Origin of the sequence: Dehalobacter sp. DCA (assembly GCF_000305775.1) — a bacterium.
Classification (GTDB): Bacteria; Bacillota; Desulfitobacteriia; order Desulfitobacteriales; family Syntrophobotulaceae; genus Dehalobacter; species Dehalobacter alkaniphilus.
In genome coordinates this window covers 2,930,071-3,045,413 of record NC_018866.1, presented here as the reverse complement: position 1 = coordinate 3,045,413, position 115,343 = coordinate 2,930,071, and the positions used below count along the sequence as shown (strand labels likewise).

The 115,343-nt window shown below is 46.1% G+C and carries 105 protein-coding genes, 1 tRNA gene, 5 pseudogenes and 1 riboswitch (1 of these 112 running past the window's edge); of the genes and pseudogenes, 102 read left to right on the top strand and 9 right to left on the bottom strand.

The window, feature by feature from the left end; translation table 11 throughout:
* Positions 1–11 precede the first annotated feature (11 nt).
* The 9 genes and pseudogenes from DHBDCA_RS14510 (at position 12) to DHBDCA_RS14470 (ending at position 11,612) form a co-directional block, all read left to right on the top strand.
* On the top strand, positions 12–1,292 hold the full coding sequence (locus DHBDCA_RS14510) for a M14 family metallopeptidase (RefSeq protein ID WP_015044988.1): 1,281 nt from the start codon (positions 12–14) through the stop codon (positions 1,290–1,292).
* 267 nt (positions 1,293–1,559) lie between these two features.
* Positions 1,560–1,634, top strand: a tRNA-Gly gene (locus DHBDCA_RS14505).
* A 141-nt stretch (positions 1,635–1,775) separates the two neighbouring features.
* Entirely contained in the window at positions 1,776–2,351 is a 576-nt protein-coding gene (locus DHBDCA_RS14500) for a hypothetical protein (RefSeq protein ID WP_242824928.1), read from the top strand.
* 14 nt (positions 2,352–2,365) lie between these two features.
* The gene (scfA, locus tag DHBDCA_RS15130; protein ID WP_019224921.1) at positions 2,366–2,506 is read left to right on the top strand and encodes a six-cysteine ranthipeptide SCIFF; all 141 of its coding nucleotides are present in this window, start codon (positions 2,366–2,368) and stop codon (positions 2,504–2,506) included.
* A gap of 149 nt (positions 2,507–2,655) precedes the next feature.
* Complete coding sequence (scfB, locus tag DHBDCA_RS14495) at positions 2,656–4,095, top strand: thioether cross-link-forming SCIFF peptide maturase (RefSeq protein ID WP_015044986.1); 1,440 nt, start codon at positions 2,656–2,658, stop codon at positions 4,093–4,095.
* Between the two features lie 112 nt (positions 4,096–4,207).
* Positions 4,208–4,819: a tetratricopeptide repeat protein gene (locus DHBDCA_RS14490; RefSeq protein ID WP_015044985.1), complete on the top strand. Its 612-nt coding sequence runs from the start codon at positions 4,208–4,210 to the stop codon at positions 4,817–4,819.
* A gap of 85 nt (positions 4,820–4,904) precedes the next feature.
* The gene (locus tag DHBDCA_RS14485) at positions 4,905–5,693 is read left to right on the top strand and encodes an MBL fold metallo-hydrolase (RefSeq protein WP_015044984.1); all 789 of its coding nucleotides are present in this window, start codon (positions 4,905–4,907) and stop codon (positions 5,691–5,693) included.
* 73 nt (positions 5,694–5,766) lie between these two features.
* Positions 5,767–6,934, top strand: a pseudogene (locus tag DHBDCA_RS15125) (trypsin-like peptidase domain-containing protein).
* Between the two features lie 304 nt (positions 6,935–7,238).
* Positions 7,239–11,612, top strand: a complete 4,374-nt coding sequence (locus DHBDCA_RS14470; RefSeq protein ID WP_015044981.1) for a 2-hydroxyacyl-CoA dehydratase — start codon at positions 7,239–7,241, stop codon at positions 11,610–11,612.
* 66 nt (positions 11,613–11,678) lie between these two features.
* Here the strand turns inward: DHBDCA_RS14470 and DHBDCA_RS14465 are convergent, their stop codons facing one another.
* Positions 11,679–11,906 carry an alpha/beta-type small acid-soluble spore protein gene (locus tag DHBDCA_RS14465; RefSeq protein WP_015044980.1) on the bottom strand — a complete coding sequence of 76 codons (228 nt, stop codon included), beginning with the start codon at positions 11,904–11,906 and terminating at the stop codon, positions 11,679–11,681.
* Between the two features lie 143 nt (positions 11,907–12,049).
* Here DHBDCA_RS14465 and rlmH point away from each other — a divergent pair, with 143 nt between their 5' ends.
* From rlmH to DHBDCA_RS14370, 19 genes are all read left to right on the top strand, one after another.
* On the top strand, positions 12,050–12,529 hold the full coding sequence (gene rlmH, locus DHBDCA_RS14460; protein WP_343205478.1) for a 23S rRNA (pseudouridine(1915)-N(3))-methyltransferase RlmH: 480 nt from the start codon (positions 12,050–12,052) through the stop codon (positions 12,527–12,529).
* Between the two features lie 132 nt (positions 12,530–12,661).
* Positions 12,662–12,840: riboswitch (cobalamin riboswitch) on the top strand.
* 129 nt (positions 12,841–12,969) lie between these two features.
* On the top strand, positions 12,970–13,710 hold the full coding sequence (locus tag DHBDCA_RS14455; RefSeq protein ID WP_015044978.1) for an energy-coupling factor ABC transporter permease: 741 nt from the start codon (positions 12,970–12,972) through the stop codon (positions 13,708–13,710).
* A 2-nt stretch (positions 13,711–13,712) separates the two neighbouring features.
* Positions 13,713–14,054: an energy-coupling factor ABC transporter substrate-binding protein gene (locus DHBDCA_RS14450; RefSeq protein ID WP_015044977.1), complete on the top strand. Its 342-nt coding sequence runs from the start codon at positions 13,713–13,715 to the stop codon at positions 14,052–14,054.
* A complete protein-coding gene (gene cbiQ / locus DHBDCA_RS14445; protein ID WP_015044976.1) occupies positions 14,038–14,829 on the top strand; it encodes a cobalt ECF transporter T component CbiQ in 792 nt (263 codons plus the stop codon). The genes DHBDCA_RS14450 and cbiQ overlap by 17 nt, the downstream gene beginning before the upstream one ends.
* Entirely contained in the window at positions 14,829–15,707 is an 879-nt protein-coding gene (locus DHBDCA_RS14440; RefSeq protein WP_015044975.1) for an ATP-binding cassette domain-containing protein, read from the top strand. Before cbiQ ends, DHBDCA_RS14440 begins: the two co-directional genes overlap by 1 nt.
* 19 nt (positions 15,708–15,726) lie before the next feature.
* Entirely contained in the window at positions 15,727–16,923 is a 1,197-nt protein-coding gene (gene cbiD, locus DHBDCA_RS14435) for a cobalt-precorrin-5B (C(1))-methyltransferase CbiD (RefSeq protein WP_015044974.1), read from the top strand.
* The gene (gene cobI / locus DHBDCA_RS14430; RefSeq protein WP_015044973.1) at positions 16,920–17,621 is read left to right on the top strand and encodes a precorrin-2 C(20)-methyltransferase; all 702 of its coding nucleotides are present in this window, start codon (positions 16,920–16,922) and stop codon (positions 17,619–17,621) included. Before cbiD ends, cobI begins: the two co-directional genes overlap by 4 nt.
* Positions 17,618–18,403: a precorrin-4 C(11)-methyltransferase gene (cobM, locus tag DHBDCA_RS14425; RefSeq protein ID WP_015044972.1), complete on the top strand. Its 786-nt coding sequence runs from the start codon at positions 17,618–17,620 to the stop codon at positions 18,401–18,403. The genes cobI and cobM overlap by 4 nt, the downstream gene beginning before the upstream one ends.
* Positions 18,400–19,458, top strand: a complete 1,059-nt coding sequence (locus DHBDCA_RS14420) for a cobalt-precorrin 5A hydrolase (protein ID WP_015044971.1) — start codon at positions 18,400–18,402, stop codon at positions 19,456–19,458. Before cobM ends, DHBDCA_RS14420 begins: the two co-directional genes overlap by 4 nt.
* Positions 19,448–20,689 (top strand): glutamyl-tRNA reductase, encoded by a 1,242-nt coding sequence (gene hemA, locus DHBDCA_RS14415; protein ID WP_015044970.1) that lies wholly within the window; start codon positions 19,448–19,450, stop codon positions 20,687–20,689. Before DHBDCA_RS14420 ends, hemA begins: the two co-directional genes overlap by 11 nt.
* An 8-nt stretch (positions 20,690–20,697) precedes the next feature.
* Positions 20,698–21,426, top strand: coding sequence for a precorrin-3B C(17)-methyltransferase (gene cobJ, locus DHBDCA_RS14410; RefSeq protein WP_034379285.1), 729 nt, complete (start codon positions 20,698–20,700; stop codon positions 21,424–21,426).
* On the top strand, positions 21,423–22,754 hold the full coding sequence (gene cobK / locus DHBDCA_RS14405; protein WP_015044968.1) for a precorrin-6A reductase: 1,332 nt from the start codon (positions 21,423–21,425) through the stop codon (positions 22,752–22,754). Before cobJ ends, cobK begins: the two co-directional genes overlap by 4 nt.
* A 77-nt stretch (positions 22,755–22,831) precedes the next feature.
* Positions 22,832–23,728: a hydroxymethylbilane synthase gene (hemC, locus tag DHBDCA_RS14400; RefSeq protein ID WP_015044967.1), complete on the top strand. Its 897-nt coding sequence runs from the start codon at positions 22,832–22,834 to the stop codon at positions 23,726–23,728.
* On the top strand, positions 23,729–25,228 hold the full coding sequence (gene cobA / locus DHBDCA_RS14395; protein ID WP_015044966.1) for a uroporphyrinogen-III C-methyltransferase: 1,500 nt from the start codon (positions 23,729–23,731) through the stop codon (positions 25,226–25,228). It begins immediately after the preceding gene.
* A gap of 28 nt (positions 25,229–25,256) precedes the next feature.
* The gene (gene hemB, locus DHBDCA_RS14390) at positions 25,257–26,243 is read left to right on the top strand and encodes a porphobilinogen synthase (RefSeq protein WP_015044965.1); all 987 of its coding nucleotides are present in this window, start codon (positions 25,257–25,259) and stop codon (positions 26,241–26,243) included.
* A gap of 30 nt (positions 26,244–26,273) precedes the next feature.
* Positions 26,274–27,551 (top strand): glutamate-1-semialdehyde 2,1-aminomutase, encoded by a 1,278-nt coding sequence (gene hemL, locus DHBDCA_RS14385; RefSeq protein WP_015044964.1) that lies wholly within the window; start codon positions 26,274–26,276, stop codon positions 27,549–27,551.
* An 88-nt stretch (positions 27,552–27,639) separates the two neighbouring features.
* Positions 27,640–28,035: a sirohydrochlorin chelatase gene (locus tag DHBDCA_RS14380; RefSeq protein WP_015044963.1), complete on the top strand. Its 396-nt coding sequence runs from the start codon at positions 27,640–27,642 to the stop codon at positions 28,033–28,035.
* Positions 28,023–29,291, top strand: coding sequence for a bifunctional cobalt-precorrin-7 (C(5))-methyltransferase/cobalt-precorrin-6B (C(15))-methyltransferase (locus DHBDCA_RS14375; RefSeq protein ID WP_015044962.1), 1,269 nt, complete (start codon positions 28,023–28,025; stop codon positions 29,289–29,291). The genes DHBDCA_RS14380 and DHBDCA_RS14375 overlap by 13 nt, the downstream gene beginning before the upstream one ends.
* A 65-nt stretch (positions 29,292–29,356) precedes the next feature.
* Complete coding sequence (locus DHBDCA_RS14370; protein WP_015044961.1) at positions 29,357–29,983, top strand: precorrin-8X methylmutase; 627 nt, start codon at positions 29,357–29,359, stop codon at positions 29,981–29,983.
* A 233-nt stretch (positions 29,984–30,216) separates the two neighbouring features.
* Here DHBDCA_RS14370 and DHBDCA_RS14365 read toward each other — a convergent pair whose 3' ends face one another.
* A complete protein-coding gene (locus DHBDCA_RS14365; RefSeq protein WP_015044960.1) occupies positions 30,217–30,666 on the bottom strand; it encodes a helix-turn-helix domain-containing protein in 450 nt (149 codons plus the stop codon).
* Positions 30,667–30,932: 266 nt separating this feature from the next.
* Between DHBDCA_RS14365 and DHBDCA_RS14360 the strand changes: the two genes are divergently transcribed.
* The 6 genes from DHBDCA_RS14360 to DHBDCA_RS14335 all read left to right on the top strand — a co-directional run bounded on the left by DHBDCA_RS14360 (position 30,933) and on the right by DHBDCA_RS14335 (position 37,955).
* The gene (locus DHBDCA_RS14360; RefSeq protein WP_015044959.1) at positions 30,933–31,904 is read left to right on the top strand and encodes a methyl-accepting chemotaxis protein; all 972 of its coding nucleotides are present in this window, start codon (positions 30,933–30,935) and stop codon (positions 31,902–31,904) included.
* A 284-nt stretch (positions 31,905–32,188) separates the two neighbouring features.
* A complete protein-coding gene (locus tag DHBDCA_RS14355; protein WP_015044958.1) occupies positions 32,189–32,512 on the top strand; it encodes a hypothetical protein in 324 nt (107 codons plus the stop codon).
* 72 nt (positions 32,513–32,584) lie between these two features.
* Positions 32,585–34,909 carry an accessory Sec system translocase SecA2 gene (secA2, locus tag DHBDCA_RS14350; protein WP_015044957.1) on the top strand — a complete coding sequence of 775 codons (2,325 nt, stop codon included), beginning with the start codon at positions 32,585–32,587 and terminating at the stop codon, positions 34,907–34,909.
* A gap of 170 nt (positions 34,910–35,079) precedes the next feature.
* Positions 35,080–36,315, top strand: coding sequence for a nickel pincer cofactor biosynthesis protein LarC (gene larC, locus DHBDCA_RS14345; RefSeq protein WP_015044956.1), 1,236 nt, complete (start codon positions 35,080–35,082; stop codon positions 36,313–36,315).
* Positions 36,316–36,317: 2 nt separating this feature from the next.
* On the top strand, positions 36,318–36,947 hold the full coding sequence (locus DHBDCA_RS14340) for a LysE family translocator (protein ID WP_015044955.1): 630 nt from the start codon (positions 36,318–36,320) through the stop codon (positions 36,945–36,947).
* A 66-nt stretch (positions 36,948–37,013) separates the two neighbouring features.
* Positions 37,014–37,955, top strand: a complete 942-nt coding sequence (locus DHBDCA_RS14335; protein WP_015044954.1) for a 1,4-dihydroxy-2-naphthoate polyprenyltransferase — start codon at positions 37,014–37,016, stop codon at positions 37,953–37,955.
* A 53-nt stretch (positions 37,956–38,008) separates the two neighbouring features.
* Here the strand turns inward: DHBDCA_RS14335 and hflX are convergent, their stop codons facing one another.
* On the bottom strand, positions 38,009–39,814 hold the full coding sequence (gene hflX, locus DHBDCA_RS14330; protein ID WP_015044953.1) for a GTPase HflX: 1,806 nt from the start codon (positions 39,812–39,814) through the stop codon (positions 38,009–38,011).
* A gap of 173 nt (positions 39,815–39,987) precedes the next feature.
* Here hflX and DHBDCA_RS14325 point away from each other — a divergent pair, with 173 nt between their 5' ends.
* Positions 39,988–40,761: a metallophosphoesterase gene (locus DHBDCA_RS14325; RefSeq protein WP_242824927.1), complete on the top strand. Its 774-nt coding sequence runs from the start codon at positions 39,988–39,990 to the stop codon at positions 40,759–40,761.
* Positions 40,762–40,800: 39 nt separating this feature from the next.
* Here DHBDCA_RS14325 and DHBDCA_RS14320 read toward each other — a convergent pair whose 3' ends face one another.
* The gene (locus DHBDCA_RS14320) at positions 40,801–41,352 is read right to left on the bottom strand and encodes a hypothetical protein (RefSeq protein ID WP_015044951.1); all 552 of its coding nucleotides are present in this window, start codon (positions 41,350–41,352) and stop codon (positions 40,801–40,803) included.
* Positions 41,353–41,537: 185 nt separating this feature from the next.
* Here DHBDCA_RS14320 and DHBDCA_RS14315 point away from each other — a divergent pair, with 185 nt between their 5' ends.
* Positions 41,538–41,924 (top strand): GntR family transcriptional regulator, encoded by a 387-nt coding sequence (locus tag DHBDCA_RS14315; RefSeq protein ID WP_015044950.1) that lies wholly within the window; start codon positions 41,538–41,540, stop codon positions 41,922–41,924.
* Positions 41,925–42,080: 156 nt separating this feature from the next.
* Here DHBDCA_RS14315 and DHBDCA_RS14310 read toward each other — a convergent pair whose 3' ends face one another.
* Complete coding sequence (locus tag DHBDCA_RS14310; RefSeq protein ID WP_015044949.1) at positions 42,081–43,322, bottom strand: IS110 family transposase; 1,242 nt, start codon at positions 43,320–43,322, stop codon at positions 42,081–42,083.
* A gap of 738 nt (positions 43,323–44,060) precedes the next feature.
* Here DHBDCA_RS14310 and DHBDCA_RS14305 point away from each other — a divergent pair.
* Positions 44,061–44,444, top strand: a complete 384-nt coding sequence (locus tag DHBDCA_RS14305; protein WP_015044948.1) for an ABC-2 transporter permease — start codon at positions 44,061–44,063, stop codon at positions 44,442–44,444.
* A 134-nt stretch (positions 44,445–44,578) separates the two neighbouring features.
* Here the strand turns inward: DHBDCA_RS14305 and DHBDCA_RS15115 are convergent, their stop codons facing one another.
* Positions 44,579–44,974, bottom strand: coding sequence for a response regulator (locus tag DHBDCA_RS15115; RefSeq protein ID WP_242824926.1), 396 nt, complete (start codon positions 44,972–44,974; stop codon positions 44,579–44,581).
* Between the two features lie 272 nt (positions 44,975–45,246).
* On the opposite strand from DHBDCA_RS15115, the gene DHBDCA_RS14295 reads away from it, so the two are divergent.
* From DHBDCA_RS14295 to DHBDCA_RS14280, 4 genes are all read left to right on the top strand, one after another.
* On the top strand, positions 45,247–46,398 hold the full coding sequence (locus DHBDCA_RS14295) for a THUMP domain-containing class I SAM-dependent RNA methyltransferase (RefSeq protein WP_015044946.1): 1,152 nt from the start codon (positions 45,247–45,249) through the stop codon (positions 46,396–46,398).
* 68 nt (positions 46,399–46,466) lie between these two features.
* Positions 46,467–47,219 (top strand): DUF2225 domain-containing protein, encoded by a 753-nt coding sequence (locus tag DHBDCA_RS14290; protein WP_015044945.1) that lies wholly within the window; start codon positions 46,467–46,469, stop codon positions 47,217–47,219.
* Positions 47,220–47,253: 34 nt separating this feature from the next.
* Positions 47,254–48,645, top strand: coding sequence for an asparagine--tRNA ligase (gene asnS / locus DHBDCA_RS14285; protein ID WP_015044944.1), 1,392 nt, complete (start codon positions 47,254–47,256; stop codon positions 48,643–48,645).
* Positions 48,646–48,829: 184 nt separating this feature from the next.
* Entirely contained in the window at positions 48,830–49,999 is a 1,170-nt protein-coding gene (locus DHBDCA_RS14280; protein ID WP_015044943.1) for a pyridoxal-phosphate-dependent aminotransferase family protein, read from the top strand.
* A gap of 495 nt (positions 50,000–50,494) precedes the next feature.
* Here the strand turns inward: DHBDCA_RS14280 and DHBDCA_RS14275 are convergent, their stop codons facing one another.
* Positions 50,495–53,566, bottom strand: a complete 3,072-nt coding sequence (locus DHBDCA_RS14275) for an FAD-binding and (Fe-S)-binding domain-containing protein (RefSeq protein ID WP_015044942.1) — start codon at positions 53,564–53,566, stop codon at positions 50,495–50,497.
* 352 nt (positions 53,567–53,918) lie between these two features.
* On the opposite strand from DHBDCA_RS14275, the gene sleB reads away from it, so the two are divergent.
* From sleB to DHBDCA_RS14085, 38 genes and pseudogenes are all read left to right on the top strand, one after another.
* Positions 53,919–54,626, top strand: coding sequence for a spore cortex-lytic enzyme (sleB, locus tag DHBDCA_RS14270; protein ID WP_015044941.1), 708 nt, complete (start codon positions 53,919–53,921; stop codon positions 54,624–54,626).
* Between the two features lie 11 nt (positions 54,627–54,637).
* Complete coding sequence (locus tag DHBDCA_RS14265) at positions 54,638–56,059, top strand: PepSY1/2 domain-containing protein (protein ID WP_015044940.1); 1,422 nt, start codon at positions 54,638–54,640, stop codon at positions 56,057–56,059.
* Between the two features lie 201 nt (positions 56,060–56,260).
* Positions 56,261–57,946 (top strand): arginine--tRNA ligase, encoded by a 1,686-nt coding sequence (gene argS, locus DHBDCA_RS14260; protein WP_015044939.1) that lies wholly within the window; start codon positions 56,261–56,263, stop codon positions 57,944–57,946.
* Positions 57,947–58,038: 92 nt separating this feature from the next.
* Entirely contained in the window at positions 58,039–59,643 is a 1,605-nt protein-coding gene (locus DHBDCA_RS14255; RefSeq protein WP_015044938.1) for a CTP synthase, read from the top strand.
* A 178-nt stretch (positions 59,644–59,821) separates the two neighbouring features.
* The gene (locus DHBDCA_RS14250) at positions 59,822–60,904 is read left to right on the top strand and encodes a lipid II:glycine glycyltransferase FemX (RefSeq protein ID WP_015044937.1); all 1,083 of its coding nucleotides are present in this window, start codon (positions 59,822–59,824) and stop codon (positions 60,902–60,904) included.
* A 67-nt stretch (positions 60,905–60,971) separates the two neighbouring features.
* Positions 60,972–62,168: an alanine racemase gene (gene alr, locus DHBDCA_RS14245; protein WP_015044936.1), complete on the top strand. Its 1,197-nt coding sequence runs from the start codon at positions 60,972–60,974 to the stop codon at positions 62,166–62,168.
* Positions 62,169–62,266: 98 nt separating this feature from the next.
* A complete protein-coding gene (locus tag DHBDCA_RS14240) occupies positions 62,267–62,644 on the top strand; it encodes a response regulator (protein ID WP_015044935.1) in 378 nt (125 codons plus the stop codon).
* Positions 62,645–62,960: 316 nt separating this feature from the next.
* On the top strand, positions 62,961–63,653 hold the full coding sequence (locus tag DHBDCA_RS14235) for a hypothetical protein (RefSeq protein WP_015044933.1): 693 nt from the start codon (positions 62,961–62,963) through the stop codon (positions 63,651–63,653).
* Between the two features lie 44 nt (positions 63,654–63,697).
* The gene (gene fsa / locus DHBDCA_RS14230; protein ID WP_015044932.1) at positions 63,698–64,339 is read left to right on the top strand and encodes a fructose-6-phosphate aldolase; all 642 of its coding nucleotides are present in this window, start codon (positions 63,698–63,700) and stop codon (positions 64,337–64,339) included.
* Positions 64,340–64,355: 16 nt separating this feature from the next.
* Entirely contained in the window at positions 64,356–65,330 is a 975-nt protein-coding gene (glpX, locus tag DHBDCA_RS14225; protein WP_015044931.1) for a class II fructose-bisphosphatase, read from the top strand.
* Between the two features lie 126 nt (positions 65,331–65,456).
* Positions 65,457–65,657: a 50S ribosomal protein L31 gene (gene rpmE / locus DHBDCA_RS14220; RefSeq protein WP_019225004.1), complete on the top strand. Its 201-nt coding sequence runs from the start codon at positions 65,457–65,459 to the stop codon at positions 65,655–65,657.
* Between the two features lie 86 nt (positions 65,658–65,743).
* Complete coding sequence (locus DHBDCA_RS14215; protein ID WP_015044929.1) at positions 65,744–66,622, top strand: DUF1385 domain-containing protein; 879 nt, start codon at positions 65,744–65,746, stop codon at positions 66,620–66,622.
* A gap of 28 nt (positions 66,623–66,650) precedes the next feature.
* Entirely contained in the window at positions 66,651–67,718 is a 1,068-nt protein-coding gene (prfA, locus tag DHBDCA_RS14210) for a peptide chain release factor 1 (RefSeq protein WP_015044928.1), read from the top strand.
* A gap of 32 nt (positions 67,719–67,750) precedes the next feature.
* Complete coding sequence (gene prmC / locus DHBDCA_RS14205; protein WP_015044927.1) at positions 67,751–68,629, top strand: peptide chain release factor N(5)-glutamine methyltransferase; 879 nt, start codon at positions 67,751–67,753, stop codon at positions 68,627–68,629.
* Positions 68,630–68,687: 58 nt separating this feature from the next.
* On the top strand, positions 68,688–69,806 hold the full coding sequence (locus DHBDCA_RS14200; protein WP_015044926.1) for an L-threonylcarbamoyladenylate synthase: 1,119 nt from the start codon (positions 68,688–68,690) through the stop codon (positions 69,804–69,806).
* The gene (locus DHBDCA_RS14195) at positions 69,797–70,345 is read left to right on the top strand and encodes a manganese efflux pump MntP (RefSeq protein WP_015044925.1); all 549 of its coding nucleotides are present in this window, start codon (positions 69,797–69,799) and stop codon (positions 70,343–70,345) included. The genes DHBDCA_RS14200 and DHBDCA_RS14195 overlap by 10 nt, the downstream gene beginning before the upstream one ends.
* 42 nt (positions 70,346–70,387) lie before the next feature.
* Positions 70,388–70,837, top strand: a complete 450-nt coding sequence (locus tag DHBDCA_RS14190) for a low molecular weight protein arginine phosphatase (RefSeq protein WP_015044924.1) — start codon at positions 70,388–70,390, stop codon at positions 70,835–70,837.
* Between the two features lie 60 nt (positions 70,838–70,897).
* Positions 70,898–71,341, top strand: coding sequence for a ribose 5-phosphate isomerase B (rpiB, locus tag DHBDCA_RS14185; RefSeq protein ID WP_015044923.1), 444 nt, complete (start codon positions 70,898–70,900; stop codon positions 71,339–71,341).
* 52 nt (positions 71,342–71,393) lie between these two features.
* Complete coding sequence (locus DHBDCA_RS14180; protein WP_015044922.1) at positions 71,394–71,957, top strand: TIGR01440 family protein; 564 nt, start codon at positions 71,394–71,396, stop codon at positions 71,955–71,957.
* Between the two features lie 109 nt (positions 71,958–72,066).
* On the top strand, positions 72,067–73,314 hold the full coding sequence (gene glyA, locus DHBDCA_RS14175) for a serine hydroxymethyltransferase (protein WP_015044920.1): 1,248 nt from the start codon (positions 72,067–72,069) through the stop codon (positions 73,312–73,314).
* A 7-nt stretch (positions 73,315–73,321) separates the two neighbouring features.
* Positions 73,322–73,417 (top strand): annotated as a pseudogene (locus DHBDCA_RS15315) (uracil phosphoribosyltransferase); the annotation flags it as partial.
* A 158-nt stretch (positions 73,418–73,575) separates the two neighbouring features.
* Positions 73,576–74,031: a deoxycytidylate deaminase gene (locus DHBDCA_RS14170; RefSeq protein ID WP_015044919.1), complete on the top strand. Its 456-nt coding sequence runs from the start codon at positions 73,576–73,578 to the stop codon at positions 74,029–74,031.
* 433 nt (positions 74,032–74,464) lie between these two features.
* Entirely contained in the window at positions 74,465–75,622 is a 1,158-nt protein-coding gene (gene wecB, locus DHBDCA_RS14165; RefSeq protein WP_015044918.1) for a non-hydrolyzing UDP-N-acetylglucosamine 2-epimerase, read from the top strand.
* A 182-nt stretch (positions 75,623–75,804) separates the two neighbouring features.
* Complete coding sequence (locus DHBDCA_RS14160) at positions 75,805–76,035, top strand: AtpZ/AtpI family protein (RefSeq protein WP_015045411.1); 231 nt, start codon at positions 75,805–75,807, stop codon at positions 76,033–76,035.
* Positions 76,025–76,393 carry an ATP synthase subunit I gene (locus DHBDCA_RS14155; protein ID WP_041225842.1) on the top strand — a complete coding sequence of 123 codons (369 nt, stop codon included), beginning with the start codon at positions 76,025–76,027 and terminating at the stop codon, positions 76,391–76,393. Before DHBDCA_RS14160 ends, DHBDCA_RS14155 begins: the two co-directional genes overlap by 11 nt.
* Positions 76,394–77,155: a F0F1 ATP synthase subunit A gene (gene atpB / locus DHBDCA_RS14150; protein WP_015044916.1), complete on the top strand. Its 762-nt coding sequence runs from the start codon at positions 76,394–76,396 to the stop codon at positions 77,153–77,155.
* A gap of 86 nt (positions 77,156–77,241) precedes the next feature.
* Complete coding sequence (atpE, locus tag DHBDCA_RS14145) at positions 77,242–77,475, top strand: F0F1 ATP synthase subunit C (RefSeq protein ID WP_015044915.1); 234 nt, start codon at positions 77,242–77,244, stop codon at positions 77,473–77,475.
* Positions 77,476–77,558: 83 nt separating this feature from the next.
* Positions 77,559–78,119 carry a F0F1 ATP synthase subunit B gene (gene atpF, locus DHBDCA_RS14140; RefSeq protein ID WP_015044914.1) on the top strand — a complete coding sequence of 187 codons (561 nt, stop codon included), beginning with the start codon at positions 77,559–77,561 and terminating at the stop codon, positions 78,117–78,119.
* Positions 78,113–78,685 (top strand): F0F1 ATP synthase subunit delta, encoded by a 573-nt coding sequence (locus DHBDCA_RS14135; protein ID WP_015044913.1) that lies wholly within the window; start codon positions 78,113–78,115, stop codon positions 78,683–78,685. Before atpF ends, DHBDCA_RS14135 begins: the two co-directional genes overlap by 7 nt.
* A gap of 4 nt (positions 78,686–78,689) precedes the next feature.
* On the top strand, positions 78,690–80,192 hold the full coding sequence (gene atpA / locus DHBDCA_RS14130; RefSeq protein ID WP_015044912.1) for a F0F1 ATP synthase subunit alpha: 1,503 nt from the start codon (positions 78,690–78,692) through the stop codon (positions 80,190–80,192).
* A gap of 18 nt (positions 80,193–80,210) precedes the next feature.
* Positions 80,211–81,059, top strand: coding sequence for an ATP synthase F1 subunit gamma (gene atpG / locus DHBDCA_RS14125; RefSeq protein ID WP_015044911.1), 849 nt, complete (start codon positions 80,211–80,213; stop codon positions 81,057–81,059).
* Positions 81,060–81,096: 37 nt separating this feature from the next.
* On the top strand, positions 81,097–82,500 hold the full coding sequence (gene atpD, locus DHBDCA_RS14120; protein WP_015044910.1) for a F0F1 ATP synthase subunit beta: 1,404 nt from the start codon (positions 81,097–81,099) through the stop codon (positions 82,498–82,500).
* Between the two features lie 2 nt (positions 82,501–82,502).
* On the top strand, positions 82,503–82,904 hold the full coding sequence (locus DHBDCA_RS14115) for a F0F1 ATP synthase subunit epsilon (RefSeq protein ID WP_015044909.1): 402 nt from the start codon (positions 82,503–82,505) through the stop codon (positions 82,902–82,904).
* A gap of 460 nt (positions 82,905–83,364) precedes the next feature.
* Positions 83,365–84,096: pseudogene (locus DHBDCA_RS14105) on the top strand (reverse transcriptase domain-containing protein); the annotation flags it as partial.
* 162 nt (positions 84,097–84,258) lie between these two features.
* The gene (locus DHBDCA_RS14100) at positions 84,259–85,494 is read left to right on the top strand and encodes a site-specific integrase (protein ID WP_015043253.1); all 1,236 of its coding nucleotides are present in this window, start codon (positions 84,259–84,261) and stop codon (positions 85,492–85,494) included.
* On the top strand, positions 85,487–86,473 hold the full coding sequence (locus tag DHBDCA_RS14095; RefSeq protein WP_015044907.1) for a tyrosine-type recombinase/integrase: 987 nt from the start codon (positions 85,487–85,489) through the stop codon (positions 86,471–86,473). Before DHBDCA_RS14100 ends, DHBDCA_RS14095 begins: the two co-directional genes overlap by 8 nt.
* Entirely contained in the window at positions 86,460–87,473 is a 1,014-nt protein-coding gene (locus DHBDCA_RS14090) for a site-specific integrase (protein WP_015043255.1), read from the top strand. Before DHBDCA_RS14095 ends, DHBDCA_RS14090 begins: the two co-directional genes overlap by 14 nt.
* A gap of 90 nt (positions 87,474–87,563) precedes the next feature.
* Positions 87,564–88,247: pseudogene (locus tag DHBDCA_RS14085) on the top strand (group II intron maturase-specific domain-containing protein); the annotation flags it as partial.
* A gap of 122 nt (positions 88,248–88,369) precedes the next feature.
* Here the strand turns inward: DHBDCA_RS14085 and DHBDCA_RS14080 are convergent.
* Positions 88,370–88,672, bottom strand: coding sequence for a metal-sensing transcriptional repressor (locus DHBDCA_RS14080; RefSeq protein WP_015044905.1), 303 nt, complete (start codon positions 88,670–88,672; stop codon positions 88,370–88,372).
* Positions 88,673–88,881: 209 nt separating this feature from the next.
* Here DHBDCA_RS14080 and DHBDCA_RS14075 point away from each other — a divergent pair, with 209 nt between their 5' ends.
* The 7 genes and pseudogenes from DHBDCA_RS14075 to DHBDCA_RS14045 all read left to right on the top strand — a co-directional run bounded on the left by DHBDCA_RS14075 (position 88,882) and on the right by DHBDCA_RS14045 (position 95,185).
* Positions 88,882–89,514: a hypothetical protein gene (locus DHBDCA_RS14075; RefSeq protein ID WP_015044904.1), complete on the top strand. Its 633-nt coding sequence runs from the start codon at positions 88,882–88,884 to the stop codon at positions 89,512–89,514.
* A gap of 188 nt (positions 89,515–89,702) precedes the next feature.
* Entirely contained in the window at positions 89,703–90,953 is a 1,251-nt protein-coding gene (gene murA, locus DHBDCA_RS14070) for a UDP-N-acetylglucosamine 1-carboxyvinyltransferase (RefSeq protein WP_015044903.1), read from the top strand.
* A gap of 78 nt (positions 90,954–91,031) precedes the next feature.
* Complete coding sequence (gene spoIID / locus DHBDCA_RS14065) at positions 91,032–91,967, top strand: stage II sporulation protein D (RefSeq protein ID WP_015044902.1); 936 nt, start codon at positions 91,032–91,034, stop codon at positions 91,965–91,967.
* Between the two features lie 168 nt (positions 91,968–92,135).
* Positions 92,136–92,679: pseudogene (locus tag DHBDCA_RS14060) on the top strand (reductive dehalogenase); the annotation flags it as partial.
* 294 nt (positions 92,680–92,973) lie between these two features.
* Positions 92,974–93,228, top strand: coding sequence for a sporulation transcriptional regulator SpoIIID (gene spoIIID, locus DHBDCA_RS14055; RefSeq protein WP_015044900.1), 255 nt, complete (start codon positions 92,974–92,976; stop codon positions 93,226–93,228).
* Between the two features lie 221 nt (positions 93,229–93,449).
* Positions 93,450–94,439 carry a rod shape-determining protein MreB gene (mreB, locus tag DHBDCA_RS14050; protein WP_015044899.1) on the top strand — a complete coding sequence of 330 codons (990 nt, stop codon included), beginning with the start codon at positions 93,450–93,452 and terminating at the stop codon, positions 94,437–94,439.
* A 17-nt stretch (positions 94,440–94,456) separates the two neighbouring features.
* Positions 94,457–95,185 (top strand): WecB/TagA/CpsF family glycosyltransferase, encoded by a 729-nt coding sequence (locus DHBDCA_RS14045; protein ID WP_015044898.1) that lies wholly within the window; start codon positions 94,457–94,459, stop codon positions 95,183–95,185.
* A 126-nt stretch (positions 95,186–95,311) separates the two neighbouring features.
* Here the strand turns inward: DHBDCA_RS14045 and DHBDCA_RS14040 are convergent, their stop codons facing one another.
* The gene (locus tag DHBDCA_RS14040) at positions 95,312–96,433 is read right to left on the bottom strand and encodes a glycosyltransferase (protein WP_015044897.1); all 1,122 of its coding nucleotides are present in this window, start codon (positions 96,431–96,433) and stop codon (positions 95,312–95,314) included.
* Between the two features lie 98 nt (positions 96,434–96,531).
* Between DHBDCA_RS14040 and DHBDCA_RS14035 the strand changes: the two genes are divergently transcribed.
* From DHBDCA_RS14035 to uvrA, 16 genes are all read left to right on the top strand, one after another.
* Positions 96,532–97,758 carry an O-antigen ligase family protein gene (locus DHBDCA_RS14035; protein ID WP_015044896.1) on the top strand — a complete coding sequence of 409 codons (1,227 nt, stop codon included), beginning with the start codon at positions 96,532–96,534 and terminating at the stop codon, positions 97,756–97,758.
* A 60-nt stretch (positions 97,759–97,818) separates the two neighbouring features.
* Positions 97,819–98,190, top strand: coding sequence for a hypothetical protein (locus DHBDCA_RS14030; protein WP_015044895.1), 372 nt, complete (start codon positions 97,819–97,821; stop codon positions 98,188–98,190).
* A 103-nt stretch (positions 98,191–98,293) separates the two neighbouring features.
* Entirely contained in the window at positions 98,294–99,985 is a 1,692-nt protein-coding gene (locus tag DHBDCA_RS14025) for a DEAD/DEAH box helicase family protein (RefSeq protein WP_242824925.1), read from the top strand.
* Complete coding sequence (locus tag DHBDCA_RS14020) at positions 99,978–100,700, top strand: ComF family protein (protein WP_015044893.1); 723 nt, start codon at positions 99,978–99,980, stop codon at positions 100,698–100,700. The genes DHBDCA_RS14025 and DHBDCA_RS14020 overlap by 8 nt, the downstream gene beginning before the upstream one ends.
* Positions 100,701–101,127: 427 nt before the next feature.
* The gene (gene raiA / locus DHBDCA_RS14015) at positions 101,128–101,658 is read left to right on the top strand and encodes a ribosome hibernation-promoting factor, HPF/YfiA family (RefSeq protein WP_015044892.1); all 531 of its coding nucleotides are present in this window, start codon (positions 101,128–101,130) and stop codon (positions 101,656–101,658) included.
* A 154-nt stretch (positions 101,659–101,812) separates the two neighbouring features.
* Positions 101,813–104,323 carry a preprotein translocase subunit SecA gene (secA, locus tag DHBDCA_RS14010; protein ID WP_015044891.1) on the top strand — a complete coding sequence of 837 codons (2,511 nt, stop codon included), beginning with the start codon at positions 101,813–101,815 and terminating at the stop codon, positions 104,321–104,323.
* Between the two features lie 70 nt (positions 104,324–104,393).
* A protein-coding gene (prfB, locus tag DHBDCA_RS14005) for a peptide chain release factor 2 (RefSeq protein WP_144020282.1) occupies positions 104,394–105,501 on the top strand; the annotation gives its coding sequence in 2 pieces (ribosomal slippage) (positions 104,394–104,462 and positions 104,464–105,501; 1,107 coding nt in all).
* Between the two features lie 33 nt (positions 105,502–105,534).
* On the top strand, positions 105,535–106,347 hold the full coding sequence (locus tag DHBDCA_RS14000; protein ID WP_015044889.1) for a transketolase: 813 nt from the start codon (positions 105,535–105,537) through the stop codon (positions 106,345–106,347).
* Positions 106,347–107,312 (top strand): transketolase family protein, encoded by a 966-nt coding sequence (locus tag DHBDCA_RS13995; protein ID WP_015044888.1) that lies wholly within the window; start codon positions 106,347–106,349, stop codon positions 107,310–107,312. Before DHBDCA_RS14000 ends, DHBDCA_RS13995 begins: the two co-directional genes overlap by 1 nt.
* Before the next feature lie 319 nt (positions 107,313–107,631).
* Positions 107,632–108,318, top strand: a complete 687-nt coding sequence (ftsE, locus tag DHBDCA_RS13990; protein WP_015044887.1) for a cell division ATP-binding protein FtsE — start codon at positions 107,632–107,634, stop codon at positions 108,316–108,318.
* Positions 108,308–109,192 (top strand): permease-like cell division protein FtsX, encoded by an 885-nt coding sequence (ftsX, locus tag DHBDCA_RS13985; RefSeq protein ID WP_015045409.1) that lies wholly within the window; start codon positions 108,308–108,310, stop codon positions 109,190–109,192. Before ftsE ends, ftsX begins: the two co-directional genes overlap by 11 nt.
* Before the next feature lie 73 nt (positions 109,193–109,265).
* The gene (locus DHBDCA_RS13980) at positions 109,266–110,399 is read left to right on the top strand and encodes a murein hydrolase activator EnvC family protein (protein ID WP_015044885.1); all 1,134 of its coding nucleotides are present in this window, start codon (positions 109,266–109,268) and stop codon (positions 110,397–110,399) included.
* Between the two features lie 72 nt (positions 110,400–110,471).
* A complete protein-coding gene (locus DHBDCA_RS13975; protein WP_015044884.1) occupies positions 110,472–111,653 on the top strand; it encodes a S41 family peptidase in 1,182 nt (393 codons plus the stop codon).
* 350 nt (positions 111,654–112,003) lie between these two features.
* Positions 112,004–113,053, top strand: coding sequence for a hypothetical protein (locus DHBDCA_RS13970; protein ID WP_015044882.1), 1,050 nt, complete (start codon positions 112,004–112,006; stop codon positions 113,051–113,053).
* Positions 113,054–113,120: 67 nt separating this feature from the next.
* Positions 113,121–115,172 carry an excinuclease ABC subunit UvrB gene (gene uvrB, locus DHBDCA_RS13965; protein ID WP_015044881.1) on the top strand — a complete coding sequence of 684 codons (2,052 nt, stop codon included), beginning with the start codon at positions 113,121–113,123 and terminating at the stop codon, positions 115,170–115,172.
* Positions 115,173–115,316: 144 nt separating this feature from the next.
* A protein-coding gene (uvrA, locus tag DHBDCA_RS13960; protein WP_015044880.1) for an excinuclease ABC subunit UvrA crosses the window boundary here: on the top strand, positions 115,317–115,343 show its start. The gene runs 2,796 nt beyond the window's last position; 27 of the gene's 2,823 nt are visible here — the first part of the coding sequence; it begins with the start codon at positions 115,317–115,319; its stop codon lies off the right edge, out of view.

The window sequence follows — 115,343 nt, the reverse complement described above, 5'->3', positions numbered from 1 at the left end:
GGGGGATTTAGGTGCGCGTACTTAAGATCGGAGTCAGAGGAAATGATGTGATGGAAGTTCAGGCTTTGCTCAAAAGGCTGGGCTATGATCCGGGGACGGTAGACGGAGTATTCGGAACAAATACAGAGCAAGCGGTGAAGCAGTTTCAGGCGGCCAGTGGTCTCCAAGTAGATGGAATCATTGGTCCAATCACTTATCAAAAGCTCTTGCCGTTACTAAACGGCTACATAATGGTTACGGCTGCTGCGGGAGATACGTTATATCAGATTGCCAACCGTTATAAAATCAATACTCAGCGGCTTCTGGCAGCAAATCCCGGGGTCAGTTCTGACAATATAAGATTAGGACAACAGTTGACCGTGCCCTATGCTTTTGATGTTGTCGATACAGACCTCAATTATACCTACGAAATCATGCAGCGGGATATTGCCGGGTTACAGAAACGCTATCCTTTCCTGGAAACCGGGGTTGCAGGGAAAAGTGTTCTCGGGCGGAATCTTTACTATCTGAGACTGGGTAATGGACCGAATCAGGTATTCTACAATGCGTCGCATCATTCACTGGAGTGGATCACAACGGTTATGCTAATGAAGTTCTGTGAAAATTATCTGAAAAACTATGTGGACGGAACTTCGGTCAGGGGATACAACATAAGAGAGATATGGAGCCAAAGCTCAATTTATTTAATTCCTATGGTGAATCCAGATGGTATTGATCTGGTTTTAAACGGACTTGAGATGAATCACCCTTTCTACACATCTCTTCTGAAATGGAATGAAGGCCGGATGAACTTTGGCCAGGTCTGGCAGGCCAATATTCGTGGCGTAGATCTGAACCACAATTATGATGCATCCTGGCAGTTGTCGAAACAAGCGGAAGCCAGTCATGGGATAACCGGGCCCGGCCCGACTAGGTTTTCGGGGGTAAGACCGGAATCTGAACCTGAATCTAAGGCGGTTGCAGACTTTACGAGAAATCACAATATTAGACTTGTCCTGGCCTACCACAGCCAAGGCAGGGTAATCTACTGGAACTACAGAGGTCTGGCTTCGGCCAGGGACCGGCAAATCGCACTTAGTCTGGCAGAGAAAAGCGGCTATGCGTTGGAAGAAGCGACTGGAATAACATCGTATGCGGGCTATAAGGACTGGTTTATCGAAAAATACCGAAGACCGGGCTATACAGTTGAGGTTGGACTTGGCCGAAATCCCCTGCCTATTTCTCAATTCGCGCAGATATATCGGGAAAATGAGGGAATGCTGTTACTGGCGGCGCTTGTTACTGCAGGCTAAGAAAAAGGATGATGAAGTATTGAAACTGGTAGTGTAGGAAGCAAACATAATGGCCTCTTGACAAAGGAGAGAGGCGTATTAACCTCAAAATAAAACCTGCACCAAATCTGGAGTAGAGTCAACGGAGCTAGTAATATCGTTGAAATTGTAAAAATTAAACTGATAATCTTGCCTAGTATAAAATTTTGAAGTATAATAATGCTTACCCGACAAAGATACGCCATGGTCCTAGAACATGCTAGGAAGTCTAAAGCCTTGAAATATTATGCGGAAGTGGCTCAGTGGTAGAGCATTGGCTTCCCAAGCCGAGGGTCGCGGGTTCGAATCCCGTCTTCCGCTCCAATTTAAGAATATAAGGCCAGTTTTAAGCTGGTTTTTTTATCGGAAAAGCTAATTAATGGTATTTTAGCGGGACGCATGTATAATAAAGATTACACGAGGCTTTAGTGAGGCGTTAAGCCGAAAGGAGCTGAAAGGAAAAGAATGTTATCTGACTCTAACAGCCGAATGTTTCGCAAGAAGGGCAAGCTCAAGAAAATTGTGGCAATATTGACCATTGTGATCATGACAGCAGTATTAGGCGGATGTAATTCATTGGATGACGCGGTAGCGAAAGCGAAGCCGCTTATTCCCAAAGGATATGACTTGGTAACAGTTGAACAAGTCAGTGATAATTCCGGGATTGTATTTTACACGTTTGAAGAAGAATTAAGCACAGGAATATTCACAAAAAACAGCTTTGGCTGGAAATGGACAGGAAGTGCGGTTGGCAAGCTTGTCACTTATCCCGACGGCCTACAGTGGCGATATGCGGATCTTGGAGAAGACGGCACCCAATATTCGGTCTATTACGGCAAGATAACGAATAAGGATATTGTACGTGTAACTGTTACGACGATCGGCGGGGAAAAGGTCCAGGGGAAAATTGTTAACACCGATCAGCTGAGATTATGGTATGCGTTTGTCAGTGAACCGCAGGTCCCATCGGTAAGCGCAGATATCACCGGATACTCCGCTGAAGGAAAGGTCATCTACTTGTTCAGTCAGCCTAAACAATAATAAGGAGGATACGCATGGCTAAACATATTCAGACAGTCATTAAGGGGAACTTAGCCTCAACAGCCAAAACCGGAGGATGCGGAAAATGCCAGACATCTTGCCAATCGGCTTGTAAGACTTCTTGTACAGTTGGCAATCAGGTTTGTGAAAAATAACAGGAACATCATAGAAGACAGACAGACGGTTATTTATAAAGGGGTTCTGTAAAAAAGCTTGGCGTCAGCCAAGTTTTCTTTTTTCATAAAGGTATTTCAATGGTATAATTGTTCTAAATACGATTACGATGGGCAGAGGATACAGAAACATGAAATTAACGAACTACAATATAGCAAAAAATGTACATGTGTATACGCAAGGGAAACTTCAGATTGCCTACGATGTCAATTCGGGGTCGCTTCATGTGATCGATGACAAGACATATGCTTTTATTCAGGAATTGATAACATATCAGCAAAAGAACAGTTTGGAAGATTCAGAAGAGATGCTGGACAGTTGCGGGTATAATCTTTCTTCTGAAGAGAAACAGGAAATCCTGGTAGAATTGAAAGTGCTTCAGGATCAAAAGCTGTTGTTTTCCTGCGAGCCCGAAGAAACAGTACTGCCGTTTTCTGATCGGCCGGTGATCAAGGCGATGTGTCTGCACGTTGCGCATGACTGCAACCTGCGCTGCAAATATTGTTTCGCGGGAACAGGACCTTTCGGCGGTAACCGCGAATTGATGAACGTTAAGACAGGTAAGAAAGCGTTGAAATTTTTATTAGACCACAGCGGAGACCGGGGACATTGCGAGGTTGATTTCTTTGGCGGCGAACCGCTGATGAATTTGCCGGTTATCAGGGAATTGATTGTTTACGGCCGGGAAATAGCCGCTCAGGCCGGTAAAAAGATCAAGTTTACACTGACGACGAATGCGGTTCTCATGGATGAAGAGACAGCCAGATTTTTGGAAGACGAAGGAATCAGTGTTGTACTGAGTCTGGACGGACGCAAGGAAGTAAACGATAGAATGCGGCCTTTCCTGAACGGAGCCGGAAGTTATGACCGGATTATGCCGCAGATTCTTAAATTTACAGAAATGCGGCCGGAGACGTCGCGTTATGCTGTCGGCAATTATTTTTATGTCCGAGGAACCTATACACATTTCAATAAAGACTTCTACAAGGATGTCCTGCATATGGCGGACAGCGGCATCCGAAGGATCTCTGTGGAGCCGGTGGTAGCTTCTCCGCAGGAAGTGTATGCTTTCAGAGAGGAAGATCTGGCAGAAATCAAAGAAAGCTACGATATTTTAGGAGAAAAAGTGCTGGAATATCGCGAGGCAGGGAAAGAATTTGTCTTTTTTCACTTCAATGCAGGTCTCGATGAAGGACCTTGCCTGATTAAGAGGCTGTCGGGCTGCGGGGCCGGACATGAGTATGTAGCTGTTTCGCCGGAGGGGGATATTTACCCCTGTCACCAGTTTGTCGGACAGGAAAAATATAAAATGGGATCTGTGAATGATCTGAACTGTGAACTGAAGGAAGAAATTGTTCAGTCCTTCCGCCAGGCGCAGGTCTATGCGAAGGAAGAATGCCGCGTCTGCTGGGCACGCTTCTCATGCAGCGGCGGATGCCATGCAGCCAATGAAGCTTTCAGCGGGGAACTGACAAAAGTGTATCCGATGGGATGCGAGCTGCAGAAAAAAAGGCTTGAAGTCGCGTACTATCTTAAAATCATGGAAGCCAGGCAAAGGGTTCTTGTTTAACAAGAGAACCCTGGCACAAAGGAAGAGTTTCTTTGACTCTTTTGTTTCTAAGGAAAGATTAATTAAACCTTCCTATTATTGATAATAGAAAGGTCGCAGGTTAGGAGAAAAAATGCAAAAAAAATCTCAGAAGATCACCGTAGGTATTATCATAGGGATCATCTGCATTTCCCTTATTGGATCAACATTTTATGCAATTTCCCTTCCAGGGTCTGATAATACGGAAGATACCCAGGGCCAGGAAGCGTTGGAGCAGGAATACAATCAGCGGAAGCAAGCCGTCGTGGAACTCAGCGCAGCACTCGAAAAGAGCCCGGAAGACGTCGAAGCGCAGCTGGCTCTGGCCGACGCTTATTATCGAAAAGCGAGTACAACAATTGAGCTTAACGATGAAGAATACCAGGAAGATCTGCAGAATGCGATAACGTATTACCAAAAAGTCCTGGCACAGAAAGACGACAATGATGTAAGGTTAAAACTTGCAATATCCGCATTCCTTTCACGTGATTCTGATCTTGCGGATGAAACATACAAAGAATTAATTGAAAAGGAACCGCAAAATGTGGATGTGCTATATTGGTATGGGATGTTCCAGTTTTACAGCAAAGAAGATTACAAGAAGGCCGAGCAGTACTGGCAGACGGCGTTAAAATACAATACGGATGAAAAGATGAAGACCAAGCTCGAGGAAATGATTGCAAGAGCTCAGGACATTGAACCTTAGACAAACGAACCTGAGACAAGTAACGGCAGACATGTTAACAACAGGATGAGTAAGCGCCTGAACCACAGATCGGGAAGGTGAACAGATGTATTTTGCAACACTGGCCAGCGGCAGTTCCGGTAATGCCATATGTGTAGGGGAAGAAAACAGGAGTCTGCTTGTGGATTGCGGCATTGCGGCCAAGAGAGTGCTTACGAACCTCGAGATGATTGATATCGCCGCTCCTCAGCTGGAAGGGATCATCATTACCCATGAACATTCCGACCATGTCAAGGGGGCCGGCGTGCTGGCCCGCAAGCTGAAGATTCCCGTCTATGCGACAGCCGGAATTTGGCAGGAAATTGAAACGGTGCTTGGGGATATTAATTCTGAACAGAAAAGAATTATTGACCGGGACATCTATCTTGCGGGTATGGATGTGAAACTCTTCCCGACTTCCCACGACAGCAGGGAAAGCTACGGTCTTAAAATAACAGGTAAAACGAATACGCTAGGCATAGCGACTGACAGCGGCATTGTTACAGAAGAGATGCATCGGAATCTTCGGGGCTGTGATGCCTACGTCGTCGAGGCAAACCACGATTTGGAAACACTATGGCACGGAAGGTATCCGTACTATTTGAAGAAAAGAGTCAGCGGAAATGCTGGACATTTGAGCAATGTCCAGCTTGCTGAGGCCTTGACGGAATGGCTCGATGAAAACACGCAAAAAGTCGTGCTTGCTCACTTAAGTGAAGAAAATAATACGCCGCAAATGGCGCTCAGTACAGTCGTGAAGATGCTTCGGGATTCGCAGGCTAAGGAAAAATGCGTGAATCTAAAAATCAGGGTAGCACCGAGACATTATCCGCACGAACTTATTACACTGGGATAGTATGTCAAGAGAGCATAACTGACAGACTAAATTTGAGGTAGACATGATACATACTGGATAGGAGGGATGTCAGATGGATGATTATGATGACCGGGACAATTTCGGACGAAGGAGTGGGAAACCCCGTATTGTTTCAACGGTTTTGCTTGCTGTCATCAGCGCAGTTCTGGGCGGCTTGATTGCTGTCGTTCTTGTTCCTGCGGTATATCCTCAAGGCAATTATTTGGAAGGTGGTAATAAGGTTGTCGTTCAACAGGGAGAAAATCCCCCGATTACATCCTCAGGTGCTACCGGTGAGGAGTCACCGGTGATTAATATTGCCAGCACAGTAGGGCCTGCTGTCGTAGGTGTGGCCAACTTTCAGTATAGCGGGAATATTTTTGCTGGCAGCAGTGATGGACTCAGTGAAGCAGGAAGCGGTTCCGGCTTTATCATCAATGCTGCCCATGGCTATATTGTTACCAACTATCATGTCATTGGAGATGCTGAAAAAATTATTATTTCGCTTGCCGATGGTCGGGATGTTCCTGGAACGCTTGTCGGCGGTGATCCGCGGACCGATTGCCGTGCTCAAAATTGACGGTACGAAGGAACTTGCGGCTGTCCAGCTTGGAGATTCCGCAGCCTTAAAAGTCGGAGAATCCGTCGTCGCGATCGGGAATCCGGGAGGCCAGGATTTTGCCCGTACAGTCACAGCCGGTGTGGTATCAGCGACAGACAGGTTTCTTCAGCTGCAGGGGGAAGCCAGCTTCAATCTGATTCAGACGGATGCGGCGATTAACCCAGGCAACAGTGGCGGACCGCTCGTCAATTACAGCGGCCAGGTTGTCGGAATAAATTCAGCCAAAAATGATACCCAGGGCTTTGAAGGTATGGGGTTTGCGATCCCAATTTCCGATGCCCTGCCTGTAATTCAGCAGCTCATTGAAAAAGGGTTTGCGAGCCATCCGGCTTTGCAGATCAATATCGACGACCGTTACACGGAGGAATACGCTTCATTCAAAGACTGGCCGGCAGGCTGTTATATCGCCAGTGTCGAAAACGGCGAGGCGGCAGCTAAAGCCGGTATCCAGGCCGGAGATATCATTACGGCCATTAACGGAACAGCCATAACCAATTCTCTGGAGCTGACACACGAACTCTTTAAATACAAGCCGGGAGATAAAGTATCTGTCAGCTATTTCCGGGGCGGCAGCACGTATAAAACGGATGCGGTACTCGGAGAAATCAGATCAGAATAGAACAACCAGAAACTAGAAAGACCGAACGAATCGGCTATAGGAAGACATTCACACTATGTCAGCTAAAGACTGCCGCCAAAAGCTTGGCGGCAGCCACATTTTCTATAGGGATAGGCACTTTTCCCGGCATTCTCATACAATAATAAGGACGAGATGCTAAGCAGGACGAGACACAGGGCCGGACAGAAAAAGTTGCTATTTTGTTACACAGATGAAACCTGATATAATAGAGTCTGATGCTAAAGGATTAAAACGCTGTTTTTTATAGATTGAGCAGGCTGTTTAAATAGAAGGAGACAGGTAAATGACGAAACAAATGCATATCGGACTAGATGTCGGTTCAACCACCGTTAAAATTGCAATACTTGATGAAAAAGATAACTTGGTTTTCAGCAGCTACCAAAGGCATTTTTCAGATGTCCAGCATACAGTCAGCAACCTTCTGCAAAAGATTTACAGTCAGTTCCGCAATGAAAAAGTCACCATGAACGTGACAGGTTCAAGCGGTATGTCCACTTCCGAACAGATTGGGATTCCTTTTATTCAGGAGGTCATTGCCTGCCAAAAAGCTGTTGAACGATTTATTTCGGATACGGATGTTGCGATAGAACTGGGCGGCGAAGATGCCAAGATCACATATTTTGGGGAATCGCCCGAACTCAGGATGAACGGTACCTGCGCCGGCGGGACAGGTGCGTTTATTGATCAAATGGCCATCTTGCTAAAAACCGACGCTGCGGGTCTCAATGAACTGGCTTCGCATCATCGAGAGATTTATCCGATCGCTTCGCGCTGCGGGGTTTTTGCTAAAACAGATATTCAACCGCTCTTAAACGAAGGTGCGGCCAAGGAAGATATTGCCGCCTCAATTTTTCAGGCTGTCGTGAATCAGACTATTGCGGGTTTAGCCTGCGGCAAACCAATCCGAGGCAATGTGGCATTTCTGGGCGGACCGCTTTCTTTCCTGCCTGAACTGCGCCAGCGCTTTATTGAAACCTTGAAGCTTAAACCGGAAAATATTATCGCGCCAGATAATGCTCAGTTTTTTGTGGCGATTGGGGCAGCCTTGGCTTCAAAACAGAGCGAAGTCTGCGATCTTCACGTGATCTATGAGAACATCCCGAATCTGCATAATTCGGATTCGGCTACTACCCTGCTCCAGCCTTTGTTTGCCAGTGAAGAAGAGTATGAAGCCTTCAGTCAAAGGCACCGGGGAAATTCCGTCGCGAAGAAACTGCTGGCTGAAGCCAGTGGAACCTGCTTTTTGGGCATCGATGCCGGATCGACCACGACGAAACTTGCCCTGATCGATGGAGATGGCAATTTGCTTTATTCCCATTATGGAAGCAACGGAGGAAGTCCGTTAAAATCTACGGTTTCTGCTCTGCAAAAGCTTTATCAGGCTTTGCCGTCCGGAGCCACGATTGGCGGTTCCGTCGTGACCGGTTATGGAGAAGCCCTGCTAAAGGCTGCCCTCAAAGTTGATCACGGAGAAATAGAAACGGTTGCCCACCTTAAGGGAGCCGAATATTTTCTGCCCGGTGTTGACTTTATCCTCGATATCGGTGGCCAGGACATGAAATGCATGCAGATCCGCGACGGCGTTATTCATAATATCATGCTGAATGAAGCATGTTCTTCAGGCTGCGGGTCGTTTATCGAGACGCTGGCCCAGTCCCTGAGTTTGTCTCTCCCGGAATTTGTGCAAAGAGGTTTATTTTCGAAGACCCCGGTCGATTTGGGCACCCGTTGCACCGTGTTTATGAATTCCAAAATCAAACAGGTCCAAAAAGAAGGGGCGGATATCGGCAGCATCGCGGCCGGGATCTCGTATTCAGTCGTCAAAAATGCGTTGTACAAAGTCATACGGCTACACAATTCTTCCGAAGTTGGCAAGAAAATCGTTGTTCAAGGCGGAACGTTTAATAATGATGCTGTTTTAAGAAGTTTTGAACGTGTCACCGGTCGCCAGGTCATTCGTCCGGACATTGCCGGTATCATGGGCGCATTCGGAGCAGCTCTTATCGCCCGCGACCATTATCAGGCCGGAGAACAGACTACCCTGCTTGGTGAAAATGAACTGGAGGATTTCCATACCGAGACTCGTACGCGCCACTGTGGCCTATGCGGCAATAATTGCCTGCTGACGGTCAACCAATTCTCGGACGGCAGGGAGTTTCTGACAGGAAACCGCTGCGAACGCGGAGCCGGACTGGAAAGCACCTCTGAGGATATTCCGAACCTTTTTGCCTATAAATATGAGCGTCTTTTTGCCTATAAACCACTGAAGAAGGAAGAAGCAGCCCGTGGCGAAATCGGGATTCCACGGGTCCTGAATATGTATGAGCATTATCCGTTCTGGTATACGCTGCTAACGGAGCTCGGTTTCAGAGTTATTTTGTCTGGCCGCTCCTCGAAAAAGATATTTGAGCTCGGCATGGAGACCGTAGCTTCCGAGTCGCTGTGCTATCCGGCTAAACTGGCCAACGGGCATATTAAGGACCTTCTGAACAAAGGAGTCAAGCGGATTTTTTATCCGTGCCTTCCGAGGGATGAAAAAGAGCTGGCTGGCGCGAATAATAATTACAACTGCCCGATTGTCACTTCTTATCCGGAATCCCTTCATGCCAATGTGGATGAAATAAGGAACGAAGAAGTTGAGTTTATTTTCCCGTTCCTGCCGATCGATGATATGGCACGTTTAAAAGTCCGGATCTATGAAGAATTTAAAGCAATGGGTATAACACGACAAGAAGCAGCAAGTGCTGTGGATAAGGCTTTTGCCGAAAGAGATGCTGTTCGCCAGGACCTCAGAACCAAGGCAGAAAAAGTATTGGACTATTTGCAAAAGAACAACCTGAAAGGCATCGTACTTGCCGGTCGGCCGTATCATACCGATCCGGAGATCAACCACGGGATTCCGGAGATGATTACCGGTCTGGGGATCGCTGTGCTGACTGAAGATTCTGTCGCTCATCTTGGCCAGGTGGAAAGGCCTATGCGCGTCCTCGACCAATGGGTCTACCACTCCAGGCTGTATGCAGCAGCAAGTTTTGTGGCAACCAGGGATGACTTGGAACTTGTCCAATTGAATTCGTTCGGCTGCGGACTGGATGCCGTCACCACGGATCAGGTTCAGGAGATACTGCACCAGTACAGAAAGACCTATACCCTGGTCAAAATTGATGAGATTAATAATCTGGGCGCTATTCGTATTCGGATACGTTCATTGCTCGCTGCAATGAAGGAAAGAGACAAAAAACAAATTCATGCGCATAAGCTTTTTGAGACACCCAAAAGAGTCATGTTTACAGAAGAAATGAAGCATGAGTATACGATTCTTTCTCCGCAGATGGCACCTATCCATTTTGAACTGATAGAAGAAGCCACCCGTTTAGATGGCTATAAGATAGAGATTCTGCCCGATGTCGAGATGGATGTTGTCGAACAGGGACTGCTTCATGTGCATAACGATGCCTGTTATCCTTCAATCCTGGTTGTCGGTCAGATTATGGCGGCGCTGAAATCAGGCCGTTACGACCTGAACAAGACGGCAGTCATCATGTCGCAAACAGGCGGCGGCTGTCGGGCTAGCAATTATATCGGTTTTATCCGCAAAGCCTTAAAAGATGCCGGCATGGAACAGATTCCGGTTATTTCCCTTAATGCCGGCGGTCTGGAGTCCAATCCCGGGTTCAGACTTTCCTTGAAGATGATTAAGCGGTGTGTCATGGCAACGGTTTACGGCGATTTACTGATGCGCGTAACCAATGCTATACGCCCCTATGAAAAAAACAAAGGAGAAACGAATGCCCTCCTGGCCAAATGGCTGAAGGATCTGAAGCCGACTCTCGCGGCGATGAGCCTGCGGGAATACCACCGGAATATCCGCCGGATTATCCAGGACTTCGATCATATCGAGATTCTGGATGTCAAGAAACCAAAGGTCGGGGTGGTTGGCGAGATCCTTGTTAAATTCCATCCGTTTGCCAACAACTTTATTGTCGATGTCCTGGAAAAGGAAGGCGCTGAAGCCGTTCTGCCGGATCTGATGGATTTCTTTATGTACTGTGCGTATGGAACGATCTTCAGAAGAAAAAAACTTGCTGGCTCACTGAAAGGCGAACTTATCAGCCGCTATATTATCTGGCGGTTGGAAAACTACCGCCGGACAATGAAACGCGCTCTGGCAAAGAGCAACCGTTTCCATCCTCCCAAATCGATTTATGAGTTGGCCGATATGGCCGGCAAAATCATGCATCTCGGACATCAGACCGGCGAAGGCTGGTTCCTGACCGCAGAAATGCTGGAACTGATAGAAAGCGGAGCAACGAACGTCGCCTGTCTGCAGCCGTTTGCCTGCCTGCCAAATCATATCACGGGTAAAGGGATGGTCCGCGAACTTAAACGGCGCTATCCGCTGGCGAATATTGTGCCTATCGATTACGATCCGGGTGCCAGCCAGGTGAATCAAATCAACAGAATTAAATTGATGCTTTCAGTCGCTTTCAAAAATATGGAGAAGGCGGAAGCAGTCAATAATGCCAATACAAACGATAAAAACAAAATGAATAACAACGCCGAGCAAATTCAATCTACACTTGGCGAGGGAGCGGCAGCTTTGCATAACACTGAAGAGGGTACAGAGCAGTCGTATTCCGAACAAAAGATTATTTAACAAAAAACCTCTTCAGTATTGTACGCTGAAGAAGTTTTGAATATTTATTAAAGTAGATTAGGAATACTAAATGAGTCCGTTATTCTGTTTCATCTGTTGTTCGGCATAGGCGATCATTTTTTTGACCATCTGGCCGCCGATCGGGCCGCCTTCCAGACCATTCTGCCTGGCAGTAACATCGCCTTTATAGTGATCGTTATTTTCCCTTACAAAATCAAGATGGCCGATTTCAGCCGCAGCCTCCATTTTTAGATTCTGCAGCAGCTTTTTTTTGCTTTCACTTGTTCTGCTCATTTTTTTCACCTCCATCAATATTATTGACACTTTTGAAAAAAATTTTCATTGTAAATAATCCAATATTAGAGAGATTTAACCTTCAAGTTTTTGATTGCAAATATTTGGACGCAGACATAGTGACTGGAGTTGGGGAAAACATGCTGCAGATCAAAATTCTGGCGGTAGGGAAAATCAAAGAAAATTATTTAAGAGAAGGGCTGAAGGAATACACCAAGCGTCTTGGCGCGTACATCCGGCTTGAGATGATTGAAGTTGAGGACGAACCATGCCCCGAAAAGGCATCAGCTGTCGACGAAGCAAAAGTAAAACAAAAAGAAGCTGAAAAGGTCCTTAAATTAATTTCACCTCAGGATTATGTGGTTTTGCTGGATCTTCTGGGAAAGGAACTTTCTTCACCCGAACTTGCCGCTTTGTTTGATGAAAAAGGACTTTCGGGCCAGAGCCGGATCACTTTTGTGATCGGCGGATCTCTCGGTACGGCAGATGAAATCCGAAAACGCGCCGATTACCGGTGGTCGTTCTCGAAGCTTACCTTTCCGCATCAGATGATCAGGCTTGTCCTGCTGGAGCAGATTTACCGGGCGTGCAAGATCAGCAAAGGTGAACCCTACCACAAATAGAATTGATGGAGGTAAAGATACTTCAATTAATATGTTCAAGGCTAAAGTAAAAATAATATTGATTCCTTGTCGAAAGAGCGATATAATGAATCAGGATTAAAACTGAATAGACAGAACAGGTGTTGAATGAAGCTAATAATCTGATATGCTGATATGCACATCATTCAATGAATAAGGAAAGTCGGGTAGAAGCCCGCGCGGTCACGCCGCTGTGAAAGTGGAGTTCTTCAGGTATACCACTGGGAAACTGGGAAGGTCTGAAGATCGATGATGCTTAAGCCAGAAGACCTACCTGTTTTAGTGTCTCACCATATACTCTACGAGTGATAGAGAGGGGGATGTTATGTGCAAGACCGAGGAAAACTTCCTAGCATATGAGCCTCTCGACGTAAGATGTTGAGAGGTTTTTTGTTTCATATCTTATATAGGAGAGTTTGACGATGATAAATAAAAAGATTTGGATAATGGGTCTCGTACTTATGTTTATGTTCTTGCCCCGGCAGACATATGCCATGCATATCATGGAGGGTTTCCTTCCTGCGGGTTGGTGTATTGCCTGGGGTGCTTTGGCAATACCTTTTGTTCTAGCTGGTTTTTTCTCTATCAGAAGAACCGTTGGAGAGCATCCCAAAACATTAATGCTTTTGGCGATGGCAGGCGCCTTTGCTTTTGTTTTGTCTTCCCTGAAGATTCCTTCCGTTACAGGAAGCAGTTCACATCCTACAGGAGTTGGCTTTGGCGCTATCTTGTTCGGACCGACCGCGATGGCGGTAATTGGCTTGATCATACTGCTGTTTCAGGCCATCTTACTGGCTCATGGGGGATTGACAACGTTGGGGGCAAATACTTTTTCGATGGGAATTGTGGGGCCGCTGATAGCTTTTGCTACATATAAAATTGTGAAGAAAGCAAATGGACCGCAGTGGCTTGCTGTGTTTCTCGCTGCCGCACTTGGGGATTTATTTACTTACGTCACGACATCGATACAGCTTGCACTGGCGTTTCCTGCTGAAACAGGCGGCGTTATGGCGTCACTAACCAAGTTTTTAGGTATTTTTGCCTTAACGCAAGTACCATTGGCGATCAGTGAAGGTATTTTGACAGTGCTAATATTTAAGGCGATTTCATCCTATGCCGGGGATGAGCTTAAAGACTTAAAAATACTTTCAAAGGGGGTCTGAAAATGTCTGTAGAAACGATGAAACCGAAGAATAAAAATCGGGTTATCATAACAAATATTATTTTAATTACGATTGTCATAGCGCTTGCCGTTATACCCCTCATTGTGCAAAAAAATGCGGAATTTGCTGGAGCTGACAGCCAAGCTGAACAAGCTATAACAGAACTTAACGGGAATTACCAAGCCTGGTTCTCACCGATTTGGGAGCCGCCCAGCGGAGAAATTGAAAGCTTGTTGTTTGCGCTTCAGGCAGCCGTCGGAGCAGGTGTTTTGGGCTACGGGTTAGGTTATCTGCGGGGTCGTAAGAAAAAGGAAGAACCGGTAAACAATGATTTACATCGATAAATACGCTTATTTATCCAAACTTAAACAGACAAATCCATTGCAAAAGCTAGTCTTAGCCATTTTGGTTTTGGGGGTCTGTCTCTGGGCTGAATCCGTTGCGGTGTCAATTTTGACGCTCCTGATAATGGGTTGGTATACCGTTTGCAAAGGCGGTACACCTGTTGGAATTTTTATTAGACTGATGCTTGTCCCGCTTTCCTTTTTAGTGATCGGCGTTTTAACCATTGCGGTCAATGTTTCAGGGGACAAAGATGTTTTTGTATTCTCTGTATATGCATTTGGCATGTATATCGGGGTGTCGCAGTCCGGTATTCTAAGTGCGGCAAATCTGTTTTTTAAAGCGCTTGGCGCGGTTTCCTGTCTGTATTATTTATCGCTGAGTACACCGATGGTAGACCTGCTGGCAGTTCTTCGGAAGCTTAAAGTTCCAAGACTGATGGTTGAATTGATGGGACTGATCTACCGGTTTATCTTTGTATTTTTGGAAACGGCAGACACCATGTTTACGGCGCAGAATTCCCGCTTGGGCTATGCGGGGCTTTCTTCCGGATACCGTTCACTGGCGGCTCTGGCGTCGTCACTTTTTATCCGGTCTTATCAAAGGGCGGATGAACTGTATATTGCGCTTGAAGCCAGGGGATATGATGGTGAGCTCAGTGTGATCCATGAGCAGGCGGAGACTCATTGGACAGAATATATTCCGATTGTGCTGATTAACCTATTCCTGATTGCAGTTGCGCTGTTTTCCAAACAATTGACAGGAGGCTTGCTATAATGGCCGAAAATGGCTTGATTGAAAACGTGGAGGCTAAAAATATCTTGGAAGTCAGAAATCTCCACTACATCTACAGTGATGGAACCCAGGCCTTAAAGGCCCTGTCACTCGGGATTAAACAGGGGAAAACGACGGCAGTCCTCGGAAGCAACGGTGCTGGAAAATCAACGTTGCTGCTTTCCTTTAACGGCATCAATAAGCCGTCAGGCGGCGAAGTCCTATTCAAGGGCTTGCCGCTGGATTATTCAATAAAAGGTCTCAAACAGCTTCGAAAATCTGTTGGCATTGTTTTTCAGGATCCGGACAAGCAGTTGTTTTCAGCCAGTGTCTATCAGGATATCTCCTTTGGCGCGATGAACCTGAAGCTGCCTGAGGAGGAAGTCCGCAGAAGGGTGGATCTAGCCATGAAGAGAACCGGGATATCCCACCTGAAAGACAAGCCCACACACAGCCTCAGTTTTGGCCAGAAAAAACGTGCAGCCATTGCCGGCGTTCTGGTAATGGAGCCGGAAGTGCTTATTCTGGATGAACCGACTGCAGGGCCTGACCCACTCGGAGTCAGTGAGCTAATGAAGCTGCTCAGAAAACTGCAAATTGAGCTGAATTTGTCCGTCGTGATCTCAACGCACGACATCGATATCGTACCACTTTACTGTGATTATGCGTATGTCGTCGATGACGGCAGGCTTGTAATGGAAGGCACGCCTCAGGAAGTGTTTTCGCATCCGGAGGAAATTAGAAGGATTAATCTCAGACTCCCAAGAATTGGGCATCTTATGGAGATTTTGCATGATAAAGACGGCTTTGAATTTGCCCAGCCTGCCAATACCATATCTGAGGCCAGAAAAGCTTTAATTAACTGGAAAGATACAAACTGATTGAAGGAATATAAAAAAGATGAATCATGACATCCACCATCTAAACGATGAACGAAACAGTTCACAAAACAGTCAATCCGGTGAACTCTTTGTCATCAAACAGAATAAGAGACTGAGATGCGGCTTTACTACGGGATCCTGTGCGGCGGCGGCTGCCAAGGCTGGGGCGGTAATGCTGCTCTCGGGAGACCTGTGTACAGAAATAGCCATTGCGACACCGAAGGGAATACTGGTTGCGATGCAGGTGCTGGAAGTTCGGAGAGACATGAACCAGGTGACGTGTGCTGTAAAAAAAGACAGCGGCGATGATCCGGATGTGACCAACGGCATCCTTATTTTCGCGACGGTTGCCAGAGCGAACCATAACAATATTCAGGTCGATGGCGGCCAGGGCGTCGGCAGAATTACTAAGCCCGGGCTTGCCTGTTCTATAGGAGAGCCGGCCATCAATCCTGTTCCCAGAAGCATGATTATGTCGGAGGTGGCGAAAGTCTGTGCCGAGCACGGTTATGAGGGAGGCTTGGAAATTACGATATCTGTTCCGGAAGGGGAGGCCATTGCCAGAAAAACCTTCAACCCACGGCTGGGCATTGTCGGCGGAATCTCTATTCTGGGAACAATAGGGATTGTCGAGCCGATGAGCGAAAAGGCCCTGATCGATACGATTCGGCTGGAGATGAATCAGCAGAAAGAAAAGGGCTGCAGAGATCTGCTGGTCTGCCCTGGAAATTACGGTGAAACTTTTGCCCGCAGCACGCTGGGACTGGAGAGTTCTCTGATCCACTGCAGCAATTATATTGGTGAAATGCTGGATTTTACCGTGGAATTGGGCTTTGACGGCCTGCTGCTGATCGGACATGCCGGAAAATTGGTCAAGCTGGCAGCGGGCATTATGAATACCCACTCCCGCTATGCGGACTGCCGCATGGAAGTTATCGCCGTACATGCTGCCTTACACGGCGCCGGGAAGGAGACAGTCAAAGAAATTATGGCTAGCCTGACAGCACCGCAGGCCGTTACGGTATTAGACCGGCACGGGCTTAGAGGCCAGGTATTTGAGTCCATCATGTTAAAAATTGATGAATATGTGAATTACCGTCTGCAGAATAAGGTGAAAGCCGGTGTGATCCTGTATTCCAATGAACAGGGTATCCTGGGCAAAACACCGCAGGCGGATGAAATAGTCAATAAAATAAAAAGGATGAAGCCATCATGAAAGCAGCATTATACGGAATAGGCGTAGGCCCAGGAGACTTTGAACTGATGACCTTAAAGGCCGTCCGAATCATCAGCGAGGCAGATCTTATTGCTGTTCCGCGGACGGATGAAAAAGAAATGACCGCCTGGAATATTGCAAAACAGGCTGTGGACCTCTCCAAAAAAGAAATACTGGAACTTTACATGCCGATGACACGGGATGCCCAAATGCTGGAGCAAAGCCATCAGGAAGCAGCTGAACAGATCATCGACCAGCTCAAACAAAACAAATCTGTGGCTTTTCTTACGCTGGGGGATCCATCGATCTATTCCACATATATTTATCTGCATAACCGGGTTTTGGAAGCAGGCTATGATGCCCGGCTGATTCCGGGGGTCCCGTCCTTCTGTGCTGTAGCAGCAAGGCTCAATGTGCCTCTCTGCGAGGGCGCCCAGCCGTTGCACATTATCCCCGCATCCTATGAAGGGTCCTTTGATTACCTAGATTGGAGCGGAACCAAGGTGCTGATGAAGTCAGGAAGGGAATTTGGTAAGGTTAAGGAAGAACTTATCAGCAAAGATCTGGTTAAGCATACCCAGATGGTGGAATGCTGTGGGATGCCGTCGGAGAGGGTTTTAAAGGATATCGGTGCAGCCGAGGGGAAAGCGAGCTATTTTTCCACGATCATTGTGAAAGAAAAGGAGATTGTCAGATGATTTATTTTATTGGGGCCGGTCCGGGCGCGGTAGATTTAATCACAGTTCGCGGAAAGACGCTTTTGGAACAGGCCGATGTTGTGATTTATGCAGGCTCGCTGGTCAATCCGGAGCTATTGAATGTTACAAAGAAGGAATGCGCTGTTTACGACAGTGCCGGGATGACACTGGAAGAGGTACTTGCCGTGATGGTTCCTGCCACCCGGGCAGGTAAACTGGTCGTGCGTCTGCATACCGGCGATCCAAGTATTTACGGAGCGATCCGTGAGCAGATGGATCTGCTTGATGCCGAGGGTCTGTATTACGAAGTCGTACCTGGAGTCAGCTCGTTTTTCGGAGCCGCTGCTTCCTTGAAGAAGGAGTATACATTGCCGGATATCAGCCAAACTGTAATTATCACCCGCATGGAAGGAAGGACCCCGGTACCGGCTAAGGAAGACATTGCTCTCCTGGCGTCGCACCAGGCAACCATGGCAATTTTCTTAAGTACAGGGATGCTGGAAAACTTAAGTGCCAAGCTTATGGAGGGCGGGTACACCGCTGACACTCCGGCAGCGATCGTTTATAAGGCAACCTGGCCGGATGAGAAGCAGTTTCGCTGTACGGTAGGGACATTGGCGAGCACAGCCAAAGAGAACAATATCACGAAGACGGCCTTGATTCTAGTGGGCAGATTTTTGGGAAACGACTTCGAAAGATCTAAACTTTACGATCCGGCATTTACGCATGAATTTCGGGAAGGAAACGATCTACTGCCTTCTTGGACCGAGGGTTTGAAATGAAGATAAGCATCCTGGCTTTTACCGCCAATGGAGTCGCTCTCAGCTTGAAAATAAAAGAACTGTTGGATTCACAAGGCAATCAGACCGCCTGCTATCAGCCGGAAAAACTTACCGGGACCGTCAAGACAGCCGGCATGGCAGAGCCCATTGCCCCGGATTTAAAGGTGTTTACAGGCAGACAGTTTGCAGGAAAAGATGCGCTAATTTTTGTTGGGGCCTGCGGGATTGCCGTCAGGGCAATTGCCTCCTTTGTTCAGGACAAGACGAAAGATCCGGCTGTTTTGTGTATTGACGAAAAGGGACGGTTCGTTATACCGCTCCTCTCCGGCCACATCGGCGGCGCCAACATGCTGGCGGACAGGATATCCGAAGCGCTAAATGCAATCCCTGTGATAACGACTGCAACGGATATAAACAGGCTTTTTTCGGTCGATGAATGGGCAGCTTTCCATGACGCCTGGATTTCGGATCTGAAAGCAGCGAAAGAAATTTCGGCACGACTATTAGCAGAAAAGCCGGTCGGGTTTTATAGCGAGCTGGACATAGAAGGAGAGATGCCGCGTTTATTGGAGAAGAATGAAAATAACATGGGTATTGGCATTTGTGTTTCTTTGAATGACAGATTAAAACCCTATCCCATAACGCTGAATATCGTTCCCCGGACGGTGTATCTCGGAATTGGCTGCCGAAGGGGTACGCCGCTGCAGTGTATTGAGGATCTTGTCGTTGAGCAGTTGAGCAAGAATAGCATCAGCTTTCAGGCCATCGCGGGTATTGCCAGTATTGACCTCAAAACAAAAGAACAGGGGCTGCTTGATTTTGCCGCAAAAAATAATCTGCCACTGCATTTTTTTAGTTCAGATGAACTTCTTTCCGTACCAGGCAAGTATACAGAATCGGAATTTGTAAGCAGTATCACCGGTGTCGGCAATGTCTGTGAGCGGGCTGCCTTAATGGTAAGCGCAGGCGGAGGGCTGATTAGCCGAAAAGTATCTGGGAATGGGGTAACAATAGCTCTTGCTCAGAAGGAATGGAGGGTTAGCTTTGAATATTAGAATGATCGGGATCGATCATGAAAAAGCATCATTAAAGGAACGTGAAATGTTTGCCTTTACACCGATTCAAAGCAGACAGGCCATGGAGGCTGCTGTAAATAATTATGGTGTGGAAGGCGCTGTAATTATATCCACCTGCAACCGTACGGAGCTATGGGTCAGCGAAAATGAAGGATCTCTAGTTAATTTGAAAGAAATTCTCTACGGTCTGAAGCGAATTGAGAAAGAAGACAGGGATAAATATGAGCGCTTATTTGTTATTCGGCAGTCCCGTGAGGCCTTTGTTCACCTCTTTCAAACTGCCTGCGGATTGAAGTCCCAGATTTGGGGAGAAAGCCAAATTTTGTCCCAAATTAAAAAAGCCATTGAAGAGGCCAGAGAAACAGGTACTGCTGACCTTTATCTGGAAAAACTTTTTCAGATGGCCATAACCTCAGCGAAGAAGGTAAAAACACAGATTCAGCTGACGACGACGGATGTATCGGTAGCAACGAAAGCTCTGGAGCGGATCCAGGAAGTCTTTCCTGACTTGGGGGAAAAGCGGTGTCTGGTCATTGGCAACGGCGAGATGGGAAAGATTGTCGCCGCACAGCTTGCAGATTGCGGGGCGGAGGTTTTGATCACCTTAAGACAGCGTAAACACGGAGCTTATTTATTACCGAAACAATGTACGGGCGTGGATTACGAAAAACGCCATACTGTGATAGCCGACATGGATGTGGTGGTAAGCGTGACGTCCAGCCCACATTATACGATTAAAGCGGATGCCTTAATTTCAGCTCTGGCGCAGAATCATAGGCCAAGAATCTTTTGTGATCTGGCAGTACCGAGGGATATCGAACCGAAAGTCGGAGATATGGAGAATATTACATTACTGGATATGGACAATTTGGGTCTAGGGAAGGCAGAGCTCAGAAACCAGAATGCTTTAGCAGCGGCTTATGAAATTATTGATGAACATATCGACAAATTTATAGAATCATTTGAAATCCGCAGTTATCTGCCGCTCCTGCAAAGCATATCCAATTCAACATCGGAAAGGATATGCCGGAATTTGCAAAAAGATCTTGCGTACCTGAATTTAAGCGACCAAGACAAAGCATCCTTTGAAAACAGGTTGGCGCAAGTGGCAGAAAAGGCAGTAAGTTCGGTGCTGTTTGGGTTTAGGGACAGCATTGACCGAGATCTGTGGGATGAATGTTTTACAAATTTAGAGAAAGTAGTTAGGTAAGACAGACGATGAAAATATATGTCGTGGGATTAGGACCAGGCGGACCGGAGCAAATGACAAACCGCGCGCAGGAAGCGCTTAAGGCCAGTGATATTTTAGTCGGATATACGCTTTATATCGATTTAATCAAGGATCAGTTTCCAGATAAAAAGTTAATTGCTACGCCGATGAAGAAAGAGGTGGATCGCTGCAGGACCGCGGTTGAAAAGGCGCTGGAAGGCGCAACGGTTGCTGTGGTCTCGAGCGGGGATGCCGGAGTCTATGGCATGGCAGGAATCGTGCTGGAGCTTGCAGAGCCATATCCTTTCCTCGAGGTCGAAGTGATACCAGGAATTACAGCAGCCTGCAGCGGTGCAGCTGTTCTCGGAGCGCCACTCATTCATGACTTTGCAGTCATCAGCCTCAGTGATCTATTAACGCCGTGGGAGAAGATTGAGGCTAGGCTTGCAGCAGCAGCTCAGGGAGACTTTGTCATTGTGCTCTATAATCCATCGAGCATGAAAAGACACGATTATCTGAAAAGGGCCTGCGATATTGTGATGCGTCATCAGGATGCTAACTTGCCGGCGGGCATTGTCCGCAGCATCGGTAGAGAGGGCGAGAATTATGAGATTGTTTCCAGTCTGACTGAATTGAGAGAAAAGAAAGTTGATATGTTTACGACTGTCATTATTGGGAATTCACAGACAAGGATCATTAATAACAAACTGGTAACGCCGAGAGGATATAAGAAATGATCAAGAAACCGGTATTTTGGATCATTGCCGGGACAACTGAAGGCAGGGAGCTGATTGATGAGCTGCGTCTTAGCAATGCTGAAGTCTATGTTTCGGTTGCCACGGATTATGGCAGGGAACTGATCCAGCCGGATAAAAATATTCACATTCAGGCCGGACGTTTGAACAGGGAGGAAATGATCGCTTTGATCTGGGAGGTTAAGCCGGACTGCGTGATCGATACAACACATCCTTACGCCCGAATTGTTACAGACAATATCTGTGAAGCTTGCCGCGAAACCGCAACGGATTACATCCGGCTGCAAAGGGAACCGGGTAGATTGGTCCCGAATGATTCATCATTTGACGCGAATATATTGGAAAACATGATCTATGCAGACAACAGCGAGGATGCAGTACGGGTATTAAATGATAAGACCGGAAACATTTTTCTGAGCTGCGGAAGCAAGGAGATTAAAACGTTTACCGGAATCAAGGACTATCAGGAGCGGGTATTTGCCAGGGTCCTTCCGATGCAGGATGTAATGGAGAAGTGTGAGAAGCTGGGCTTTAAGAAGTCTAATATAAGCTATATGCAGGGTCCATTTTCCAAAGAGCTGAATATTGCCATGCTGAAAGCATCCCAAGCAAGATTTCTGGTGACAAAAGACTCTGGAGAGACCGGAGGATTCCAGGAAAAAATTGAAGCAGCGCGCGAGCTGGGAATTACGGTGGTTCTCATCAGGCGGCCGGAACAACCAGAGACACTGGAACATCCAGGTAAAATAGATGAGAAAGAAGATGCGCAACAGTGTACATTTTGCAGCCAGGAACAGATTTTGCAGAAGCTTGCCAGGGACTATTCTCTGGAAAAGCACTCGAATCAGCTTTGGTTTCCCCTTTTTGTTCCTCTTCAGAATAAAAAGATCGTTGTCTTTGGGGGCGGAAAGATTGCAACAAGAAGAATCAGGACCTTGCTGCCATTTAATGCCGACATGATCGTGATTACTCCCGAACTTGTCCCGGAACTTAAACAAGAATTGGCAGGTAATGAAAAAGTCACTTTGTTCTGTCGCAAGTATCAGGAAGGGGACTGTAATGGGGCTGACCTGGTTCTGGCAGTAACCAATGAAACACAAGTAAACCGTCAAATTGCCGAAGAATGCACCCGGTATGGAATCCCTGTCAGTGTCGCAGATCGTAAGGAGCTATGTACGTTCTATTTCCCGGCAGTGGTAAGGAAGGGAAATGTGGTGATCGGGCTCACGGCCAGCGGGGAAGACCACACGAAGGCTAAGAAGACAGCAGAGAAGCTGAGGCTATACATGAATGAACACTTGGACGAATAAATAATGACCAATAAATAACATAATGAAATAAACGAACAATAAGTAACTTTTGATTAAATGAGAATAGAGGTAGCCGAATGGGAAAAAGAAAAATAATTGTCGGCAGCCGAGAAAGCAGGCTGGCGGTGATCCAGTCACAATTTGTTATGGAGCAGATCCGGAGAAATCATCCTGAACTGGAACTTGAGCTTATTACCATGAAGACCACAGGGGACGTTATTTTGGAACAGACGTTGGACAAAATAGGAGGAAAAGGCCTTTTTGTGAAAGAACTGGACAGGGCCCTCTGTCAAGGTGTAATTGATATCGCTGTTCACAGTTTAAAGGATATGCCGGCAGAAATACCGGAGGACCTGCCGATTACGGCATTTTCTAAAAGAGAAGATCCCCGGGATGTACTGGTTCTGCCGCAGGGGACAGGATCTATAGAAAATCTAGACAAAGAAAAGGCTGTTGGTTGTTCCAGCGCACGCCGAACAATCCAGTTTTTAGATCTGTATCCGGGTTTAGATGTCAAGCCTGTGCGGGGCAACGTACTTACCCGGCTCAAAAAGCTGGACGAGGGTGAATTCAGTGCTCTGCTGCTGGCTTTCGCAGGACTTAAGCGGCTGTCACTGGAAACCCGTATCAGTAGGGTGTTTTCAACAGAGGAAATGATCCCTTCTGCCGGACAGGGAATCCTGGCGATTCAGGGCAGAAAAGGCGAGGATCTCAGCTTTTTGGCGTGTATCAACGACAAAGATGCTCAGACAGCAGCCCTGGCTGAAAGAGCCTTTATTCAAAAACTTGACGGCGGGTGCAGTTCACCTGCTGCGGCATTCGCCGAAGTGCATGGTACACAAGTCAGGATTACCGGCCTCTATGTCGATGTTGAAACCGGTGAAAAGGCCAAAGGCAGCATGACTGGCGACCGCAGGGATGCGGCAGAAATAGGATACAGATTGGCAACGAGACTACTTGCGGAGGTAAGATAAATGGAGCAAAAGAGAACGGGAAAAGTTTGGCTGGTTGGGGCAGGCCCGTCTGATGCAGGACTGCTCACCGTAAAAGGGCTGCGTGTTCTTCAGAATGCAGAGGTTGTCATCTACGACAAGCTTGTAGGTATTGAAATCCTCAATTTAATCCCTAAAGACGTAAAAAAAATAGATGTCGGCAAGCTACCGACCTATCATCGTATCCCGCAGGACGAGATCAACCGGATTCTGCTGGAAGAAGCCCTGGAAGGCAGGACAGTCGTTCGTCTGAAGGGCGGAGATCCGTTTATGTTCGGACGTGGCGGAGAGGAATTGGAACTGCTCCAGGAACATCAGGTTCCGTTCGAGGTAGTACCGGGGGTGACATCGGCCATCGCGGTTCCTGCCTATGCAGGAATCCCGGTAACCCACAGGGACTTTTGTTCTTCCCTGCATATCATTACCGGACATACAAAAGAGGGCGAGACTCCGAATATTGATTTTCAGGCTGCTGTAAACATGAAAGGAACGTTGGTATTCCTGATGGGAGTATCGGCGATCAAAAGTATTTCCGAAGGGCTGCTGGATGCTGGAATGGCTTCGGATATGCCGGCGGCGGTCATCGAAAGAGGGACGACAGCAAGACAGCGCAAGCTTCTGACGACAGTCGGCAACCTGCCGGGTGACGCTGCAAAGGCGGAAATCCGCAACCCATCTGTTATCGTAATCGGCCAGGTCTGTTCCTTGTCCGAGAATTTCGAATGGGCAGGGAAGCGTCCGCTTGCAGGTAAACGTGTAGTGGTAACACGTCCGGAAAAACTTAATTCCGTCCTTAGTCAGAAGATCCGAGATCTTGGCGGGGAAGCTTTGGAATTCCCATGTATCCAAACCAGACCAATAAGCGACAATAAAGCATTCAATGCTGCACTGGAGCGGATCAGAGAATATAACTGGCTTGTTTTTTCCAGCGCGGCCGGCGTAGAGGCTCTCTTTGACAGAATGTACGAAATGGGGAGAGACATCCGTGACCTGTACGGGATTAAGATCGCGGTTATCGGAGCCGGAACGGCCAAGGTGTTTACCCAGCGCGGCCTTCGCATTGAGTATATGCCGGAAAGCTATAACGTCGCCAGCCTTGCCAGCGGCCTCGTCAACGTTCTGGCACCTGGAGAAAAAGTGTTGGTCTTACGGGCCAGGGAGGGCTCGGAAGATTTGAACCGTATTTTTGATCAAGAGGGAATCTGCTATGAAGATATTCCGGTTTATGACACGTTCTACGAATCGGACAGCAGTATTTTTTCAAAAGAAATAATCCTGTCCTATGATTTTGATTATGCGGCATTTACAAGTGCTTCGACAGTAGGAGGATTTGTCAATGCCCTGCCGCAGCTGGATTTTACAAAGGTGACGGCAGTTTGCATTGGTGAAGAAACAGCCAAAGCCGCCCGAAGTCACGGGATGAAGTGTATTATTGCCGAAAAAGCTACTTTGGACAGTATGATTGAGGCAATCTCGCAGTAGCAGTAAATGGCAGCTAAAGGAGGTACCGATGGAAGTGATCAGACCTAGAAGACTTAGAAAAGACAACGTTACCCGGGAGTTGGTACGTGAAACTCGTCTTTCTAAAAGTGCCCTGATCTACCCGATATTTATCAAGGAAGGTAGTGCAATTGAAGAAAATATCGAAGCGATGGACGGCCAGAAGCGCTACAGCCCGGACCGGGTTGAACATACGGTGGAAACCGTCATCAAGGCTGGTATCGGCAGTGTTCTGCTTTTCGGGGTACCGGAGCACAGTCGCAAGGATGAGACCGGAAGTGAGGCCTATAACGAAAACGGTGCCCTGCAGCAGGCTGTTCGGAAAATCAAGTCGAGCTTTCCACAGATTAATGTCATTACAGATGTATGCCTTTGCGAATATACCAGTCACGGACATTGTGGCCTATTAAAAGGCAAGGAAGTGGATAATGACGGCACTCTGTCAATACTGGCCAAAGTGGCAGTATCCCATGCCCAGGCCGGTGCAGATATGGTAGCGCCATCCGATATGATGGATGGACGGGTACAAGCCATCCGCGAAGCGTTGGACCAACACCATTTTACGACCCTACCGATTATGTCCTATTCGGCCAAGTATGCATCCTCCTTCTATGGACCTTTTCGGGAGGCAGCCGGATGCACACCGTCTTTCGGAGACCGGAAAACTTATCAAATGGATTATCATAATCTGCGGGAAGCCGTCCGGGAATCTGAACTTGATGTGCTGGAAGGGGCGGACATTTTGATGGTCAAACCGGCTCTGGCTTACCTGGATGTGATTGCCAAGCTCAAAGAGACATTTGACCTTCCCCTGGCTGCTTACAGTGTCAGCGGAGAGTACAGCATGATTAAGGCCGCAGCCAAGGCCGGAATGATTGATGAAGCCGCGATGATCTGCGAAACGACCGTGAGTTTTTTTCGGGCAGGAACCGATATGCTAATCACATATTTTGCACCGGAGATTGCGGCGTATATCAGTGAAGGAAGAATTGGTTAAGATTTAACAGTTAAAAGGCAGGTACAAGCTATGAAATCGGAAATATTATATGAAAAGGCTAAACAGCTGATGCCCGGCGGAGTCAACAGTCCTGTGCGTAATTTTCAGTCTGTCGGCGATACGCCACGCTTTATCAGCCGTGCCAAAGGGGCAAGACTCTATGATGTAGACGGTAACGAGTATATTGACTATATTGGCTCTTGGGGGCCGATGATCCTTGGGCATGCCAATCCGGAAGTGCTGGAGGCTGTCGTGACGGCAGCTGAAAGAGGCTTGAGCTTCGGAGCTGCCACAGAAGCTGAGGTCAGGATGGCCCAATTGATCTGTGACCTGGTTCCGTCAATTGAAATGATCCGGATGGTCAATTCCGGAACAGAAGCAACGATGAGCGCAGTGCGTGCAGCCCGCGGCTTTACCGGTAGAAATAAAATTATAAAATTTGAAGGCTGTTACCATGGGCATAGCGACGCAATGCTGGTCAAGGCAGGATCAGGGGTTATGTCCTCCGGCGTACCGAGCAGCCTCGGTGTTCCTCCGGGATGCGCCGTTGATACCCTGACGGCGGTATTTAATGATATTGGCAGTGTGCAGGCCTTATTTGAAAACAATAAAGATCAGGTTGCAGCAGTGATTGTTGAGCTTGTACCTGCCAATATGGGTGTTGTCCTGCCGAAGCCGGGTTTCCTGCAGGAGTTGCAAAAGCTTTGTACTGAAAACAGCACATTGCTCATTGCCGATGAGGTTATTACTGGATTCAGGCTTGGTCTTGGCGGAGCCCAAGAACTGTTTGGCATTAAGCCGGATTTAACGGCTTTTGGAAAAATTATTGGCGGCGGCATGCCGGTCGGGGCATACGGTGGAAGAAAAGAAATTATGCAGCAGGTCGCACCCTGCGGAGGAGTCTATCAGGCAGGAACCTTAAGCGGAAACCCTGTGGCCATGGCTGCAGGTATTGCTCAGCTTTCTATTCTTAAAAACAACCCGCAGATCTATACGCATATCGATAGTCTCTCAGCAAGACTAAGCAACGGATTACGGGAACTGATCAAAGCTAGAGGCCTAAAGGCGACGGTAAACAGTATTGGCTCGCTTTCCACTCTGTTGTTTACCGAACGGGAAGTCTATAATTATACCGATGCCTTGACCAGTGATACGAAGATGTATGGACGATTCTTCAGTGCCATGCTAAATCAGGGAATTTATCTTGCCCCTGCGCAATTCGAAGCGATATTTGTCTCTAATTCCCATACGGAAGTGGATATTGACCGGACGCTGGAGTGTGCAGAGAAGGCCTTAAGATCTCTCTAAATTTGAATATCCGATTTCATTAGAACACCAGTAAATGAAGTTAGAATCTTCAATTAAGGAATTATTTTTTTGGAAAGGGAAGAGTGCAATGACGGGAATTTTAATCTTAGCTCACGGTAGCAGACAAAGTGAAACGGAAAACACGCTGCAGAAAATCATTGAGATGGTTAAGGAAGAACTGAAGTCTGGACTCAATACTAATTTAATTGAATATGCGTTCTTACAGTTCTCCGCTAACAATCTGGAAACTGGCTTGAAAAAACTTGTTGACCGGGGAGTTACAGAAATCAAGGTCATTCCGTATTTCCTGTTTGACGGCGTTCATATCCTGGAGGATATCCCGGCTGAAATTGATGGATTCTTGAAAGAATACCCCAATGTAAAAATCAGCTTTGGACAAACTTTGGGGGCAGATAAGAGACTTGCACAAATTGTTGTCGATCGGATAAAGGAAATGAGCGGTGACGCAAAATGCTGCGGCTAAACATTATTGGCATGGGTCCGGGCAATCTCCTGCAGCAGACTCGTGAGGCAGCGGAGGCGATAGAACGAAGCCAATGTCTGATTGGTGACAAGCGTATCCTGGCAGGATTGATGAACTTGGCAAATGGAAAAGATTTATATTATGCAACCCATGACCGGCAGATCAGGGAACTTCTGCATACGCTGCAATCGGCCGGCACATGCACCTATGAAGTTTCTATTCTGGTGTCTGGAGATGTTGGTTTTTACAGCCTGGCAAAGTCGCTCCTCAGCACACTGGAATCTGAAAACCTCGTAGCTTCACCAAACATCCGCTTGATTTGCGGAATTGGATCACTTCAGTATTTTGCCTCGAAGCTCAGAACTGCCTGGGACGATGCTGTGATCTGCAGCTTGCATGGCAGAGCCAATAATATCGTTGGAAAAGTGACAAATAACAGGAAGGTATTTGTTCTGACAGGTGGAGACCAGAATCCGGCATCCATCTGCAGGAGACTCTGTGATTTCGGCTTAGCTCATGTCAAAGTCAGTATTGGTGAAAACCTATTTTATCCGGATGAGAGGATTTGCACCGGAACTGCCCAAGAATTTATTGAACAGCCTTTCGCCTCACTGAGCGTCATGATAATCGAGAATCTAACGCCACTGGACCGGGTCTGCATCACGCATGGGCTTCCAGATGAATGGTTTGTGCGTGGTGATGTGCCTATGACCAAGCAGGAGGTCCGGGCAGTTTCTCTCTCTAAGCTACGTCTTCGCCAGGGTGATATCACCTACGACATTGGTGCCGGGACTGGTTCTGTTGCACTTGAAATGGCACTGCAGCAGTCGGATGGATTTGTCTATGCGATCGAAAAAAAAGATCAGGCGGTAGAGCTCATCCAAAGGAATAAAGAGAAATTCGGTGTGAAAAATCTTATTGTTATCAAAAATACGGCACCGGACGGAATTGCAGAGCTTCCGCCACCGGATAGGGTTTTTATCGGCGGCAGCAGCGGTAATTTGAAGGAAATACTCGATATGGTTTATGCCAAAAACCCGGTTGCGGGAATTGTTATCAATGCAATTACGCTGGAAACCCTGAATGAAGCCATGGATTACTATAACGATCAGACTGTTTATGACGTGGAGATTGTTCAAGTAATGGTCTCCAAGGCCAGAAAGCTGGCGAATTATCATCTCTTTACGGGACAGAACCCGGTGTTTGTGTTATCGGTCTGGCCTGTCAGAGTAAGCGTAGCGTATAAAGAAAGCTAAAATAAGACATGAATCAAAATGCACCCCCAAATATTAACCCAGAAAAAGTAGGAAGGTAAATAATCATGGAGCATCGATTTGAAAATGTACTGCCAGAGGAGATTGAAAAAAGAAGCTTTGAGATCATCACGGAAGAGCTTGGGGATATCCAACTGGATATGGAGAAAGCCCCAATCATCAAGCGGGTGATCCATACTTCGGCGGATTTTGATTATGTCCATAACTTGTGTTTTTCCGACAATGTCGTGCAGATTGCGCTTAGTGCCATTAAAAATGGGGCATCGATATTAACAGATACAAAAATGGCCAGCGTTGGAATTAATGCCGGCAAACTAGGCGCATATGGCGGAAAGGTTTACTGCTTTATATCCGATCAGGATGTAGCACAGGAAGCAAAGGAAAAGGGTAGCACACGCGCGGCTGTTTGCATGGAGAAGGCCAGTACCATTCCGGAACCGTTGATCATCGCCGTCGGAAATGCACCTACGGCACTGATCAGACTGGACCAGCTTATTCGGTCAGGACAGATTAAGCCGGTGCTGGTGATTGGAGTTCCCGTCGGCTTTGTCAACGTTGTGCAGTCTAAAGAGCTGATCATGCTTTCCGGCGTTCCCTACATCGTAGCCAGAGGCCGAAAAGGCGGAAGCAATGTTGCTGCAGCCATTTGCAATGCACTTCTTTATTCGCTCTAAATTTTGACCTATGGTCAAACAACACCTACACCTTGACAATTTGACATTGTAAGCCGTTAGGTGTGCCCGCGTATACGCCACGAAGCAAGAAACTTAAAGAAATCTATTGGAGATTAAATAACACCTGGATAAATAAAAGACTTGTTCCCAGAATTTTAATAATAGAGACTAAAAAACGTCCGGGCATTTAGCAATGTGCCGGATGTTTTAATTTATCTATGTTTTAATTTATCTTAAGAACCCTTTTTTCGAAATTCTAGCGGGGTCATCCCAACTATGCCTTTAAAAATAGAATTAAAATGGTTTTGATAGTTATATCCCACCGCATCAGCAATCTCCTTAATGGGCTTATTGGAATTCAGCAAAAGATCCTTGCTTTGCTCAATCCGGATTTTATTAATATTGCCTGCAAGTGTTAAGTGTGTTTCTTTGTTTATTTGACTGGAAAGATATGAAGGGCTTAAGCTAAGATACCTGGCCAGCTGATTTAAAGTAATCTTTTCAGCATAATAACGTTTGATATACTGTAAGGCCCGGTTTATATGGATCGAAAATTCCTTACAGGTTAAGACAGAAACGGCGTGTGTAAACACTTTAGAGATTTCTACCATTTGAATAATAATTTCTTCAGGTGAACTCTGTTTATTTATCTTGACAATAAAACACTCCAGCAGAGACATCATCCGTTCATAGGGAGCATTTCCCTGAATGGCGTAAAGACAGCAGATACTGCCTGTAATGATGCAATTTAATTTTAGGGAAAAAATATATTGCTCATCGTAGGCCCGCGTTTGCTACAGCAAGTCCCCGGATTTTCTGAGAAGCAGTTGTATTCCTTTTTCATCTCCGCGGATGATGTTATCTCTAGCACTCTTAAGAAAAAAATAAATCATGTCATAATGGCTTAGATTCGTTTGAGGTTGGGTATCATGTTGAGAGCAACGGCGTGATGATGAATGCAGTGCGTAATAAAAAAACAGTCTCACAGAATGTTCCTCGGACCGTCTATGGTCAACGGCTCATCATTGTTGCTATGCCAATTATTGATGATACCGACAATATTTTTGGTACATTTTCTGTTTTTTTACCGAAATTACACCCTGTGGCTGCTGCCTTTAAGGATTTTGCCCCTGTTTTGGCTGAAATGTTCGATGAAGGTTCGGTTATTTACATGACGGATTTAACTCAGGTTGTTTACCGGCAGGCTTCTCGAAAATTTGATATATCGTCTCTTCCTGTTGGCCATATTATTCAGGAAGAAGATGTTGCTTCCCGGACCATCAAAACGAAAAAGCCTATTTCAGAAGAAAGTGGAGCAGAGATATACGGTTTCCCTGTTTTAGAAACAAATTACCCGCTCTTTGACGAAGACAATCCTGACGAAATAGTCGCTTCTCTGGGAGTCATTATCCCCAAAAAAACAGCAGCACACCTGCGCATTATTTCAGGAAATCTTGAAGACGGCTTGTCTGCAATTTCTGCAGCGATTGAAGAGCTCGCAGCGGAGGCTACGAGTATTCACTCCAACGAACAAAATCTGAACAACAATATTAAGGAAATTATCGGCCTTTCTGAAGAAATTAATAAGGTTTCTGTTTTCATAAAAGAAATAGCGGACGAGACAAAAATGCTTGGTCTGAACGCAGCAATTGAGGCCGCCCGAGCCGGGGAATCAGGCAGAGGATTTGGTGTTGTGGCGGAAGAAATAAGAAAGCTTTCAGAACAATCTAAGAGCACTGTTCCCCGGATCCAGGAATTAACGGATACCATCAAAGCCAAAGTGAATGATGCTGGAGATATGAGTAAAAGTTCATTGCATGCCAGCCAGGAACAGGCCGCAGCAACGGAACAAGTCACAGCAAGCATTGAGGAAATTACCGCAATGTGCGGAGAATTAAATGAGATGGCAAAGACTTTATAAGCTCAATTTATGAATGTTCCACATAGAACAAACCTTAAGCAAGAAGATGCTTAGGGTTTGTTGATATTATTGTTCATTTTTCTCCGGTTCTTTCTTTTGGGGCATATTTGTCGTGCAGGGCATATGGCTGCCGTCTGACAAGGGCTTTCTATGTTTATACACGGATTGGCGCAGATCAGGCCGCTGTAGGGGCCTATAGTTACCGGTTACGGGATTATTTTTTTCTAATGGGATATTTTTAAGTGAAGATATTTTGTATAATAAGATTCAAAGAGGGTATCAGAATGTTGGATATGTTCATCCTGGGGCTGATTATTTCAGTACTCATTCCGGCGGTAAATATGATCCGTAAAACAATTTTACAGGGGATACAATCTCGGGCCTATGCAGCCTGTCCGGTGTTATTCTGGCTGTATATTGCTGAGAGCGAGTCGCTTCGCAGCGGTTTTCTGCGTCAAATGTGGTGCGGAAGTCTGGTTCTTTTCACGGCCTTTTTTGTGATTGCTTCGAACCACTTTACCCTATCTTTGGATATTGTCTTTTTCTTTACGCTGATGCTGCTTATTATGTTCCATCTTCTGAAACTTGTCAGGAACCTTTCTTTGTAATGATCCGGGATGGCTGTCGGTATTAATTCCTGACAGCGGAATTTCTGTATGTTTATAAAGAGAGGTATTTTTATGTTTAAATCTCTTACGGATAGACTTAATCCAGCCGGATTCAAAGCGAAGATGGAACAAATCAGCCGATTTATGAGGCAGCGGGAGTATGCGCTGACCTATAATTTGAAAGCCTATGATGCCATACTGAAACAGATCGAACAGTACCGACTTGCTCAGGCAGACGAGAAGCAAATAAAAGAAATCGGGAAACGTTTAGAATTCCGGGCCGCAAGCGGAAGTTCGCTTGATTTGCTGTTGCCGGAAGCTTTTGCGCTGGCCAGGGAGGCATCACGCCGGGTCTTGGGCCTGTTTCCTTTTACGGAACAACTGGTTGCGGGGATTGTATTGCATGAGGGGAAAATTGCTGAGATGCAGACTGGAGAAGGTAAGACCCTGTCAGCAGTCATGCCGGCTTATCTGAATGCTTTAGCCGGAAGAGGTGTACATATCCTCACATTCAGCGATTATCTGGCAGCCCGTGATGCCAGCTGGATGGGACCGGTCTATGAACTTCTTGGACTGTCGGTTGGATGTGTCAGGGAAGGTATGGCTTTAACGGAACGGCAAAAGGCTTATTCGGCGGATATTACCTATGTCTCGGCTAAAGAAGCCGGTTTTGATTATCTGCGAGATTGCCTTTGTTTGGAGCAGCAGGAGCTGGTTCAGCGCCCGTTTCATTATGCAATTATTGACGAGGCCGATTCAATTTTAATTGATGAAGCACGGATTCCGCTGGTGATTGCCGGAGAAATGAGCGGGGGCAGAGAGGATCTGTCCCACCTCGCCGGACTGGTGAAAGAATTGCGGCTTTTCCTGGATTTTGAATTGAACCAGAACGGCAATCATGTCTTTTTAACTGACAGCGGACTTCAGCATGTAGAAAGAATGCTGAACAAAAGTAATCTTTACCAGGCCCAAGATCTTCAGTTGCTGGCTAGGATAAACTGCGCGTTGCATGCAGAGGTCTTGCTCAAAAGGGATACGGACTATATTCTCCGAAACGACAGGATCGAACTGATCGATCCATATACGGGACGTATTGCCGACAAACGCCACTGGCCCGAGGACATTCAGGCAGCCGTGGAGGCCAAAGAAGGTATAAATTCGGGGAAGAATGGGATGATTTTGGGATCAGTCACGCTGCAGCATTTTTTAAGCTTATACCCGAAGATTTCCGGAATGACAGGAACGGCCGTAACCTCAACCGGTGAATTCAACGAATTTTACGGCATGGAAGTTGTTGTCATTCCCACCCATAGGCCGTGTATCCGTATAGATCATCCAGACTGGATATTTACAAGCCGGGAAACCAAGCAAAAAGCATTGCTCGAAGAGATTAACAGGGTACATCTCCGGGGCAGGCCTATACTGGTCGGAACAGGAAGCGTCGCAGAGTCGGAGTCTTTGGCGGCTGACCTCCGTCAGGCGGGAATCGCATGCAGGATCTTAAATGCCAAAAACGATGAAATGGAAGCCGGAATCATTGCGCAGGCCGGAGAACCAGGAGCAGTTACGGTTTCCACGAATATGGCCGGCAGAGGTATCGATATCAAGCTGGGCGGAGCCAGGGAAGAACAAAAAGAAAAAGTGATGACTGCCAAAGGCTTATATGTCATCGGAACAAGTCTTTTTGAAAGCCGCAGGGTGAACAATCAACTCAGGGGAAGAGCTGGAAGACAGGGTGAACCGGGAGAAAGCAGATTCTTTATCAGTCTGGAAGATGAACTGATCAAGAATTATCAGCTTGCCCGCTTTATTCCGCAAGACCATTGTCCTCAGGATCAGGAAGGTCCCGTTTCAGATCCTGTTGTCAGACTCGAAATAACGAGAGGAATCAGAATGATTGAGGGATATCATGAAGATATCCGGAGACAGTTGTGGGAGTATTCTTCGATGATTGAGCACCAGCGGCGGATCGTTGTTGAGAAAAGATTTCGGATCCTAAGAGATGAAACGGTGTTGAATCATTTGCAGCTTCAAGCTACGGAAAGATATCTGTCTTTGTCTGAGAAATATGGAACAAAGCTTATGCAAAAAATTGAAAAACAGCTTACGCTTCATTATCTGGATAAATGCTGGGCGGAATATCTTGCCTATATCTCCGATGTCCGGGAGAGCATTTATTTGGTAGCGCTGGGCAAAAAAAATCCGCTGACGGAGTTTAACCGCATTGCTATGGAAGGCTTTCGAGAATTGTCCGATAGAATTGAGACGGAAATTGTCAGTGCGTTTCATATCATTCAAGTTGATCACAACGGAATTGTGCACGAAGAAGAAGTCCTGCAAACTCCTTCAGTAACCTGGACTTATCTTCTGAATGAGAACGGGAACAACTTTTTATGATTCTGGCGGCACAATTCTGCGAGAAATCACAAGGATTATTCAAATGAATGTTGAATTGAGTATTTAGGATCTTACGCAACGCCCAGCTGGTTATGGACAGAGCAACGGTTATTGCCGGCGCGGGATTTTTTGGGAACGAATGTAGTGGCAACTGTAAAAAGAGGTGGCTGATGAAAGTAATCTATTATGACTGTTTCAGCGGCATAAGTGGAGATATGAATCTCGGAGCGATGCTCGATCTTGGCGTCCCAGAGGATCATCTGCTCGCTGAGCTGGCTAAACTTCAAATCAATGAGCAATATACAATGAACATCCGTTCTGAAAGCAAACATGGAATTGAAGGCACACGCGTAGAGATAACGGTTGAAGACTCCGTGAGCCACCATTCCGGCCAGCAGGCGAGAACGTTGGCTGATATCACTAAAATGATCAGGGAAAGTGATTTTTCAGCAGCTGTGAAAGACAGAAGCATCCGGACATTTGCCATTCTGGCGGATGCGGAAGCAAGGGTTCATGGAATAAAGGCCGAGCAAGTCCATTTTCATGAGGTCGGGGCTGTGGATGCGATTCTTGATATTGTCGGGTCGGCTGTTTGCCTGGAATACTTGCAAGCTGACAGGATCGTCGCTTCCAGTGTGGAACTTGGTGGTGGATTTGTGCGCTGTGAGCACGGCCTGCTTCCAGTTCCGGCACCAGCCGTAACAGAGCTGCTCCAGGGTGTCCCGGTAAAGACCGGAATCGTGCCTTTTGAGACGACGACGCCTACAGGAGCGGCTATTCTGGCTGCGAATGTTCAAGAATATACGGACAATGCGGATATAATCATTCAGCGGACCGGTTATGGGATTGGCCGGCGGGATTTGGAAATACCCAATATTCTACGGGTGTATCTTGGGGAGAGAGCGGAAAAGACTGCTCCCGGATTCAGACAGCAGGAAAGACAGTGGATGCTGGAAACGAATATTGATGATATGAATCCGGAGTTCTATGAATATATTGAAGAAAAGATGGTTGCTGCCGGAGCCCTGGACGTCTTTAAAACGCCGGTGATCATGAAGAAGGGGCGACCGGGGTCAAAATTAAGCGCTTTAGTCAACAAGGAAGGGATTTCAGCTGTCGGGGAAGTTATTTTGCGGGAAACATCGGCGATTGGCTTGCGCAGTTATCCAGTTGAAAAAACGATGCTCCGCCGGGAGAATATGCTGGTGCAGACCCGGCACGGTCCGGTCAACGTAAAATGTTCTTATTTGGATGCGGAAAGAATCAAATCGAAACCTGAATATGAAGACTGTAAAAGACTTGCCAGGGAGCATGACCTTCCCTTAAGCGAAATCTATGCTGAGGTTTACAGGCTGCTGCCCAAAGGCAATCGATCCAGAGCTTTAGATCAAGAGAGGAAGAACTGAACGTGTTTTCATTATCTGCGGTCCTGCTGTTTATTACCTCGTCCATTGTACTGATCCTGGCACCCGGTCCGGACATTGTATTTTTGATAACCCAGGGTATAGCCAAGGGAAAGAAGGCAGGCATTTTTACTTCAATCGGGCTGACGCTGGGTAATTCGGTTCATACGTTGGCCGCGGCGCTGGGGCTATCTGTCATATTCAAGACGTCAGAAGTCGCCTTTGTTCTGTTTAAAACCTGCGGGGCGCTTTATCTTTTTTATTTGGCATATAAAGCGATCAAACATCGGAATGACCCGCTGACTTCCGGTGTTGACCAACAAGGGTCCGGTCACCGCGGCCTGTTGCTGCGAGGTTTCTATATGAATGCTTTCAATCCGAAAGTTGCCCTTTTTTTCCTGGCATTCCTGCCTCAGTTTGTCAATTCTGAATTTGGCAGCGTTCCTTTGCAGATGATATTCTTAGGGCTTATCTTTATGGGGCTTGTTGCGCTGATTTTTGGGCTTATCGGTTACTCGGCCGGATCTCTAGGGAATTGGATTTTAAAGAAGCCCAGGTTTTCCATGGTTATGAACATTGTCTCGGCGACCATCTTTGGAGCACTCGGCTTTAAGCTTCTGACCAGCACAAGATAAAACACGAACTTCGAATGAATGATGAGGAAATGAATAATCATCGACTAAATCAAAGGAGCAATCATAATGGAAACGAAATCATCCTCTTCGGGGGCCAAGATGCAATCAAACCGCAGGGAGGTTTTATGGCGGCTGTTTCGTCCGCACACCCTTACGGCCTCATTCATACCGGTTCTGATTGGTTCGGTACTGGCTTGGCAGATTAGAGACGGCTTAAACTGGGGACTGGTAGCGGCAATGCTGATTGCTTCAATCTTAATCCAGGCAGCCACGAATATGTTTAATGAGTATTACGATTTTATCCGGGGACTGGATACAGCGGAATCCGTTGGCATCGCCGGTGCAATCACCAGGGACGGAATAAAAGCAGGGACAGTTCTAAATCTGGCTTTGGTTTGTTTGCTGATTGCATCACTGCTGGGTATTTACATCTGCAGTAGCAGCAGTTGGTGGCTGGCCCTGATTGGCCTGGGCTGTATGGCTGTCGGTTATTTGTACACAGGTGGGCCTTACCCGATTGCCTACACCCCTTTTGGAGAATTGCTGGCCGGGCTCTTTATGGGATCAGGAATTATTTTGATTGCCTATTTTGTTCAGACCGGCAGCATTAACTGGGACGTCTTTTTAATTTCTGTTCCGAATCTGATTCTAATCGGAGCAATCATGATGTCCAACAACATACGTGACCGGCAAGGGGATCAGCTGAACGGGCGTCATACACTCGCCATTCTGTTGGGACACCGCAGGGCTGTACAATTCATGGCGGGAATGTTCCTGGTGGCCAATCTTTGGGTAGTTGTACTTACCCTGGCAGGCGTTCTGCCTGTCTGGGCACTATTGGTCCTGCTGAGTATTCCGAATGCTCTTCAGGCCTTGAACGGATTCCGCAATAAAAAATTCCCGGCTGAAATGATGCCGGGAATGAAAAGTGTGGCTCAGACCAATACACTTTTTGGGATTCTGCTTACCATTGGTTTGTTAATTGAAGTAGCCGTAAGTCAACTGTAATATAACGAAAAGCGAAAGGCAGTGCTACCGGTTCAGAGGCATGAACAGTGCTATCATGGAGCAGAGACTCTATACCTCTCCACAGTGCTCAGTAAGGAAGCGGCGAGTTCCGCTTCGACGTGGGTAACTTGTTCGTCATAGACGACTTCAAGAACTTTCGTATTCGCATATAGCCAGGCCAATGCGGCTCCGTCGGAAACAGGAATTTCCAGACTAACCCGAATGTGGTCACTGAACAGTTCTTTCTCGATGGCCTGCTTCAGTTCTTCCAACCCGCTCCTCTGCAAAGCAGAAATTTCTACAACAGGCCGAGTTTCGCGCCACAAGCTGATCCGGTTGTCCGGATGCAAACGGTCAACTTTATTGAGGACAATCAGGGTCGGTTTACTGCCTGCACCAAGTTCTGCCAGGATTTCATCGACAATCCAGATGTGGTCTTCGACCTGAGGATCAGCAGCATCAGCCACAATCAAAATCTGGTCGGATAATACGACTTCCTCCAGGGTTGATTTAAAGGCATCGAGCAAATTAGGCGGAAGTCTTCGAATAAAGCCTACCGTATCGGAAAGCAGGACCGTACTGCCGTTATTTAAGGGAAGCTTGCGGGTTGTCGGATCAAGCGTAGCAAACAGTTTGTCCTCGGCCAAGACATCCGAGCCGCACAACGCATTTAAAAGGGTAGATTTCCCGGCATTGGTATAACCGACAATGGACAGAACCGGGATATTGTTTTTTTGGCGGTTTCCGCGGAGAACACCGCGTTGTCTACGGATATCGTCAAGGCGTTCTCTCAGATGAGCGATCCGGGAGCGGATATGACGACGGTCGGTTTCCAGTTTTGTTTCACCCGGTCCCCTTGTTCCGATGCCGCCTCCAAGACGGGAAAGCGCCACACCGGTTCCTGTCAGGCGGGGGAGTCTATATTCGAGCTGGGCTAGCTCTACTTGCAGGATTCCTTCCCTGGAACGGGCATGCTGGGCGAATATATCCAGAATCAGGCCTGTACGGGACAGAACTTTCAACCCCAGCTTTTCTTCGAGGATGCGCTGCTGGGTGCCGTTTAATTCTTCGTCGAAGATAACCAGATCAGCCTGGCGTGTCTGAATCATTTGCTGAAGTTCTTCGAGCTTGCCCGGGCCGATGATCGTTGAGGAATCGCGGGCTTCTTTTTTTTGCATTAAATGGCCAACAATCAAGGCCCCGGCTGTTTTGGCCAGCTCTTCAAGCTCGGCAAACGAGACTTCTGCTTCACTGATTCCGTACAGGTCTCTGCTGTACCGTGTCTGCAGTCCAACCAGTATGGCACGTTCACTTGTTTTGGCTTTTTCTGCAGGCAATTTCCTGAGTATATTGTCGGCATCTTCGATATTTTGAAAGAGCAACGCAAAGTCATCTATATCAGCCGAAAGGGGTCCGAAAATATTGACCTCCTCAATGGTCGTGGGTGACAGAATGCCGACATAAAGGTCCTCAGCCCGGTTATTCCGGATCCCGATGGCGATCATTGCATCGAGATTCAACTGCTTCAGAGAACTGATGTCCATGGAAGACAATAAACCGCTGCTCTTGGGATGGGTATGAATACAGCGGGTGCCCGAAAGGCGCTGCAGGCTGCGTTTCTGCTCCACTTCAGCCAGCTTCACGGTACTGTGATTTCCTATGCTGACATCGGTGATCCGGCCTTTGCGGTCGGCATACACGGCAATTTCCTTGTTCACCTGCGAAGAGATTTCGGCAAGTTGTTCAATGAGTTCCTGTGTCCACAAATGGTCTCTAGGGATTTGGTAAGTATAGAAACTGTTTAATTTTTCAAGAATACTGTTTTTTATACTTTCTATTTCACCGTTAACCTGTAGCAAAGGCAATTCCTCCCTGTGGTAAGATTAGGAAAGAAGACATTGAGCATGTATAATAACAGTATTATATCACTGAATCTAGTCATTCCCTAAAAGATAGAGGAACGGCCGGGGTGGAGGGAGGTCATCTTCTGCATAAATATCATTTGACTCGCCGTCAGTTCATTGCAGGTGGAATGGGGATAATCGGAACCACCTTTTTTCTATATTACGAGCGGCATTCAGTTGCTGTAACCAAGTACCGCGTTTCGATTGCCAACTTACCCAAAGAATTTGAGGGATTCACGATTCTGCATCTGACGGATTTGCATAGCAAAAGATATGGCCGGGAGCAAAAGACCCTGCTTGATTTGGTCCATCAATTCAGCTTTGATATGGTCGCACTTACCGGTGATTTCATTGATAAAGATAATGCTGATTTCACCGCCGGCCGGGAATTGATTCAAGGGCTTCGTCCTAAACCGATTTTCTTTGTGTCGGGCAATCACGAATGGCGTTATCAGTTTCATATCCGGGAGCCTCTGATTAATGAGGGAGTGCATGTTCTTCAAAACGAGGCGTATACGTACAGCATCGGGAATTCCCATATCTGGATCGTCGGGGTCAATGATCCGTATACGTACAGGGATGACTTGCGTAAGGCCACAGGCCGGATATTCGATCAGGCCCCGAAAATACTGCTGGCTCATGCTCCCGATATTTTAACGAAAGCAGCCGGGGATGACATAGAATTGGTGCTTGTCGGGCATACGCATGGTGGACAAATTAGGCTGCCGCTGCTCGGGGCTATTTATGTTCCGGGACAAGCGTTGTTTCCAAAGTATGATTATGGAGAGTTTCAGTATAAAAACACAAGTATGATCATCAATTGCGGCTTAGGGGAAAGTACCCATTTCCCGTTCAGGTTTTGCAGCAGACCAGAAATTGTGCTGGTGAAACTAGTGAGTTGACGCGGTACGAGTGAGTTAACAAGATGAGCAGTAAACAAATCAGTGATTTTTGACAGATATAGAATCTAGGATCGAACGAATGGCGTTGCTCGTGCTGTCCGGGAAAAAAGCTTGATCCGTAAAAAAGGAGATTCTGACAACTTCGTTGTTGTCATTCAATTCCAGCCAGTATTCCTGCGAGCTTATAACATTTTCGCCAAAATCAGCTGACCAGCTTTCTTCAAATCCGTTCCAATGATTTAAGGACGTACGTTTTAGAACATAACTTATAAAGTTATAAGTACTTCTGGCTTTGCTGTCTTGAAGGAAATGCTCAAGGTCGGCTGCCCGCCAGATCTGGAGATATCCCCTGAAGCTGAGTTTACTGTCCGTAAAATAGATGTTCAGACGCATTTCCTCTCCTTTGTCGGGAGTCAAATGCACTTCAGTTGTAGCTGGAAATTGTGCTTTGACTGCATAATTATCCACCTGATATTCATACGTCCGGTCGTTTTGGAAGGATGCAATTGCCGGTCCTTCCAGATATAGATATTGGATTAGCAAGGCAACAACCACGGCACATGCGGTCCTTAATAATGTTTTTATCTGCATAGCTACTCCTTTCCGACATAGTCTTACATATCTTTTTATTAGTGCCTTTTGAAACGGTTATTGAATTTTATGAAAGAAACGGACAATAAAGAATCGTTGACAAGAGAGAGCATACTGTATATATTATATATACACAGTATGCTCTCTCTTGTCCGGGTTTAGCTTTAAATAAACGAGGATGATGCATGAATATCATTATTTCACACATGAGCGGAGAACCGATTTATCAGCAAATCATCAATCAGATCAAAACATTGATCCTGGCGGGAGATCTGATCGAGGGGGAAATGCTTCCTTCGATCAGGCAGCTTGGGAAGGATTTGCGTATCAGTGTCATTACAACCAAAAGAGCCTATGAGGAATTGGAACGGGAGAAGTTTATTTACTCTGTTCCGGGAAAAGGGTCTTTTGTTGCTCTGCAAAACTGTGAGGCAAGGATCGAAAATAAACGAAAACAGATTGAAGAAATGTTGAAAGACGTTGTCAAGGAAAGCAGGCTTCTGAATTTAAGCCTTGCTGAAATCACAGAAATATTAAAGAACGTCTATGACGATATGACCCCGGCAAAGTAAGATAAGTCCTTCGGTAATATGTCAAGACCCTAAGCGAGTCAATTTTTCAGTAAGTTAATAATCAGTGGGTAAAAAAGACAATAAGAAACCATCTCATTCCCAAAAAGATATGGGAAAAAGTTACAAAAATGGGATTTCAATTATCGTAGTTCATGCTTAGTTTGCATTCCCCCTATTGCCATGTGGCATATAGATTTGGTTGCTGCGTAGCAGAGCATCAACCATACGGACGAGTTTACGTGCAGTAAGCACTAGAGCACGGCGATGATGGTGAGTCTTACTTTCCGAGAATTTACGTTGGTAGAAGGCTTTGTACTCCGGTTCCTTTTGGCGTACTAAATTAGCAGCCTGGATGATATAACTGCGCAAGTAGGTGTTGCCGGTTCGGGTTAAGGGTGTGTCATCGGCTGTAAAATCACCTGACTGGTGAGAACGCCAGGTTAACCCAATAAACTTTGCTAAGGCTCCTTCATTTGGAAAACGACGGATGTCTCCAATCTCAGCAATAATACCAGCTGAAAGCACTGGGCCAATACCGGGAACGGTAATGAGCGTATTAGAGAAATGCCTGATTTCTGCTTCGATCGCCTTATCGATTTTCTTTACCTGCTTCTCTAAAGTGTGGATGGTTTCGATGCTCGTGGCCAGGATAAGGTTAATGGGTTGCAATAGGCTTCCACGTAGTCGATGGGCCTTGCGGGCGGCTTCCTTCAACTCTCTGGCTTTGGCTTCTGGATCCTCGAAATGACTTTTTCCTTTCTCCATGAGGAAATCAATCAGTTCATCAAGCGGTCGAGCCGCAACCTCTTCTGGAGAAAAAAACTCAAGTGTCAAGGATTCAGAAGTAGCGCCGAAAGTGTTGCTAAAAACCGTACCTTGGGCAAGCGTGCTAAACTTCAAGAACAAGTTCGTGAGAAAATAGTTCTTCTCTCTGGAGATCATCTCAATCATATGACAACGAAAGCGAGTGAGGCGCTGTAATGGTAAGTAGCGGAAATCAACCTGAGAGCCTTCTGGGAGCCGGCCGAAGCGTAAACGTTCGGCAATGACCCAGGCATCAATCCAGTCGTTCTTCGGAAGGTCCACATAAGCTTTCTTGAAATTAGCAACGACCTTGGGGTTAAAGGAATAGATTTGGGGCTGTAAAGGTGCTAAACAAGGGTCTTCCGCCAAGAACATTTGTAACGGCCAACTGTACACGGAAGTGGCCTCTAAACCAATAACCAGCCGGTCCTCATTCTCTTTAGCGCAGGCTTCAGAGAGATATCGGGTAACTTGCTCACAACCAGGCTGATCATTCAAAGCCCGCAGTTTTTTTACCGGTTCATTACCCCGCTCATCTAAGATTCGCACTTTAAAATCACTGGAACTCACATCAATACCGACAAATAAACTCAAGTAAAATCACCTCACTTTCTGAGCCGAAGAATGTGTAAGATTAACGTTGGGACCAGGCACCACAACAGGTCAACAACCTCGCCGAATCAGCACTTGTCTTAAAAAGACCTTGGATCCAGCCGATCTGCTACCATCGGAGGGGATTCCCTTTAAGCTGTGCAACCTTCGAGTTAAAAGTTCAAATTGTGGGCTGGCAGTCAGACTTAATAAAGAGGTCAAAGCCTCAAGGAGGAGAAGGCCTTGCCAGAACGAACCTCACGGTACCATTTTGCCTGAAATCCCAACAAACTTAAATACTATTTTGTTAAAGAACGATCTGAGGAATCTTTTTAGTGAAAGTGTGTTCCTTTAAAGGGGAAAAGCCATTTGTTAGTCATCAAAAGAGTCTCTAACAAAAAGGGTTTCCCCCGCACCCCCTTCCCAAAATCAAGTATTCCTCATCCTGAGCCTGTGGGCAGTGCCATCCTGTGGAAAAGCACTTTGGGGTCTGTCTTAAAAGAGCTTTCCCAACAGGCTTTGGACAAGTTGAATTTGAAGTATGCTTTGGGGTTGACTTGTCCACACTGCCCACAGGCACGATGGCTACATGGAGTATGCGTTATCCTGCGCGCATCTTGTTGATGTTAACCATACTAACTGAATTTCCAGTTTTCTATGGTCATTTAAATACCCCACGTTCCATTAGTTTTTTGGACTCGTGGGGTGGAACTAAATCAATTATACGAGGAGGATAATAAAGTGAGTGAAACAGACCCTGTCAGAAGGAACAGCAGCAGTCTGATCCTGGAAATCCAGGGATTAGGAAAATATTTTTCGGAGTTTGAGCTTTCAGATGTTACATTCAGTTTGGAAAAAGGTTACCGTTTAGGTTATATGCGTTCCAGGTGGGCCAATTTCATCTCTATGTTTGTTATTTTTGGGCTTATTGGCGCGATGGGTCAGTTGATAAAAATACCTGCCGGTGAATTGGAAACCACAAATCAGGAATTGGAGCAGCTTACTGCGGTACTGAATGGGTATGCCGGTCCGGTCATTTGCCTTATGATGTTTGTTGTTGGAATGGTTCTGTTGGTACTTTCGTTCAAGGTTTCTGTCCGAATCTATAAAAACAAAGACTTTTAACACTGCTGAGAAGCAGTTGCTTAAAGATCTTAAAGAAAAAAAGGCATTAATTTTGCCTTTTTTGCGTATTATGGTTATTATTGACTTGATACCTTTTCCGATATATCAATGAATGTGTAAACTCTGTTTGGAATTTAAGCAGGATAGAGTGAAGAATCGCAATGATTGATTGCGTGATGCTTGATAACGTCAAGAACCGTATTGATTTTAAACGGTTTCTGGATAATCCCCTTGAAATTTGTGGTTTTCGGCAGCTTCCTTTCTTCAATATCTGAACCGGAAATCATAATTACCGGGATATCTTTCAGATTTTTTTGAGCTGAAATCTTCTCAATAAATTCGCAGCCATTGAGTATAGGCATGGAATAGTCTGTAAGAATCAAATTTGGGTGAGGGCAGCTCTTCAGCATAGTAAGAGCTGAATATCCATTTGACGCGATAATTGGAGTATAGCCATTGCCAATTAGCATTGTTGACAGAAGATTGGCTATACTTGTGTCGTCGTCGATGACCATTACAACAGGCCTCAACTGTCGTTCCTCCTTCTAAAATTTTCTTATTTTGCAACCTTTATCAGTATACACTACAATAAGGAAGAAAAATGTTGATGCCTGTCAAAGGCCGAAAAAAAATAATTTGACTGTTTTTTAGAAGAAAATCGTTTATTTCCAATAGTTTTAAGGCCTGCCCATTTATTTTGGTTACAGAAAGAAATGTCATTTATCGTAAAAAAGTTAGTAAATTTTGTATTTTTTTTGATGTGTAGATTATGCGTAAAATTTAGCTTTACTGGAGTGTTTGAATGGCAAGGGTTGAACTGATCGCAGTAACGGCATTTGGGCTTGAAGCTGTCGTTGCGCGGGAACTTAAAAATCTGGGGTATGAAAATACAGAGGTTCAGAACGGTAAGATATCATGGACAACAAATGAAGAAGGGATTTGCCGGGCCAATCTGTGGCTGAGGTGTGCGGACCGTATCAGTTTGAAGATGGGTGAGTTTGAAGCCCGGAGCTTTGAGGAATTATTCCAGCAAACGAAAGCATTGCCCTGGGAGGAATGGCTGCCGGTGGACGCCTGTTTTCCGGTGACCGGAAAATCGGTTAAATCTCAGCTGCATAGTGTTCCAGACTGCCAGGCGATCGTTAAGAAAGCGATTGTGGAGAGACTGAAGGATACCTATGGCGTCAGCTGGTTTGAAGAGACAGGAGCCCTCTATGCCGTACAGGTCTCTATTCTGAAAGATACTGTTACGCTGACCATCGATACTTCCGGTAAGGGATTAAACAAACGCGGCTATAGGCAAATGGCCGGGGAGGCTCCATTAAAAGAAACACTTGCTGCCGCAATGGTCTATCTTAGCTACTGGAAACCCGACCGTGTTCTTCTGGATCCTTTTTGCGGAACAGGAACGATTCCGATTGAAGCGGCTTTTATCGGGCAGAACCGGGCACCTGGTCTGGCCAGGGCATTTTCGGCTGAACGTTGGACGAACATTGCGGAAAAACATTGGCGAAAAGCAAGAGAAGAAGCAGAAGATCTCTGGCAAAGAAATGAGGAACTTGCAATCTATGGTTCGGATATTGATCCAGCTGCTTTACGCTTAGCCAGGGAACACACCAGAGAAGCAGGTCTGGAAGGAAAAATATTTTTTCAGAGGCTGCCGGTCAAAGAAGTCCGCTCCAGATTTAAATATGGCTGTATCATTACGAACCCTCCATACGGGCAAAGGCTTGGAACAGCAGAAGAAGCTGAAACTGCTTATCAGGAACTTGGCGAGGTTCTGGAGAGACTCGAAGATTGGTCCCTGCATATGCTCACTTCGCTGCCAAAACCAGAAAGGTTCATTAAAAAAAGGTGGGATAAAAGCCGGAAATTATATAATGGAAGAATTGAGTGCCATTATTATCAGTTTTTTGGGCCCAAACCTCCAAAAGACGCGAAAAATAACCTATAGATTATTTCTAAAAAAAGAATAAAATATGGATAGGATAATTTTAAAGATGAGAAGGAAATATAAGGATTATGATGGATAAAAAGGATATAACTGAAAAGCTCGAGCCTCTCTACGACAAAAAGGTCGAATGCCTTTTATGCGGTCAGGAATTCGTGACCAAGAAAATCCGGTCAAGGTTCATTAAGCCGCGCAAGGTCGACAGCGATTTTGGTCAGATATTTGAGCAAGATGACAATAGTCCGTTATTCTACTATGTCATGGTCTGCCCTCATTGCGGTTTTTCTTTCACAGAGGATTTTTCCAAAATCATGGCACAAAATGTTCGCAAAAAAACTCTCGAGGAGATCTCCGGCAAGATGGACCACAGTAAAGACTTTTGTGGAGAGCGGGATTATCAGATGGCAGTCAGAACGTTTAAGCTAGCGATCTACTTTGCCCAGCTGATTAAAGAAAAACATGTTGTGCTGGCAAGGATCTGTCACCGCCTGGCGTGGATTTACCGCGGAGCCGGAATTGCTGAAGAAGAGATGAGATTTATGAATCTGGCCTGTACCGAATATGAACAATCTTTTCTTTATACGGATTTCAATCCGGAATTGACTCCGGAAATCCAGATTTTATATTTGATCGGTGAATTGAACCGCAGACTAGGAAAATACAACGAAGCTGTCAAATATTTTTCTACAGTCAGTGAACATCCTGACAAAAGCCGGTACATGAAATATGTCAATATGGCCAGAAATCAGTGGAGCGAAGCTGTCCAGGAATATCGGGAGAGCAAGACCAAACAGCAAATACAGCCAAACGTAAAATCAGAATAACTGAAGGGTGTATCAATTATAAACAGGAGTAATGATGAACAGTATAGCTGTAAAGCAAATTTATGAGGCAACAGAGGCTAAGATTGGGGAGCGTCTGCAAATCTCAGGCTGGGTAAGGACGGTCAGAGCATCCAGAGAATTTGGTTTTATCGAATTTAATGACGGCAGTTGCTTCAGAAACCTACAAATCGTCTATGGTCAGGATCTGCTAAACTTTTCCGAAGTCAGCCGACTCGGAGCCGGTTCCGCCATAACTGCGGAAGGGGTACTGGTTTCCTCTCCGGGGACAAACCAGGCTTTTGAGCTAAAAGCCGAGAAGATCCAAATCGAAAATGCCTGTCCGGCTGATTATCCGCTGCAGAAGAAAAAGCATAGTCTGGAATTTCTTAGAACGATTGCGCACCTCCGTCCCCGGACCAATACATTCTCGGCTGTATTCAGACTCAGGTCTGTCATTTCAATGGCCGTGCATCAGTTTTTTCAGGATAAAGGCTTTGTCTATGTGCATACGCCAATCATCACAGGAAGTGATGCCGAGGGAGCGGGAGAAATGTTTCGGGTATCCACACTGAAGCTTGATCATCTGCCGCGTGATGACCGGGGAGCAGTGGATTATCGTCAGGACTTTTTTGGTAAGGAGACAAATCTTACGGTAAGCGGACAGCTGAATGCCGAAAGTTTTTGCCTTGCGTTTAAAGATGTCTACACATTTGGACCGACTTTCAGGGCAGAAAACTCCAATACGGCCAGGCATGCAGCTGAATTTTGGATGATTGAGCCGGAGATTGCCTTTGCAGAGTTAAACGATATCCAAAATCTCGCCGAGGAAATGATGAAGTATCTGATTGCTTATGCGCTGGAACACTGCCCGGACGAAATGGCGTTTTTTAGTAAGTTTATCGATAAAGAACTGCTGGCCCGGCTGAACAATGTTTTAGATTCGGAATTTGGCCGTCTGTCCTACAGCGACGCCATCGAGATTTTAAAGAAAGCCAATACGGATTTTGCTTATCCTGTGGAATGGGGATTAGACCTGCAAACTGAGCACGAACGTTTTTTAACCGAAAAGGTATTTGGAAAACCACTTTTTATTACAGATTACCCCAAGGAGATTAAGGCTTTTTACATGAGGCAAAACGATGATCAGCAGACGGTGGCTGCGATGGACCTGCTTGTTCCGGGTGTCGGTGAAATCATTGGCGGCAGTCAGAGAGAAGAAAGAACAGATTTGCTGACAAAACGAATTGCTCAGCTTGGAATGAGTGCGGAGCATTATGGCTGGTACCTTGAACTCAGAAAATATGGTGGGGTAAAACATGCAGGCTTCGGCCTCGGCTTTGAGCGCCTGATCATGTATTTAAGCGGGATTTCCAATATCCGTGATGTCATCCCGTTCCCGAGAACCGTGAAGTCCGCAGATTTCTAGCAAAAATTATTTTTAAATATTTACCCAAATGAGACATACAGATTTACTAGTCCTAAAATAATAATTATTGCGGCATTAATGGAAAATATTCTGACAGAATTAGCCGCAGAGACTAAATTAATGATATAATCCCTAATTGGAGTACAATTTTTTTAATGTTCTATTTTCAAGGAGGAAATTCCCAATGCCCAATAAAGAAATGCTCTTAATTCCCGGCCCGACACCTGTAGTCGACGAAATTTATGAGGCGCTTTCCCGGGAAACAATGTCCCATACGGATATGCGTTTTGCAGGTATTTTCAGCGAAGCTCTCGCTCAGACCAGAAAAATGTTCAATACGGATGGCGAAGTTTTTGTTATCGCCGGATCCGGAACACTAGCCATGGAAATGGCACTGGCCAATACGGTTGCCCGCGGTGAGAAGCTGCTCATCGTAAGCCATGGCTATTTTGGAGACCGCTTTATCGGAGTTGCGAAAGCTTTAGGGATTGAAGCTGAAGTACTGGCTGCTGAGTGGGGCAAACAAATTGAACCGGCTCAGATCGAAGAAAAGCTGCAGCAAGGCGGATTTAAAGCTGTTACGGTAACCCACGCGGATACATCAACGGGAGTAGCTGCTAATCTGGACAAAGTTGTTCCGACAGTCAAAAAGTATGGCGCGCTCTTTATTTTAGACGGTGTATGTGCTTCCGGCGGACTTGAAGAAGATATGGGCAAAGCCTATGGTACTGACGATTATAAGATTGACGTTGTTTTGACCGCATCTCAGAAAGCGATTGGGGTTCCTCCTGGACTTGCGATTGTGGCCTTTGGACCGAAAGCCCTAGAATCCAGAGCGAAAATGGATGGTGTCAACAGTTACTATATGGATATCAGCAACTGGAGCCCGGTCATGAAAGAGCCCCAGAAATATTTTGCGACCCACCCGATCAATATGATCTATGGCTATGCAGAAGCTATGAAAATCATTGCGGCCGAAGGAACGGCAGCACGTTATCGTCGGCATACAGCGATTGGCAAAGCAATCCGTGCGGCGGTCAGATCCATGGGCATGAATATTTTTGCTGCGGAAGAAGTCGCTGCTCCGACTTTAAGCTGCATTCTTTATCCAGAAGGAATCAACGATGCCGAATTCAGAGCCGTACTCGCGAAGAAAGGGCTGATCGTAGCCGGATTACTCGCTTCTCTGGCCGGAAAAGGCTTCAGATTGGGACATATGGGGAACACCACGAATGATATTTTCTGCAAAGCGCTCGAAATCATTGGTGAAACACTCGGAGAAATGGGATTCCCGGTGGACAGCGCGAAAGCCGTCCAGGTGTTCAAGGACGTTTTTGCTGAGAATAATAAATAAACCACTAAATTGCTCAAAAGTAAGAGATTTGAGGCTCTATGTAAAAGGTTGGGGTGAACCCCTAAACAAGAGTAACTCTAAACCGATATGATGCTGATAATAGTTTTTGACTGTTATCAGCATTTTTTTTGAGCTAAGCTAAGGTTGACGACATGGTGCCATCCGCTTTTCGGCTGTTTATTCTACTGAATGCCCAAAATATTGTAGACTTGCACAGAATGCGGTAAAGCGAGCGAAAACCGCAGCGTCAAGACATGCTAATGGTTCACATGCTGAAAAGCCCAGTGGTTCTAGCATGTTAGCAAGGATTTGAGCGAGTAGCCACGAAAACGTGCGAGCGGAATATCTGTGTAAGGCTACAATTGCCTAAGAATAAGAATAAGAATAAGAATAAGAATAAGAATAAGAAAAAGACGTCTTAAATGATTTGAGACGTCCCTCAGAGAATAAGTTACAAGGCAATCCGCTTTTTCTTGGATTAAGGTTACCCAGGCTTTATTTCCCTCTCAAATAATCCGCCATTTTCGGCATGAAATACGGGATGATCTCGTCTAGCATTTTAGGCATGAGTACCTCCATCGTTTTGGGCATCAGGTTTGGCATCTGTTCTTCGAGGTACTCCGGCATCGGGATGGCTTCGCTTACTTTCTCAAGCATTCGCGGCATGACTTTATCCATGATGTCCGGGAGCAATCCGGGGAATAAGGAAGGCATCACGCTTTTCATCATGGAGATCATCGGCTCTTTGAACACTTCCGGCGCGTTCATCACCATTTTCATCATGTTCCTGTATGTGTCCGGCATGGCTTCAATCATCTCCGGAATTAGACCGGCCATCATATCGGCCATTCCCCAGGGGGTCATCATTCGGATCATTCCGTCAAAGACAGCCCATTTCTCATCGATGACCGGATCTGAGCACGGAATGTCATAGCCAAGGCTTTCGGCGGCCAGCGTAGATAAATCGCGGATCTTAATTGGCAGATGATTATCCTCGGCCGAGATTTTTAACTGGACCCTGCAGCAGGGACAGGCGGTAATAATCGTATCTGCACCGCACTCTATCGCTTCCTCAATCCGGGAAGCACCAATCTCAGAGGCGACCTTCGGATCAGCCACTAGGGAGATCACGGCGCCGCAGCAGTGCGCATCATAATGGTGAAAACGCATTTCCCTGAAGTTTGAGCCGGGGATTGCGTTGATCAGCGTACGTGGACCTTCAAATCTGGCTCCGGCCCGTCCCATATGACAAGGATCATGGTAGGTTGCCTGAAGGTTAAGTTCTTTGGCAAGCTTAAACTCTCCCGCTTCAATCTTTTCGGCCAAAACATCCGCATAATGTTTGGCATGCAGATCATATTCAATATTGTTGTCTTTGGCCCAATGGCGGTAATAGATTTCCCAGACCAGCCAGCAGGCCGGACAGGTTGTAATAACGGTCTTGGCCCCGGTCTGTTTCATCGCGGCAATATTTTTAGCTGCTGTTTCATTGAAGACTTCCCAGCGTCCGGATACGAGCATCGGTATGCCGCAGCACTGTTCTTTGTTGCCGAGATAAGCATATTTGATCCCTGCTTCCTTTAACAGCAAAGCAGTAGACTGGGCAATATCCTGTTCGACGAAGGATGAGGTACAGCCAGGGAAAAAGGCGTATTCGGCTTTTTCCTGGACACTGTCCCGAACCTCGTCAATGATCCATTTATCCCTGTCCTTAGCGTATCCGCCCCAAATATTGCCCTGCTGGCGCATCGTATTGGCCATGATTTCAAAAGGAGGAAATGTCCTGTACCCGAGTCCGTCTACCAGCAGCCCCCGCAGTTTTAGCCAGGAAGATTCATTCGGCAAATCCAGCTGACAGGTCCTGTTGCATAATTCACACGTCGTGCAGGCCAAGAAAGTGTCAACAGCACGCTGGGTAAATTCGACTTCCCCTTCCAGAAGAAGTTTTAAAAACGTCCATTTGCCGCGCGGGGATTGGGACTCCCAACCCCGGCCGTAATATTGATCACATTGATCGACACAGTAGCCACATTGCGAACAGGCGTAGGCATACCAGACAATGTCACCCGGAATGCCTTTTCTCTCCTTGAATACTTCACCGGGATCTTTGGCTTTGGCCAAATTGCCGAATATTTTGAGGATCGGGTCAAGCGTACCTGCAAGTTCAATTCCCCTGGACAAAAAACTGTTGTCCAGGACTTTGCCCGGATTCATCATTTTATTCGGGTCAACCTGCTTTTTGAATGCGGTCAGTTTTTTGACCCTGTCCTTGCCTAAGATCTTTTCGACGAACCCGATAAAATATAAGCCGGACGCATACGGTCTGCCCTGGTATTTCTGAGCGGTGTTCAGAATAGACAGAGAAAGCGCATAAGCAAGATTGAAGTTAAACTGCCTTTCATCATGCAGGATGAAACCCAGCAGAACAAATTCCTGGGAATTTGTCGCGAAGCCCTCCAGAATAAATGGGTGCTTAACCTCGGCCGTAATCTCTTGAATGACTTTATCGAGGTTTTCCAGCGGGATAATAACCTCGCTTGGAATCAGGGAAGGGGCAATTCTCTTGGCCCTGACGGGTTCAAAACGGGCATCCCATTCATGTCGGGCGATTTCGGCGGAGAGAAATTCTCCGTTGTTTTTTTGGGCGATTTCCATCACATCGGCCTGAACAAGATCGCAATGGTCGTTGGTACAAGACAGAATCGCTATATATTTTTCGGGCAGAATCGGTCTGTGCTCATCCGTGACTCGCTCCCCGTGATGATAATGCGGCGGTAGATTATTCTTTAATCTCGCAGCGTCCGGGTTGATAAACGATACCGACCATAAAGGCACTTTGCGGGAAAACAAATCTTTCATGAATCCTGCAAGATGGTCCGGATTGCCAAAAGCGATGGCTTTGACATGCATTGGTTTCAGCATTTTAACCCGGATGCTGATCTCGCTGATTAAACCAGTGATTCCATTAACGTCCGAAACCAGATCCAGACCCGAACCCTGCATGAATTTGACAGAGCCATCTGGCAAGACAACTCTGGCAGACAGTACATTGTCTCGGAAGTAGCCAAATTCATAACTGCCGATTCCAGCACCGCCCTGCGCAAGCCATCCGCCGACCGTCGAAGAAGGAGCACTTGTCGGGTATAACGCCAGCGTCAGGTTCTTTTGGTTCAGGTGATACTCGAGTTCATTCCAGACAACGCCCGGCTGTATAGTTGCACTGCTTTCCTGTTCGGAGATATCGAGGATTTTTTTCATCCGGTTAAATTCGACGATTAGCCCACCGTCAACCAGCAGTACGCCGCCATAACCGGATGTTGCTTTCCCTCTTGGAATTAAGCTGATTTGATGCCGGTTCGCATAGGTCACGAGGTGAACAAGTTCATCTTCGGATGACGGTTGAACAATACCGTCCGGAATAGGATTACCGGCAAAGGGTTTAATCATGGAGGGCATTACTCCCATATCGTGGGCATAAATTTTTCTTTCCAGGGCGTTGAAGTTTATCCGGTCCCCCCAGATTGACTTCAAATCTTCAATGACTTCTTTCTGAATGGTCAAGGCCATACACTCCTTTCGGATCATTGATTAACAATGCGAAATCAGAGATAAAAAAGTCAAATAATATCCCACTGTGTCAGAATATTCTTCATTTTTAGAGATTTACCTCTCTCTAAACAAGCCAAATATAGAAATATTTATAAGAGTTTGGCAAAGTAATATCCTTATATTCTTTGTAATAATCATAGAAATTTATAATTAAGTTGGCTGTAAAAATTTGGACTGACAGAACAGATGATTTTTGGCGGATAAACCACTCCTAACCAAGCCAGAATAAGAAGAAAGCTGAATCGGAGCTGGCATGAAAAACAGCAAAGAAATGCGGTGCAATAGAAATAACTTCGGGTGAGGTGAAAGTATGGATCAGAATTTCAATGAAAAAAAACAAAAAAAAATATTCAGTATTATAACGGTAAGTCTTATTCTATGTCTGGTTCTTTCTGCTGCCAGTCAGGCTGCTCTTGGAGACCGGACACTGTCCAAGGGTTCCAGAGGTTCTGAAGTCAAAGCCTTGCAGAGCAAACTGGTCCAACTCGGGTATCAGGTCGGAAAAGTTGACGGTATTTATGGAAAGTCAACCCTGGCTGCCGTCAAAAGATTTCAAAAAAGCAGAGGATTAAAAGCTGACGGCATAGCCGGAGACAAAACGATTCGGGAGTTAAAAAGACTGACAGGTGAAAGTACTACCTCTTCCGGGAAACAGGTAGGTTTTAAGAACGCCGATTTTCAGCTGCTTGCTCGGTGTGTTTATGCGGAAGGCCGCGGGGAACCGTATATTGGTCAGGTCGCGATCGGGGCCTGTATCATGAATAGGATTAAAAGTTCCTCCTTCCCGAAAACCATCGCCGGTGTCATTTACGAGCCAAAGGCCTTTTCGGCAGTAGATGACGGTCAGATCAACCTTCAACCTGATGAAACCGCCATTAAGGCAGCCAGGGAAGCGATGAACGGATCTGATCCGACCAATGGAGCGGTCTATTATTTTAATCCCGACAAGACCACCAATAAATTTGTCTGGTCAAGACCGCAGATCAAAAAAATTGGCAAACATATTTTTACACGTTAGGGGGGGTACCGATGAACGCTGAATCAAAAAAAAAGCTGCTTTCCTGGCTGTCCTTGACGTTAGGGATTGCGCTGATCTTCTCTCTGGGCTGGGGTTATTATGAGTTCAGGGAACTCAAAGAGTATAAGACGGAAACAGAAAACCAGTATTCGAGGGCTTTTACGGATCTTGTGGCGTCGTTAAACGAAGTGGAAACAAGTATAGCCAAAGCAAAGGTTGCGGGTAGCACGGCCCAAAGGGTGCTTTATCTCGGAGAAACCTGGAAGGGAAGCGAAAGTGCGGTCAGCCGCCTTGGCCAGCTGCCGGCAGACGAGGTCGGGATTAGCTATGTTGACACGTTTATCAACCAGGTCAGCGATTTCAGCAAGGCCATGACCCGCAAGATGGCTGCTGCCGCCGTGATGAGTGCTGAGGAGCAGGCCACATTGAACAAAATGCATGAAAGAGTGATAGAAATCAACCGCTCAGTTCAGCAAGTTTACAATCAGTTTAATTCCGAGAACCTCGCCTGGGTGGACAAACCCAAAGGATTGCTGCAAAAAATCGGTCTCGGAAAATCCATTCAGACCGCCGCTCAGGGTGATGAAAACAGCGGAAAGACCAATCAGCAAAATCAACAGGCAGCTGCCCAAACGCCAACTTCTGTCAGAGGCGGGTTGAAGCAGCTTGATGTCAGCCTTCAGAAATATCCTCCATTCACATATCAGGGAGAACTGGACAAGCATTATGTGGATAAGCCGCTTGGTTTACCGGAAGGAGAAATTAATGAAAGCAAAGCCGTGGAGGTTGGCAAGCGTTTTCTTGAAGATTTGGGGCAGACAGGTGCGGCTCCACAGTTAAGCGGTTTAAGCGACAACCTCCTCGGAGGATTTAATCTTACGTATAAGGACAGCTATTTGGAGGTCAGCAAAAAAGGCGGTGTCGTCACGTTTTACCGGGACCAGCGTGAATTAAACGATCGCCAGCTCGATGTCAAAAAAACCTTGGATAGTGCCTATGCCTCTCTGGCCAGGATAGGATGGGATCTGGTCGTAACTTCTTCCGAGGATCTCGGGTCCTATGTTTTGGTTGATGCAGTTCCGCGGGAGAACGGGACACTGCTGTATCCTGACAAGATCAGGCTGACCATAGCAACAGATAACGGTCAGATCATTGGCTTTGACGCTAACCCCTACTATGCGTATCATCATCAACGAAATCTGAATCGCGTGCTTACACTGGAGCAGGCCAAGGCAAAACTCAAGAAAGAATTTAAGATCATCGAAACAAAAATGGCGGTGATCTCAAAATTAGGGACAAATGAAGCCTTTTGTTATGAATTCAGAGGGACGGCATTTGGGGAGGAGTATATGGTTTATATCAATGCGCTGAATGGAACGGAAGAAAAAATTAGCAGGGTTGTCAATACGCCTGCCGGAAAATTAATCCAGTAAGGATTAAGATAAGAATTAACAAAATAAGTATTGAAAAAAAATGCATTTCCAATATAATTGGTAAATGTAAAATAATTAAGCAGAGAAAGACCTTCTTTTTCTGCTTAATTATTTGGGCGCTGGTATTTTTACTGAAAATGTATTAAAATTTATTTTAGTTATGTACATTTCCAGCGGTCCTATGAAGGAGGAGCTTCAGGTTTGAGCGTTTATGAGAAAATCAGGGAAAATATCAGTAAAAAATTAGAACAGGCGATCCTCTGTGCACGCGAAAAAGGAGCGTTGGCTTTTCAGGAAATACCTTCTTACGTTTTAGAAGAACCAAGAGAACGTGAGCATGGTGATTTGGCGACTAACCTTGCTATGCTTTTAACCAAACAGGCAAAAAGAGCTCCGCGGGATATAGCAGCAATCATTATTGATAATCTGGATACGGCAGATACCTGGATTACCTCAAGTGAAATAGCCGGACCCGGATTTATTAATTTCCGCCTGGATCCTGCCTGGCTGACAGGCGTAATTCCTGAAATATCTGCCCAGGGTGAAAAATACGGGTTTGTCAACATCGGCCAGGGTGAAAAAATTCAGGTTGAGTTTGTCAGTGCGAATCCGACAGGCCTTTTGCATATGGGGAATGCCAGAGGAGCTGCTTTGGGGGACAGTTTGGCCTCACTGCTGGCGATGGCCGGGTACGAGGTCAGCAGGGAATTTTATATCAATGATGCAGGCAATCAGATTCATAATTTTGCGCTATCGCTGGAAGCCAGATATCTCCAGCTTATGGGGGTTGAAGTACCTTTCCCGGAGGCCGGGTATCATGGTGAAGATTTGATTGATACTGTCAAAAATATCATTGAAAAAGACGGAGATCAATATGTCCGAATGAAAGAACAGATCCGCCGGGATATTCTTGTCAGTTATGCTCTTAAAGAAAAAATTAATGATATCAAAGAAACGTTGGCGGATTTTGGCGTTTTCTATGATGTATGGTTCAGTGAAAAGTCTTTGCATGAGTCCGGCTATATTCGTGAGACGATGAAGCGGCTGGAAGACAAAGAATATATTTATGAAAAGGAAGGTGCTCTCTGGCTGAAAGCAATCCTTCCGGGAGATGAAAAAGACGAAGTCATTGTGCGCGGCAATGGGGTTCCGACCTATTTTGCAGCGGATATTGCGTATCACCGCAATAAGTTCGAACGGGGTTTTAAAAAGGTTATCAATATCTGGGGAGCAGACCACCATGGACATGTCGCCCGCATGAAAGGCGCAATGCAGGCTCTGGGATACAGCCCTGATTCTCTTCAGGTCATCCTCATGCAGCTCGTAAGGCTGATTCAGGACGGAGATATCGTCAAGATGTCAAAGCGTTCCGGTCAGTATATCACGCTGAGGGAACTGATTGATGAAGTTGGCAAAGATGCAGCCAGGTTCTTCTTCCTGCTGCGTGACCCGGATTCTACGGTTGAGTTTGACCTTGACCTGGCCAAATCCCAGTCCGCCGATAACCCGGTTTACTATGTGCAGTATGCGCATGCTCGGTTGTGCAGTATCTTAAGACAGGCGGAAGAACAGGGTTTCGAATCGCAGCTGATTCCTGGTGAATATCAGCTGGCGCTTCTTGTTTCTGCGGAGGAAAGAGATCTATTGAAGAAATTGGCGGATCTGCCTGGGGAAATTGTGCTGGCAGCAAAGCTAACCGAACCGCACAGGCTTGCAAGGTATGTGCTTGACTTGGCGGCGCTATTCCATACTTTTTACAATAGTCAGCGTGTTCTGATTGAGGATCCCGATTTGCGGACAGCCCGGCTGGGACTGATTCGCTCAACCAGACAGGTATTGGCGAATGTCTTGAAGATACTGGGTGTATCGGCCCCGGAAAGAATGTAAACTTATCTTTGGAAGTTAATTAATTTGACATACAACGTAGCACAGGACTCTAGACTTTAGAATTTTATGAGATAAGGAAAGGGTAGAAAAGGATGACGAAATTTATATTTGTTACCGGAGGCGTAGTAAGTTCCCTGGGTAAAGGAATAACAGCCGCTTCTTTGGGATGTTTATTGAAGAAAAGGGGACTCAAGGTCGCAATCCAAAAATTTGACCCCTATATTAATGTCGATCCTGGAACAATGAGCCCTTACCAGCATGGAGAAGTGTTTGTTACCGATGACGGAGCGGAAACCGATCTTGACCTCGGGCACTACGAAAGATTTATTGATGTTCCGTTATCCAAAAACAGCAATGTGACTGCAGGAAAGATTTACTGGTCGGTCATCACCAAGGAACGCAAAGGCGACTATCTTGGCGGCACGGTTCAAGTGATTCCTCATATTACGAATGAGATTAAAGAACGTATTTACCGGGTTGCCAGAGAGAGTAATCCCGATGTTGTGATTACTGAAATTGGCGGGACTGTCGGCGATATGGAGTCACTGCCGTTTTTGGAAGCCATTCGTCAGGTCCGTGGAGATATGGGGAAAGAGAATGTCTGTTATATCCACGTCACCCTTCTTCCTTATCTGTCGGCTTCCGGTGAGGTTAAGACCAAACCGACGCAGCATTCGGTCAAGGAACTTAGAGGTATCGGAATTCAGCCCAATATTTTGGTTTGCCGGGCTGACAAGGCAATTGACGATGATCTCAAAGAAAAACTAGCTTTATTATGTGATATTGACAAAGAAGCTATCATAACTAATACCACAGCTCCGACGATTTATGAGGTTCCGCTTCGTCTTCAGGAAGAAGGTATGGATGATATCGTTCTGTGCTGTTTGGGTATTAAAGCCCCCAAAGCGGATATGTCAACGTGGGAAAAAATGGTCTTGAAGATTAAGTCTCCATGCAGGTATACAGAAATTGCGATTGTCGGCAAATATGTCACTTTACCCGACGCCTACCTCAGCGTAGCAGAAGCCTTGCGCCATGCCGGCATCGATCAGGGGGCCGGTGTAAAAATCCGCTGGATTAATTCTGAGGAGCTTGAGGTTCCAGGGGCAGATTTGGGGCAGATATTTACCGGAATTAAAGGCATCCTGGTACCGGGAGGATTCGGAAACAGAGGGATTGAAGGGAAGCTCAAGGCGATCCAGTATGCCAGAGAGAACAAAGTACCGTATTTAGGCATTTGTCTCGGGATGCAGTGTGCCATCATTGAATTTGCCAGAAACGTCTGTGGGCTAAAAGGCGCGAATAGTACAGAATTTAACCCTGATACGGAGTATCCCGTGATCGATTTGCTGCCGGAACAAAAAGATATTGAAGATATGGGCGGGACGATGCGTCTGGGGATTTCTCCGGTCAGGGTCAAACCGGATACCCTTGCCAACTCGGCGTATTCCAGTGAAGTGATTTATGAGCGGCATCGTCACCGCTATGAAGTGAACAATTATTACCGGGAAATCCTCGAGAAGAACGGCATGGTATTCTCGGGCACATCCCCGGACGACAGACTCGTTGAAATATCGGAATATCCGGATCATCCCTGGTTTGTGGCTTCTCAGTTTCACCCTGAATTTAAGTCCAGACCGAACCGGCCGCATCCACTCTTCAAGAACTTTGTCACTGCAACACTGAAGGAAATATAAGACAGCAAACAACAGATGTTTAAGATCATATGATTACGTTTAAAATTAATAGGATAACAGGATGAAGAAAAACGTTTTTTGCCAGTCAACCGGTTCACGTCGAACTGGGTGATTGGTATTTCTATGAATTGTATTTCCGAAGATGATAGAATGGAATGTCTTTGGGAGGAGTGAAAAAATGGAATTTACGGCAAGGTGGCTCACAATTGAAGATAAAGCAAAGTTTAATTCCTTTATTTGTAAGCATCCCAAAGGGCATGCGATGCAATTATGGGAATGGGGAGACATTAAAGGAAGAACGGGCTGGAAACCCTGGAGGCTTGCAGTGGAAAAAGATGGTGAGATTTTTGCTGCTGCAACAATTCTCGAAAGGAAACTGCCGTTGCTGGGGACCCCCATTTTTTACTGTCCGCGCGGTCCGGTCGTTGATATGCACGACAGCGAAAAAATGGCAGCCGTCCTGGAAGCAATCAGGAAGCTGGCGCAAAAACGCAAGGCGATTCTCTTAAAGATTGATCCTGATGTATCTTCAACCGATCAGGTTCTGGCAGGTATTTTGAAAGCCCAGGGCTTTAATAAAATGGATACAGGAAAGAATTTTGAAGGTGTTCAGCCGAAGTTTGTATTCCGTCTGGACATTTCGCCGGATGAAGAGACCTTGCTCGCGAATATGCATCAAAAAACCCGCTATAATATCCGCCTTTCCTCTAAAAAAGGTGTCGTGATCCGGAAAGGATTAAGAGAGGATCTACCGGAATTTTTCCGTGTGCTCAAGGAAACGACCGAGCGGGATAATTTCCTGGTAAGGTCTTATACCTATTTTGAAGATCTGTATGATACGTTGGTGCCGGCAGGTTTTGCCGAACTTTTTGTTGCCGAATATGAAGGAAAGATTGTTGCAGGAACGCTGGCCTTCATTACAGGGGAAAAAGCCTGGTATATCTATGGGGCATCATCAAATTCTTATCGCAATGTCATGCCCAACTATTTGATTCAGTGGGAAATGATTTGCTGGGCCAAAGCCAATGGTTGTACGCTCTATGATTTCAGAGGAGTATCCGGGGATTTGGACGAGAGTAACCCGCTGTATGGACTGTATAAATTTAAAAAAGGTTTTAATGGCGAGTTTACAGAATTCATCGGGGAATGGGACTATGTTTACAGGCCTGTCCTGTATGTGATTTGGCAGATTGCTGAAAAAGCTTACTCCGGGAAACTGAAAGGAATGCTTGCCCGGATGCGCAGGCCGCGGAATAAATAATTCCATGTAATTTCTTAAATGATCTCTTAAATAATTTTTAATATCATTTGTTAAAGAGGGGCTTGTCATGTCAGATCTATGGATCGAAGTAGATATGGATGCCATTATCCATAATTACCGACAAATCATGGCCGGGCTTTCTGCCGGATGTCGGCTCATGGCAGTCGTTAAGGCAGATGCCTACGGCCTCGGGGCTGCGGAAGTAGCAGGAGCTTTGCAGGGAGAAGGATGTACGGCCTTTGCTGTCACCACCATCTCTGAAGCGTTGCTGCTGCGAAACCAAGGTGTTGACGGTACAATCCTGGTGCTCGGCCCGTCGAGCCGGGAATACTGGCAGGCGGCAATCCAGGCCCATATTGAACTAACGGTATCACAGCTGGACTGGATACCGACACTGAACAAACTCGCCGAAACGTTGGGAACTAAAGCCGGGATTCAGCTGAAGCTGGAAACGGGTATGGGACGTACCGGTTTTACGGGCGATCAGCTGCAGGAATTAGCTGCAGCGTTGCGAGAAGCTCCTCAGCTGGAAATAACCGGGGTGTACACGCACTTTGCCCGGGGAGCTCAGCGTGATCGTGCCTATACCAGAGCGCAGAATGAAAAATATCTGGCTTATGTTCAAACGTTGGAACAAGCAGGCATTCGGATCCCGCTGAAGCACGTCTGCAACAGCGCTGCCTATTTGGATTTTCCGGAGTATCATTACAATATGGTCAGAGTCGGGACACTCCTGATTGGTCATTGTCCTGCGCCGGCATTCGAAGGCAGGCTGCGGTTAAAAGACCCTTGGCTGGCCAAAGCAAGAATTGTTCACCTGCAAAAGGCGGCAAAAGGTACCTTTGTCGGCTACCAGAGTGTTTACAAGGCTAAAAAAGACACGACTCTGGCAGTGGTGCCGGTAGGTTATGCCGATGGATTTGGGATTGAGCCCAGACTTGTGCCTCAAAACATTGTGGATCTCGCGAAAATAATTGTCAAAAATATGGCAGCTCTTATGGGCATTCAGCTGGGCCGGGAAAAACTGCTTTGCAACGGGCAAACCGTCAGGATTGCAGGGAAAATTGGGATGCAGCTTACGGTACTCGATGTCGGCAGCGCGTCTTGCTCAGCCGGTGACGAGATTGTGATTCCCTTACGAAGGACTCAGGCCAATCCCAGGATTCTGCGGATGTATAAAAAAAATGGAGAAATAATGAGAATAAGGATAATTAATGAAGGATTTTTGTCTCCCAGCGAAGAACAATTGTCAAATAAAAGGTAGTATGGCGATCTTTGTAAAATCATATTGCTTTTAGCGCGATGGATGTTTTTAAAATCTATTGACAACTGCAAATCTAGCTATAAAAAAGGGGGGCTTTGATGCTGAAGATGTTGATTGTGGATGACCAAAATGGGATCAGAAGACTTCTAACCGAAGTTTTTTTAGAATATGGTTATGAGATTGAATCGTGCGGCAGCGGAATAAAAGCGCTTGAGATTATTCCGGAATTTCAGCCGGATCTGATAATCATGGATGTTAAGATGCCTGGAATGAGTGGAATTGAGGTTCTAACCAAACTCAGGGAGACAAATTGTAAAAGCCGGGTCATCATGATGACAGCATATGGCGATCAGATTTTTTATAAACAGGCTGAGGAATTAGGAGTATCCGGCTTTGTTGTTAAACCTTTTGATTTAAATGAACTAAAAAAGCAGGTTGGAGAAATTATAAGTGCGGATCATGTTTCTGAGGATTGAAACGGTGGTTTAAAATAATGGCTTGAATGATCAACAGATTAACCGGCCAGACTTTAACGAAAGTCTGGCTTTTTGGCGGCCATGTAGGATCTAATTCCGCGGTGCCATGAATGGTAAGAAGCGGCAATTCTAATATTCTAAAAAATCTAAGGCAGGAATAATATTTTACTTGGAGAACTATAAGCTATACGGCATACGTAAGCCGATGTGATCCGCTGGCTTGTCCGCTGGCTTGAGACGGCCACGGAGCCTAATACCGTGATTTCATGGAGCGGAAAGACCCAATAGCTGACAGTGTGGGAGGTGAGCCTAAAGAATGATTATTCAGGCAGTCTCAACCATTGGGATGCTTTGTTCCCACTGCGGGAAACTTCAGCTTAAAACATTATCAGTGTTTTCTTTTGTTCACTTGGGAAAGAACAGTTTCATTTGTACGTGTGGTACTCCATTGTTGACGCTCATCAGTTTTGAGAGCAAGAAAATCGGCATAGAATATTCTTGTATTTACTGCGGGACGCCGCATCACTTGGTTACCAGAAGGGAGTTGATCTGGGGAGAACAACCTTTGCGTCTGGGATGCAGCGACAAGGAACTACCAGTAGGCTATATCGGGCCTGAATCACGTGTCATGGAATTGTGCACAGAAATTAAAAAGAACTTTGTTCGACTGGCTTCGGAGTTAACAAGCGATCAGGAAGATCTTGATGTAATGACAGATGATTTTTTTGTTGTCTATGGCGTTATAGAGATACTTGGCAGGCTGGTTGAACGGAAAAAGCTTGGCTGCAAATGCGGAAATCATAACCTAACTGTAGAAATATTACCTGAAAGTGTAGAATTGATTTGCGATTTATGCAAGGCAATGGGTATTATTTATACGGATAATAAAGACATTTTGCGCATACTAGAACAAATGGGAGCAATTACTTTAGAGGAAAACGAGATGCGGATCATCAACGATTCTCTGAAGGGGAATCATAGAAAGAATATCATTACGGAGGTCGAGTAGGTTTTTTACTATGGCCGGATATTATTGAAGGAGGAATTTGACCTATGCGTTTTTTTCTTGATTCAGCCAATACAGAAGAGATTACCCGGGCATGGGACATGGGAGTCATCGCCGGTGTTACGACGAATCCTTCTTTGGTAGCCAGAGAAAAAGAGGACTTTCATACCCTGATCCATAAAATTGCCGGGATTGTCGATGGCCCGATCAGTGCGGAAGTCATAGCGCTCGATTATGAGGGTATGCTCCAGGAAGCCCGGCAGCTCGCAGATATCCATCCAAATATTGTCGTCAAAATTCCAATGACGCTTGACGGTTTGAAAGCCGTCAAGACGCTGCGGGAAGAAGATATCCAGACGAACGTTACATTGGTGTTCAGTCCTGTTCAGGCACTGATGGCAGCAAGGGCGGGAGCCGCTTATGTCAGCCCTTTTTTAGGAAGACTTGACGATATTGGGGAGGTTGGCATGAATGTCCTGGCCGATATCTGCGAAATTTTTGAGGTCCATGATCTGGACTGCGGGGTGATTGCCGCCAGTATCCGTCATCCTGTTCACGTCCTTGAAGCGGCTAAGATCGGCGCGGATTTTGCGACAATACCTTTTGGCGTTTTGAGCAAATTATCCGAGCATCCCTTGACAAGTGCAGGAATTAATAAATTTTTGAATGACTGGAAGAAGTTAAGTTAAGAAGGGTGAAAAAGAGATGGAAAGAGAATTAACCATGGAATTTGCCCGGGTGACGGAAGCGGCAGCACTCGCTTCAGCGCGCTGGGTAGGAATGGGACAGAAGAATGAAGCCGATGATGCGGCAGTGGAAGCTATGAGATCTTTGTTTGATACCGTACACATGGATGGGACGGTCGTGATCGGCGAAGGAGAAATGGACGAAGCCCCGATGCTTTACATTGGGGAGAAACTTGGCACGGGCGAAAGGCCCGAGGTTGATGTTGCCGTTGATCCCCTCGAGGGAACAAATCTTGTTGCCAAAGGAATGCCGGGAGCCATAGCGGTTTTAGCTGTGACCAAAAGATACGGACTTCTGCATGCCCCGGATATGTATATGGATAAAATTGCTGTTGGTCCCAAGGCTGCAGGACGTATCCATCTGGATGCTCCGGTTGCCGAAAATCTCGAGAACATAGCCAAGGGACTCAATAAGAAAATTCAGGAACTTACGGTGGTTATTCTCGACAGGCCCCGCCACAGTGAGATCATCCGTCAGGTAAGAGAATGCGGCTCCAGAATACGCCTGATTACCGACGGTGATGTCGCTCCGGCTGTCGCCTGCGGGCTGGAAGGCAGCGGAGTTGATGTGATGATGGGGGTCGGTGGAGCTCCTGAGGGAGTGCTTGCCGCTGCTGCCCTGCGCTGTATGGGCGGGGAAATGCAGGGGAGACTTTGGCCGGAGAATGAAGAAGATGTTGAAAGAGCCCGGAAACTGGGTATAATGGATATCAATAAACTGCTGACACTCGATGATCTGGTCAATACGGATGACATCTTTTTTGCGGCAACCGGAATTACAGAAGGACCGCTGCTTAAAGGCGTGATATACAGCAGTGAGGGTGCCACGACGCACACTGTGGTGATGAGGGGCAAGACCGGTACGGTCCGTTTTATTGAAGCCAAACATTGTTTTGCCAAAAAGCCCAAATATGCAATTAAAGGTGCCTGCTAAAACGCTGCGAAAAGAAGCCTTCTGAATTGTTTTTTTCTTGACCGAAAGGCAAAGAATGTGCTAAAATATTTAGAGTTGACTGTATTTGATTGAGACGGATCTGATTGGGAAGGAAGGTGACGGGTCATGAAAGAGAAAATTCATCCGAAATATGAACAAACTACCATTAGCTGCGCTTGCGGCAATATTATAGAAACAGGTAGTACGAAGAAGGATATCAAGGTCGAAATTTGTTCCAAGTGTCATCCTTTTTACACTGGAGTTCAGCGATTTGTTGACGCTGGTGGACGAGTCGATCGTTTCAAAAAGAAATACGGTTTGCAATAACAACGGTCTGAAGCCGTTGCCTGTAAAAAACAAGGAGCAGAGCGTAAGCTCTGCTTTTCGGTTATTAGGCCTGGAGGTTTAAATTTATGGAAAAACCTGTTCAATATGGAGGGCAAGCGCTGATTGAAGGCGTAATGATGCGCGGGCCACGGGCGATTGCGATGGCTGTTCGTCTACCCAACGGAGAGATTGAAGTAACGACCCAAGATATTCATCCCTGGTCTCAGAAGCCAGTTCTTAAATTGCCGATCATTCGGGGTTTTGTTGCACTGCTTGAATCTTTGGTAATCGGAACCAAAGCTTTGATGTTTTCCGCCGACCGCGCTGTCGGCGAAGAAGAAGGAGAGGAGCTTGGCTTTTGGGCGATGGTGTTAACGATCGTTATTGCCTTTGCTGCCGGACTCCTGTTATTTGTCGGAATACCGACAGCTTCCGCTCATTTATTGACAGATATTTTTCCGGGTACCGTACTGCAAAATATTGTCGAAGGCCTCATTCGTCTTATTGTGTTATTTCTATATATCCTTCTGATATCCAGATTAAAGGATATTCAGAGGGTGTTTCAATACCATGGGGCAGAACATAAAGCAATATTTGCGCATGAAGCTGGCGTGGAACTGAATCCGGAGAACATCCGGAAATACTCCAGACTGCATCCCCGGTGCGGGACGAGCTTCTTGCTTATTGTTGTTGTCGTCAGTATCTTTGTTTTTGCCTTTTTGGGCGTGGATCCTCTGTGGTGGCGTATCGTTTCCCGAATCATCCTGATGCCGCTAGTAGCTGGAATTTCGTACGAGCTTTTGAAGCTGTCAGGGAGATTTTCCAAATCGATGTTTTTAAAGTGGATCATAGTTCCCGGCCTTCTGCTGCAGAAGCTTACGACCAGGGAACCGGACGACTCCCAACTTGAGGTTGCGATTGCTGCGCTTAACGGGGTACTCGCGACCGGACAGGAACTTTCATAGATAAAATTCATTTGGGAGAGGTTAAAACATGCTAAACAGGCTCGAAGAGATAGAAAAAAAATATGACGACTTGACAGAACTCCTGGCCAAGCCGGAGATCATCGCCAATCAGGCTGATTTTCAGAAATATGCCAGAAGCCAGTCGGCGCTTACAGATATAGTCGCAGTATTCCGAGAATATAAAGAAATAAACCGGCAGATTGAAGATCTGAAAGGCATGCTTGACGGGGAACGCGATCCTGAAATGAGAGAAATGGCCGAGGCCGAACAGGATGAATTAACAAAGAGCAAAAAAAAGCTGGAAGGGGATTTGAAAATCCTGCTCCTGCCGAAGGATCCGAATGATGAGAAAAACGTCATTATGGAGATTAGAGCCGGCGCTGGCGGAGATGAAGCGGCTTTGTTCGCAGGTGATTTATACAAGATGTATACAAAATATGCCGAAAGTCAGAACTGGAAGACCGAACCCTTAAGTGCCAGTTTCACGGATATTGGCGGCTTTAAAGAGATTATTTTTATGATCGAAGGACAGGGTGCTTATAGCAGACTGAAATATGAAAGCGGTGTTCACCGTGTTCAGCGAATTCCTGCGACCGAATCCGGCGGCAGGATTCATACGTCTACCGTGACGGTTGCCGTACTACCTGAGGCCGAGGAAGTCGATGTTGCGATTAACCCGAACGATATCAGGATCGATATTTTTTGTTCCAGCGGCCCTGGTGGTCAGTCTGTAAATACGACACAGTCGGCAGTCCGCATTACCCACTTGCCGACGGGGATCGTGGTCTCTTGCCAGGATGAAAAATCCCAGCACAAGAATAAGGATAAAGCCTTAAAAGTACTCAGAGCCAGGCTGTTGGAAAAAGCTCAGGAAGAAGCAGCCGGCGAGATTGCCCAGGAACGTAAAAGCCAGGTAGGGACAGGTGACCGCAGTGAGCGCATTCGAACGTACAACTATCCGCAGGGCAGGGTTTCCGATCATCGTATCGGCCTTACACTGCATAAACTGGATAGCATTTTGATGGGTGACATCGAAGAAATCATTACGGCATTGATTTCGGCAGATCATGCCGAAAGGCTCAAAGCTTCGGTCTAATGGACAAAGATGAAAGCAGGAGTTTACCGGGTATGACAGACAGACTTGATGCTCATCGGCCAATGGAGCTGCTTCGGCAAGGCACACAGTATTTAGGGCAGTGCGGGGTAGCTGACGCCCGGGTGGAGGCGGATCTTATTCTGGCCTTTGTGCTTAAAACGACGAGAGACAAACTATATGCCGAGCGTGACAGGGTAATCGCTTCCCCGGAAAAAGAGATCTATAATGATTTCCTGAAACGACGTGGTCAGAGGGAACCACTTGCTTATCTGCTTAAGACCCGTGAATTTATGGGTCTTGATTTCTTTGTGGACCCAAGCGTTCTGATCCCGAGGCCAGAAACGGAACTTCTAGTTGAGAAAGTCCTGAAATTGGGCAAGAATATAGGTAGAGAACGAGAAAATAAGGAAGTTTCTACAAAGGTTCTTGATCTTTGCACAGGCAGCGGGGCAATTGCCGTTGCTGTGGCCTATTATTGGAATCAGGCGTCCGTTGTCGCTGTTGATATGTCTTCTGAAGCGTTGACTGTCGCTAAAATCAATGCGGCCAAGATGAATGTGAATATTGACTTTCGTCTGGGAGATCTTTTTGCACCGGTACAGGGAGAAAAATTCAGCCTGATTGTTTCCAATCCTCCGTACATCTCAGAACAGGAAATTCTGGAGTGTCCGCCCGAAGTCAGGAAAGAGCCTGTCTTAGCCCTGCTGGCTGGGAAAGATGGCCTGGATTTTTACCGGAGGATTGCTATGAAAGCAACAGAATTCTTGAGCAATGGGGGAATAATTTTGGTGGAAATCGGGTATTCCCAGGGAACCCAGGTTCGGGAATTATTTAAGGCCGCCGGATATCAAACCGAATTATTTTCTGATTACGCTGGTCTGGATAGAATAGTGCTGGCCCGCAAGGAATAGTATTTCGTTAATAACCGGTTGGAAACCGCCGTTTGGATAGGGGCACGAAGGAGCTGTCATGGAGACAAAAAGAATTCGGCTGAGGTCGGACAGCATCATACAGGATAAAGAATTGCAGGAAGCAGCAGCTTTGCTCCGACAGGGTGAAGTCGTGGCATTTCCTACCGAGACCGTTTATGGGCTTGGCGCCAATGCGCTGGACAGCGAAGCCTGTGCCAAAATATATGCGGTAAAAGGACGACCTTCGGATAATCCGCTGATTGTTCATGTTGCTGCCTTGGACGAAGCACAGCAGCTTGTCCGTGTTTGGCCGCCGCAGGCTGAAGTCTGCGCGCGGAATTTCTGGCCAGGACCTTTAACGCTGGTACTGCCCAAGGGAGCGCATATTCCGGAAATCGTCAGCGGAGGACTGGACACGGTGGCGGTCAGAATGCCGAGTCACCCTGTTGCCCTGGCCCTGATTGAAGCAGCGGGTTGTCCGTTGGCCGCGCCGAGTGCGAATATATCGGGAAAGCCCAGTCCGACCAATGCGGAGCATGTTTGGCGGGATTTGAAAGGGAAGATTCCGTTGCTGATTGATGCCGGATCTTGTACAGTGGGTCTTGAATCGACTGTGCTCGATTTGACCGGGGAACTACCAACAATTTTGCGCCCGGGAGGAATTACGCTTGAACAGCTTCGGGCAGTGCTGGGGAAGGTCGAACTGGACCGCAGTGCTGATCACGGACAGCCGACCGTAGAGCCCAGGTCGCCTGGTATGAAATATAGACATTACGCACCGGAAGGTGAAATCATTTTATTCAGTGGTAGTACCTCTGAAAAAGCTGAAAAGATGACAAAATATCTGAGGAACAAAAACAACGCGGCAAGGACTGCAGTACTGTGTTTGGACGAAACGGTCGCCAGACTGACCGGAGATACGACCGGCAAGGCCGATATGATATTTGCACTTGGTTCCAGGAATAATCTTGATTCAGCTGCCAGCCGTCTGTTTGAAGGACTGAGACTGTGTGACGAGCAAAACATCGACACCATTCTGGCGGAGGAGATTGCAGAAGAAGGAATAGGGCTTGCTTTTATGAACCGTTTGAAGAAAGCAGCTGGCAAAAAAAATTTTGGTCCAGGGAGCAGGTATCCCAATCTGACCGAAACTAAGGAGGAAAACACTTGGAATTAATATGGATCATAGCGGTATCGATAGCACTAGGGATGGATGCCTTTTCCTTCTCGCTTGCTTTAGGAATGATTGGGATCGACAATAAAATAGCGCTGCGGTTGAGTGCTGTCGTGGCAGTATTTCATGTTTTCATGCCGCTTTTGGGTTTGTGGATTGGACAGAAACTTGGATTGCTATTTGGCAATGTTGCAGTTGGGATCGGAGCTGTCATTTTGCTCTGGCTTGGCAGTAAAATGATTCTGGGAGCCATTCGGGGATCGGGAGAAAAAAACATCCCGAGTTTAAAAGGATTCGGAATTTTCGTTTTGGCAGGAAGCGTCAGCCTTGACGCGCTGAGTGTCGGATTTTCTCTGGGTACGTTTGTCAGTATGATCCTGCCGGCAACCCTGATCATGGGTTTTACCGCAGGCATCATGACAGGAGGAGGCATTCTTCTTGGTCGAAGAATCGGCACCTGGGCCGGCAGCAAAGCGGAAGCCGTCGGTGGCGGCATCTTGTTTCTGATTGGCCTGAGAATGGCCTTCGGTCTTGTTTTCTAAGTTAATCGAATTTTAATTTACTAGTCCGGAAAAGAGGGTATAATGATATCTATGAAAATCTTGTTTGTTTGTACAGGAAATACATGCCGCAGTCCGATGGCAGAAGGTCTTGCCCGCTTATATTTTCCGGAAGGGTATGAGCTTTTTTCGGCCGGTATTCAGGCTTTGGATGGCGATCCCGTCAGTCCGTATGCAGGGGAAATTCTTCAGGAAAAGGGAATTGATGCCCGGCGGTATCGGGCGGTCAGGCTGCAAAAAGATACGCTCGCTACTGCTGATCTGATCCTGACAATGACCAAAGCTCAGAAAAAAGTATTGTTCGGTATTTATCCGGAATATCAGGATAAAATCATGCAACTCGGAGAATGGGCTGGTTTGGATAAAGAAATTTCCGACCCATGGCTGGGATCTCTGGAAACATACAGGTTCTGTGCGGAAGAAATTGAAGAAATGATCAAAGCCGGAGTACGGCGGTATCGAGGGAATAGTTAGCGCCTGTAAATGCTAGATTAAAAAAATGATGATAAAAACTACGGAGTTCAGGAGGCAGAAATGAAAATTGCATTGGGTGCAGATCATGCAGGATATCAGCTTAAGGAGTGCATCAAAGAATTTCTTGCGGAAAAAGGCCACGAGATTCTAGATTGCGGTACAGACAGCGACATTTCCGTTGATTATCCGGAGTATGGCTTCAATGTCGGGAAAGCAGTGATCGAAAATAAAGCGGATTCTGGAATCGTGGTCTGCGGCACCGGAATAGGGATTTCCATCGCAGCCAATAAAGTCAAGGGAATCCGGGCTGCCCTTTGTACCGACAGTTATATGGCCAAGATGGCGAGGCAGCATAATAACGCCAATATCTTAGCACTCGGAGCAAGAGTAATTGGTCAGGGCGTTGCGCTGGATATTGTCGAGACTTTTTTGACGACATCCTTCAGCGGGTGGAAACATGCCAGAAGAGTAGATATGATCAGCGATTTTGAACAGCGATCTTAATTTTTTAGGCTGAGGATACTGGCCCGAAAAATAAGAAAGGCGTGAGGGTACTATGACAGATAAGAAGGAAATGCTTCGGCAAATCAAAGATGAGTGGGAGCATATTCTTCAGGCATTCGAGGATACAGCTGGACTAACGCCTGGGCAGCTGCTGGTTGTCGGCTGCAGCACGAGTGAGATTATCGGGGAGAAGATTGGCAAAGCCGGTAGCAAAGAAGTGGCTGATATTCTGTTCGAACCACTTCGGAGATGGGCGGACAAGCTTGGGATTTTTCTGGCGATTCAATGCTGTGAGCATTTAAACCGGGTGCTTATCGTGGAAAGAAAGGCGGCGGACAGGCTGAATTTTGAACCCGTCGTGGTGATACCGTCGCTTTCAGCAGGCGGGGCAATGTCCCTGACTGCCTGGGGGAATTTTTCCGATCCCGTTGCTGTTGAACAGGTTAGGGCTGATGCCGGGATCGATATCGGAGACACGTTGATTGGTATGCATCTTCGTCCGGTCGCCGTTCCGCTAAGGATTGATGTCCGAAACCTCGGTGCGGCTCATCTTAACCTTGCCAAAACGCGGCCGAAATATGTCGGCGGCCCGAGAGCTTCTTATCCCTGCGACTGAGGCGGCCAGGACAGAGGCAGCATATGCTAAACAGAATAATTCTAAGGTTGACAAGATACCAGAAAAGGAAACGGTATCCTAGTTATTTATGATAGAGGTGGATATTAAGATGGATTACATTCGGAAATATTTAGCGTCCCAGGACCCTGATGCAGCAAAAGCCATAGAGCTGGAAGAAAACAGACAGGAAAATAAAATTGAACTCATTGCTTCGGAAAACTTTGTCAGCAGGGCAGTTATGGCTGCTCAGGGTTCGGTCCTGACAAACAAATACGCTGAAGGATATCCGGGAAAACGTTATTACGGCGGATGCGAGTATGTTGATATTGTTGAAAATCTGGCCAGGGAAAGGGTCAAGAAACTGTTTAATGCGGAACACGCTAATGTTCAGCCCCATTCAGGAGCACAGGCCAATACAGCAGTTTATTTTGCCATGCTGAATCCTGGGGACACGGTTCTGGGCATGAACTTGTCGCATGGAGGGCATCTTACGCACGGGAGTCAGGTCAACATCTCGGGAAAGTATTTCAATTTTATTGAATATGGCGTTGATAAGGAAACAGAACGGATCGATTACGACAATCTGCATAAACTGGCGCTTGCCCATAAACCAAAGATGATTGTCGGCGGAGCGAGTGCTTACCCTCGCCAGATCGATTTTAAACGGATCAGAGAAATCGCCGATGAAGTTGGTGCTTACGTGATGATTGATATGGCGCATATTGCAGGTCTGGTAGCAGTCGGTCTTCATCCGAGCCCCATTCCCTATGCGCATTTTGTAACCAGCACAACCCATAAGACCTTAAGGGGGCCAAGAGGCGGGCTTATTCTCTGCAAAGAGGAATTCGGGCCAAAGATCAATAAAGCGATATTCCCCGGAATTCAGGGCGGCCCGCTGATGCATGTGATCGCAGCCAAGGCCGTTGCTTTCGGTGAAGCTCTTCAGCCAGGATTTGTTGAATACCAGCAGCAGATTTTGCAAAATGCCCAGGCATTAGCCAAAGGATTTCTGGCAAGAGGATTCCGTTTGGTTTCAGGCGGTACGGACAACCATTTGCTGCTGCTAGATGTCAGACGCAAGGGGCTGACAGGCAAAGAAGCTGAAACACGGCTGGACAGTGTCGGCATTACCGTGAATAAAAATACGATCCCGTTTGATCCTCAGGGGGCCAATGTAACGAGCGGTATACGGATCGGTTCGCCTGCGGTCACGACCAGAGGGTTGAAGGAAGCCGAGATGGATCTGATCACTGAGGCGATTGACCTGACGCTGACTGCCGGCAGTGATGCTTCAAGAATTGCCCGGGCCGAAGCGATTGTCAAAGATATTTGCGGAAGATTTCCTTTGTATAAGTAACCTAACCTACGTTGCGGCTATTAATCAATGCTTAAACGAATCCGCCTATATTGTTCCAAGAGTCGGAGATGCTGGGGACAGACTGTTTGGAACAAAAGAATAAACAACAGAGAAGAAGCAGAAAATGAACAGAAAAAGATCCTAACAGATATAATGACAGCAGCGTCTGGCACGAGTATACTAAAAATAGAGAATTATCATAGCAGACAAAAATTCAATGTACTTTTTGGCAAAGGAAAGCGGAATGCGGGGAGTAGTGTGATGAAAAATCAAACCAGGCCAGCGTGGGACGAATATTTCCTTGATCTTGCCCAGCTGGTGGCCAGGCGGTCGACCTGCTTAAGGCGCAATTATGGCGCAGTGATTGTCAAAGACAATATTATTGTTAGCACAGGTTACAACGGCGCTGCCAGAGGGGAACCCAACTGCATTGACATCGGGGAATGTGTCAGGGAACGGTATAATGTTCCCAAAGGGGAAAGATATGAGTTGTGTATGGCGGTTCACGCTGAACAAAATGCGATTATTGCCGGTGATCCCGTAAAAATGCAGGGAGCCACAATCTACATATCCGGCTATGAATTTGATGGAGAAAAAGCATCGGGGGAACCCTGTCTGCTGTGCCGGAGAATGATTAAAAATGCGATGATCAAACGGGTTGCTTATCTTGATGAAAACGGTAAAAAAAAGAATATTCGCTTCGAAACAAGCGAGTAATAAACCATAGGATGATGGAGCTGTATGCGAATAGTTCACACAAACTATTTGCATCATTTTTTTACTCTCAGTTATTTACTCCATATTAGGTATCCCTGCCACGATTCCAGCATCAAGCGGAGCATGGCGACGGGCAGGAGGCGTGAAGGCGTTTAGATAGCCTTTACGGGGTTAAATAATCCTGGATGACATGGCAAGTTGACAAGGAACGCGGCTCACGACGGCCAAGGATGGCCTAGTGCCGTGGTGCCATGAGTAGCTTGGAGCATTCTGAAAAATAAGTAGAAATATCCCTAGTAATCAACAAAATAAGGACAATCATATATATAATTGTATATATTTGCGAAAAATGCCTTGGGCGTGTATAATATTTAAGATTAAAGGTCTTTGCGGTCAACGCCTTCAGGCATTGCCCAACAGTGGGGGAAATATTGTGGAATTGAAGCAAAGAAAATATAAGGTCATGACTGTATTTGGAACCAGACCTGAGGCTATTAAGATGGCACCTGTCGTAAAAGCATTAGAAAAGCGGGGCGACGTTGATAGCCTGGTTGTTGTTACTGCCCAGCATCGTGAGATGCTGGATCAGGTTGTTAAACTCTTTGATATTGTACCTGATTATGATCTTGATTTAATGAAGCATGGACAGACTCTTGCCACCCTTACCACTGGAGTGCTGACAGGAATGGATGAGATATTGATCAAGGAAAAACCGAATTTGATCTTGGTACAAGGGGATACTACAACTACTTTTGCATCAGCCCTAACAGCTTTTTATCATAAGATCCCGATCGGCCATATCGAGGCTGGTTTGCGAACTGGCCAGAAATATTCTCCCTGGCCGGAGGAAATCAATCGGAAACTTACCAGCGGTTTAGCAGACCTGCATTTTGCACCTACCGAAGTATCGAGAAGTAATCTGCTGCGCGAAGGGGTCGACCCGGAGAATATATTTGTTACAGGCAACACAGTAATCGATGCCTTATTAAGTACCGTTAAGCCGGAATATCAGTTTGCGGATATAGACTTAAACAGGATTTTAGAAGCAAATAAAGATAAACGAATGATCCTAATGACAACGCACCGCCGAGAGAATTGGGGAGAACCCATGCGGCAGATCTATCAGGCGCTGGAAACAGTCCTGCGGGAATTTCCGGATACCTATGTTATATTCCCGATGCATAAGAACCCTACGGTCAGGAAAGTAGTCACGGAGGTCTTAGGAGGCAATGAAAAGGTCCATTTAATTGAACCTTTGGATTACGAACCCTTTGTAAATCTAATGGCAAAGGCCTATTTGATCCTGTCAGACTCCGGGGGGATCCAAGAAGAGGCCCCTTCACTGGGCAAGCCCGTTCTGGTGGTCAGGGATACGACTGAACGGCCTGAAGCTGTCGATTCAGGAACCGTATTACTGGTTGGGACACAATACAATAAGGTCGTTGAAAGCATTCAGCAGCTATTAACCGACCAGGATGCTTATGGAAAAATGTCTCAAGCGACAAATCCATACGGAGACGGCAGATCAAGCGCAAGAATCACCCAAATTATTGTTGAAAAATTTTTTGATCATAAGATTTTCTGCATCTGATCACAAGAATTTCTTAATAAAACAAAAATAACCTCAAAAAATTGCAAAATGAAAACTGATGATTATGTGAATGAACGATCAATCCTGATTCTACGCGGCATTTGACGGCAAGTGCAGTTGGTATAAATCTTGCATTATATATTATGTTGTCAACGAAAAACCATGAGATTTGAGGGAGCCAGATGGCTGACAAATTTACGAGTGACGTTGTCAAGTATATGCTTTGGGGATCATCAAGTGCTTCTGCTCTTGTTGGCTTGGAAGTAGGAGGATATTTTTTAGGAAATTATTTGGATACTTGTTTTGGTACTGACCCTTTATTTAAGGCAGCTTTGATGATTTTAGGCATTTTGTTCAGTATACTATCTCTAATATTAATTTATTTAAAGTTAGGTAAAACAGATGGAAAATAGCAGATTTATTCAGATATTGACGGTTATTCTCTGCATCACTGTTTTAGTCGTGATATGGCGAGCAGACTTTTATCCCCTTGTCGGTTTATTGATCGGCTATTATACGGGCATAATTAATGTTAAGTGGCTACTTAGGGACGCTCGAAAAGCAATGGACAAAGATAAGAAAGCAGCCCTAAAAACATACTACAAAAGCTTAGTATTCAGGTTGGTAATCATTACGTTGGTATTTGCTGTTGTCGCAAAGTTCCAACCGGAATGGCTTTATTATGTAGCTATAGGAATGATGATTGGTATTGTTATCCCTATAATTGTAGCAAGACATCAACTAAGAAAAATGAAAGGTGGTGAAAATTAAATGCATGATACCGTACTATGGGTATTGGGAAATGGCACTGTGCATGCGAAGACTCTGATTATGACTTGGGTCACGATGATACTTCTTCTGGGTTTTGTCTTTCTTTGTAAGCGCAAACTGACAAGTGGGACGCCCGGAAAACTTCAAAATCTTTTGGAATGGATCATTGATTTTGTCAGGGGCCTTATCTCTGATAATATGAACTATAAAAAAGGATCGTCATTGCTCGGGTATCTTCTTTCCCTTATTTTGTTTGTATTTTTTGCGAACATGATTGGCTTGATTCCCAATATATTTGCACCCTTACTCGATCACGTACACTTTGCTAGAATCAATGAGATGTTTGGCGGAGCAATTTTCAGTGCGCGAACAACAACGTTTTCGTCGCCGACAGCAGATGTTAATACGACCTTTGCCTTATCGACAATAACGATTGTTTTAGTATTGGTCTATGGACTTAAATATAAAGGCGCGCACTATTTCAAACACTTTCTTGAACCCTATCCGCCTTTTGCGATCCTTCACATTATTGATTTTGTCGCCAAGCCTTTGACCTTAGCTTTCCGGCTATTCGGCAATATTTATGCCGGAGAAATCCTGATTGCAGTCATTCTCATGATCCCGGGTATATTTGCCTTCGGTGGAGTTATTCCGATGCCATTCTGGCTCATTTTCTGCGTATTTATCGCAGTCATCCAATCCTATGTTTTTACAATATTAACGGTGGCCTATGTTGGCCAAGCTATCGAAGAGTCTCACTAACAACGGTATTATTTCAGAGCTAAAAAGAAGCAATCTGAAATCAATAAATACAAAATGAATTTATTTATTTAAGGAGGAAATTTAATATGGATATCACTGCTGCTGCGTTGATAGGTACTGGTATTGCTGCCGCGGGTGCGGCCATTGGAGCTGCTATGGGTAATGGAAACGTTGTTGCCAGCACAATTGATGGGATTGCACGTCAACCTGAAGCCAGAGGAACTTTAATGAGCACCATGTTTATTGGTATTGCGCTGGTTGAGATTCTTCCCCTCTTGTCCATCATCATGGCGCTGTTAATGTTCTTTACGAAGTCCTGAGGTGTACTTCAGTAAAATGCAACAATTGAATGACGTTACTGTATTAATCTACTACTCAAAATAGAGAGGAGGGGGAATATCGCTTGAATCCCTTCGTAATAGGTTTTACCAATTCGATTGCCTCAGCGGCTCCTGCTGGTCCTACGACAAATAGCCCGTTACATTTTGACTACACATATTTTGTTCAGCTCCTTTCATTTTTGCTTTTAGTTTGGATCCTGAAAAAGTTTGCTTGGACACCCATTATGAATATGATGGAAAAACGCCGTCAGGGTATTGAAAATAACCTGGCCCAAGCCGAACAGGAAAGAAAAGAAGCTGAAAGAATCCGGCTGGAATACCAACAAGAAATGCGTCAAGCCCGTCAGCAAGCTCAGGAAATTATTGAGAAGGCTACCAAGAGCAGCGAACTGCGTGCGGAAGAAATTATCCTGGAAGCCCGTAAGGAAACCGAAAAAATCAAACAGTCGGCCCTGGCCGACATTGGACGGGAACGCGACAGGGCAATTGCCGATGTTAAAGCCCAGGTAGCCGATATGTCCATAGCCGTTGCTGAAAAAATTATTCGGCACAAACTGGATATCACGGGTCAGGAAGCTCTCATTGAACAATTTATTCAAGAGGTAGGGGATCGGCCATGTTAAACGGCGCTCTCGCACATCGCTATGCGCAGGCTCTTTTTGAATTAGCTGTTGAGATGTCTGTCCTCGATCAAATCGATAAAGAACTGCATGATTTGGCGGAAATTGTAGCCCAAAATAATGAGCTGAAAGTTTTGCTGAACCATCCCAATATTGAAGCAGAAACCAAAAAGAAGGTCCTGGCGAAGATACTTGATGACACTGTTTCTGACATGACCAGTCATTTTGTTTATCTGTTGATTGATCGCAGGAGACAGAATCTCCTCAGCCTGGTTCAGCGTGAATTTGCACGTCTGGCCAATGAAGCACGCAACTTAATCGAAGCAAAAGTTACCAGTGCCACAGCACTGACTCCGGCGCAAGAGGAAAAACTCAAAGAAATGATTGCCAGATCGACTGGCAAGAATGTTCGTTTACTTTCCGAAGTAAATCCGACATTGATCGGTGGAGCCAAACTTCAAGTGGGAGATCGTGTGATGGATGGCTCAATTACAACCGCATTGTCTAAAATACGTGATGAATTGAAAAAAACATCGTTAAAACCTCAGCAGGAAGTAGGGGTGAACTAAAAGAATGAATTTACGTCCCGAAGAAATTAGTTCTATTATTAAACAGCAAATCGAGCGTTATGAATCAGCCCTCGAAGTCGTTGATGTTGGTACCGTTATCCAGGTAGGTGATGGTATTGCGCGTGTTTATGGCTTGGAGAAGGCGATGTCCGGTGAGCTTCTGGAGTTCCCCGGCGGTATATATGGGATGGCCATGAACCTGGAAGAGGACAACATCGGCTGCGTTATCCTAGGACCTTATGCTGCGATTAAAGAAGGCGACCAGGTCAAGCGTACCGGCAGGATTGTGGAAGTACCGGTAGGAGAAAGCTTAATTGGCCGTGTTGTCAACGTTCTTGGACAACCTGTCGATGGCAAAGGGGAGATCGTTCCAGCCGGATACCGTCCGATCGAATCGGTTGCTCCCGGTGTTGTTGACAGAAAATCCGTGCATGAGCCGCTGCAAACCGGTCTGAAATCCATCGACTCCATGGTGCCGATCGGTCGCGGACAACGTGAGCTGATCATTGGTGACCGCCAGACAGGTAAAACCGCGCTGGCCGTGGACACCATCATCAATCAAAAAGGTCAGAATTGTATCTGTATTTATGTTGCAATCGGTCAGAAACAGTCGACCGTCGCAAGTGTTGTGAAGAAGCTGGAAGAGCAGGGCGCGATGGAATACTCGATCGTTGTTATGGCTACAGCCTCCGACCCGGCACCAATGCTTTATATTGCGCCATATTCCGGCTGCGCGATAGGAGAATACTTCCGCGATAACGGCCAGCATGTCCTGGTTGTTTATGATGACCTCTCCAAACAGGCTGTTGCTTATCGTGAACTATCGCTCTTGTTGAAACGTCCGCCCGGACGTGAAGCTTATCCCGGAGACGTTTTCTATCTGCATTCCCGTTTGCTGGAACGTGCGGCAAAGCTGTCCCCGGAAAAGGGAAGCGGGTCACTCACCGCGCTGCCGATTATTGAGACCCAGGCCGGTGACGTTTCCGCCTATATCCCGACCAACGTTATTTCCATTACCGACGGCCAGATCTTCCTGGAAGCAGACTTGTTCTTTTCCGGTTTCCGTCCGGCCATCAACGTCGGTATCTCGGTATCGCGTGTTGGCGGATCCGCTCAGATCAAAGCCATGAAGCAGGTAGCCGGTCAGCTTCGTCTGGACCTGGCAGCTTACCGTGAATTAGCTGCTTTTGCCCAGTTCGGATCCGATCTGGATAAAGCGACCCAGGCGCGTCTTAACCGCGGCCAAAAAACGATGGAAATCCTGAAACAGGGACAATATCAGCCGATGCCGGTCGAAGAGCAGGTTATCATTATTTTTGCGGCGACCAAAGGCTATATCGATGATGTCCCCATGGAAAGAATGAAAGAATTCGAACAGGAACTTCTCCGCTTCATGCGTACGACTAAGGTCCCTGAGAAAATTCGTACGGAGAAAGCTCTTTCCAACGAGCTCATGAAAGAAATCGGCGACGCGATCAATGAGTTCAAACAAGGCTTTTTAGTCTAGAAAGAGTAGGTGAATGAAGTGGCAGGAGTACGCGATATTCGCAGACGGATCCGTAGTGTAGCCAATATGCAGCAGATCACTAAAGCCATGAAGATGGTAGCTGCCGCGAAATTACGGAAGTCTCAGGAAAAAGTCATCGCTTCCCGCCCATATGCCAAACAGCTTCAGAGTGTTCTGGCCCGTCTCGTTCAGAACCAGGCGGAGGCAAGACATCCGCTTCTGGAAAAACGTCCGGTGAAGAAAGTGGGATATATCCTCGTAACGTCAGACCGCGGTCTGTGCGGAGGCTTTAATACCAACTTGAATCGTATGACCAGGAGTCTGCTTGATGAAAAGACGGACGTTCAAGCCGGTTTGGTAGCAGTAGGCCGGAAAGGCATTGATTTTTTTACCAGACGTAATGCTGAAATCATTACACAATTTACCGGATTGGGGGATAGCCCCAATTATGGCCACGCCAAAGGCATTGCTAAAGATGTCATTGGGTTATATACACGTGGAGAATTAGATGAGGTCTACCTCGTTTATTCCAAATTCATTTCGGTTTTGAGTCAGGAACCAACCGCTATCAAATTACTGCCGATTGAGCCATCCGCAGAAAAGGCCAGCGGTAGCTACATCTTCGAGCCTGAACCCCAGCAAATGTTGGATCGGTTACTCCCCAGCTATGTTGAAAGTCAGATTTTCAGCGCCCTCCTGGAAAGCAAGGCTAGTGAAATGGGGGCAAAAATGACGGCGATGGATTCAGCAACGGAAAATGCCAAAGAAATGATTGGCAAGTTGACTTTAATGATGAACAGAGCCCGTCAGGCAGCGATTACCAAGGAAATTTCTGAAATTGTAGGGGGAGCTGCGGCTCTGGAGTAGCTGCTTTTCGTACCTTATCAAAGGAGGTTGCAAACTTGTGTCAAAAATAGGTAAAGTAATTCAAGTCATGGGTCCGGTTGTTGACATCGAATTTGATCCCGATGCCCTGCCGGAAATTTATAGTGCGATTGTCATTCAAAACGAAGTAAAGAACTCCAAACTGACTTTGGAAGTTGCCCAGCATCTAGGCAACGACACCGTACGTTGTATTGCGATGTCGTCCACCGACGGTCTGACAAGGGGTGTAGAAGCCGTGAATACCGGTGCACCGATCACTGTCAGTGTCGGTACTGAAACATTGGGGAGAATGTTCAATGTCTTGGGAGAACCGATCGACAATCTGCCCAATGTGAATACGGAACTAAAATTCCCGATCCATCGCAAAGCACCACCGTTTGTCGATCAGGAAACCACAGACACCATGCTGGAAACAGGGATCAAAGTCGTCGATCTCTTAGCACCGTATGCCAAAGGTGGTAAGATTGGTCTGTTCGGCGGTGCCGGCGTAGGCAAGACCGTTCTGATCCAGGAGCTCATTAATAATATCGCAACCCAGCACGGCGGTATTTCCGTATTTGCCGGCGTTGGTGAACGTACCCGTGAAGGGAATGACCTCTGGAATGAAATGAAGGAATCCGGCGTTATTAACAAGATGACTATGGTGTTCGGTCAGATGAACGAACCCCCCGGTGCCCGCTTAAGAGTAGGACTGACCGGTCTTACCCAGGCTGAATTTTTCCGCGATGAACAGGGACAGGACGTGCTCCTCTTCATCGATAATATTTTCCGCTTTACCCAAGCCGGATCTGAAGTGTCCGCACTTTTGGGCCGCATGCCGTCGGCGGTAGGCTATCAGCCGACCCTGGCTACGGAAATGGGCAACCTGCAGGAACGCATCACTTCAACGAAGAAAGGTTCCATTACCTCCGTTCAGGCTATTTATGTGCCGGCGGATGACTTGACGGACCCCGCACCGGCTACGGCCTTTGCACATTTGGATGCCAAAACGGTTCTTTCCCGTTCGATTTCCGAAATGGGTATTTACCCGGCGGTGGACCCGCTGGATTCCAGTTCCCAGATCATGACCCCGGACATCGTTGGCCAGGAGCATTACGAAGTTGCCCGCGAAGTGCAGAAGATCCTGCAGCGTTATAAAGAGCTTCAGGATATTATTGCGATCCTTGGTATGGACGAGCTCAGCGAAGATGACAAACTTCTCGTTAACCGAGCCCGCCGCATTCAGATTTTCCTTTCCCAGCCGTTCAGTGTAGCCGAGGCCTTCACCGGCATGAAAGGCAAATACGTACCGGTCAAAGATACGATTCGGAGCTTTAAAGAAATCTGCGAAGGTAAGCACGATAGTCTGCCTGAAGAAGCGTTCCGGTATGTCGGAACGATCGAAGAGGCGGTTGAAAAAGCGAAACAGTTGGGAGCTGTATAACCATGGCTGGAACGTTTAACTTTGTTGTCGTGGCACCTGCCGGCGAAGTTCTGAATACGGAAGTCGAATTTGTCCTGGCACCTGGAGCGGAGGGAGAACTCGGCATCTTAGCCAACCACTCTCCACTCATTGCCAACCTGGTAATCGGGGTCGTTCGCTATACGCAAAACGGCAAAGTGGAGAAAATGGCAATTGGCGGCGGATTTTTGGAAGTTGCCCAGAACAAGGCAACGATCCTGGCCAACACCGCCGAGCTTGCGGAATCTATCGACGTCGCGAGAGCAGAGGCGGCCAAAGAGCGCGCTGAAAAACGCCTCGGTGAAAAACAGGCCGAGACGGACATGATCCGAGCGGAGGTTGCCTTGAAAAGAGCTGTCGCTAGGCTTAGAGCAATAGAAAAATAGCCTTAGGTTCAAAAGTAAAAAAGGATGCAGCGATCATATTGCTGCATCCTTTTCTTATCGTGCGCCACGCATGGCGATTAACTTGACGGTGAAAGTCCGTTATGGGGGTATGTAGCGACCAGCCATTAGCTTAAGGCAAGGGTGTCCACCGCGAGGTGGAATCTGAAGGAAGCCAGCGGCAAAGTTCCGCCCCGAGGAACACGAACAATATCAGGCGCAAAACGTGGGGTAAGACTGCGATACAAGTCAAAGCCCTAAAGCTACACGGACACGTCAGCGTAAATGTTGCGGGACATGGAATGAAAGTGAATCGTCTTACCGTGGGAGGCCTCACGGACGGGTGGAAACAGAGTAAGAAACCCGGTTGAAACAAGATTTGTCGTGAGGAGTCAGCTGAAGCTATAGTACAGAGGTGTTCTAGGCACCGACGGAAGGGCCGAATCAAAGGAGGTGTGGGTCAATGAAAGTTACTGAAAGTGGCAATTCAAAACACAGACAACTTCAAATTGAAGACTATCTGCAAAGGGTATCTGCGGAACAGAAAGAGTATGCAGAAGAGTGCGCGCCGCCCAAGATGACTGAACCCGATAGCACCAACACAGATGAGCAGAAAGAAGGATTACTCGAGCAAATTCTTAGCGCCGAAAATCTAAACCGAGCGTACAAGCAGGTGAAGAGAAATAAAGGCGCAGGTGGAATCGATGGCATGCAGGTGGATGAACTTCTACCCTTCCTAAGAGACCACAGGGATGAACTCATAGAATCCCTCTGGGACGGTAAGTACCGTCCACAACCCGTACGGAGGGTAGAAATACCCAAAGATAACGGAAAAACAAGAAAACTAGGAATACCTACCGTCGTTGACAGGCTAATCCAACAAGCGATTACGCAAGTCCTGAGTCCAATCTTCGAGAAGCAGTTTTCGAATAGCAGTTTTGGATTTCGACCAAATCGAAGCGCACATGATGCATTGAGAAAATGCCAAAAACAAATCACAGAGGGCTATAAATATGTCGTCGACATGGATTTGGAAAAGTATTTTGATACGGTCAACCAGAGCAAGTTGGTCCAAATTTTATCCGAAACGATAAAAGATGGACGGGTTATCTCGCTCATCCATAAATTCCTGAGAGCAGGAGTTTTAGTGGATGGACTGTTTGAAGAAAGTCCGGAGGGTGTACCGCAAGGGGGTTTATGCTAAGCTTTGCATAATCCACCTTATGCAAAGAAAGTAGTTATGCAAAGTAAAGTCGTGAAACACTGATGGAATCTGAAGTTATGTTAAATTTACTTTGCATAATGTCCAAAATGATAATGAGTAATTAACTCAAAATATCTTTTTGGAGGGATTCTTATGCATAACAAACCGTTACCAGTACTTCTAGAAGAACTTGAGCAGGAAATGAAGCGCCTCGGCTATACAGAAGCTACATTAAAGTTTTATCGCCGGCGTTGGCAGATGCTTATGGAATTTGCCAAGTCACGTGCTGAAGTATACTTCAGCGAGCAGCTTGGAATTGACTTCATTGAAAAATACTTCGACATTTGGAAAAAGGATTTTGAAAAAACTCTTTCTCAGCGCGATACTCAGGAGCTGCGTGTCATCCGGATAGTAGGCGACTTCCAGCTCCACCGCACTGTTTTAAGACGGTATTATAAACATCGAGAATTGCTTACCGATTCGTATTACATAGATATCAGCAACGATTTCAAAAAATACTGCGAACGCAAAGATTATTCCAAGGTGACGGTTGAACATTACGTGAAACAATCGCAGCGTTTCATGGATTATCTTATTTCTCAAGGAATCAGTCACTGCTATGATATTAGGCTCCCTGTTATCAACAGCTATATCCGAACACTAGCTGGGTATACCTATAAAACTGTGGAACAAATCATATGTTCCATACGTTCATTTTTAAGATATTTACAGGAGCAGGACATCCTGAAAACAGACTTGGCATCCAAGACACCAATGGTTCAGGCTCGTAAACAGACACGCATCCCATCTGTCTGGACGAAAGAAGAATTGGACTTACTGATAGGTGCCATTGACCGTGGAAATCCAAAGGGGAAACGGGACTATGCCATTATTCTTCTAGCTTGCGTGTTAGGTCTTAGGGTTAATGATATCAAAAACCTTACTTTTGGTTGTTTCCGCTGGGAAGAAAATAAACTGATATTCGCCCAGTCAAAAACAAGGGAAACAGTCAACCTACCAATTCCTTCTGAAGTGGGATGGGCTGTCATCGATTATCTGAAATATGGCAGGCCCAAAATTGATTCACCGATTGTATTTGTGAGACATTTGGCACCATTTCTGCCTTTTTCAGAAAGTGATCATCTGCATCAGTTAATTCGAGATTATATGCGGATTGCCCATCTGCCGACCTTGAAAAAGCACCGGGGTATGCATTCGCTTCGCCATACGGCGGCTTCAAGAATGCTTGAGCATGACACCCCTCTTGCTGTTATATCAGATATACTGGGTCATACCAACACGGACTCCACGGCTGTTTATTTGAAAGTGGATGTCAATAAACTGAAGGAATGCTGTTTAGGTACTCCGGAGGTGGATGTGTATGAGTAATTACCTGTTTAAAGGACCATTTGCAGAGCATATTGAAAACCATGTCTCCCTGAAGAAAGCAATCGGCTACAAATATGAGGCAGAAGCAAGGCATCTATTGCGGTTTTCTTCCTTTACTGAACAAAAATATCCTGAAGCAACAATGCTTACAAAGGAAATAGTGTTAGATTGGTGCTCAAAAAAATGTTATGAGGCACAGGCCAATCAGTGTACGAGGGCTTCGATCCTACGGCAACTTGCCATATATATGGACAGTGTGGAGATTGGCGCATACGTCCTACCGAAAGGCTATTACCCCACGGAAGAACAATATGTGCCTCATATCTATACGGAAAATGAACTGCAGCGTTTCTTCCATGAGACAGATCAATGCCACTATGTCAGTGAATGTCCATATCGCCACCTCATCATGCCAGTATTCTTTCGTATGGTTTATTCCTGTGGCCTTCGTTCCTCAGAAGCAAGACTCCTGAAAGTATCAGATGTGAATCTTGAAACAGGCATACTGTCCATTCATCATTCAAAGAAAGATAACAGCCGATTGGTTCCGATGTCAGACGAACTTACAGAACGATGCCGGAATTTTTCTGCGAATGTGCATATGTTCTTAAAAGAAACTGATTGGTTCTTCCCAGGATTAAATGGAAAACCAATGACTTTAGGGAACGTTTACCACAATTTCAGGCGTTTTTTATGGAGAGTTGGCATTTCTCACGGCGGGAGGGGAAAAGGACCGAGAGTCCAAGATTTTCGACATGCATACGCGTGTCACTGCCTAAAAAATTGGGTTATACAAGGAAAAGACCTTGCAGCATATCTTCCAGTACTGAAAACATATATGGGGCATGATTCTTTTGAGGAAACAGCGTATTACCTTAGGCTGACTGCTGATGTTTTTCCGGACATATCTATCAAATTGGAAGGATGTTATCCAGACATCATTCCAAGACTGGAAGGTAGTGCCGATGAAACCGACTGATTTTGCTACCTACCTTACAGAATTCCTTTCCATATATCTGCCCGGGCAGAAAAATGCAAGCAGAAATACAATAGCGTCCTACCGTGATACCTTTAAATTATTAATCCGGTATTGTCAGGAACAGAGGGACATCCCTGTCGAAAAGCTGAAGATGAGTATGCTGACAAATGGGCTGATTACTGATTTCTTGGAATGGATTGAAAAAAGTCGCAAGTGCAGCATTGCAACTCGGAATCAGAGGCTTGCAGCCATACATTCCTTTTACCGGTATGCACAGTACGAAGAACCGTCAGGAATACTTCATTTCCAAAAGGTAATAGCCATACCAATTAAGAAGACATCCAAACCATCGGTACCACATCTGACGCCTGAGGCAATGAAACTTTTATTATCACAGCCTGGCAAGATGACATCAAAAGGCAGACGAGATCTAACACTGTTAAGCGTCCTTTACGACTCCGGATGCAGGGTGCAGGAATTAGCCGACCTCAAGGTGCGTGATGTTGTACTCAATAATCCAGCAGTACTTATCCTTACAGGAAAAGGTAATAAGGTACGAAGGGTTCCACTGATGAAAAACACTATGACTTTGTTGGAGCATTATATTCAGGAGAATTCCCTTGATAAGCCCTGGAAAAGTGATTATCCTCTCTTTATTAATAAGCAGCACAACAAGCTCACAAAGGAAGGCATAGCTTACATTATTTCTCAGTACGTTAGTTTAGCAAGAAAGATATCCACGATTGTGCCGGAGAAAGTGATGCCCCATATGTTTCGACATTCGAAAAGCATGCACCTGCTGCAGGCCGGTGTCAACCTTATCTATATCCGAGACTTTCTTGGGCATGAGGATATCAAAACCACCGAAATTTATGCAAAGTGTGATTCTGAGTTGAAACGCAAGGCTATTGAGAATGCCTATCCAGATTTGGTAGATAGTAATCTTCCTGATTGGAATAAAGATGCTGCATTACTTGTCTGGCTTTCGAATCTCAAGTAGTCCAGATATTATGCAAAGTAAATCTTGATGAAACACCCGAAACACGGTAGCTTTAGGGATTTACTTTGCATAATCATTTACTTTGCATAAGGCGGCCCCTTAAGCCCATTGCTAGGCAATATTATGCTCAACGAATGTGACCATGAGTTAGAACAGCGAGGACACCGCTTTGTACGTTATGCAGACGATATGATGATCTTCTGCAAAAGTAAGAAAGCGGCAAGACGTACGCTAGACCACATTCTTCCGTTCATCGAAGGAAAGCTATTTCTTAGGGTCAACAGGGAGAAAACGAGGGTCTCACATGTAAACTATGTCAAGTATCTGGGATATAGCTTCTATATCTACCGGGGAGAAGGGCGGCTGAGAATCCATCCGAGGAGCATCCAGAAACTCAAAGACAAAATCCGAGAGGTAACTGGGCGTAGTAACGGGATGGGAATCGAAGAACGCCGAATAAAACTCAATCAGGTAGTGCGAGGATGGACAAATTACTTCAAATTTGCAGACGCAAGGAGTTTGCTTGGGGACTTAGACGAATGGCTAAGAAGTCGTATAAGAATGGTGACTTGGAAACGATGGAAGAAAATTCGAACACGTTATGAAAACCTCAAGAAAGCGGGTATAAAAGAAACCCAAGCATGGATGTGGGCAAACACAAGAAAAGGCTATTGGCGCATAGCCCATAGCCCGATTTTGACGAAAGCCCTATCCAATGAGCGATTCAAGCGGATTGGATATCTTAGTTTCAAAGAATGTTATTCTGCAAAGTGAAGTGTAAACTTTGGAAGCGCCGTATACCGAACGGTACGTACGGTGCTGTGGGAGGTCGGCTACCCAATTAATGAGTAGCCTCCTACCCGATTGGTCTTATCTGATCATAATCTATTCCGCATTTATTTTAGAAATTTGTCAATAGCATCATTCAGTCTGTCGATGACTTCGGTATTGTTTTCCTCATAAGCATGGACCAAACAGTGATTGATATGGTCACTCAAGATGACTTTACCGGTATTGTTAAGTGCGGAGCGGACAGCCGACAGTTGTATCAGTATTTCACTGCAGTCTACTTCATCGTCAACCATTCTTTTTATACCTTCCAGATGGCCGATTACTCTGGCCAAGCGATTTAAGACATTTTTCTTGTTTGGATGGGAATGGGCATGGAGATGCTCATGCTCAAGGCTGTTGTTTTCCATTGGAGTGGCTCCCTTCTGTTGAGTACCTGTCAGAAAATTGATATATAACATTTTACCATGAAAAGGCTTCTGGCGACATAGCTAAAGGAATCTAAAAAATCTAAAAAAATCTCTTATGTTTTGGGAATCTCCACTTTGGTCAAACTATTAATAGTTGATGACATTTGAATTAAAGACAACTAAAAATCAGTAAGCTGGAGTGAGAGAACGTGTCTGGAAAAAAGACCTTGCTTTGTTTGTTCATATCCCTGACCATTATCGTCTTATCAGGATCAGCAGCCGGGATTGTCAGTAGCATTAAAGCCCAAAGCAATCCTGACAGGAATCTTGTGCTGCTTCTTCATTCGGGACTTGTATCTTGCCAAAATGCCCGAGTAAAATATATTATCTGGACGGAAGATAGCAGCAGTCAGAAGGAAATAGAAAATGTTTTGCAGTCAAGCGGCTTGCTATGGAATAAAGCTGTCCTGAGCGACTTTGCCAACAGAACGGCCTATCAGTACAGCGCAGAGCTGGAAGTTGATCAGGACCAAGAAAGCGATGTTCTCAACACGTATGAAGTACTGAGCTTTCGATTATCCGGCCGGGAAACAAAAGTATACCTTGAAGAAAGCGTTGATCAAGAAATTGATATCCAACGTTATTTTAAAATGAACATTGTCAGCATTATTCAAGAAACAGATATTCCATCGCTCTATGCTCTGTCCGGTTATACCTGGGGATCAGGCCAGGGCATTAAAGCCGGGAAGGATACAATCAATATACAGGCGGTGACCAGAAAATCCGGAGATAATCGTGGAAAGACTGTACTTGCGCTGCCGGCTCTCCTCGAGGAAGTATAGGATATAATAACTTTAAGGTTGATATAGTACGAATAAGTTTTCTTTCCTGCTTGCAGGAAAAAAGACCGGAAGAAAAGAACTATTACTGTTGAAATGGAAAACCGGATATGGGATGATTAATACTGGATTGTTTGGACCGAATCATGATATAATCGTAGTTTAGAAATAGGTCAGGAGATGACAATAATTTGAGCAAATTTGTTGTGACAGGCGGAAGAGAACTGGAAGGGAAAGTGGATGTCAGCGGCGCGAAGAACGCCATATTGCCGATCATCGCAGCAAGTCTGCTGACTTCAGATAAGATTATTTTGGAGGAAGCCCCCGATCTGCTCGACGTTCAAGTCATGGGGCAGGTTATCGAATCTCTGGGGGGGAAGGTTAAAAGAAAGAACAAGAAATTACATATTGAAACCAGGGATATCGAAAACATAGAGGCTCCTTACGATCTTATCTCCAAAATGAGAGCATCTATATTTATTATGGGCCCTTTGCTTGCCCGCAAGGGCAGAATCAGGATTTCTCATCCCGGTGGATGCGCGATCGGGTCCAGACCGATCAACTGGCATATTAAAGGTTTGGAGCTACTGGGAGCCCAGGTCCGTATGGATAATGGTTTTTTGGACGTTTCAGCCTCCAGACTGAAAGCGGCAAGAATATATCTGGATTTTCCGAGCGTTGGAGCAACCGAGAATATCATGATGGCTGCAGTAAACGCGGAGGGCACGACCATTGTTGAGAATGCTGCTCAGGAGCCCGAAATTGTTGACCTCGCCAATTTTATTAACGAAATGGGCGGCAAAATTCGCGGCGCAGGCACGAATATCATTAACATTGAAGGGGTCAAAGAACTCCATGGGACCACACATACAATCATCCCGGACCGGATTGAAGCAGGAACATACATCTTGATGGCTGCGGCCTGCGGCGGTGAAGTCTTGGTACGGAACGTTATCCCAGTTCACTTGACCTCGCTCTTGGCCAAACTTGATGAAGCCGGCGTGGTATATAAAGAGGAAGATGACGGCATAAGAGTCATTGGCAAAGGAAACTATCATGCTGTAGATATTAAGACCCAAGTGCATCCGGGGTTTTCAACCGATCTGCAGGCTCCGATCATGGCGATGCTTACACGGGCCCATGGGACTTCAATGGTTACAGAGACCGTTTTTGAAAACAGATTCATGCATGTCGAAGAACTGAAAAGAATGGGCGCAGATATCCGGATTGAGGGCAGAAGTGCGATTGTCCAGGGAGTGGAGAACCTTCATCCCGCTACCGTAAGTGCGAGTGATTTGCGGGCCGGAGCGGGCCTTGTTCTGGCAGCACTGACGGCCAATGGCACCTCGGAAATCAGAGAGATTCATCATATTGAAAGAGGTTATGAATACCTTGAAGTTAAATTAAGGGGTATTGGTGCCAATATCACGAAAGAAGAATAACCGACTTCGTTTGTATCATATCGCTGCCCTCCTGTGCATACAAATAGGATATGCTTGTACTGCACAGGAGGCCAAAACGTGAGTAAAAGAATGAAAACAATAACGGCCGCTGTCATGGCCGTTATCTTTTTTGTAGGAATACTGCCCGTGCTTATCAGTTGGTTTGGGGGGGAAGACCAGGACGATCCGGGAATAACGGTAAGGGTCAAACTGGCAGACGGCCAGATCAGAGCAATACCCATAGAGGAATACCTGGTCGGGGTAGTTGCAGCCGAAATGCCTGCCGAGTTTGAAGCAGAGGCGTTAAAGGCCCAGGCTGTTGCCGCCAGGACCTATGTACTGAAAAGGATGGAATCCGCTGCGGGCAGCGACTTTGATGTGGACACCACTGTCAATACGCAGGCCTGGAATACCAATGAAGAAATGCGGACAAAATGGGGAATCATCAACTACTGGAAATACCAGCGCAAAATTGCAGATGCGGTTAAAGCTACACAGGGGAAGGTTGTTACGTATCAGGGAAAAATGATTAATGCGTTTTTCTACAGCAGCTGCGGCCGGAAAAAGACTGAGCGGGCTGGAGACGTTTGGAGTACAGATCTGGATTATCTCAAAAATGTGCCGTCTGGCGAAAGTGATTCGCTACGGTTCGTCAAACATCAGATCTTTCAGTGTGCTGAATTTTACCAGCTTCTTGGTTTCACCCAGATCCCGGAAAAGTTTTCGGACAGTGATGTTATCCTAATTGAAAGGACGAAAGCCGGTCGGGTAAAGACACTGGCTGTCAGAAACAAAGTTTTCAAGGGAACGGAACTGCGGAGCAAGCTTCAGCTTTCCTCAACCGATTTTGAATGGGAGACCCGCGGAACAGAAATTGAGTTTGTTACGTACGGCAAAGGACACGGAGTCGGAATGTCACAATACGGGGCCAATGACCTGGCTCTAAAAGGCGAATCGTACATGGAAATCCTGGGACATTATTATCAAGGGACAAAACTTGAAAAGACTTACTGATAAATTAAAGAATAACTGCAATGATACCGATCACATAAAGATGCAGATCGCTGATAAAGCACGAGACACAAAGAAAAATCGAAAGCAGCAGCTTGTTAAACATATAAATACTTTACCAGACAACAACTTTCAGAAATCTTTAAAAAAGATGTAGAAATTGTTTTTGAGATTATAGACAATTATGTGTCAAAAAGAAGCCGGGGCTATGACGCCAGAGCACACCATGCCCATAATTATGCAGCGATTATGCCACCCACCACATAGCGGCCGGCATGGGCGAACTTTCCCGGACCGGAGACTGCACAGTTCATCCACGTTTGGGATTCAGACACGAAGTGGCTGCCGCCACTACCGATTTGCCGCTAGCTCCGGATAAACCAATAGATCTCGGGCTTCTGGACTTCTGCAGGGTCTGCAAAAAATGTGCTGAAAATTGTCCAAGCCAAGCAATTACCCTGGACGCGGATCCAATCGAGCATAACGGTTACCTTCGTGGGAATAGTGATATGAAGAAGTGTACTATATTCAGGGCAACCAACGAAGATGGTGTTTTCTGCGGGCGTTGCATGAAGGTCTGTCCGTGGAACTCGAAAGAGGATTCCTGGTTCCACGAAGCAGGAATTTTATTGGAAGCCATGGCGAGGCTTCTGCCAAATTCCTTAAGTCAATTGATGATATGTTTGGATATGGAACAATTTTCAGCGGTGAATAAATTTCTACCGCTGGAATTCTTTTTTCATTGAACACTGTTAAAAAAAAGAATTAGTAAATGGAGCAATATCAAAGGCATAAATACCTTCTTGTTTAATGCTTTACTCAAAGATCAGAAGCAGGGGAAGACCATACTGAAAGGCCATAGCGGGCTTGATTTAGGAAAAAGGCGTGCCTGCCTGCAAATCAGTGTACATTATTTACCAGTAAGGGACATCCTCTTTAGGATGTCTTTTTCATTTGTACCAGCATATAAATGAACTAATACATTGCAGGTACAAAGGGGAGAGGGAGAGTGCAGGAACATATCAAAAGAAGAGCTTTGGATATTGGCAACTATATTATAGAATCGAGCTGTACAGTGCGGCAGACCGCGCAAATATTTGGGGTATCCAAGTCGACGGTACATAAAGATGTAACGGAAAGATTGCCGTTGATTAACAAACGACTTTCCTCTCAGGTCAAGCATGTCCTTGAAAGCAATAAAGCCGAGAGGCATATTCGGGGAGGAGAAGCAACCAAGAAGAAATATATGCATACGGAGGATTAGCTCCTAAAAGACAGACAGAAAATATAGGTCGTAAAAAACGGAAAGAAAGAGGAAAACATAAAATTACATCGAATAATATGAGCAAAGCTATAAAAGAATCTCCCCTCAGGGAGATTCAATTTTGGCTGCCGCCCTGCATGTAAAAGCTTGGCGTCTGCCAGGTTTTTCTTATTTTCATGGGACAAGCCAATAGAATCGTGAAGTGAAAGGGGCAGCACCTGATGTTTGGGACTGATCTTGGGATTGATTTAGGCACGGCGAGTGTTCTGGTCTATGCACAAGGCAGGGGTATCGTTTTGCACGAGCCTTCGGTCGTTGCGATTGATAAGAACACAGGTAGAAGAATTGCGGTCGGAGAAGAGGCCAGAATGATGCTTGGCAGGACTCCCGGAAGCATTATGGTCATCAGGCCGATGAGGGATGGCGTCATTGCAGATTATCAGACCACCGAAATCATGCTGAAATATTTACTCAAAAAAGCGGGAATAAAAAACTGGCCTTTTTTAAAAAATAGAGTTGTTGTCTGTATACCGTCCGGAGTCACCGAAGTTGAAGAAAGGGCTGTAAAACAAGCCGCTATGAAAGCCGGTGCCGGACAGGTCAAAGTAATTGAGGAACCTTATGCAGCTGCCCTGGGGGCCGGTATGGACATATACGGACCCGAAGGAAACATGGTCGTCGATATCGGTGGTGGAACGACAGATATTGCAGTAATCAGCCTGGGTGGGGTCGTAACCAAAAAAAGCATCCGCATGGGCGGGAATAAACTGGATGAATCGATTATCAGGTTTATTCGCAGAGAATTCAATTTAATGATCGGAGAAAGAACGGCGGAAGATATCAAGATCAAAGTCGGCTGCGCCGTTCAGGAAGGAAAAGCAGACGACGCGGAGATCGATGTCAGAGGAAGAGATCTCATCACCGGACTCCCGAAGACCATCACGGTAGATTCAAAAATGACGTATAAAGCGATGGAAGAATCGCTGGAAGTGATTGTAGCCGGAGTTAAAGATGTTCTAGAGCGTACACCGCCGGAACTTGCTGCGGATATTATGAACAGGGGAATCGTACTTACCGGCGGAGGATCGATGGTGAATTCCCTGGATCTGAGGATTTCCAAGGAGACGGGACTCATTGTGACCCTTGCCGATCATCCGATTTCCTGTGTCGCTTTAGGGACAGGTAAAGTCCTTAAAAACAGTTTCAAGTGAGAATCCCGGGGACAAAAATGAAACAATTGGAAATATTGGGAACGCGTATTGATCCGGCTAGTTTGCAGGACTGCCTTGAAACTATCAAAAATACGATTTTGCTAGGGCAGCAACTCCGGATTGTGACCGCAAATCCCGAATTAATTTACAAAGCTGAACATGACGCCAATCTCCTAGCAGTCATCAATTCAGCCGGTCTTGTCGTACCGGATGGGGTCGGCGTAGTTTGGGCTGCCCGGAAACTTGGCCGTCCGGTCAAAGAAAGAGTAACCGGCATCGACCTGACAGCAGGGATTTTAGGGGAAAGCAACCGTCACGGATGGAGAATATTTCTGTTGGGCGCGAAGCCGGGCATTGCAGAAAAAGTTATTCGGCAGCAGAGCCTGAGGTACCCGGGGATAGCGTTGGCGTGTCATCATGGTTTTTTTACGCAGGCAGAAGAGCCGGAGGTCATCCGGCAGATCCGTCACTTTGCACCGGATATTCTTTTGGTTGGCTTGGGTGCCCCCAAACAGGAATACTGGAATCATGAACACGCAGGGCTGGCTAAAGTAAGTATGGGTATCGGGGGGTCATTCGACGTACTGTCCGGAGAAGTGAAACGTGCCCCCGGGATATTTCGGGAATCCGGACTGGAATGGCTTTACCGGCTGATCAGCGAACCGGGCCGGATAAAAAGGCAAGTTGTACTTCCAATGTACCTTCTAAGGGTTCTGAAACAGAAATATTTTCCGGGATCTGACTAAAAAAACGGTTCATATCGGTTAATCTTGACCGGATGATTCTAATAGGGAATAAATACGATTCTAATCGATCAGTAAAATAACCTGCTCAGATAATAAACGAAAGCTAAGTGACCGTTTACAGCGCACTTAGCTTATTATTTTTTCATAAAAAGTTATTGTATCCTGAACCATTTTTTCAATGGAAAACAGGCTGACCTTTTGCCTAGCCCGGGCAGTCATTTCGGCAGAAAAAGCCCTGCCCTTGAGCACCTTGCTGCAGGCCAGCGCCATCGCCGCAGGGTCAGCCGGCGGAACGAGCAGGGCTTCCTTGTGGTCTTCCAGAAGTTCAGGGATCCCGCCGACCTTGGAAGCTATAATTGGGATTCCGGCTTGAGCGGCTTCCAGTAAAACTAGTCCCATTCCTTCGCTCAGAGAAGGAAATACAAACAAATCCATCGCCGGCAGGGCCTGCCAGGCTGAAGGCAGGTAGCCGGTCAGCGTAAATGGAAGTCCGGAAAGCTTCAGCTGTTCGGTCAGTTGATTATGAAGAGGACCTTCACCGATGATGAGCAGATGAAGGTCAGGGATTTCCGCAGTCAGCAGTTTCATCGCTTCAATCAGGTAAAACTGCCCTTTCACCGGGTGCAGACGGCCAATCGTCCCGATGACAAGACAATGATCCGGGATTGACCATTGTTCACGGAAGGCTTTGAGCATTTGGTCTGGTTGAGTGAATGAAAATATTTCACTACCGTTATAGATCACGTTCACCGGCAAAGTTAATCCTTTCCTGTTCAGTCGGATGGCAGCGGATTGGCTGAGACTGACGGATACCGCAATAATGCCGGCAGACCAGTGCAGGGTGAGGTTATCGACCCAGAGAGAAATCCTGCCTTTGAGGGAACACGGATAATCGTATTCCGGCAGGCTGTGGATGGTTGAAATGCAGGGGATCTTGGTGAGTCTCGCGACGGTCCGCCCCAGAAGATTAGCCCTTGTGCCATGGGCATGGATTAACGCAATCTTATGTTTGCGGCAAAAAGCAATAATGGTAGGCAAAGGGGAGAGGTCAAAAGGGAACTGCATGGGGAATATTTCAGACGGGATGCCGAAAGACTGTGCGCATGGTGCCAGCGCGGAGCCCTTGGCCAGACAACCCAGAAAAGGATTTACGCTTTGCCTGTCCAGATTTTTCAGGAGATTCAGAACGTTCTGCTCAGCCCCTCCGATCTCGCCGCCTCCAATCAGATGAAGAACATTAATCGACATAGATTGCCTCCTCCAAAGCCTTTGGCATAATATTTCTCTGCTGTTATAAATATGATAGAGAAATATGATTGGACTTGCAAGTCCTGCGGAGGATTAAGGTGAATTATGGGAGGACAGAAAATTTCCTGAGTGTGTTTATGTTTTTGGGTATGATATGCCACGGGATTTTTTTTATCCGAGAGTGGCTTGTCCTGGGTGCTGTCTTGATATTCTACACGATTGCTCACTGGAAACAAGTTTGTCTTACAACTATCGCCGCCAAAAAAAAATTTCGGAATCCGGTGAGCATTTTTTTGCTGCTGAGCCTTTTTTCGCTGGCGGGACTATTCAGTCCAGTCAGGGCAATTGATGGCTGGCTGGAAGCGTTCCGCTGGCTGGTATATTTATCTGCCTATTTGTGGGGAATACAGCTGGCGGCTGCCGGGGGGGCAAATAGGTTTTTAAACAGAATGATATGGTTGACAATTTTGGCGGTGGTACTGTCCTGGCTGCCCGGAAGTGAAAATATCTGGCTGCCGCCTGGCCCGCCGGAAGAAGGGCGCTATGCCTTCTGTTTCGGATATCCGAATTCTGCTGCAGCTTTTCTTGGGTGCCAATTAATGGTAATATTGATAAAAAGGAGATTTAACCCATTTTTCTTGCTGCTGCTGGGAATAAGTATCCTATCTACTGGATCAAGGGCTTCAATGCTGCTGCTTTTGTTGTTTATCCCGATTCTATTGCTAAAAAAGAGAGCTTTAACTCAAAAGAATATAATAAATATGGATAGCATCAGAACTGTAACCGAAAAGCGTTCTCAGGCGTCAGTCAGAATAATACTTCTTGCTTGTTTGATCATTGTCCTATACCCTGCAGTTTCGAGTATACAGGTGCCATTCAGTCATTTATGTTCCTGGACGGATACCAGCATGGCGGAAAGAATTGCGTATTACGCTGACAGCATCCAGCTTGCCAGGGATGCATATTTTCTGCCGCGGGCGGGAGGGTGGCTCGGTTTCTCCTTTATTCAGACCACCCCTTATTGGACATTGGATACCCATTCTTCATTTTGCCGGGTGCTTTTAAATCAGGGGATCATTGCTCTTTTGTTATTAATGATTTGGGCACGGCAAGGACTCAGGAGTTTTGTCCAGGACCTTCGGAATGGAGATGACCTTGGAACGATCTGTACGAAAGCAGCAGCTCTATTTTTGGGACTGCACAGCCTGATTGATGTGGATATGTCTTTTGGGATTGTCGGCATCTTATTCTGGCTGCTGGTCGGGCTGAATACCGGGGAAAAAGCAGAAAATCAGGAAAAGATCAGAACCGCCTTGCTTAGCTGAAGCATATGATAGAAATAATCAGAAGAATTAATGATTATACGGCAAAGGCAGGTCAGGCACATGATGCTTATTTATGGTGTATTGGCGGTAGGTTTGATTATTCTTTGGTTATGGGTAGGACAATATGAGTGGGAGCTTCCGGATGCCCTGTCTGAACGGATTGAGGCCTTTGGAACAAACAACACGCGGCAGGTGAAGACAATCACTGACAATGCGGTTTTGGCTATAGAGGCCAGGGAATTTGACTATGAGGATATTGAAAAAGAAATTTATATGGTCAGAAAAACGCGAAACAGGCAGGAGGGAATAATTGTCAGCATAGATCTGTCGCAGGAGAATGCCAATCTTCCTAAAGACGAGCAGGAAAGAACCAAGACCCGTCTGGAAAGACGTTTTCCTGGCCTGACGGTTCAGTATACTCAGAAAGGATAAGGACAAAAGCGTGCTTTTTTACATTTTAGCCAAAGACAATGGAGAATTCTGTTTTTCTCCGCTGCCTTCTGCGGGCCTAATCCTGGGAGGGTGGACGAGGTATTTGAGCCCGGGGTTACCGCTAGGAAAGCTGCTGGCCGTCACTGCAGGGCTGCCTGATAAAAAACCAACAACACAACCAGAACCAGCCACGCAGCCATTTTCACCAGCTCTGCCATCAGCACCAGTTATAGACGGGGACTTTGAAAACAGGCTTGCCCAAAAGCTAACAAATTGTATGAAAAAAGAAAATATGGGCGTTCAAGAAAAGGTTCAGTGGCAGGATACCAGCCGGGAGGCCTTGCCGGAGGCATTCAATATCGAAGTACTGCAGAATGAAACCATGTACCAAAAATTCCTTAGAATAGCGGAGGGCAGACAACTCGCCGAAAATGAGTTTCGGATTGTGGAGAAAGAGCTCGGCGTTAGTACGAAGGAACTTCTGGGCTTCATGCAAAAAGCTGTGCAGAGCGGAAATGCAGAGTGGCTGCCGATTTTTGAACAGGTTCGATCCAGGTATTTCTGCCGGCGCTGCGGAAGCAGTCATTATGAAGAATGGCCATCACTGTATGGCGATACATATACCTGCCTTGACTGTCGGGAAATTGGACCGCTCAATTCTCTGCAAATTCTTTTTAGGCTCCATTCCGTCGATGTTCCGGGTCAAACACGGGTGGATACGGATAAGTGTAAACCAGATCAAACTGTCCGGAGTTATAGCCTGGAATTTACTTTTGCGCAGGAAAAGGCAGCCGAAGAGCTTTGGCAGCAGGTGCACCGGCAAAAAGCACAAGAAACGCTGCTTTGGGCTGCCTGCGGTGCTGGAAAAACAGAGGTTTGTTTCCCTTTGATCGACAGTTTTTTGCGTCAGAATAAAAAGGTTCTTTTTGCGGCGCCCAGACAGGACGTTGTGCACGATGTTCAGCCTCGTTTGCAGAAAAATTTTCCGGAATACAATATCAAAATTTTAAGCGGAGCGCTGCCGCAGGATATGGAGCCCTCAAAGCTAACCGTCGCAACAACGCATCAAGTTTTGAGATTTTATCGGGCTTTTCACCTGATTATCCTTGATGAGACTGACGCCTATCCGTATGAAGGAAGCAGCGTCCTAGAATATGGGATCAGACAGGCTTTAAGACCAGATGGACAAATTATCTGTCTTACAGCGACACCGTCAGCAGAAATCCTGTTACGGGTCAAGAGCCAGAAATGTGCGATCGTCAGACTCCCTGTAAGACATCATGGCTTTCCTGTTCCGGTCCCCGAATGGCAAAAAAATAAACTGACCAGGGATCGTTCACTGGTTGAATTGAAAAAAGTATTGCTGAAATTGATTGCGGACGGTCCGATTCTGGTCTTTGTCCCCACCGTTGCGTTGGTTAAAGAATGGACGGGTGTGCTGAAAATGGTTTTTGGTGATCTGCGCGTGGAGGGAAGCTGGAGCTCGGATGCTGCGAGGAGAGAAAAGACCGTACTTTTCAGGCAGGGCGATATTAATATTTTTGTCTGTACATCCATTTTAGAAAGAGGCATAACCATCAAAGGTGTACAGGTTGCAGTTTTATTTGCGGATCATACGCTCTATGATGCGAGGGCTTTGGTCCAGATGGCCGGCAGAACAGGTCGGAGCGCAGAATGTCCGGTTGGAAGAGCCGTCTTTATTTATGCCGAACAAACCCAGGCCATGATCCAGGCCAACCGCTGGATTCAGGACCAGAACAGGCTGGCTGAAGAATGGGGATGTTTGAATGGTTGATTTATTCTTGAAACTTAAAGAAAACGCAGCGCTTTTGTGGTATGAGAAGACAACGTATTGTCTGCTTTGTGGCAATGTATCAGAAGAATCGGTCTGTCTGATTTGTCAGCAGGCGTATTTCTTTCCGAATTTGCCTCGCTGTGGTTCCTGCGGCAAAATTCTTGCAGGGACCAAAACACGTTGCCGAAATTGTGAAACAGGAAAGGGGCCGGAAGGATTGGATATGGTAACCTGTCTGGGTTATTACAAAGGTGCCTGGAAAGAATTGGTTCAGCAAATTAAATATAAGGGACAGCCATATTTGCTAGCGTCTCTGGCAGAAGTGATCATACCATGGGTTATCCGCTGCTTGCCTCCTCCTGACGCAGTAGTTCCGGTGCCGATGCATCCGGACAGGCTGGCCCAAAGAGGATTCAATCAAGCAGAAGTGCTGGCCTCAATCATTAGCAGGCAGCTGGCAATTCCTTATCAGAATCTGCTGGACCGAATGAAGGATACAATTCCTCAGACTACCCTGGGACGCAGGCAAAGGCTGCGGAATCTCCGGGATGCCTTCTCAGTCAAACCAGGTTACAGTGATCTCAGGGAAATTGTCTGGCTGGTTGATGATGTTGTGACGACAGGCTCGACGCTGGAAGAATGTGCCGGGGTACTGAAAAAGAATGGGGTAAAGAAAGTCTATGCTTTTTGTCTTGGCGCGGGTAAAGAAGAATGAGACAATTTGCCGCAGAAGAATCATTTTTTGCAGAAAATTGCAGAATGAAGACAAAAATAGGACCTTCGTACTAATCGATGGACTGCTCACAATTTTATCCACCAATAAAAATGAAAATATACGCCAAAAAGTAAAGTTATCAACATTATCCACAATTTGTTGTGTATAACTTCAACAAACCGAAACGCTAGTATCATGTTAACCCTAAATCTCATATATCCTGACAGCAGATTTTTCGCAATACTGCGTTGTCTTGCAGAAAATCTGCTCGCCATCATATAAAATTTTAAGGTTAACAAGATACTGCTTCTCAGGATGTTTTCAGTTCGTTGAGGTAATAATATCACTAAACAAAGATAAAATATGGCAGGAATTTAATAAGAAAAGATGAATTATAATACTATATCAGGCGAAAGGGGTTGAGACTATGAATATCAATGTTCGAGGCAAACAAATGAAAATGACGGACGCGTTAAAGGATTATGTAGAAAAAAGAGTCCGTAAGCTGGAGAAGTACTCCGATGATTTTCTCGATATTCAAGTCATGCTGTCCGTAGAAAAAGAACGTCAGAGAGTTGAAGTTACTGCCCCGCTAAACGGATTTCTTCTCAGAGGTGAGGAAGAAACAGATGATATGTATTCCTCCATCGACCTGGTAGTGGATAAACTGGAACGTCAAATGGAAAAATACCGCAAGCGTATTGGGAAAAAGAGAATAAAATCCACGAAGGAGGAGCCGAGCTATATCCTCGAGGATGATGAAGAAATCTTTGACAATAACAGCATCGTTAAAACAAAAAAGTTTTCAGCTAAGCTTATGTCGGTTGACGAGGCAGCGATGCAGATGGACCTGATCGGGCATAATTTTTTTGTATTTGCCAATGCAGATACGGGACAGATAAATGTTGTTTACCGGCGTAAACACGGCGGCTACGGCCTACTAGAGCCAGAATACTAAAACGGCTGAACGACTCAGGTTTATTAATCGCATATCCTGAGCAAAAAAGTGTCCCGCCTAAGCGGGACATCTTTTTGCTTAGATTGAACCTTCGGTAAGACAGTGATAAAATAATCATATTAAGCACACCGCGCAAGGTGAAAGGTGGACCAAAATGGGTTTTTTAAAGGATTTGATTGATGACAACGCCAGAGATATAAAAAAGTACCAAAAGAAAGTTGAAAAAATTAATCAGTTGGAACCTTCCATACAGGTACTCTCTGATGACGAACTCAGAGCAAAGACAGTGGAATTCAAAGAAAGACTGGAACAGGGTGAGATGCTGGATGATCTTTTGCCGGAAGCCTTTGCTGTCGTCAGGGAGGCTTCGAAAAGAGTTCTCGGACAGCGGCACTATGATGTTCAGCTTATAGGCGGAATGGTCCTTCACGATGGAAGGATCGCCGAAATGAAGACCGGGGAAGGCAAAACGCTGGTTGCAACCTTGCCTACGTATTTAAATGCCTTAACCGGCTTGGGCGTCCATGTTGTGACGGTTAACGATTATCTTGCCACCCGTGACGCCAACTGGATGGGCCAGGTGTATGATTTTCTCGGTTTGTCCGTCGGGCTGATTGTTCATGGTCTGACACACGAACAGCGGCGGACAAGCTATAACGCCGACATTACATACGGCACGAACAATGAATTCGGATTTGACTATCTGAGAGACAATATGTCCGTCAATCCTGCCGCTGTCGTCCAGCGGGAGCTCCATTATGCCATCGTGGACGAAGTAGACTCGATTCTGATCGATGAAGCGAGGACGCCATTAATCATTTCCGGAGAAGCTGATAAGCCCACTGAACTGTACTTCCGGGTTGCGAAGGTTGTCCCCCGCCTTAAGCCGGAGGAAGACTATCATGTCAATGAAAAGGACAGAGTTGTAACGCTGACGGAGAATGGGGTATCTAGGGTTGAAACAATGCTCGGGGTGGATAACTTATACGATGACCTACACAATGAAGTTGCGCATCACGTCAATCAGGCTTTGAAAGCGCATACCCTGTTCAAGCTTGACCGTGACTATGTGGTGAAAGACGGTCAGGTCATTATTGTCGATGAATTTACGGGCCGCTTAATGTTCGGGCGCAGGTACAGCGAAGGACTCCACCAGGCGATTGAAGCCAAGGAAAATGTCAAGATTGAGCGGGAATCTCAGACGCTGGCAACAATTACGTTTCAAAACTTTTTTCGGATGTTTAAGAAACTTGGTGGCATGACCGGTACCGCGAAGACGGAAGAACAGGAATTTATTAATATTTACAGGTTGGACGTCGTAGAAGTCCCCACGAATCTTCCGATGGTCAGACAGGATCTGCCTGATGTTATCTATAGGACGGAAGAAGGCAAGTTTAACGCCGTAGTCAACGATATTTCGGAAAAGAATGCCAAAGGCCAGCCAGTACTTGTCGGAACGATTTCGATTGAAAAATCCGAGAAGCTCAGCGACATGCTGAAAAAGAAAGGTGTTCCGCATCAGGTGCTGAACGCTAAGTTTCATGAACTTGAAGCCCAGATCGTCGCCAAGGCGGGGGAACAGGGTATGGTAACCATTGCAACCAATATGGCAGGCAGAGGAACAGATATTGTTCTTGGGGAAGGAGTAAAGGAACTTGGCGGACTGCATATCATTGGCACGGAAAGACATGAATCCCGCCGGATTGACAACCAGCTGAGAGGACGTTCCGGCCGTCAAGGTGACCCGGGGTCTTCCCAGTTCTATATTTCGCTTGACGATGATTTGATGCGGCTCTTCGGCGGTGACAATATTGCCGGGCTAATGGACAAACTGGGTATGGACGACAGTGTTCCTGTCGAATCCAAAATTGTCAGCCGCAGTATTGAAACAGCCCAGAAGAGAGTCGAGGGCAGAAACTTTGACATCCGCAAACACGTGCTGAATTATGACGATGTTATGAACAAGCAGCGTGAGATTATTTACTCGCAGCGCAGATCCGTTCTGACAGGAGAAAACCTGAAAGAACAGGTAATGGATATGATCGAAAAAGTCATTGCCGACACCACAGCACGTTACAGTGGAAATAGCCCGTATCCGGAAGAATGGGATCTGGTCAGTTTTCTGGACTATGTCGACAATGTCATTCTTCCTGATCATGACTTTACCCCCGAACAGATTAGCAATTTAGCCAAAGAAGAAGTTGAAGAACTATTGACCGACAGGGTGCATGAATTGTACGAGATCAGGGAATCCCAGTTCGGTTCGGACCTGATGCGCCAGATTGAAAGAGCAGTGGCTCTGCAGGTTGTAGATACCCGCTGGAAGGAACATCTTGACGCGATGGACAGCCTCCGGGAAGGGATTGGCTTAAGAGCTTACGGACAGCGCGATCCGCTCCTTGAATACAAGAATGAAGCCTTTGATATGTTCCAGGGTATGGTAGAATCCATCCAGGAGGACGTTTCGACTTATATCTTAAGAGTAACACCTCGGATTACGACGCAAGTTCCGGAACAGGCGCAAAAAGTCTCCGAGAACCGTTATGAGGAAGAACAGGAGCAGGTCAAGAAGCCCCGCAAAATTGGGGAACATATTGGCCGCAATGATCCCTGCCCGTGCGGAAGTGGGAAGAAATATAAGAAATGTTGCGGAATCAATAGCTAAATAAAATGTTGACAAAACAGATTTGTTTTACTTTAATAAGCAGTGGAAAAAATAATCTAGGGGTGGAAAAATGCTTGCCGATTGGAAAAAAGAAATTGAGAATCTAAAAATGCGTTTAGCAGATTTGAGGGTTTCCCTTTGACGTTGCTGGCCGTCAGATAAAGATTGCCAAGCTTGAGGACGAACTCAACAAACCCGGTTTCTGGGATGATCCTTCTTCAGCGCAAAAAGTCATGCAGGAATTGACCCGTGAGAAGGATAAGGTGACAGTCCATCAACAGCTCCAGGATCAGATCGAGGACATCGCTGCACTTTGGGAGCTGGCTGTGGAGGAAGACGATATTTCTTTGGAATCGGAAATTGAAAACACCATTGTTAAATTGAAAAACCAGTTTGCTGATTTGGAACTAGAGATTTTGCTCAGCGGACCTTATGACAGTAATAATGCGATCATTACCCTGCACTCCGGCGCAGGCGGAACCGAATCCCAGGATTGGGTGCAGATGTTGTACAGGATGTATGTACGCTGGGGTGAACGCCGGGGATTTAAAGTCGAGACACTCGATCTTCTCCCGGGAGAAGAAGCAGGAATTAAAAGTGTAACATTTTCCTTGGCCGGGGAGAATGCCTACGGCTACGCCAAATGTGAGAAAGGGGTACACCGTCTGGTTCGTATCTCTCCTTTTGATGCCTCCGGACGGCGGCATACTTCCTTTGCCTCCGTCGATGTGATTCCTGAAGTCACTGATGATGCAGAGATAACCATTGATGCGGAAGATTTAAAGGTTGACACGTACCGTTCAGGCGGAGCCGGCGGACAGCATGTCAATAAGACGGATTCTGCTGTACGGATCACACACCTGCCTACCGGAATTATTGTTCAATGTCAGAGCGAGCGCTCACAGATTCAGAACAGGGCTTATTGCATGCGGGTTCTTCAGGCCAAGCTTTTGGAATTAAAGCGAAAACAACAGGAAGAGGAAATATCTGAGGTTCGTGGGGAGCAAAATGATATTGCCTGGGGGAGCCAGATTCGGTCCTATGTCTTTCATCCTTACAGCATGGTCAAAGACCATCGGACCAGCTATGAAACAGGGAATGTTAATGCAGTGATGGATGGGGAAATTGATCCGTATGTTACGGCTTATCTTCAGCAAATTGTCGGACAGAATAAATAAATTGTGACCAAGCAAAGGAGGAAGCTTTATACCATGTCAGATTTAAAAGAAATCGCCTGCAGGATACGTCAGGACATCATCGAAATGCTGGAAAAAGCTAAATCAGGGCATCCAGGCGGCAGCCTTTCGGCCGCAGATATCCTTGCCGTCTTATACTTCCGGATCATGAATATTGATCCGGCCAATCCTGGATGGCCTGAGCGGGACCGCTTTGTGCTCAGTAAGGGGCATGCTGCCCCTGTACTTTATGCAGCTCTGGCTGAAAAGGGATATTTCCCGCGCGAGGAGCTGCAGCACTTACGGCAGACCGGACACTTTCTCCAGGGGCATCCGGATATGAAAAAGGTTCCGGGAGTCGATATGTCCACCGGTTCTTTGGGACAGGGCATTTCAGCTGCAGTTGGGATGGCGCTCGCCGGCAAGATTGATCAAAAAACATACAAAGTATATTGTCTCGTAGGTGATGGGGAAATGAATGAGGGCCTGGTTTGGGAAGCGGCAATGGCAGCAGCCCATTATAAGCTCGATAATCTGATTGGCATCCTGGACTTTAACGGTCTTCAAATTGACGGGGAGACGGAAAAAGTCATGAATTCTTCTCCGCTCTCCGACAAATGGGGAGCCTTTGGATGGAATGTCCTGGAGGTTGACGGCCACGACATTTCAGCATTGACGGATACCCTGGAAGCAGCGAAGCAGGTCCAGGGCAAACCGACGATGATTATCGCCAAAACCATTAAAGGGAAAGGGGTATCTTTTATGGAAAACCAGGCGGGGTGGCATGGAAATGCACCCAGCCCTGAACAAGCGGAAGCTGCCCTGGCTGAACTGAGAGGTGAAAACTAATGGCTGAGATGTTTGATCTGATTAAAGCGGAAAAAATAGCGACGAGGGATGCCTATGGCAAAACACTTGTGCAACTTGGCGGAGAAAACAAGGATATTGTGGTTCTGGATGCCGACTTGTCCAAGTCAACCAAAACAGCCGATTTTGCCAAGGTATTTCCGAAACGTTTCATCAATATAGGCATTGCCGAACAAAATTTAATGGGAGTCTCGGCCGGACTGGCAGCGGCGGGCAAAATTCCCTTTGCGAGCACTTTTGCAATCTTTGCAACAGGAAGGGCTTTTGAACAGATCCGGAATTCCATTGCATATCCGAAGCTCAATGTGAAGATTGCGGCTACCCATGCGGGGATCAGTGTAGGTGAAGACGGTGCCTCCCACCAGGCTGTGGAAGATGTGGCACTGATGCGTTCGGTGCCGAATATGACGGTACTGGTTCCTGCTGATGCGGAGGAAACAAGTCAGGTCATCAAAGCTGCTGCAGCATACCAGGGACCTGTCTATATCCGGCTCGGAAGACTGGCGCTGCCCGTGCTCTTTGATTCATCTTCCTATCAGTTCGAGATTGGCAAGGCCAATGTCCTGAAAGACGGCAAAGATGCTGTCATTATCGCAAACGGGCTCATGGTAGCGGAAGCGCTGAAGGCTGTGAGTGAACTCAGCGGGCAGGGCTGCGATGTCGCGGTTGTCAATTGTGCCTCTGTTAAACCACTGGACAAACAGACCATTATTCAGATCGCGCAACAAACAGGAGCAGTTGTCACTGCGGAGGAACACAGCATTATCGGCGGACTCGGAAGTGCAGTGGCAGAAGTACTAAGCGAAAATTGTCCTGTCCCGCTCTGCCGGGTTGGGGTCAATGATGTTTTCGGAGAGTCCGGACGCCCGGATGAACTGCTGGTGAAGTATCATCTTACAGCGAAAGACATTGTTGAAGCTGTAAGACGAGTGATTGCCAAAAAATAAAGAGCTGCAGGACAAATAAAAGCAGGATATTCCCCAAAAGGGTATTCTGCTTTTTACTTTTGCTCAATTTGTTCTTTTAATTGCAGATGAAAATAGTAAGAAGATTTGGATCAGAAAATAGCCTAAAGAAATCAAATATATTTCTGTTGTTATTTGTCAATATATTTATTTTTTACACTATCATTTAATAATTGTGGAGTGCATTCCTGAGATATTGCCATTTTTCAGGAAATGTTTAATTTTTTTAGCTTTCTTAGACAGGAAAATAACACAAAATGTCGAAGAGATAAATGTTAATAGGTCTTCCGGAGGACAATGAATGATTAAGCTAAAGAATGTTTCTAAAATCTATCCGAATGGTGCCCGCGCTCTGTTCGGCGTCAACCTTGACGTCGCTAAGGGAGATTTTGTATTTCTGGTTGGGGCCAGCGGGGCCGGCAAATCGACACTGATCAAACTGCTCTACCGGGAAGAAATTGCTACGAGGGGACAGGTACTCATCGATAATGTCAATCTTGTCAGAATGTCTTCCAGCCATGTGCCATTGGTCAGAAGAAAAATAGGTGTTATTTTTCAGGATTTCAAGCTGCTTCCGGCAAAGACCGTGTTTGAAAACGTCGCTTTTGCCCAGCAGGTTATTGGTAAAAGTATGAAAGAAACTAGAGAGAATACGGATACGATTTTGGATTTGGTTGGCCTTGCTAAGAAAAAGAATGCCTTTCCTTCCGAGCTTTCAGGAGGCGAACAACAGCGCACCTGCATTGCCAGAGCGCTGGTTAACAAACCCGCTTTGCTGGTTGCGGACGAACCTACAGGGAATCTTGATGTCGATACTTCCTGGAGTATCATGGAACTGCTTAACCATGTCAACAAGCTGGGTACCACGGTCGTGATGGCAACACATGCCAGGTACATTATTGAACAAATGAATAAGAGGGTAATAAGGATTGAAGAAGGTAAGATTGTTGATGACAGCATAGAGGGGGCATACAGAATTGTCACTTAACTCAGTAAAATATGTTCTAACCCAGTCTCTGGTATCATTGAAAAGAAACTTCTGGCTCAGTGCCGCATCCATTTTAACAGTGATGATTTCTTTAACAATCGTTGGTTATTCGGTTTTCTTTTTAGTCAACACATCGAACATTGCCGAGACCTTTGAATCCCAGGTAGAAATTGCTGTGTTTTTAAATGATCATCTGGAGACATCACAAATTACCGATTTAAAAAGTCAGATTCAAAAACTTGAAGGTGTCGCAACCGTTGCCGTTACCACTAAAGATCAGGCTATTATAGAGTTTCAGGAATCCATGGGTTCCGACTCTCTTCTGGAGGATTTGGGCGGAGTGAACCCATTTCCGGATAAGATTACAATTACAACGACCGATGCCCGTCTCGTCGAAGAGATTACTTCCCAGGTAAGCGGGCTGACCGGAGTCGAGAAAGTCCGTTATGGGCAGGGCTTTGTTGAGAAACTGATTGTCTTTACTCAGTGGCTTCGCTGGGTCGGGATTGGCGTTGTTGCCACATTTGCTTGTGCCTCTTTCCTCTTAATTGTTTTAAATATTAAAACCAATGTAAATTCCAGAGAGAAAGAGATTCAAATCATGCGCCTGGTTGGCGCCAGCAAATCCTTTGTTCGTTGGCCTTTTATCATCGAAGGGATCGTCATTGGTATGGTCGGGGCAATCCTGGCTGTTGCGCTGGTTGGGGCTACCTATACCTGGCTCCTGCAGTATATTATCTCGACCCTGAGTTTCCTGCCTGTTGTCAGCAGTCAACAGTTCATTATCAATGTGCTTCTGCTGATGGTTCTGGGCGGTGTTGCCATAGGATTTCTGGCAAGTGCGTTCTCTGTACGAAAATTTTTGAACCTTTAAAATCAGTTTTTCATGATTTTAGACGTCGAGGTTAACGAACTTTGAGTTTTATTGGGGGGGAATGGCGTAAAATATGATTAAAATGACAAGACCGGTTGTTTTGCTGATTGTTCTAACTCTAATGGTTACTTTCAATTTTCCTGTGACCGCGGATGAACTGTCTGATGCGCTTAAGCAGCAGGAAAAGATCCTGAATCAGCAGAAGAACGCGGAAGGGAACCTGAATAGCCTAACGACAAAAGCGCAACAGATGGAGAAACAGATTCGGCAACTGACGACGCAAATTTCTGACGCTGAAGTGGATCTGGATCATAAAGAAAACGCCCATGCGAAGGCCCAGGAAGAAGTAACGGCGATTCAAACGGAAGTGACAGCCAAGCAGCAGGAACTGAAAGGGAGACAGGATACTCTGCGCAGTCGGGTACGCGCGATCTATGAAGAAGGTCAGGTAAACTATCTGGAAGTCCTATTCCAATCCACAGATTTATCCGACTTCATTTCCAGAGTAGAATATCTAAGCTGCCTAGTTGAAAATGATCAAACCATTTTAAGTGATATCCGTGTTCAAAAACAGGATTTAGATGAAAAGAAGGAACTCCTAGTCGCTAAAATGGATGAGGCGGAGAGCTTAAAACAACAGGCGGAAGCAGCTAAGAGTTATTTGGACAGCAGCAAGTCAAAAAAAGAAGTAGCACTCGCTGAGAATAAAGAGGATCAGGAAGCGCTGCTCGAACAAATTGACAAGCTGGAGAGAGACTCTAAAGCACTTGAGTCAAAAATCCGTGAATTGCAGAAGAACAACACCGGAGGAGTTACTGGGACAGTTAGTGTCTGGCCTGCTCCAGGATACAAGTATATTACCAGTACTTTCGGATACAGGGTTCATCCGATAACAAAACAGTATAAACTGCACACCGGAGTCGATATCGGTGCACCATACGGGGCGAAGATTGTAGCAGCAGGATCCGGTACGGTGATCTTTTCCGGTTGGTACGGCGCCTATGGAAATGCCATTATTATCGACCACGGCAATGGAATTTCAACACTTTACGGCCATATGTCTTCAAGGGCGGTTGCAGTCAAGACAACAGTGGTAGCCGGCCAAACAATCGGTTATGTTGGATCAACGGGATGGAGTACTGGGGCTCACCTGCACTTTGAAGTACGTAAAGACGGCACCCCGACGAACCCGATGGCCTATTTTTAATCAATTGGACTTAACTTGTACAAGTCTGCATATACTAACAGAGAATAATGAGTTTGATAGGGAAGTGGACGTTTGTTCAATCGTGTGAATTGGAAAAAAGCTTTTATACAGGCCGCTGCAGTCGGCCTGATATTTTGTCTGGGGCTGGCACTTGTTGTTGGCGGGTTTGTACTGGTCAATTATGATCACCTTGGAAGACTTATGCGGGTGGTCTATCTTATTGACACCCAGTATTTAAATGGAACATCCCGTGCTGGACTCGTTGACGGGGCAATCGACGGGATGGTGGGTTCGCTGGACCCGTATTCATCCTTCCAGGATGCTGAGGAAAACAAAGTGCTGATGAATTCGATTCAGGGCACCTTTGGAGGGATCGGTGTACATTTAAGTACGGCAGATCCGGAAAAATTGGTTGTTATGCGTCCAATCAAAGGTTCTCCGGCTGATAGGGCAGGACTCGAAGCGGGGGATATTATCACAAAAATTGACGAGACCGATGTCTCCACGATCAGCCAGGATGAAGCAGTCGCGATCTTAAGAGGAGAGCCCGGGAGCAAGGTGACGGTTAAAATTTACCGGCCGAAGACGAAGACAGAATTTACCGTAAGCCTTATCCGTGACTATATCAATGTTCCGACGGTTGAAGGGATCTCTCTGCCGGAAAGGTCAGATATTGGGTTGATTGATATCTCCAGTTTTAACATTAATACCGGGGATGAACTTGAGAAGGTTTTACGGGAGATGGATCTGACCAAATATAAGGGCCTGATTATTGATCTTCGTTATAATTACGGAGGAGAAGTCAATGCCGCGATTAAAGTAGCAAGTTTTTTGGTGCCGGAAGGGTCGATCGTTCACATTGTGAATAGGAACGGCGTCGTAGATACAAAAGAATCGACTGCTGAATATATCAATATGCCCATTGTCATTTTAACCAACGAATATACGGCCTCAGCAGCAGAAATCGTATCGGGGGCAGTCAAGGATTACGGAAGCGGGACCCTGGTCGGGACGAAGACGTATGGCAAGGGTGTCGTGCAGACCGTGTTTACCCTTGATGGCAACACCAGCGTAAAGCTGACGACGGACAAATATCTTACACCGAAGAAAAATGATATTAATAAATTGGGAATCAAGCCTGATGTTGAAGTCGAACTTAAAGAAGGAGAAAAGCCTACCATCCTTCCGACCGAGCCTGTCTTCGACAGTCAGCTGAGCAAGGCGGTTGAAGTCCTGCTGCAGAAAATCCGGTAGGATAGAAAAGGATACAGTATCTTTATTCAGTCAGATGGAAGACGTCAATTTGAAGGCGTCTTTCTCTAAAATAGAATCCGCAGCGGAACGAATGATTAAACCCGTTCTGCTGCGGATTTATTAATGAGCAATCTCATTCTAGTAATACATTCTTAGAATAAATATACACATAGATAGTTAATTCCTGATATGCAGAGCTGCTTATTATCCCTATGATCAGTCTGAGGGACACAGTTTCGCTGTGAGCGGAGCATTGTAATGAACATCGCATTTCTGATTTGGCGGGAGAACGCCAGCTGTTCTATTTGCATAGAATATCCCACAGACATTATTGAACTGGAGGAATCATCATGGGGAACACAAGTGGGATTCGGCATTATTATATTGAGGCATTCACGCCTTACGGTTACATATCGCTGCTGCCTGAACTGCTAAAAGAAATTAAATATACATATCTTCTCACGGGCGGCCCGGGTACAGGAAAATCAACCATGATGAAGCTCATTGGCATCCAGATGATTGACCGTGGGAATGATGTTGATTATATCAGGTCGATCAGGGAAGCCGATTCAGTTGCCGGTCTGTATCTGCCCAAGCATAAAATATGCTTACTCGATAAGGATGAATTTAACTGGCAGATAAATTTTTGCGGCCCGTACCACCGTGAAATTGATTTTTCTTCCTTCTGCCGCCAGAGCAGACTGGAAGAACACGGTCCTAAAATCAGTCAGCTTGGAGCAAGCCTTGCTGACATTGAGCAGGACATCATTGCCCAGCTCAGAAAAGACTATATGCCAAAAAAAGAAGAGGAATCTGAGGAATCTGAGGAAGATAGCCACGCCTGTCAAAACAAAACCAGGAACCTGGACGCTGTCCTGTCTTTGGCCTGGGAAGGCGATCAGCAAGGTGATGATTCGCCGCATATTGATGAGATCACGCGAATCCTTTCCAGAATAAAAGCAAACAATCTGTCGTTCTATTTTCTCCATAGCCTTCAATTAGAAGGGTGGCTAAATCTTGCTCCAAGATATATTCGGGATTTTGACCGGATTTGCCTGGACGGTGAAGAGTCTGCTCACCTTCTGCGGGTACTGCTCGAAGAGGTTAAATGCCTGGGGCAGGCCATGGAAATCATTGTTCATCCGCTAAAACCGTACACAATCGTCGGTTTGCTCTTTCCGGAAAAGAATCTGGCTGTCTGGAAAGGAAATCCCTGCCGGATTGAAGAGCAGGGGTTCCGGATGGGTCACAGCACGGAGCTGATAGCTATTCTCGAACAATACAGAAAGAACCGCCTCGAATTAAAAAATCTAATTAATGACTCCGTGAATTTTAGGGGATTGGACCATTTCCGCAGCGAGCTCCTGAGCAGTATTTTGACGGACCTCCATCAAGGATGAAACAAAAATGCGGGAATGAAAACAAAATGATATAATAAATATACTGTCTTTGATGGAGGGATATTCTATGGAATTTCGACTGCGGGCTCCTTATAGTCTTTCTGGAGATCAGCCCCAGGCAGTGGACAAGCTTACTGAAGGCGTTCTAGCCGGTAAAAAGCACCAAACGCTGCTGGGTGTTACCGGATCGGGTAAAACATTTACAATGGCCAGCATCATTGAACGCATTCAAAAACCGACCCTGGTCTTTGCACACAATAAGACGCTGGCCGGACAGCTGTATTGCGAGTTTAAGGAATTTTTTCCGGAGAATGCGGTTGAATATTTTGTCAGTTATTATGATTATTATCAGCCGGAAGCTTATGTTCCATCCAATGACCTCTACATTGAAAAAGACGCTTCGATCAATGAGGAAATAGAAAAATTGCGGCATTCGGCCACAGCTGCGTTGTTTGAAAGAAGAGACGTCATTGTTATCGCAAGTGTTTCCTGTATCTATGGTATGGGCTCTCCGGATGAGTACCGGGATATGGTTCTGTCTTTGCGGCAGGGCCAGGAAATAGAACGCAATCAGATGCTGCGCAAGCTGGTTGAAATCCAGTACGACCGGAATGATACCGCCTTTTATCGCGGAACTTTCCGGGTAAGAGGGGATGTCGTCGAGGTATGTCCTGCTTCTACGGATGAAAAGGCAGTCCGGATTGAAATGTTCGGCGATGAAATCGAGCATCTTTATGAGGTGAATCTTCTGACCGGTGAAATCCTGGGAGAACGAAAACATATCTCGATTTTTCCAAACTCCCACTATGTGACCGAACGTGATAAATTAATGCTGGCAGCTGAAAATATTGAGCAGGAGCTTGAAGAGCGCCTGGAATATTTCCGTTCCAGGGAAAAGCTGCTGGAGGCTCAGCGCCTCGAACAGAGAACCCGCTACGATATTGAAATGCTTCGGGAGATGGAATTTTGCAACGGTATTGAAAATTATTCCAGGCATCTTACCTTCCGCAAACCAGGAGAAACACCCTATACTTTGCTGCACTTTTTCCCGAAGGATTTCCTGATGTTCATTGATGAATCGCATCAGACTCTGCCGCAGGTCAGAGGTATGTTTGAGGGAGACCGTTCCAGGAAAAGCACGCTGGTGGAGCATGGTTTCCGCCTGCCCTCTGCCATGGATAACCGGCCGCTGCGTTTTTCTGAATTTGAAATAGTTGTACCCCAAAGGGTCTATGTCAGTGCGACTCCCGGACCATACGAAATGGAGCACTGCCGCGAGGTTGTCGAACAGATTATCCGGCCCACAGGTCTGATTGACCCGGAAATCATTGTGAGGCCCACCCAGGGACAGATTGATGACCTGATCGGCGAGATCCGGCAGCGGATTGCCAGGGACGAAAGAATCCTCGTGACCACACTGACCAAGAGAATGTCCGAAGACCTGACAGACTATCTGAAACAGCTGAATATTAATGTCAGATATCTTCATTCTGATATTCAAACCCTTGAGAGGCTGGAAATCTTAAGAGAACTCCGTCTTGGAGAAATAGATGTGATTGTCGGGATTAATCTTTTAAGAGAAGGCCTTGATTTGCCTGAGGTATCGCTGGTGGTGATCCTTGATGCTGATAAGGAAGGATTCTTAAGATCGGAAAGGTCTTTGATCCAGACTGTGGGCCGGGCGGCCCGAAATGTCAACGGAAAAGTCATCATGTATGCGGACAATGTGACGGAATCCATGAAAGCCGCGATTGGTGAGACCAACCGTCGCCGAGCGATCCAGGAAGAATATAACAGAGCACACGGGATTATCCCGCAGACCATTCGCAAGCAGATCTATGAAGTGCCTGAAGCGACGAAAGTTGCGGAGAAAAAGACGGCTTATGGGGAAAAAGGCGGCAAGTTAACACCTGAGGAACAGGAAAAAACCATTCAGGTCCTGGAAGAAGAGATGCTTAAGGCTGCCAGGGAACTGGATTTTGAACGCGCAGCTGATTTGAGGGATGCGATCATTGAACTGAAGGGAGAATATGCTGGTATGACACGGAGCAGCCGCTCTAAATCCGGCAAAAACTATTCTTCCGAGAAACAGAACAGATCCCGCAAAAAAAGAAGGTAAATGAATGCGAACAAATGTTCCCTTTTGCTGTCTTTTGGTGTAAGATAAGATCGTGGCAATTATGGAAGAATAGATGTTAAATAAGGAATAGAATCAAGCAAAAATATAGCCTTATCATCTTTAGAAGCCTTATGGAGGAAATATATGACCCAGGATTATATCAAGGTACGG

What these genes read in the sequence shown, in the direction of transcription:
- hemB (WP_015044965.1), top strand. Translation starts at nt 25,257, where the DNA reads ATGGAAGTGATCAGACCTAGAAGACTTAGAAAAGACAACGTTACCCGG.
- DHBDCA_RS14280 (WP_015044943.1), top strand. Translation starts at nt 48,830, where the DNA reads ATGCCCAATAAAGAAATGCTCTTAATTCCCGGCCCGACACCTGTAGTC.
- secA (WP_015044891.1), top strand. Translation starts at nt 101,813, where the DNA reads ATGGGTTTTTTAAAGGATTTGATTGATGACAACGCCAGAGATATAAAA.
- DHBDCA_RS14465 (WP_015044980.1), bottom strand. Translation starts at nt 11,906, where the DNA reads ATGAGCAGAACAAGTGAAAGCAAAAAAAAGCTGCTGCAGAATCTAAAA.
- DHBDCA_RS14450 (WP_015044977.1), top strand. Translation starts at nt 13,713, where the DNA reads ATGTCTGTAGAAACGATGAAACCGAAGAATAAAAATCGGGTTATCATA.
- DHBDCA_RS14470 (WP_015044981.1), top strand. Translation starts at nt 7,239, where the DNA reads ATGACGAAACAAATGCATATCGGACTAGATGTCGGTTCAACCACCGTT.
- prmC (WP_015044927.1), top strand. Translation starts at nt 67,751, where the DNA reads ATGACAGACAGACTTGATGCTCATCGGCCAATGGAGCTGCTTCGGCAA.
- DHBDCA_RS14320 (WP_015044951.1), bottom strand. Translation starts at nt 41,352, where the DNA reads ATGCAGATAAAAACATTATTAAGGACCGCATGTGCCGTGGTTGTTGCC.
- DHBDCA_RS14490 (WP_015044985.1), top strand. Translation starts at nt 4,208, where the DNA reads ATGCAAAAAAAATCTCAGAAGATCACCGTAGGTATTATCATAGGGATC.
- DHBDCA_RS14045 (WP_015044898.1), top strand. Translation starts at nt 94,457, where the DNA reads ATGAAACAATTGGAAATATTGGGAACGCGTATTGATCCGGCTAGTTTG.
- DHBDCA_RS14115 (WP_015044909.1), top strand. Translation starts at nt 82,503, where the DNA reads ATGGCTGGAACGTTTAACTTTGTTGTCGTGGCACCTGCCGGCGAAGTT.
- DHBDCA_RS14235 (WP_015044933.1), top strand. Translation starts at nt 62,961, where the DNA reads ATGATTATTCAGGCAGTCTCAACCATTGGGATGCTTTGTTCCCACTGC.
- atpB (WP_015044916.1), top strand. Translation starts at nt 76,394, where the DNA reads ATGCATGATACCGTACTATGGGTATTGGGAAATGGCACTGTGCATGCG.
- cbiD (WP_015044974.1), top strand. Translation starts at nt 15,727, where the DNA reads ATGAATCATGACATCCACCATCTAAACGATGAACGAAACAGTTCACAA.
- DHBDCA_RS14265 (WP_015044940.1), top strand. Translation starts at nt 54,638, where the DNA reads ATGAACGCTGAATCAAAAAAAAAGCTGCTTTCCTGGCTGTCCTTGACG.
- ftsE (WP_015044887.1), top strand. Translation starts at nt 107,632, where the DNA reads ATGATTAAGCTAAAGAATGTTTCTAAAATCTATCCGAATGGTGCCCGC.
- DHBDCA_RS14215 (WP_015044929.1), top strand. Translation starts at nt 65,744, where the DNA reads ATGGAAAAACCTGTTCAATATGGAGGGCAAGCGCTGATTGAAGGCGTA.
- uvrB (WP_015044881.1), top strand. Translation starts at nt 113,121, where the DNA reads ATGGAATTTCGACTGCGGGCTCCTTATAGTCTTTCTGGAGATCAGCCC.
- DHBDCA_RS14315 (WP_015044950.1), top strand. Translation starts at nt 41,538, where the DNA reads ATGAATATCATTATTTCACACATGAGCGGAGAACCGATTTATCAGCAA.
- rpiB (WP_015044923.1), top strand. Translation starts at nt 70,898, where the DNA reads ATGAAAATTGCATTGGGTGCAGATCATGCAGGATATCAGCTTAAGGAG.
- cobJ (WP_034379285.1), top strand. Translation starts at nt 20,698, where the DNA reads ATGAAAATATATGTCGTGGGATTAGGACCAGGCGGACCGGAGCAAATG.
- DHBDCA_RS14380 (WP_015044963.1), top strand. Translation starts at nt 27,640, where the DNA reads ATGACGGGAATTTTAATCTTAGCTCACGGTAGCAGACAAAGTGAAACG.
- larC (WP_015044956.1), top strand. Translation starts at nt 35,080, where the DNA reads ATGAAAGTAATCTATTATGACTGTTTCAGCGGCATAAGTGGAGATATG.
- DHBDCA_RS14200 (WP_015044926.1), top strand. Translation starts at nt 68,688, where the DNA reads ATGGAGACAAAAAGAATTCGGCTGAGGTCGGACAGCATCATACAGGAT.
- DHBDCA_RS14370 (WP_015044961.1), top strand. Translation starts at nt 29,357, where the DNA reads ATGGAGCATCGATTTGAAAATGTACTGCCAGAGGAGATTGAAAAAAGA.
- DHBDCA_RS14375 (WP_015044962.1), top strand. Translation starts at nt 28,023, where the DNA reads ATGCTGCGGCTAAACATTATTGGCATGGGTCCGGGCAATCTCCTGCAG.
- DHBDCA_RS14135 (WP_015044913.1), top strand. Translation starts at nt 78,113, where the DNA reads ATGTTAAACGGCGCTCTCGCACATCGCTATGCGCAGGCTCTTTTTGAA.
- DHBDCA_RS14365 (WP_015044960.1), bottom strand. Translation starts at nt 30,666, where the DNA reads ATGATGTCTCTGCTGGAGTGTTTTATTGTCAAGATAAATAAACAGAGT.
- DHBDCA_RS14095 (WP_015044907.1), top strand. Translation starts at nt 85,487, where the DNA reads ATGAGTAATTACCTGTTTAAAGGACCATTTGCAGAGCATATTGAAAAC.
- DHBDCA_RS14360 (WP_015044959.1), top strand. Translation starts at nt 30,933, where the DNA reads ATGATGAATGCAGTGCGTAATAAAAAAACAGTCTCACAGAATGTTCCT.
- raiA (WP_015044892.1), top strand. Translation starts at nt 101,128, where the DNA reads ATGAATATCAATGTTCGAGGCAAACAAATGAAAATGACGGACGCGTTA.
- DHBDCA_RS14440 (WP_015044975.1), top strand. Translation starts at nt 14,829, where the DNA reads ATGGCCGAAAATGGCTTGATTGAAAACGTGGAGGCTAAAAATATCTTG.
- DHBDCA_RS14355 (WP_015044958.1), top strand. Translation starts at nt 32,189, where the DNA reads ATGTTGGATATGTTCATCCTGGGGCTGATTATTTCAGTACTCATTCCG.
- alr (WP_015044936.1), top strand. Translation starts at nt 60,972, where the DNA reads ATGTCAGATCTATGGATCGAAGTAGATATGGATGCCATTATCCATAAT.
- DHBDCA_RS14420 (WP_015044971.1), top strand. Translation starts at nt 18,400, where the DNA reads ATGAAGATAAGCATCCTGGCTTTTACCGCCAATGGAGTCGCTCTCAGC.
- DHBDCA_RS14455 (WP_015044978.1), top strand. Translation starts at nt 12,970, where the DNA reads ATGATAAATAAAAAGATTTGGATAATGGGTCTCGTACTTATGTTTATG.
- scfA (WP_019224921.1), top strand. Translation starts at nt 2,366, where the DNA reads ATGGCTAAACATATTCAGACAGTCATTAAGGGGAACTTAGCCTCAACA.
- DHBDCA_RS14190 (WP_015044924.1), top strand. Translation starts at nt 70,388, where the DNA reads ATGATATCTATGAAAATCTTGTTTGTTTGTACAGGAAATACATGCCGC.
- fsa (WP_015044932.1), top strand. Translation starts at nt 63,698, where the DNA reads ATGCGTTTTTTTCTTGATTCAGCCAATACAGAAGAGATTACCCGGGCA.
- DHBDCA_RS14275 (WP_015044942.1), bottom strand. Translation starts at nt 53,566, where the DNA reads ATGGCCTTGACCATTCAGAAAGAAGTCATTGAAGATTTGAAGTCAATC.
- cbiQ (WP_015044976.1), top strand. Translation starts at nt 14,038, where the DNA reads ATGATTTACATCGATAAATACGCTTATTTATCCAAACTTAAACAGACA.
- DHBDCA_RS14030 (WP_015044895.1), top strand. Translation starts at nt 97,819, where the DNA reads ATGATGCTTATTTATGGTGTATTGGCGGTAGGTTTGATTATTCTTTGG.
- DHBDCA_RS14255 (WP_015044938.1), top strand. Translation starts at nt 58,039, where the DNA reads ATGACGAAATTTATATTTGTTACCGGAGGCGTAGTAAGTTCCCTGGGT.
- sleB (WP_015044941.1), top strand. Translation starts at nt 53,919, where the DNA reads ATGGATCAGAATTTCAATGAAAAAAAACAAAAAAAAATATTCAGTATT.
- DHBDCA_RS14240 (WP_015044935.1), top strand. Translation starts at nt 62,267, where the DNA reads ATGCTGAAGATGTTGATTGTGGATGACCAAAATGGGATCAGAAGACTT.
- atpA (WP_015044912.1), top strand. Translation starts at nt 78,690, where the DNA reads ATGAATTTACGTCCCGAAGAAATTAGTTCTATTATTAAACAGCAAATC.
- DHBDCA_RS14020 (WP_015044893.1), top strand. Translation starts at nt 99,978, where the DNA reads ATGGTTGATTTATTCTTGAAACTTAAAGAAAACGCAGCGCTTTTGTGG.
- DHBDCA_RS14170 (WP_015044919.1), top strand. Translation starts at nt 73,576, where the DNA reads ATGAAAAATCAAACCAGGCCAGCGTGGGACGAATATTTCCTTGATCTT.
- glpX (WP_015044931.1), top strand. Translation starts at nt 64,356, where the DNA reads ATGGAAAGAGAATTAACCATGGAATTTGCCCGGGTGACGGAAGCGGCA.
- asnS (WP_015044944.1), top strand. Translation starts at nt 47,254, where the DNA reads ATGAACAGTATAGCTGTAAAGCAAATTTATGAGGCAACAGAGGCTAAG.
- cobM (WP_015044972.1), top strand. Translation starts at nt 17,618, where the DNA reads ATGATTTATTTTATTGGGGCCGGTCCGGGCGCGGTAGATTTAATCACA.
- DHBDCA_RS13980 (WP_015044885.1), top strand. Translation starts at nt 109,266, where the DNA reads ATGATTAAAATGACAAGACCGGTTGTTTTGCTGATTGTTCTAACTCTA.
- glyA (WP_015044920.1), top strand. Translation starts at nt 72,067, where the DNA reads ATGGATTACATTCGGAAATATTTAGCGTCCCAGGACCCTGATGCAGCA.
- scfB (WP_015044986.1), top strand. Translation starts at nt 2,656, where the DNA reads ATGAAATTAACGAACTACAATATAGCAAAAAATGTACATGTGTATACG.
- DHBDCA_RS14335 (WP_015044954.1), top strand. Translation starts at nt 37,014, where the DNA reads ATGGAAACGAAATCATCCTCTTCGGGGGCCAAGATGCAATCAAACCGC.
- DHBDCA_RS13970 (WP_015044882.1), top strand. Translation starts at nt 112,004, where the DNA reads ATGGGGAACACAAGTGGGATTCGGCATTATTATATTGAGGCATTCACG.
- cobA (WP_015044966.1), top strand. Translation starts at nt 23,729, where the DNA reads ATGGAGCAAAAGAGAACGGGAAAAGTTTGGCTGGTTGGGGCAGGCCCG.
- DHBDCA_RS13995 (WP_015044888.1), top strand. Translation starts at nt 106,347, where the DNA reads ATGGCTGAGATGTTTGATCTGATTAAAGCGGAAAAAATAGCGACGAGG.
- atpE (WP_015044915.1), top strand. Translation starts at nt 77,242, where the DNA reads ATGGATATCACTGCTGCTGCGTTGATAGGTACTGGTATTGCTGCCGCG.
- DHBDCA_RS14295 (WP_015044946.1), top strand. Translation starts at nt 45,247, where the DNA reads ATGGCAAGGGTTGAACTGATCGCAGTAACGGCATTTGGGCTTGAAGCT.
- rpmE (WP_019225004.1), top strand. Translation starts at nt 65,457, where the DNA reads ATGAAAGAGAAAATTCATCCGAAATATGAACAAACTACCATTAGCTGC.
- DHBDCA_RS14485 (WP_015044984.1), top strand. Translation starts at nt 4,905, where the DNA reads ATGTATTTTGCAACACTGGCCAGCGGCAGTTCCGGTAATGCCATATGT.
- cobI (WP_015044973.1), top strand. Translation starts at nt 16,920, where the DNA reads ATGAAAGCAGCATTATACGGAATAGGCGTAGGCCCAGGAGACTTTGAA.
- DHBDCA_RS14180 (WP_015044922.1), top strand. Translation starts at nt 71,394, where the DNA reads ATGACAGATAAGAAGGAAATGCTTCGGCAAATCAAAGATGAGTGGGAG.
- DHBDCA_RS14000 (WP_015044889.1), top strand. Translation starts at nt 105,535, where the DNA reads ATGTCAGATTTAAAAGAAATCGCCTGCAGGATACGTCAGGACATCATC.
- DHBDCA_RS14100 (WP_015043253.1), top strand. Translation starts at nt 84,259, where the DNA reads ATGCATAACAAACCGTTACCAGTACTTCTAGAAGAACTTGAGCAGGAA.
- DHBDCA_RS14080 (WP_015044905.1), bottom strand. Translation starts at nt 88,672, where the DNA reads ATGGAAAACAACAGCCTTGAGCATGAGCATCTCCATGCCCATTCCCAT.
- prfA (WP_015044928.1), top strand. Translation starts at nt 66,651, where the DNA reads ATGCTAAACAGGCTCGAAGAGATAGAAAAAAAATATGACGACTTGACA.
- hemL (WP_015044964.1), top strand. Translation starts at nt 26,274, where the DNA reads ATGAAATCGGAAATATTATATGAAAAGGCTAAACAGCTGATGCCCGGC.
- DHBDCA_RS14250 (WP_015044937.1), top strand. Translation starts at nt 59,822, where the DNA reads ATGGAATTTACGGCAAGGTGGCTCACAATTGAAGATAAAGCAAAGTTT.
- DHBDCA_RS14160 (WP_015045411.1), top strand. Translation starts at nt 75,805, where the DNA reads ATGGCTGACAAATTTACGAGTGACGTTGTCAAGTATATGCTTTGGGGA.
- DHBDCA_RS14090 (WP_015043255.1), top strand. Translation starts at nt 86,460, where the DNA reads ATGAAACCGACTGATTTTGCTACCTACCTTACAGAATTCCTTTCCATA.
- DHBDCA_RS14325 (WP_242824927.1), top strand. Translation starts at nt 39,988, where the DNA reads ATGGGGATAATCGGAACCACCTTTTTTCTATATTACGAGCGGCATTCA.
- DHBDCA_RS14500 (WP_242824928.1), top strand. Translation starts at nt 1,776, where the DNA reads ATGTTATCTGACTCTAACAGCCGAATGTTTCGCAAGAAGGGCAAGCTC.
- DHBDCA_RS14155 (WP_041225842.1), top strand. Translation starts at nt 76,025, where the DNA reads ATGGAAAATAGCAGATTTATTCAGATATTGACGGTTATTCTCTGCATC.
- DHBDCA_RS14040 (WP_015044897.1), bottom strand. Translation starts at nt 96,433, where the DNA reads ATGTCGATTAATGTTCTTCATCTGATTGGAGGCGGCGAGATCGGAGGG.
- mreB (WP_015044899.1), top strand. Translation starts at nt 93,450, where the DNA reads ATGTTTGGGACTGATCTTGGGATTGATTTAGGCACGGCGAGTGTTCTG.
- DHBDCA_RS14290 (WP_015044945.1), top strand. Translation starts at nt 46,467, where the DNA reads ATGATGGATAAAAAGGATATAACTGAAAAGCTCGAGCCTCTCTACGAC.
- hemC (WP_015044967.1), top strand. Translation starts at nt 22,832, where the DNA reads ATGGGAAAAAGAAAAATAATTGTCGGCAGCCGAGAAAGCAGGCTGGCG.
- secA2 (WP_015044957.1), top strand. Translation starts at nt 32,585, where the DNA reads ATGTTTAAATCTCTTACGGATAGACTTAATCCAGCCGGATTCAAAGCG.
- cobK (WP_015044968.1), top strand. Translation starts at nt 21,423, where the DNA reads ATGATCAAGAAACCGGTATTTTGGATCATTGCCGGGACAACTGAAGGC.